Here is a 115,343-nt window from a genome sequence, read left to right as displayed (position 1 = left end):
TACATGAATCTGTTAAAAATGCGTTTCGAAAATAGCTTGTTCTACGAGCTCCCAACAGAAAACATAAATCCAGATGCCAAAGTAGTACCGCTTTCATTACAGCTTTTATTAGAAAATACGGTGAAACACAATGTGGTAAGTGAACAAAAACCACTGCATATTAGAATTTTTATTGACAAGGATTGTTTGGCCATTCAAAATGATCTTCAGAAAAAAGAAGTTTTGCAGGACAGACAAGGAGTTGGACTGCAAAATATTGTAAATCGTTATGGAATTATAACGGATAGAAAAGTGATGGTAGAGCAAGACGAGAAAAATTTCACTGTTAAAATTCCAATATTAACAAAACAAATTACTGTTATGGAAACAAGTGCAGATTATAATGACGAAGCAAAAGCCTATTATAGAGCCAAAAAAAGAGTAGAAGAATTGAAAGGATTTTATGCCAATATTATTTCCTATTGCTGTGTGATTCCGCTTTTAGTTTTTATTAATTTAAGATTTTCACCCGGATTTCAATGGTTTTGGTTTTCTGCTTTAGGCTGGGGATTTGGTATAACCATGCATGCTTTTAAAGTTTTTGGCTATAGTTCAGATTGGGAAGAAAGAAAAATTAGAGAAATTCTTGAAAAAGATAACAAACAAAAAAACTGGAAATAATCATGGAAAAAGATTTTACAGAAGCAGACCGTTATTATGATGCTCAAAAAAAAGTAAAAAAAATAAAAGAGTTTTACGAGCATTTGACAGTTTATTTACTGGTAAATCCAATTGTAATTGTGGTAAATGTTATGACTTCTCCAGGATATTTATGGTTTATATGGTGTTTGATGGGATGGGGAATGGCTGTCATTTTGCACGGATTGAAGGTTTTTAGTTTTCCGCCTTTCTTTAATAAAAAATGGGAAGAGAAAAAAATCAGAGAAATTCTTGAGAAAGAAAAAAATAAAAAAACTTGGGAGTAAATATGGAACCAAAATTTGATAATGATATGCAAGAATCGGAACTGCGACAAATGGCAAGTAGAAAAGTTGTAAAGCTAAAGTCTTTCTACAAGCAGTTGTTCTTTTACGCAGTCGGGTTAACTATTTTTCTTTTAAAAGAATATACAGAATTGCCTTTAAATGTATTTCCGATTAAACTTTTAAATAATATAGTAATGATTTTGTGGTCTGCAGTAGTGATTGGATCAGCGATCGATGTGTTTACCTCTTTCAAGATTTTTGATGATGAATGGGAAGCACGTAAAGTAAAAAGTATTTTAGATAAACGAAATAGAAAACAAAAATGGGAGTAATCATGGAAATGAATTTAAACGAAGAAGAAAGATATATTCAAGCTCGAAAAAAGGTTGAAAATATAAAAGGATTTTACGGAAATCTCCTCTCTTTCATATTAGTAAATGCGATTTTGATTTTTATAAATTTATATACATCTCCGCAATATTTATGGTTTTTCTGGCCATTATTGTGGTGGGGAGTAGGAGTAGTTTTTCATGGATTAAAGGTTTTTGAAATTTTCCCTGTGTTAGGAAAAAATTGGGAAGAAAGAAAAATCAAGGAATTTATGGAGAAGGAAAAACAGAATAAAAATAAGTGGAAATAAGTATCTAAAAAAATAAAAAACATGGGACGTTTTAGAAAAGAAATGTACGAAGCATATGCACAGCAAGCATTCTGGAGAATATAGTTCAGATGAAAGTTACAACGTCGCATACAAAAAAGTAAAAAAAATAAAAGGTTTTTACGGGCATTTAAGAGTATTTATCATTGTGAACATTATTATCATTTTGTCTAGTTTAACTAGAAATAATCTAACAGACGGAATCGATTTTAGCGGTTTATCAAAATGGAATACGTATTCAACTGCTTTCTTTTGGGGAATTGGTTTAGTCTGCCCATGCATTATCTGTTTTTGGTTCAGAATGGTTTTTTGGTTCAGACTGGGAGGAAAAGAAAATTCAAAAATTTATGGATAGAGATAATTCAAATAAAAATAAATGGGAGTAACTTTGAATTCATATTTTTTCAAATTTTTACAATATAGTAAATGATCACATTAATTATAGAAGACGAGAAACCAGTTGCAAGATTACTGCAAAGAAAACTTGAAAAGTTAGATGTAAAGGTAGAGACAATGCTTCACTCGGTTGAAGAATCTATCGAATGGTTTAAGAATAACCAGCATCCTGATTTGATATTTTTAGATATTCAATTATCAGATGGTTTGTCTTTTGAAATTTTTGAAAAAATAGATATTAAAAGCGCTATCATTTTTACAACTGCGTATGATGAATATGCTTTAAAAGCTTTTAAACTCAACAGTATCGATTATCTTTTAAAGCCAATTGATGAAGATGATTTGGAAACAGCAGTAACAAAATTCAAATCACGTCTTCCAAAAGCTGCAACCGGAAGTTCTAATTTGCGACTTGACTTTGAGCAGATTCGTCAAATGCTTTCAAATCCTTTTGAGAAGACATATAAAAAGAGATTTACAGTTAAAATTGGTCAGCATTTAAAAGTGATTACCACAGAAGAAATTGAATGTTTTTTTAGCGAAAATAAAGGAACTTACATTCATACGTGCGACAATCGCGATTACTTAATTGATTCTACTTTAGAAATTTTAGAACAAGAACTTGACAAAAAAGATTTCTTCCGCGTAAGCAGAAAATTTATTGTTCCGCTAAAAGCAATTAAAGAAATTCAGGTTTATACCAATTCTCGCTTGAAAGTAATTTTACCAACTTACAAAGATGATGAGGTAGTTGTAAGTCGTGAAAAAGTGCAGGATTTTAAAAGCTGGCTTGGATAAAAGTTTAGTATAACAGATTCAACAGATTTTAATTCATTTGAGTTAAAATCGATTCAATAAAAAAGGAGGCTTAAATTTTAAGCCTCCTTTAATTTTATACAAAAAGTTTTATTTACTCAATCGATGCAATGTAAAAGTCATGGCGCTCAAAAGGAAAAACGCCATAATTTGGTGAATTAATCCTAAAGCCAATGGAACACTATATAACAAAGTAAAAACTCCCAGAAGAAATTGTATGAAAACAAAAACAACCAAAGTTTTAATTCCGTTCGATTGTGTATTTGTCAACGAAATTTTGGTACTTCTGTAATATAAGAACAAAATAAAAGCTACAACAACATAAGCAAAAGTTCTGTGTACAAACTGAACGCCGCTTTTTCCTTCGATAAGATTTTTGATTAATGTTGGCTGTTCTATGTAAACAGAATCATGAATAAATTGTCCGTCGCTCATTAACGGCCAATGATTGTGAATTAATCCAGCATTTAATCCAGCAACAAATCCGCCGTAAATAATTTGAATTAGTAAAGTTGCTAAAGCAAATCGGCCAATGTTTCTTAGTCGAATATTAATTCGGGTGTTTTTTTCAGGGTAGATTAAATCCAGTGCCACCCAAAGTGTATAAGCAAAAGTAATAAAGGCAAAAGTTAAGTGCAATGAAAGTCTAAAATGACTCACATCTGGATTGTCAATTAACCCGCTTCTTACCATAAACCATCCTAAAAACCCTTGAAAACCTCCCATTGCTAAAAGGATAACACATTTTTTGATAGTTGAGCGATCCAGTTTTTTTCTGATTAAGAAATAAACAAAAGGAACAAAGAAAACCAAACCAATAATACGACCGATAAAACGGTGAAACCATTCCCAGAAATAAATGAATTTATAATCTGCTAATTGAAAATCGTTGTGAATATTGATTTTTTGGTACTCTGGAAACTTTTTATATTCATCAAATGCGGCCTGCCACTTGGCATCTGTTAAGGGTGGGAAAGTATCAGTTACCAAATGCCAGTCGGTCATAGATAAACCTGAATTAGTCAAACGGGTAATTCCGCCAACGACAACCATTAAAAACAATAAAACACAACCTGATAGTAACCAAATGATTACCGATTTATTCTCTTTTTTCATTCTTTTCCAATTAATTCTATTTCAGCTTTTTTAAGGGAAATTCTTTTCAAGTAGAATTTTCCAAAATATATATATATAAAAATCCCTGGAGGGAATATTGCACATCCAAAAATAATCCTGTAAATGTAATTATTCAATTTAGTACTCATATCAAACATTTCATCGAAAATTTGACTTGCAACTATCATAGCAACTGTAAAAACTACAGCACATGAAAAAATAAGCGTTATTACAAAATAAAGTAATTTATATTTTAAATGATTTTTTCCAATGTTCTTCAATCCTTTATAAAAAACAAAGTTTGGATAGATAATTATTATTAAAAATATGAATATAAAAATCCCACCTAAAAGATCCATTATTTCTTCAGCGTTAAATTTAACTTAGCGACTCTTTTAATCACAAAATCATAAGTCGCCTGATATTCATTTGGAATATCGCCTTCTAAAATAGCTTCTTTTACGGCTTCTTTTAAAACTCCAATTTCGCGTGAAGGTTTTAAGTCAAACATTTCCATAATTTCTTCACCTGAAATTGGCGGCTGAAAATTACGAACCTGATCGCGCTCTTCAACTTCAACAATTTTCTTGCGAACGAGTTCAAAGTTTTTATGGTATTTCTTGAACTTCGAAGGGTTTTTAGTTGTGATATCCGCTTCGCATAAAGTCATTAAATTCTCTACATCTTCACCAGCATCAAAAACCAAACGGCGAACCGCGCTGTCTGTCACAATATCCTGCGCCAAAACAATTGGACGAGAGCTCATAATTACCATTTTCTGCACAAATTTCATTTTGTGGTTCAATGGCATATGCAGGCGTTCAAAGATTTTTTTTGCCATTTTTCCGCCTAGAAATTCATGCCCGTGAAAAGTCCAGCCTTGTTTTTTACTGAAACGTTTTGTTGGCGCTTTTCCAATATCATGAAGTAAAGCCGACCAGCGTAACCAGACATCATCTGTATTGGGGCAAATATTATCAACCACTTCAAGCGTGTGATAAAAATTGTTTTTATGTGTATGACCTTCAATTTCTTCTACCTGATTCAAAGCAGTCAATTCAGGTAAAATAATATCTAAAAGGCCTGTTTTATATAAAAGTAAAAATCCGACAGAAGGTTTATCTGTAGAGAGAATTTTGTTTAATTCGTCTACAATTCTTTCGCCAGAAATAATATTGATTCGATCAGCATTTTTTGTAATAGCATTTAGCGAATTTTCTTCAATCTCAAAATTCAACTGCGTTGCAAAACGAATCGCACGTAACATACGCAAAGGATCATCAGAATACGTAATATCTGGATCCAAAGGTGTTTTTATTGTTTTGTTCTCTAAATCTGCTAAACCATCGAACGGATCTAAAAGATCGCCAAAGTTATTTTCGTTTAAAGATAATGCTAACGCATTTATTGTAAAATCACGACGGTTTTGATCGTCTTGCAAAGTTCCGTTTTCCACAATCGGATTTCGGCTGTCAAAATTATAAGATTCTTTTCGCGCGCCTACAAACTCAATATCGGTATCTTCAAAACGTAACATTGCTGTTCCGTAAGTTTTAAAAACTTGAACTTTTGGTTTTTTAGGAAGTAATTCAGATACTTTCAAAGCTAGTTCGATACCGCTTCCAACTGCAACAACATCAATATCTTTTTTGGAACCACGGTTTAGGAGTAAATCACGAACAAATCCGCCAATTACATAACTTTCAACGTTAAGTTCTTGAGATGCTTTCGAAATAACATCGAAAATTTTATTTTGTAGAGCAGTCTTATAATTTGTTTGTATAGCCACGAATTCAAGAATTTTAAAAAATTACATTTCTTTTTTGAAGAGAATGAAACGTCTGCAAATTTACAACATAGAAAATGCCTATTATAATGTAAAGGGCACTTTTTTATATAAATTCTCATTTTCTAATAGCAATTTTTAGTAAAATTATATTTCAATGAATGAATGCTTCGTAGGAGCAAAATATTTATAGAAAGTTTTTCAAAGTTTATTGAAAGCTCCAGCGGAGCGATATTCGTTTTTAGAGAAATAATTTCGCTCCGCTGGGGCTTTTGTTGAATATCTAAAATATTAGTTCTATAAATATGTTGTCCCGCTGGGACTTTTGATATAGACGGATTATATATTCATAAAACAAATCAATTGTAATAATATATTTTTAAATTTTCAATTTGTATTTTTGAATCATACAAAAACGTACACATGAAAATTGTTATATCTCCTGCAAAGTCATTAAATTTCGAAAAAGAATTACCAACATCTCAATATACAGAACCATCATTTCTAAAAGAAGCAAGAGAGGTTCATAAAGTTTTAAAACCTAAAAAACCTTCTGAATTATCAGAGCTAATGTCAATTTCAGATAAATTGGCCGATTTAAATTGGGAACGCAATCAAAAATGGAAAACTCCTTTTTCACCACAAAATGCCCGTCCGGCAGTTTATACTTTTGATGGTGATGTTTACACCGGTTTAGACGCTTATTCAATTCCATTAGATAAATTAGATGCACTTCAGGATAAACTTAGAATTTTGTCTGGTCTTTATGGTGTTTTAAAACCGCTTGATTTAATGCAGGCTTACCGTTTAGAAATGGGCACAAAATTACTTGTTGGAGAATATAAAAACCTGCACGAATTCTGGAAACCTGCCGTTACTAAAGCTTTAAACAAAGAATTGAAAAAAGACGAATTATTCGTGAATTTAGCGAGTAACGAATATTTTTCTGCAGTTGATGTAAAAGCTTTGAAAGTTCCTGTAATTACGCCAGATTTTAAAGATTACAAAGATGGAAAACTAAAAATGATCAGTTTCTTTGCCAAAAAGGCGAGAGGGATGATGGTGCGTTATATTATCGATACAAACGCTGAAACTATTGATGACTTAAAAGGTTTTGATTACGAAGGATATAAGTTTGATGCAAATCTGTCTAAAGGAAATCATTTGGTTTTTACGAGATAGGTTTTTTTGGAGGTTCTAAGGTTCTGAGGGGCAGAGGGACAAAGGTTTCTTTACTTTGAGATTATTTAAACACAAAGGCGCAAAGATTGCGCAAGGTTCACAAAGTTAACAAAACCTGAAACCTGAAACTTGAAACAAAAAAAACATAAAAACATAAAAACATAAAAAAGCCGAGTTACAGGAAATAAACTCGGCTTTTTTTGGGTATTATAAATAATTATTAAATATTAATGCATCGCATCTGCGGGATTAATTTTATTCTTTCCTTTTTTGATGAAAAGAATAATCGGAATACAGCATAAAAACATAATTCCTAAGTACATAAAGATATCCATATAGGCCATTACAGTACTTTGTTTCATTACTGACATTTCTATTGCCTGATAAGCTTTTTTCAAAGCAACATCTGCACTGTAGCCTTTCGCCATAAAGGCATGCTTGCATGCCAGTGACACGTCGCTGTACTTCGAATTTTGCAGGATCTAAATTATTAATCAAATCTACTCTGTGCGATTGGCTGAAACGTGTAATGAAAGTTGTAATAATGGCAATACCAAAAGATCCACCTAACTGACGCATCATTCCGGTAAAAGCGGCTCCTTCACCAATTTGTTTTCCTTTCAAAGTAGAAAGAGAAAGTGTGGTAATTGGAACGAAAAGTAATCCAAGACCAATTCCTCTTAAAATTAAAGGCCAGTACATATGTTCGACACCAGTATCAGGTGTCATACGGCTGTACATCATAAAGGTAAAGAAGAAGAAAACTAAAAATCCAACTCCAACCATATAACCTTGAGGAACACCTTTCTGAATCATATTTCCAACAAATGGCATCATAATCGCCGTTGTGATAGATCCTGGAATTAATAACAATCCGGCATCAGTTGCGGTCCATCCTAAAATGGACTGCGTGTAAATTGGGATAATTAACGTTGAACCATATAAACCGAAACCAAGAATGAAACACATAATTGTTCCAATTCGTAAATTTCCATCTTTTAAAACACTTAAGTTTACGATTGGATATTTATAAGTCAGCTCTCTCCAAATAAAAAGAACTAATCCTAAAACTGTCACCACACTTAGCGTTACAATAAGTGAATCGTTAAACCAATCGTCTTGCTGACCGTGTTCTAGTACGAATTGTAAAGAACCAATAAAGGCAGTAAGTAAAATAATTCCCCACCAGTCAACCTGATTTGCTTTTAATTTCTCTCCATATTTCGGACTTCTAACAAAAGTTATAGCCAAAATAGTTGCGATAATTCCTAATGGAATATTGATATAGAAAATATAAGGCCAAGAATAATTATCTACTAAATATCCTCCTAAAGGCGGACCTAAAGTTGGACCAACAATTACACCCATTCCGTAAATTGCCTGCGCCATTCCGCGTTTGGCAACCGGATAACTTTCTGTAATAATCGTTTGGGCTGTTACCAGAAGCGCTCCACCACCCATACCTTGTACGAATCGGAAGGCCACAAGTTCCCAAATATTACTGGCATTACCACACAAAAAAGAACAGACCGTAAATATTATGATAGAAGCCACAAAATAATTACGTCTTCCAAATTGCTGTGATAACCAGCTCGTCATCGGAATTACAATAACATTCGCAATTGCGTATGCTGTAATAACCCACGCCACATCTGTCAAGGTAGCACCAAGACTTCCGCGCATGTCTGTTAGAGCTACGTTTACGATCGTGGTATCAACAATTTCAAGCAATGCACAAAGTACAGCTGTAATTGTAATAATCACGCGTCGGTAACCGTATTCTACTAAATCGTCGTCTGCTTGTATTCTCGCTGCCATTTATTTATTTTAAATGTACGTCTACATCAACATTCATTCCCGGTCTTAAAAGTTTTACTTTCTCAGGATCGTTTGATTGGTCTAAACTAATTTTTACTGGTAATCTCTGAATTGTTTTTACGAAGTTTCCTGTAGCATTGTCAGGAGGTAATAATGAAAAACGTGATCCTGTTGCTGGAGAAAATGAAGTCAAAGTTCCTTTAAACTCATAGTTTGGATAAGCATCAACTTTCAAGCTTACTTTTTGTCCCACAACCATTTTGTTTAATTGTGTTTCTTTAAAGTTAGCCACAACCCAAGCTTCAGTATTATTAATAATGTAAAATAAAGATTGTCCTGGCTGAACTAATTGTCCTGGCTGAATATCAACTTTAGAAACCTGACCGTCAATAGTCGCAGTTACAACTGTATAAGAAAGATTTAAGTGCGCAACATCAAGCATCGTTTTTGCTTTTTTGATGTTTGTCTGCAGCAACTTCTGTTTGTTTGTCTGAAACTTTAGATTTTGATTGAATAACCGATTTTTGGTAAGAACTTGCTCTTTGTTGTTGTTCTAAAACACGTACTTGGTTTTCAGCCTCGTCTTTTGCGACCTGAGCTTGTTCAAATTGTTGTTTGGTAATCGTATGCGTTTTGTACAAGTTATTGTAACGATTAAAATCGTTTGTAAGCTGTCTCAATCTAATTTTAGCGCTTTCGATAGAACCGCCAGCAGATCTCATTTGCGCATCAGAAACTGAGATGCTTGCATATGCGCTTCCAATATCAGCTTTTGCGACTTCAAATTGACCTTCAGCACCTAATAAAGCAACATTTGCTTCATCAATTTTCAATTGATAATCTCTCTTATCGATAGTAAATAAAGTATCTCCCTTTTTTACATAATCATTATCTTTCACATATACTTTGCTGATATATCCTGAAACTCTCGGGATAATCGGGTTCATTTTTTTCTCAATTTGAGCATCATCTGTTTCTTCGTGAGCTAAAGAGTGCATGTATTTTGATATTCCGTAAGTTCCCCCCACTAAAACCAAAACGGCTAGTATGATGATGAATTTTTTATTTGTCTTTTTCTTTTCCATGAGAGATATCGATTATATTTTAGAAAGATTGAATGATTGTGATAATTGTCCTGATACTGAAAGTAATTCGTAATATTTTTGGATGATTGATGCTTTTGCAACAGCGGTATTAATTTTTGCGCTTAATTGCTCAACATCAGCTTCAACCAAGTCATTGGTATCTGCCAAACCATTATCGAATTTGTCTTTTACAAGTCTGTAATTTTCAGCGACCTGTTGAAGTGCTTCTTCATAAACTACACTTTGATTGATCGCTAAGTCATAATCTTCAAGAGATTTCTGAACTTCAACTTTAATACGATCCGTCATAATAGCTTCTGTGTTTTTTACTTCCAAAGCTCTGCTTTCTGCTTCTTTAACGTGTGCGCTGTTTTTTAGAATTCCAGATAAGTCATAAGACAAACCTAAACCAAAATTCATCGCATATTTTACAGTAATAATGTCTTTAAGATCTAATGCAGTATAACCTCCAAGTAAAGATAACGTAGGGTAGTAGCCCGATTTTGCGATCTTAACATTTGCTTCTGAAGCTTTTGATTGTAAACGAATAGCTTCTAAATCTTTTCTGCTTTCAAGTGCCAATGCATCAGTTGTAGGAGCATTGTTTGTTTTTAAATTAAAGAAATCATCCTCATTAACCTGCAATTTTGTTTCTGGAGCTAACTTTAATAAAGTGGTCAGATAGAAATTGATGTTGTTTAGATTATTATTCGCTTCATCAATAGATAATTGCGTTTTTGAAACCAATAACTGCGCTTTCAATAAATCATTTCTCGGAATAATTCCGTTTTTCTCTAATTCGACAAAGTCAGTTACACGTTGCTTAGCACTTTTTTGATTTTCGTTTAAGACATCTAAAGTTTTTTGTGCTTTGTATAATGCTGTATAGTAAGTTATTACTCTTAAAGCAACATCTTCTTTTGTTTTCGCGACATATGCAGTTTCAGCTTCATATAAGCTTTCGTACGAATCGATACTGCTTTGAATTTTAAATCCGGCAAAAATAGGTAAGCTCAAATTAGCCATTCCTAGCATTGCGCGGTCTGGAGAAGCCAGTGAAGTCGCACTTTCCCCTTCATTGTGCATATCAATCGACGCTTTTGTTAATCGCTGGTATTGTCCAGAAATTTTAAGATCAGGATACTGATTGTTTTTTACGGCTGTTAACTCGTGTTTTTTTGTGTTTACCTTAGTGTTGGCAAGCGTAACTTCGTTACTCTTCTCCCAAGCCATTTTTACGGCTTCATCTAAAGTTAAACTTGTTTTTTCTTGTGCTTCAATTGACGATATTCCGATAAAGAATATTCCAAAGAGCATTAATTGACTAATTTTCATAAACAAGTAGCGCTTTTATAGTTTGTTGAATGTGCTTTGTAAGATCGTTTTTAATGTAATTGTTAAACATTTCTTCTGTTTTTAAATCCAATAATTCTTCGAAGAAAGATCTATTCATGTGAAAGTGAAAAAAGGTTCCAATAATTGTGGGCGTAATCAGTTGGATATTAATATCTTTTCTAAAAACTCCCTGAGCCTGACCCTGCTTGATAATGCTTTCTACAGATTTTAAATTTCCTTTTTTAAGTTCTGTAAAGGCATTCAGGCTTTTTTCTCTTTTTTTATTGTTGAGTTCAAAATGTAAAACTCTGTAAATCCCTTTGTTAAGGCAGATTCTGGTGATGTAAATTTCGATTAATTTATTGACTTTTTCAAGGGGTTCAAGATTTTCGTGTAATAAATTTTCGAGTTGTAATTTTAAATCAACAGTTTTGTGAAAAATCAAAGCTTCTAGAAGTCTCTCTTTTGACCCAAAATAATACGAAACCATGGCAATATTAATTTTTGCCTCTTTTGAAATGTCCCGTATTGATGTCCCCTCAAATCCTTTTTCAGAAAATAGCTTCTCTGCAACATTAAGAATCTGAATTTTTTTCTCGTTTAATTCGATCTGTGACATGATATTGTTTCTAATCGGATGCAAAATTAAACACTTGTTTAATTTAAACGCTTGTTTAATTTTATTTTAACATAATATTAACATAAAACGGTGTAGTAGTTTTAGGCTCTTTATATTTGTGCTATTAAGTATTATTCTACCTTTTGGAGTGTGATATAGAAGTTAAGATCGATTTTTAAATCGGTTGTAGTTTCTTCATTTTCAACTTGTAAAGTCTGCCAGGAAGTAGTTGGATGTATCCAATTATCTTTAGAACAGTTGGTTTTTATTGGCATACTAAAATTTTGATTACAATTGGTATAGCGATAATTTAGTTCGCCGTTTTTGTATTTATATTCTAATACTGGAACCTTTGTAGTTCTTAAATATTGATCGAATAAATAGTCAAAAGTAATGCCCGATTTTGTGCTTATATAAGTTTCGATTTCATTTGTAGTAACGGTCTTATTATGAAAATCCTGGTTTAAGCCACGCAGTACTTTTCGAAACTTATCATCGTCATTAATGATAGTCCCTATCATATGCATAACTGCCCATCCTTTGACATAATTGTCGTTGCTCGCCATCTTCATTTATTCCGTATCGGGCTATCACAGGTTTGTCATTTTCTATAGTTCTGAATCTTCCTGCCATAAATTCATTACCCGCTTTTCGCCCGCATATATCTGCAATTACAAGTTCTTCGCCCAAACCGGCAAATCCTTCCTGAATCCATCGATCAGCGATATCTATTGCTGTAATATTATTGCCAAACCATTCGTGTGCTATTTCGTGAACGATAATTTTATCTGTTTTTTTGCCCCAGCCTGTATTAGAGATATCACCGCCTTTTTTATTCGTTCCATTTTTATAGGCCCCGCCGTAAGCAATTGCACTCTGATGTTCCATACCAATATAAGATGCATCAACAATCTTAAATCCATCTTCATAAAAAGGATAGGGGCCAAACCAATGTTCCAATGATTTAATTGCAGTAATAGAACCAGGAATTAAGTGCGATTCTGCCTTTGCTTTATTGTAATCAAGGATCCAGAAATCTAGATCGAGCTTACCATTTTTGCCATTAAATGGCTGTCTGATATTTATATAGTTTCCAATATAAAAAGTAATTCCGTAATGATTAATGGGGTTTTTTACTTCCCATTTATAAGTTGTGTTATGATCAGGATTTTTGATTTTCCTTTTTAAACGCCCATTTCCAATTGCAGTTAAAGAATCTGGAACAGAAATGCTGATACTCGCGCCCCTATCTGGTTCGTCATACATGGTGTTTTTGCAGGGATACCATAAACTCGCGCCTTTATATTGACAGGCAACAGAAATCCACGGACGGCCAAGCGAATCTTTTGCCCAAACCAAACCTCCGTCCCAAGGCGGCTTAATAGATTCTGTTGGTTTACCAGAATAGTAAATAAGAATTTTATTGTTTTTTGAAGCTTGTTTTTGAGGTAATTTTAAATACCAGATATTTTGATCCTGAGTATATTCAATCTTTTTTCGTTTTTGAAAAACACTATCAATTTTAAGCGGACTGACTAAATCGATCTGCATTAAATCTGAATGTTTTTTATGGATTACATTGTATTCAATTTCGTTTTTTCCAGAGATAGTTTTATTTAAATAATCTGGTTTTACGCTTAAATCATAGTGCTGAATATCCCACCAGATTCTTTCTGGAGTTATAGAGCCGTTTAAAGTGTCTTGTTTTGTTGGGATTTTTGCGACTATATTTTCCTGTGCCTGAAGTGAGCAAAAGAGCAAATTGAGTATAAAAAGAAAAAATATTTTTTTATTAATTATCAAAAATAGTCGCATACACGGATTTTTTAAGAATTATAAAATCCGTGTAAATTACATTTATTTATCGAATTTCTCCAACAAATTCCTCAATTTTTCCACTGCCGCTTTCGCTTAAATGTTTAATGAAAGCACTTCCAATAATAGCGCCTTTCGCATATTTAGTTGCTTGATTGAACGTTTCTTTATTTGAAATTCCGAAGCCGACAATCTGAGGGTTTTTCAAATTCATATTAGCAATTCTTTCGAAATAATCTTCCTGTACATTTCCAAAACCAGATTGAGATCCTGTAACGCTCGCAGAACTTACCATATATATAAAGCCGTTTGAAACGCTGTCGATAAAACGAATACGTTCGTCTGAAGTCTGCGGTGTAATTAAAAATACATTTAGCAAACCATATTTATCAAAAATCGCTTTGTATTCATCTGCGTACACATCAACTGGTAAATCTGGAATGATTAGACCATCGATACCAATTGCGGCCGCATTTTTCGCAAAAAGCTTCCACTCCGTATTGTAATATCGGATTAAAATACCCCATAATAATCAATGGAATTTTTACGCTTTCGCGGATATTCTTCAGTTGATCAAAAAGAATTTCAGAGGTCATTCCGTTATGAAGCGCCTGAGTAGAACTAGCTTGAATTGTTGGCCCATCTGCCAAAGGATCACTAAATGGAAGTCCGATTTCGATTAAGTCAACGCCGTTTTTTTCTAAATCCTGAATAATCTGCACCGTATCATTTAAACTTGGATATCCAGCAGAAAAATAGATCGAAAGTATCTTTTTGTCCTCTTGTAATTTTTGAGTTATTCTATTCATTTTATGTATGTTTTTCTCCTGCAAGGTTTTCAAAACCTTGTAGGTGTTTTGTGTTTATTTAATTTTACCTGTAAGGTTTTGAAAACCTTGCAGGAGTCAATGCTAGTAAATAATAACCCGACTAGTCCAATCGTCATTTTTATTTTCTACTAATAAAATCCCGGCATCAGAATCATTCATTTGTCCAATCAATTCTCCTTTATTGTTCCAAAAAGCACTTTGCCCAGCGACTTGAGATCCCCAAGAATCGCCGCAGAAATTCGACATTAAAACATTCATTTTATGTTTCTGTGCATAATCCTGCAAATTGCGATAAGCATTCGGAATTCCGTTTGGTGAAAAGAAAATACTGGCAATATAAATATCCGTTTCGTTCTTCTTCGCATTTTCTGGATGCGGCTGGATTATCAATATCGGCACAAATAGCGAATGCAATCTTTTGATTCTCAATAGTAACTATTGTATTGTTATCAAAAGAAGATTGAAAAAATTCATCTTCTCCTTCATGTAAAAACTGCTTCGTATAAATTGAAACTGAATTATCAGGAGAAATAACAAATTCGCCAATAAATAGCTGTGATTCGATCTGAATTGGAGCTCCGGCAACAATAATGATATTATTTTTTACAGCTAATGTTTTCAAATGATCCAGCCTCGAATCGTCTTTTGTAAAAGCCAGTTCCGCAAGATCAGATCTTTCATAACCAGTAATAGACATTTCGGGAAAAGCAATTAAATTGGCGCCGTTTTGTGCGACCAATTCTATAAGATGATAATGATCTAATAAATTTGCATTGATATCCGCTCGTTTTGGTTTTGTTTGGGCAGCAGACTAAAATCATTTTGAATTGTACAGTCTTTATATTTCTAACAGATTTAAAACCTGTCAGCTGTTTTTTAATATTATCAATTATTTATTTTCGGTATACACCCAAGCCACTCTTCCAGATTTTAGTGTGACTTGAACTCTTTTGTATGAATTGGATTCGAATTGATCTACTTTTAATAATTCTGAATTAGAAACCTCAAAAACAGCACCATGTATAATGTCTTCCAAGTTTTCGCTTGGGACTGCAACAACATAATCTGCCATTCCAAATTCTTCTTCAATCTGTAAACTTTTTAGTTTAAAACCTAATATCTGATCTTGGGTTCCGACTAAAACTTTATTAAAAATCTGCATTTGAACCTGTTTTGATCTTAATGTTCCGTATGAGAATAATAGTTCCATAATTATGATTTTTCTCTTTGTTTGTTTGCGTTAGGGATGGGAGCAGCATCCTTTTTTATGGCTTTTTCTGCCATAAAAAAGATATAGCGGACAGCCCGCCCGTAGGGAACGTCCAAATTACAAATTTTATTACAATTTAAAGTAATCAATATAATTATCTAAATCTTTATCCCCGCGACCAGAAAGACTGATTACGACAACATCTGTAGGTTTAAATTTCTTCTGATCTAAAACGGCAAATGCGTGCGCGCTTTCAATTGCTGGAATAATTCCTTCTAATTTTGTCAATTGAAGACCCGCATTCATAGCATCGTCATCGGTAACAGAGAAAAATTCGTCGCGACCAGTTTGTGCTAAATGTGCGTGCATAGGACCAACTCCAGGATAATCTAACCCTGCAGAAATCGAATACGGTTCTGTAATTTGCCCGTCTGGAGTCTGCATTAACAAAGTTTTACAGCCGTGAATAACACCAACTTTACCTAATTTACTTGTTGCCGCACTGTGACCGCTGTCAACGCCTTTTCCAGTCGCTTCTACGGCAATAATTCCCACTTCTGGTTCGTGCAAAAAGTGATAGTATGTTCCTGCGGCGTTACTGCCTCGCCAATGCAAGCAACCACATAATCAGGATTTTCACGGCCTTCTTTTTCTTTTAACTGCCATTTTATTTCTTCTGAAATGATGCTCTGGAAACGCGTCACCATGTCTGGATAAGGATGCGGTCCAATCGCCGAACCGATGATATAATGTGTATCAACAGGATTATTGATCCAGTCGCGAATTGCTTCATTTGTAGCGTCTTTTAGTGTTCTTGAACCCGAAAGTGCAGGACGGACTTCTGCACCTAACATTTTCATACGAGCGACGTTTGGCGCTTGGCGGGCAATGTCAATTTCGCCCATATAAACAATGCATTCAATTCCCATTAAGGCGCAGACAGTTGCTGTCGCTACACCGTGTTGTCCAGCTCCCGTTTCGGCAATAATTCTTTTTTTACCCAGACGTTTTGCTAATAAAATCTGTCCGATTGTATTGTTTACTTTGTGCGCGCCGGTATGGTTTAAGTCTTCTCTTTTTAGATAAACTTTTGTATTGTATTTTTCAGATAAACGCTTTGCAAAATACAGCGGACTAGGGCGCCCAACATAATCTTTAAGCAATTGGTCGAACTCCGCTTTAAAATCGGGTTCATCCATTATACTTAGGTATTTTTGACGTAATTCTTCTACGTTTGGATAGAGCATTTCTGGAATATAAGCTCCTCCAAATTCTCCGTAATATCCTTTTTCGTTGACGTTAAAACTCATTTTATTTAAAGTTTAAAAGTTGGCAACATCAAATTTTCGTTTGAAGTTGCTAAATAGATTTCTGTTTTTCAGCCCTGGTTCGATTTCAAATTTACTATTTACATCGACAGCATAAATAGGCAATTTGCTTTTTGAAATTTCTTCAATGGCTTTTAATTCGTTAATTCCGATACCGCCGCTCAAAAAGAAAGGTTTCTCTGAATTGTATTTTTTTAATATCGTCCATTCGAAAGTGGTTCCGTTACCGCCTGGTAATTTGCCTTTTGTGTCAAATAGAAAATAATCGCAGACACTTTCAAAAGGTTTTATAATTTCAAAATCAAAATTTTCATCGGCTGAAAATACTTTGATAATTTCGATTTTTTTGGGCAGTTGTTTTTTTAATTCTGATAAAAATTCAACAGATTCATTTCCGTGTAACTGAACGGCTTGTAAATTGTATTTTGTCACTTTTTCCAAAATTTCTTCCTGACTCTGATTGACAAAAACACCCACTTTTTTGATTGTTTTGATCAATTCAGGAATGGTTCCGTTAAAGTATCGCGCGGATTTTTCCCAGAAAATAAATCCCATATAATCGGGCAGGAGTGCGCCTACTTCGAGAATGTTTTCGGGATATTTCATGCCGCATATTTTGAGTTTCATTATTGTTGTGTGTTTTTTACCGCAAAGTGCGCTAAGTTTTTTTTATTTTGATTATGAATATACGATAAGTTCGCAAAGGCTTTGTGTTATATTTTGCCACGAATTACACCAATTTTCACAAATTCAATTCGTGCTAAGTTGTGAAATTCGTGGCAAATCTTTATATCTCTAATTGTTTGATAAATTCTTTGGCAGATTTACCGGCATTGTCAGTTTTCATGAAGTTTTCTCCAATTAAAAAGCCTTTGTAGCCGTAAGGTTTTAGTTCCTGAATGGCTTCGATTGACGAAATACCGCTTTCTGAAACTTTTACAAACTCATCTGGAATTTGAGAAGCTAATTCTTTGCTGAAATCTAAACTTACTTCGAATGTTTTTAGGTTTCTGTTGTTCACACCAATCATGTCTAGAGTCGGCATAATTGATTTTTCTAATTCTTCTTGATTGTGAACTTCGAGTAAAACTTCTAAACCTAACTTTTTAGCAAATTCAGACAATGATTTAATTTCTTCACGGGTTAAAACCGCCGCGATTAGCAAAATCAAATCGGCTCCATGTGCTTTGGCTTCTAAAATCTGATATTCGTCTACAATAAATTCTTTTCGCAAAAGTGGAATATTTACTGAAGCTCTTGCCAAAAGTAAATCGTCTAAAGATCCTCCAAAATATTTTCCGTCGGTTAAAACTGAAATGCCGCAAGCGCCAGCATTTTCGTAGCCTTTAACAACTTCTTCAACCGTAAAATTATTGTTTATGATTGATTTTGATGGAGAACGGCGTTTGTGTTCTGCGATAATTCCAGAATTGCTTTCTCTTAATTTCTGACTAAGTGAAATAGTTTGTTTTTCAAAAAATACCGAAGCTTCTAACTGCGAAACTGGAATAATGGATTTTTTAAGAACAACTTCGCGTTGTTTATCAAAGATTATTTTATCGAGTATATTCATTTTATTTTGTTTCAGGTTTCAGGTTTCAAGTTCCAGGTTACGTTTCAACAACTTGAAACCTGAAACAAAGAAAACTTGAAACTATTTTTTACCTGCTTAGTTCTTGTAACGTCTGTAATGCTTTTAATCCCTTTCCAGATAAAAGACTTTCTTTTGCCAATTCAAAACCTTCTAAAGGAGAGCATTTTGTAACCGTTGCAATTGCCATTGCAAGCATTGGCTAAAACTACATTGTTTTGTGCTTCATTTCCTTTTCCTGAAATGATATTGGTAAAAATTGCGACCGATTCTTCGATGGTTTTTCCGCCTTCAATTTCTGTTTGAGATAAAAGGTGAACACCAAAATCTTCTGGTTTTAACATTCCTTCCATATGATTTGAAATTGTCTTTGTTGGGCCGGTTAAGGAAATTTCGTCGTAACCGTCAAGCGAATGTAAGATCGTAAAATTCACGTCGGTATTTTGATATAAATAAGCATACATTCTCGCCAATTCTAAGTTGAAAACTCCAACTAATTGATTCTGCGGAAATGACGGATTTACCATTGGTCCCAACATATTAAAGAATGTTTTTACAGCCAATTCTTTTCTGATTGGTCCCACATTTTTCATTGCTGGGTGAAATAGGGGAGCGTGCAGAACACAGATTCCTGCTTGATCGATACATTTTTCTAAAAACGAAGAATCGTCGCTGAATTTAATTCCCATTTTTTCCATTACGTTGCTCGATCCTGAAATTGAAGAAACGCCGTAGTTTCCATGTTTCGCAACTTTTATTCCTGCGCCTGCGACTACAAAAGAAGCTAAAGTTGAAATATTGAAAGTATCTTTTCCGTCACCGCCTGTGCCGCATAAATCGATTGTATTGTAAGCTGATAAATCAACGCGAATACATAATTCTAATAAAGCTTCGCGAAAACCCGAAAGTTCGTCGATTGTAATACTGCGCATCATAAATACAGTCAAAAATGATGAAATCTGACTTGGATTGTACTGACCGCTTGAAATGTTAATCAAGACATTTTTTGCTTCTTCTTTAGAAAGCACTTCGTGATTGATTAATTTATTTAATATAGTTTTCATTTTTTTTAAAGTTGCTAAGGTTCTGAGATACTAAGGTTCTAAGTTTTTTGTTTCAAGTTTCAGGTTTCACGTTCCAACAAACTTGAAACTTGAAACCTGAAACCCAATAAATCTAACTCTTAATCCAATTCTCTAAAATCCTTTTTCCGTTTGGAGTTAAAACGCTTTCTGGGTGAAACTGAACGCCTCTTACATCGTAATTTTTGTGTCTAAGTGACATAATTTGTCCATTTTCGTCTATTGAAGTAGCTTCTAAAACGTCTGGCAGATTAGCATCAACAACCCAAGAGTGGTATCTTCCAACTTCGAATTCATTTCCTAAACCTTCAAATAAAATTTCGTCTGAAACCACTGTTTTTACGTTGGTTGCAACACCGTGATATACTTTGTCTAGATTTGAAAGAGTGCCTCCAAAAACTTCTCCAATTGCCTGTTGTCCTAAACAAACTCCCAAAATGCTTTTTGTCGGACTGTATTTCTCAATTACGGCTTTTAGTAAACCGGCTTCATCTGGAATTCCAGGTCCTGGAGAAAGTAATATTTTATCGAAAGAAGCAATGTCATCAATTTCGAATTCGTCGTTTCTGTAAACGGTAACTTCGCAGTTCAAATCTTCTAGATAGTGTACTAAATTGTAGGTGAAACTATCATAATTGTCTATAACTAATATTTTTTTCATGTCTTTTGTTTTGTTTCAGGTTTCAAGTTTCAGGTTCTGTGACTGAAAACTGATTATCTTTTCTATTTTTCTCGAACGTATTTTTCTGTAATAATTCGGTTGATTCCTAATTTTTCTACTTTTTCAATTCCTTTCTGAATTAAGGTATCGTTTTGAATTTTTACTACAAATTCAAATTTTCCATTTTCCCAATCGCGATTGTTAAAATATTCTAGGTTTTCGGTATAAATACTGTCTTTCAAAGTATATTTTCCGCCCCCCGCAAAATATAGCGCTGTTGTAGAGTCTTTTCCGTTTTTCAAATCATGATTTAAAAAAGCAAAATGAGAATCATTTATAATCTTAATCATTTTTGTGTTTTTGTTGAAAGTAGAAAAAGTTGAATCTTTCTCTGTCGTTTGTGCCGAAATAAGACGCCAGGTTCCTTCAATTGAATATTGCTTTTTTTCTGAATTACAAGCCGTCATAGTAATGATTAAAAATAAAATTGAAATTGCTTTTTTCATGATTTTTAGGGTTTGTTTTTTATTTGTTTCAAGTTTCAGGTTTCAGGTTTTTGCCAATCTATGTCTCCAACAGTTAAAAACCGTTGGCTATGTTTCTAATTTTCTGTGACTAAAAACTGTGACTAAAAACTGAGACTGAAAACTAAATCTTCTCTGCCATTTCCAGCGCTGTATTCAAAGCTCTTAATTTATTATAGACTTCCTGCATTTCGCTTTCTTCGTCTGAACTTGCTACGATTCCTGCTCCCGCCTGACAATGTAATTGATGGTTTTTTGAAAGGAAAGTTCGAATCATAATGGCATGGTTAAAATTTCCGTCAAAATCCATAACACCAATTGCGCCTCCGTAAAAATTACGATTGGTTTTTTCGAAATCTTCAATTAACTGCATGGCTCTGTGTTTTGGAGCGCCGGCTCAATGTTCCAGCTGGAAAAGTGTCGGCAACCACCTGCATTGTAGTAGCTTTTTCGTGTAAATGTCCAGTAACTTTTGAAACTAGGTGAATTACGTGCGAGAAGAATTGAACCTCTCTGTATTTTTCAACATTTACATCGTGACCATTTCGGCTTAAATCATTTCGAGCTAAGTCAACAAGCATTACGTGCTCGCTGTTTTCTTTTTTATCTTCAGAAAGTTCTTTTGCTAAAAGTGCATCACGTTCGTCATCTCCGGTTCTTTTAAAAGTTCCAGCGATTGGGTGAATTTCTGCTTTTCTATCTTTTACAATAATTTGTGCTTCTGGTGAAGAACCAAATATTTTGAAATCTCCGTAATCAAAAAAGAATAAATAAGGAGACGGGTTAATACTTCTTAAAGCTCTGTAAACATTGAATTCGTCACCTTTAAAACCTTGGGTAAATCGGCGAGATAACACCAATTGAAATACATCGTCGCGGTAACAGTGTTTTTTTGCAAGAGCAACATTTTGTTTAAATTCTTCGTCGGTTAAGTTAGAGAAACCTTCACCTTCTTTCGCAAATTTATACGAAGCAATATTTCTAGACTGCAATAATTGTTCAATTTCTGCAATGTTATTTTTTCCGTCTAAACTGTGGCAGAAAATATAAGCCTCATTTTTAAAATGGTTGATTGCAATAATATTTTGGTAAACAGCATAAAATACATCTGGAATTGCGGTTGCATTGTCTTTTTTGGCAATTGAAACTTTTTCGAAATAGCGAACAGCATCGTAAGAAATGTATCCAAATAAACCGTTATTGATAAATTTAAAATCATTTTTCTCTGATTTAAACTGACCTGAAAATTCCTGAATTACCTGCGGAATATTAGTCGAAGCATCAATAGTAATTTTCTCTGAAGTTCCGTCTGGGAAAGTTTTAGAAATAATCTCGTTTTCGATTTTTATAGTAGCGATCGGATTGCGAGCAGATATAAGAGAAACTATTGTCATTTCCATGATAATCACTACTTTCTAATAATAAACTGTTTGGGAATTTATCTCTTATTTTAAAATAAATGCTTACAGGCGTAACAGTGTCTGCCAGTATTTGTTTGTAATGTGTATTAAGTTTAAAAGGTTTCAATGTTTATAGTTTTTAATTCGTTAATGCTTTTTTAAAATTTTGACCAAAAAAAAAGGCTTGTCGTGATGACAAGCCTTTTATATTTATAGTTTTTACAATACCATAGGAAGCTTAGTTCACGACGTTTGACGTAAATTGTTCCACCACCAAGTATTGTTTAAAATTGTTCTCATTTCTGTTTTTGTTGTGACAAAGATATAAATGTAATTTGAATTGAAGTATATAAAAATCAAAAAAAAAACTTTTCGAAACTGTAAATTTTGTTAAATTTTGTTCAAATACACTGCGATAACTCTTTAATTTCCAATTGCAATAGTGTTGTTTACATTTAATCTAAAATCAGGATTTCCTTTGATATTAGGAAGTGTAAATAACTCGCTAAGCTTAATTTTAGTAAATTCTATTCCGTTTGCAGGATTGCCGTAATAGTTTTTTATTCCAGAAGTATTGCTTGCGACTTCGCTTTCAATTTCGCCGTTACAGTTATTGGCAATAACATTTTTTAAAGTGATTTTTGATAAGTTCGCTTCGCCATTTCCAATATTTCCTTCCAATAAAACGAAAGGAGCAAATCCAGAAACTACACTATTGGTTAGGTTAAAAAATGTATTTTCTTTTACATACACAGATTCTCTTACTAAACCTTGATTGTTCTCTTCTAAGTTAACCAATGTAATATTGCTTGCGTTAATTTTAGTCATTTTTTTAGTCATATCCGTATTCGCAACTTTCTCGTACGAATCTACCTCAAAACATCTTGAGCCTGAAATATCAGAAGAAAATGGATGACGAATTGCAATACTGTTACTAAGATTAATTTGAGCACCTTGCGTAAAATCAAAATCATCATCAGTAGTTCTAAATGAGATTAAGTTACTCATATTTAGATCACCTCCATAACATTCAAAAGAATCATCATTAGAAAAACTGATTTGGATATTACTGATAGTTGTTTTTCTTCCAACGCCGGCAAGAGAAAGCCCGTTTAGTTCTTTTGAAGCACTTAATTTTCTTCCAGCGTACTCAATTCTAACATATTTTAAAATTCCGGAGTTATCTTCAGCATCCTGACCACCATAATGATTTAAAGTAGGTTCTAGATCAAAAGGTAAAGTATGAACACCGCCTAAAGAATTTATCGGCGCTTTTCCTAAAACAATTATTCCGCCCCAGTCACCTGGTTTTCTATTGTTTATTTCATTTTCCGATGTAAAAATAATTGGGTCGGTTTCTAGACCTTCTGCCATAATTTTAGAACCGGCAGTAATAACAAGCGTACCGCAGGTTTTATCATCACCTCGAATTACAGTTCCTGGTTCGATAGTCAAAGTGGCATTATTGGTAACATACACAACACCAACCAAATGGTAAGTGTTACGTTTTAATAATTTAGTGTCTTTGTCAATTGTTCCGGCAATTATATTGGTTGCTTCGCTATAGTCATTAGCGGCTGGTTTAAAGTTTGTCCAATTGTTCATCCAGTTTGTATTTCCTGTAATTCCTTTTGGCTGTTGTTGGGCATGTACAAAAAAGCTGACAGTTAATAGGATAGAAGCAATACGTAATTTTGTTTTCATAACTATGATTTTAATTTCTAGTTGTTGATTTTTTTAATTTCCCCAAAATTAGAAGCCGTATGTTAATCAAAGCCCTGATGGTTATTACGAAAGCGTTACTATACTATTAAGAACGTTAAATTTTTGAAAAGTTTATATAAAAAAATAACCCCTGCAGTTTCTGTTGCAGGGGTTATTAATTCTTTTGAATTAGTAAGCCTAAAGAATATTAGAATTTTAAAGCTACAGCTAATTCGAACTCGTCATTGATAGTTTTGTCTCCTAAGTTTTCGAAGAAGTTACCAGAGTTGTATTTAATATCGTATTTAGTTCTGTCAACTTTGAAAGCAGTTGTAGCAGTGTTTCCAGCTACAGTGATGTCAAAAGTTACAGGTTTAGTAATTCCTTTGATAGTTAAATCAGCAGTTACAGTATAAACGTCAGCAGATTTAGAACCGATTTTTTTGAAAACTAATTTTGCAGTTGGGAATTTATCAGTTCCGAAGAAATCGTCAGCTTTTAAGTGCCCGTTTAATTTTCCTTGGTATTCTCCAGTTAAATCAGTTGCAGTTAAAGAAGTCATATCAACAGTGAAAGAACCACCAGTTAATTTTTTTCCTTTGAAAACTACAGCTCCGTCTTTAAAGTTTACAGTTCCAGAGTGCTCTCCAGTTACTTTTTTACCTACCCATTTGATAGTAGATGCTTTTACGTCGATTTTTTTAGTTTGAGCATTTACTGAAATACTAGTCGCTTGCTACGAATAATGCTATTGCAATTGTTTTTAAATTTTTCATGTTTGTTTAAATTGAATTTGGATTAATAATAATTATAGAGTGATAAATAATTCTTCGTGAGATTTTCTAACTTTTTTGTGATGCTGAGAATCGTCCTCATCATGTCTGTAACCTACAGTTGCGATAACAGAAGCGTTTAAACCTAATTTATCGAAACCTAAAATTTCGTTGAATGCAAGCAGGATTGAAACCTTCCATTGGAGTTGCATCGATTTTTAATTCAGCGAGACGAGAAAGTAAAGTTCCTAAAGCGATATAAGTTTGTTTTGCTGTCCAGATATTTTTAGCATCTTGTGATAAATTTGAGATCACGCCATTCATCATATCTGAGAATCCGCCTAAAGCTTCAGTAGGAACGCCTCTTGTTTCGCTGATGTTTTTAATGTAAGCGACCACAGATTCTGGTCCTGCATTTAAATCATTTGCAAAAACAAATAATTGAGAAGCATCTGTAATTTGAGTTTGTCCGTAAGCGTGACTTTTAACTGCTCTCTTAATTCAGGGTTTTCTACGATAACCACTTTATATGGCTGTAATCCGTATGAAGAAGCAGTTAATCTGACAGCTTCTTTTAAAGTATTTAAATCTGCCTCAGAGATTTTTTTTGTCGCATCAAACTTTTTTGTTGCATATCTCCAGTTTAGATTTTCTAAAAGTGTGCTCATAATATTAATTTTGTTGGGTTCGGTATTTTTCTAATAATGTATTTAATAATTCTAGCTCTTCAGAGCTTATATTTTCTGCAAATGCACGTTCGTGCGCATCTACTTTAGGATCTAATTCTTTTAAAACATCTAATCCTTTTTGAGTAATCAAGACTTCAATTTTTCTTCGATTATCTGGACAAACATTTCGAGTTACAAACTCCTTTAATAATAATTTGTCTACCAATCGTGTTGTATTGCTTGTTTTTGCAAGCATTCGTTCTTGTATGACGCACATATTAGCAGGCTGTCCTTTTTGTCCTCTTAATATACGTAACACATTATATTGTTCTCCAGACAGATCATACGGTTTAATTAACTCGTTGAAATGATCCTGAATCACATTCTGCGTGTACATGATATTTAGAATAACCTTTTTCTCATTATCCATCTTAACAGTACTCTTAATAACCTCTTCAATTGTCATAGTCGTAAGTGTATAATTTGTATATACAAATGTAGAAGTTTTAATAGTTGTATATACAAGTGTCATGTTAAATTTTTGTTAATTAAAAAAAACATGTAGGAATTGAAACCGATAAATGAATTCAAAACGACAATAAAAATAGATAATTATTTGGTTTAAAGTTTTGATTTGTTGATGTTTAACTAAAAGATGATCTTAAGAGAAAGATTTGTAAATGTATTTTTGAAATACCATAAAATGATGTTTCTTCAAAAATTTGAAAAGCGAACAATGACAAGATTTTGCCTTTTAAAATTATTTAATAGATTGAAATCGCTGAAAACTACTTGTTTCTAAACTCTGAAAGTAGAAAACCATTAGAAATCTCTTTGAAATTTGAAATTTCTTTAGAGATCCAATTTTCATCATGTCCGAGTTCTTTGGCTAATAATCGAGCAATTTTTTCGGCAGACTGAATAGCCGCTCTTGCATCTAAAAACAAAAGGCGAACACGTCTTGCCAAAATATCATCAATAGTTCTAGCCATTTCGTAGCGAATTGCCCAAACTACTTCTGCCATCGTAAATTCGTGATCAGGGTGTAGTTTTTCTTTTAATTCGGGCTGATCTTGTTGTAATTGCAGTATTTTTGGAATATCAGAACCATAAATGTACAAGTGATTTTTGCGGTCAGCATTATTCGTAGCTTTTTTTCCGTGAATAGCTAAATGTGTTGTGTCGCAAGGTTTGTGAGGAAGTTTTCCTTTAGTTATTGCTTTGTCTATTATATCTTCAGCTATTTTTCTATAAGTTGTCCATTTTCCTCCGGTAATGGTTATTAAGCCAGTTTCAGAAACGATGATTTTATGACTCCTGGAAACTTCCTTTGTGCTTTTTCCTTCTTCTTTTGGCGCGACTAGCGGACGTAAACCTGCAAAAACAGAAAGTACATCTGCCCTTGTTGGTTTTTTGGCTAAAAAGCGTTGTGCGGTTTCCAAAACAAATTCAATTTCACTTTCTAATGCAATTGGCTCTAAACTTTGTTTTTTTATTAAAGTATCAGTTGTTCCAACTACAACGCGATTGTGCCACGGAACAGCAAATAAAACTCTTCCGTCTTTTGTTTTCGGAATCATTAATGCTTCTTCGCCGGGCAGAAAAGATTTATCAAATACAAGGTGAATTCCCTGACTCGGAACAATATATTTCTTGTAAACGTTGTCGTTGAGTTTCATGATAGCATTGGTAAAAACGCCCGTAGCATTTATTATTGCGAGCACCTTTTATATCATATGCTTTTCCAGTTTCCTGATCGACTGCCTGAACACCAATTACTTGATTTTTATTGTCTTTTAATAAATTGACAACTTTTGTATAATTTAAAAGACAGGCTCCATTTTCTACAGCCGTCTGCGCAATATTGATTGCTAAGCGGGAATCGTCAAATTGTCCGTCGTGATAAATGACACCATTTACTAAGCCCTTTTCTTCTACGTTAGGAAGCATTTCAATAGTTTTTTTCTTTGAAATGTATTTAGAACTGCCTAAACTTAAAGAACCCGCCAATAGATCGTAAATTTTTAATCCGAAAGTGTAGAAGTAACCGCTCCACCAATTGTAGTTTGGAATTACAAATGTTTGGTTTTTGACCAAATGACTGGCATTTTGAGCCAGCAAACCTCTTTCTTTTAATGCCTCCCGAACAAGGTGAATATTTCCTTGTTCTAAATAACGAACACCGCCATGAATCAATTTTGTACTTCTGCTTGAAGTTCCTTTGGCAAAATCTACCGCTTCGAGTAAAAGTGTCGTATAACCTCGATTTGCGGCATCAAGAGCGGTTCCAAGACCGCTTGCACCTCCGCCTATGATTATTACGTCCCAATGTTCGGTATTTTGTAATTTGGATAACTGTTCAGAACGATTCATTTTTATGTTTGTTTTTGAGGGATGTAATTGTTAAAAGCAAACTTAACAAAACGAAATTAGATTAGTTGTGTTTTTGTTTCAAGTTTCAGGTTTCAAGTTTCAAGTTTCAGGTTTTCGTTAAGCAACTTGAAACTTGAAACAAAAATAGAAACCTGACAGGTTTTAAAAACCTGTCAGGTTTGATGTAGATTGTTTTTTTAGTGAAAAGACAATTTTTTAATATTCCGCTAGGAATATTTCGTCAGTAGAAAAAAAATGGATTATTTCGGATTGTGTCCTGTAGGGACACCTGTTTGAACATGAAACATGAAACATGAAACAAAAACCAAACCCGACAGATTTTAAAACCTGTCGGGTTTGGTAAAAAAAATATTTTTATAATCCCGTTTGTCCGCGTGAGGGATAGAAGCTGACTGCCGAAGCAGTGCGGATAGCCCGACAGCATCGCGGTAAAAGGGCGAATGAGCGTAAAGTGAATTGGCCCTTTTATCGCGATGGTGGCACGCCCTTATTATTTAAGGTTTCAAGTTTGAGGTTTCAAGTTCTCTTAGCAACGTGAAACATGAAACTTGAAACAAAAGAAACAATAAAATCAATGAGGTAATTTATCTTTAATTAATCCATAAAACCAAGTTCCTGCAATAGCACTTAATAATGTTACTACGATTACCGTTGCACCTGTTCCAATTTGCGCGAAAAGCGGACCTGGACAAGCGCCTGTAATTGCCCAGCCAAAACCAAACATAAGTCCGCCATAAATTTGTCCTTTGTTGAAGGTTTTAGGCTGAATTTCGATTTTTTCGCCTTGAAGTGTTTTAATATTGAATTTTTTGATGATAAAAACAGATATAACGCCAACAGCAACTGCGCTTCCAATTACGCCATACATAAAGAATGACTGTAGGTGAAACATTTCCTGAATGCGAAACCAGCTGATGATTTCTGCTTTTACGAATACAATTCCGAAAAGGATTCCAACGATTAGATATTTAAGGTTGGCAAATCCGGCTTCTTTTTTCAGACTTGCGTTGATTCCTTCTGTATCGGTATTTTTATTTTCTAAAGTACTCATTTTTGATATTTTAAAGTGAAAGAATATAAGGTAAAATCAAAAGTGACATAACGAAACCGCCAATCATAAAACAGATTGTAGCGACAACTGAAGGCCATTGTAAATTTGAAATTCCCATAATCGCATGTCCGCTGGTGCATCCGCCAGCGTAACGTGTTCCGAAGCCCACTAAAAAGCCTCCCACAACAATCATAATAAAGCCGCGAAGCGTTAACAGACTCTCCCAAGAGAAAAGCTGTGCGGGAACCAAACCAGTATGATCTGTAATTCCGTAACCAGCCAATTGTTCTGAAAGTTCAGGAGTAATCTGCACTGGATTTGGATTCGATAAAAAGTAAGCGACAATTACACCGCCCAAAAATATTCCGAAAACGAAAAATAAATTCCAGCTTTCTTTTTTCCAATCGTATTTAAAAAGGAAATATTTGCCGGAATACAAGCCGCACAAATATGACGAAGCGAAGAACTAATCCCGAAAGACTTGTTTCCAATAATTAATAAAATTGGAACAGTTAATCCAATCAACGGACCCGAAACGTACCAAGGCCAAGGTTCTTTTAAAATTTCTAGCATATTTTTAGGTTCAAAGGTTCAAAGGTACAGAGGTTCAAAGGAAAAAACTTTGCGACTTTGAACCTTTGCCTCTTTGTACCTTAAAATTATTTCAATACTTTACTTTGACAAATAAAATCTGATTTTGGAAGATTTGTTTTTGAAATTGCTCCAAAACCACCATCAACTTCAGAGAAATTTCTAAATCCGCGTGCCTGTAAAATAGAAGCGGCGATCATACTGCGGTAACCGCCGGCGCAATGCAGATAAAAATGCTCATTTGGATTAATGTCTTTTACCCAGTCATTAATATAAGCGAGAGGTTTGCTGTATGCATCTTCAATATGTTCTGCGGCGTATTCTGTTTCTTTGCGAATGTCGATAATTTTATCTGTCTCGATATTCACTTCGTTTGCAAACTGTTCGGCTGTAATTCTGTTTACGGTATCTGTTTCAAAACCTGCCTTTTGCCAAGATTCAAATCCGCCTTCTAAATGTCCGATAATAGTATCAAAACCTACACGGCTTAAACGTGTTACGGTTTCTTCTTCCATTCCGGCGACAGTAACCAATACAATTGGCTGTTTTACATTTGCAATTAAAGTTCCAACCCACGGTGCAAAATCACCATTGATTCCAATATTAATTGACTGCGGAATAAATCCTTTGCTAAAATCAGCAGCACTTCTCGTGTCTAAAATTAAAGCATCAGTTTCTTCTGCAATAGCTTCAAATTCATCAACTTTTATAGCTTTCATTCCGTTGTGTAAAACCGATTCAAAACTTTCATAACCTTGTTTATTCATTGCAACATTCATACTAAAGTAGGCTGGAGGAGGAAGTAAACCATCGGTTACTTCTTCAATAAATTCAGCTTCGGTCATAGTGGCGCGCAAAGCATAATTTGTCGCTTTCTGGTTTCCAATTGTCGAAACTGTTTCTTTACTCATGTTTTTGCCGCAGGCGCTTCCCGCACCGTGCGCAGGATAAACAATTACGTCATCGGCCAAAGTCATGATTTTATCTCTTAAAGAGTGAAATAAAATTCCCGCCAGTTCATCTTGTGTCATTCCCGCGACTTTTTGAGCTAAATCTGGACGGCCGACATCGCCGATAAATAAAGTATCGCCAGAGAAAATAGCGTGATCTTTTCCGTTTTCATCAACTAATAAAAAAGTAGTACTTTCCATAGTATGCCCAGGAGTGTGCAATGCTTTTATAGTAACTTTTCCGATTTTAAATTCTTGTCCGTCTTTTGCAGAAATGCAGTCAAATTCGCAGGCGGCTGTTTGGTCCATAAACAATTGGCGCGCCCGTTTCTTTGCTTAAATCGACGTGTCCAGAAACGAAATCGGCGTGGAAATGGGTTTCAAAAATGTATTTCAATTTCACTTCGTCACGTTCCAAACGATCTAAGTAAGGTTGTATTTCTCTTAGCGGATCTATAATGGTCGCTTCACCATCTGAGGTAATATAATAAGCACCTTGTGCGAGACATCCGGTGTAAATTTGTTCTATTTTCATGATATGAAATCTAAAATATGTGGGTTACAAATGTAAGGCTGTTTTCTGGGAAAATAGGTGACTAATGTTACAGAAATTTGATTTCTGTTAAAAAATAATATTGATGCTTGCCATAGGAGTTATATAAATTGATTTAAAGTTGAGCAATTAAGCTTTAAGCTTTAATTTTGCATATGACGAATGTCATTTTTAAGAAAAAAAATAATCAGTTATATGAACACAGACGATTTATTAAATCAAATTGCTTTTATAAAAGAGATTGATAAAGTAAAATACATTCAGCGAAAAACGAAATTATTTAACAGCGACCGTCGCGAAAATGATGCGGAACACAGCTGGCATTTAGCATTAATGGCAATTGTTTTGGCAGAACATTCAGATGAACCGATTGATGTTTTGAAAGTAGTGAAAATGGTTTTGATTCACGATATTGTTGAAATCGATTCTGGTGATGTTTTTATGTATGATACCTTAAAAAGTCATGATAATACTGATGAAGAAAGAGTAGTCGCAAATCGTATTTTTGGTTTACTTCCTAAAAAACAAGCAGAAGAATTTATTGCTATTTGGGAGGAATTCGAAATGGGAGAAACCTATGAAGCCCGATTTGCAAGATCTATGGACAGACTGGAGCCTTTATTGCAAAACACGTCTAACAATGGCGGAACCTGGAAAGAGTTTGATGTGAAATACGACAAGGTCTACGAAAAAAAGAGCGTGATTAAAAATGGTTCAAAATCTTTATGGAATTATGCTGAAGGTTTGATTAATGACAGCGTTGAAAAAGGGATTTTGAAGAAAGATTAAATATAGCCAGCGTAATCAAACATAGCCCACGGTTTCAACCGTGGGACACGTATTGGGATTATGCATTGTGGCTCTGGTTAAAACCGTGTGATTGTGAGATACGGATTTGATTCGTAGCGTTCCCGCGGTTTAAACCGCGGGTTGGGAAATACGGATTGATGCATTGCGTTCCCGCGGTTGAAACCGCGGGCTATGTTTTACATACGCACACATACAGCTATGTAGAAACGAGTTTCTTTTGTAATCTTTAAAATCTATGTATCTAGGTGTTTAAAAATTTAAGACGTAAACTTTGTCAAAGTTTCGAACTTTGACAAAGTTGCTGTAACGCATAAGTGTCATTTCTACCCTTCAAATTGTTGAAAAGTTTAACAAATATCAGGCGATAAACTTTTTTTAAAGGGGGCTAATTCGGGTTTTAATGGGTAAATTTGTAGAACTTCATAAACAAAATACCACTTATGGAAGAAATGCTCTTTTATGATCGAATGCAATTCGCATTCACCATTACTTTTCATTATCTTTTTCCACAGCTTACAATGGGTCTTTCGCTCATTATAGTTTACTTCAAATGGAAATACTTAAAAACTAAAGACGAACAATACAATCACGCCACCCATTTCTGGATGAAAATCTTCGCCCTCAATTTTGCAATGGGCGTTGTAACAGGAATTCCGATGGAATTTCAATTTGGAACCAACTGGGCAAAATTCTCCGAGTTAACTGGAGGAATTATTGGGCAGACACTCGCAATGGAAGGAATGTTTTCTTTCTTTCTTGAATCTTCCTTTCTGGGAATATTTTTATTTGGAGAAAAACTCCTCGGACATAAATGGCATTTTGTAACCGGAGTATTAATTATGATTGGTTCTTGGGCCAGCGGTTATTTAATTATTGCCACACATTCCTGGATGCAGAATCCTGTTGGATATGAAATTCTGGAAAACGGCAGATTTGTTTTAACGAATTTTAAAGCGCTATTTCTAAATCCGTGGTTGTGGCCTTCTTATTTGCATAATCAAGTCACTTCTTTAGTAACGAGTTCATTTGTTGTGGCTGGAATTGGAGCTTTCTATATTTTGAGTCAGAAGAATGTTTCTTTTGGGAAATTGTTCCTGAAAACAGGCGTAATCTTCGGATTGATTTCAAGTATTATTGTTGCGGTTCCAACGGGTGATTTACTAGCAAAAAATGTGGTAAAATACCAGCCTGTAACTTTTCGTCGCAATGGAGGGAATTTTCCATACCGAGAAAAAAGGGTCTGAAATTGTTTTAATTGGTCAGCCCGATGTAAAAGACAAAAAACTGGATAATAAAATTGCTGTTCCTAATATTTTGAGTTTTCTGACTTATGGAAACTGGGATCAGGAAATTAAAGGTTTAGACCAGTTTGAAGAAGATCTTCATCCAACAAATATCTCTGGATTGTATTATGCGTATCATATTATGGTTGGACTCGGAACGGTTTTTATTGGGTTGATGGTACTTTCTCTTTTTCAATTAATCAGAGGGAAATTATTCGAAACCAAATGGATTTTATGGTCTTTAATGTTTATGATGCCATTTCCATATATAGCAAATACAACAGGCTGGTATACGGCAGAGTTAGGAAGACAGCCTTGGCTGGTTTATAATTTACTGAGAACATCTGCAGGAGCTTCGCCAACCGTTTCTTCTGGAAATACATTGTTCACATTGCTTGGATTCATAGGATTATATCTTTTGCTCGGAATGTTGTTTTTACTTCTAATTGGAAAAATTATCAATAAAGGACCGCATCATGTGGAACTTTCAACAGAAAAAATATAGTTATGGAATTTTTTTGGTACGTAGTTTTAATGGGAATTTTGGCCGTTTATCTCGTTTTAGACGGTTATGATTTTGGTGCAGGAATTATTCATTTATTTTTTGCAGATACAGAAAGAGATAAAAAAGTAATAACAAATTCGATTGGGCCATTTTGGGATGCCAATGAAGTTTGGCTGATTGCAGCTGGAGGTGTTTTGTTTTTTGCTTTTCCAACGCTGTATGCATCCTCTTTCAGCGGTTTTTATCTGCCTTTGATTATGATTTTATGGCTGTTGATTTTTCGTGCAATTGGTTTAGAAATGCGCGGACAGGTGCATCATCCTATGTGGGAAAGTATTTGGGATAAAGCTTTCGGAATTGCAAGTCTGCTTTTAGCTTTGTTTTTCGGAATTGCTTTGGGAAATATCGTTCGCGGTGTCAATCTCGGAATGGTTCAAAATGGCATTTCTACTCAAGAAGCACATTATTTCTTTCTGCCTTTATGGAATCCAACATTTAGTCCGCAGGCAAATGAGTTAGGGATTATTGATTGGTTTACGCTTTTCTTGGGAATTGTGAGTGTTGTTGCTTTGACAATTCACGGTGCAAACTGGATTATTTATAAAACAAATTCTTCTCTGAATCCGAAACTTAAAAAAGTGGTTTTTGGATTGAATATCGTGCTGTTGGTTTTAGTTTGTATTTCACTTCAAATCTGGCATTTTATCGAACCAAAGCCATTTCATAATTTTGTCGAAAATCCTATTTTATGGTTTTTCCCGCTAATGACTTTTGCTGGGATTTTAGGATTGTTTAAAGTACGTTCGTTTCAAAAAGACGGTCACGGTTTTATATTTTCGACTTTATTTTTAGTCGGCGGATTTGCTTCTACAGCGGTTTCGATTTTTCCAAATGTGCTTCCTTCAACAAATAATGTAAATCCGTCCCTAACGATTTACAACACCGCAAAGACACGAATACGGATTAAACGCTGGCTTGAGCTGGTTTTTTATCGCTCTGTTTCTGGTGATTGTCTACTTTATTATTCAATATCGTGTATTCAGCGGGAAAATGGATGATATTGGATATGGGGAGCATTGAGTTTTTTGATTTTTTTTGCCACGAATTGCACAAATTTTCACGAATTGATTATATAAATTGCCTCCTGTTTTAACTGGAGGTTTTTTGTTTTAAGAAGGATAAATCTTACTTTTGTATTTTAAATTTAAGTAAAATGAATAGCTATTATAAATATTGTGATGAAGAATCAATAATCTGTTTTCTTGAATTGGACGAAGAACTTTATTGCTTAAGAGCTGTTTACGAAGTGGATGGTCAATATGTAAATACATTTTTAACCATAGACGATAGAAATTATTTTCTTCCTGAGGGAAGTTTTATTGATAGTTTAGATTTTATAACTGAAATTTTTGAAAATGAATTTTCTCAAATATGGACAAAATCTAAATTAACTCATTTAAAGTTTTGGGAAGAATTTAAATTAAACAAGAATTTAAATGATAGAGTTACTGGAGAAATTTTGTGTTTTTATCCTCAAGGAGTTATTGTAGATATTGGAGAAGTTTTTTATGGTATCGCAAATTATGAAGAATGTTTACAGATTTTAGGGCAAGATAAAATGTATCCAAAACAAAAGCTTGATTTGTCAATTGTTGAATTTGATTCTTTAAATATGTTAGTCAAATTAAAATAAATCCATTTGTACTATGGTAAAATCCATCTATAAAGAGAAAATGAAATTTTCACGAATTAATTATATAAATTGCCTCCAGTTTTAACTGGAGGTTTTTTGTTTAGATGGATCATAAGGCTTTAGCCAAAATAGTAAGTTTGGCTAAAGCCTTTTATTTGTATAAATTTGTTTATCTCCATCTAAAGCTGGAGGTAATTCATTGAAAATTTTAAACGAAAATCATCATTTAATCTTTGTGTGCGTTAGGGATAGAAGCGGTATCTTCAATAATCTGATTATATAAATTGCCTCCAGTTTTAACTGGAGGTTTTTGTTTAGATGGATCATAAGGCTTTAGCCAAAATAGTAAGTTTGGCTAAAGCCTTTTATTTGTATAAATTTGTTTATCTCCAGCTAAAGCTGGAGGCAATTCATTGAAAATTTTAAACGAAAAACGTCATTTTACCTGAGTGAGCGTTAGGGATAGAAGCGGTATCTTTAATAATTTGACTATATAAATTGCCTCCAGTTTTAACTGGAGTTTTTTTTAAGAGATGATCAGGCTTTAGCCAAATATAAAGTTTGGCTCAAGCTTATAATTATAAATTTTTTAATCTCCAGCTAATCTTGGGTAATTTGGTGTAGGCAAAATATCATGGAAAAAATCATAATAACCTTTCTTTTCTTATCTGTATGCATAAAAGCAGTTGCTTGCGATTGTTATACGCCAAAACCAATTTTAGAATTTTACTCTTCAAAGTATGTTTTTGAAGGACTAGTTACAAGTAAAAAAATTAGCAGTGATTCCACAGCTTACACTATCAAAGTTAAAGTACTTAAGAATTATAAGAAAGGAGATATTCCTAAAGAATTATCTTTTACATTTTATTATGAAAATAAAAAATATTTCCAAAATTCCTGTTACTCTGAAGTTTATAATGATCAGAAATTGCTTGTGTTTGCTTCTGAGTTTAACGGAAAATTGAATTTTGGTCTTAGGTGTTCAAATTCACAGGTTATAAGCAATAAGGGTGTAGATTCTTATTTACAAAAAGTGCTTGATAATGGGAATGATTTTAAATTAGATGACTATATATATGGCAATGAAAATGATGTTAGATATGAATTTAATTTTCCGAAACCCATAACGAATATTGACTCAATTTTTAAATATGAGAAAGCATGGAAAAGTGATGAACAATATGGACTTTTTACATTATTCATTAATAAAAAAGGAGAATTAGTTTCTGTTTTTAATTTTTTCGACTGGTATAAATCACATGAAGATTTTAAAGTTGATCCAGTTTTTGGATTGTTGAAAGAGTTTCACGTAAAAAGTAAAAGACCTTTAAATGAATTTGAAAAATATACGATAGAATTACTTAAAAAAGTGAAGGTTTGGGAAATGCGTAAAAGTAAAGAAACGAATATTGCAGTTGATTATGTAACTTATTTAGCTGTTGAATTTGATAAAAAAACAGTACAATGGACTTATGAGTTACGATGAATTTTGAAAATGAGAATGTGCATTTCACCCTAGTGTGCGTTAGGGATAGGAGCGGTATCCTTTTTCTTGTTCCTTTAACAAGGAAAAGATACAAGCGGATAGCCCGGCCTGAGGAAACGCCCAAAACAAAAACCTCCTGATTAAGGACATTTTATTACTAATAAATAAAATAAACTTTCATTAAAGATTTAATTACAACTAAAAGTTATATTCTATAATTTTAGTTGTAAGAAAAACAAGAAGTTAATGCTTAATATTGCGTAGCTAAGAATTTCCCCCCAATGATTCTTAAAAAATAATTTATACAAAAAACATTTAAATTTATTTTTTACCTACAATTTATTATGCCTTTAACAATTTTTCCCGACAAGATTAGATTTCACTACAAATCTGAAAGCTGGCAGTACAATTTTGATGAAATAAAAGAGATTGGACTGCTGAAAAAAAAGAAAAAATACTTTTTGGAAAACGGCGCTTTTATTGCCGTAACCGCGTGAGCTTACTACTGCATGATTTTCTTTGATCTAGAGAATCTTTATTATATTATTCCTGCAATTTTCTGCTACAGCCTTATAGTAGCGACAACATTTAATGATAAGGAAGAATCTATTTATTTTGTTTTTGTAAAAGATATTTATAAAAATAAAATAAGAACCAAAATAGAATCTAAAGACCGTACTTTGATTGGTAAACAGATAGATTACTACTTAGAACTTCAGTTTGAAAGAAGTATAAAAAGAACTGCTTAAATAAAAATAGAGAAATATTTATATGTAATGTTTCCCGTTATGATATAGTTTTCATAATGGCAGTTTTATGTATGTTTATTTCAATAGTAAAAGAAAAAATTAACGAACTGCTCGCTTTATAAATTCCCAATTATAGAGTCGCTTAATTTACCCAAAAATAAGTATAGGTATGCTGTTAAAGAGTTTAACAGCTGGCTGTTTTAACTATACATGACCTCCAAATCAGAAAAAATTATGGCCGCAACGATTAAAAACAAGATTAAAAATATTAGAGAGTTAAAAAATTATACTCAAGAATACATGGCAGAAAGATTAGGTGTAACGCAGGCGGGTTACAGTAAAATTGAAAAAGGAAAAACTTCTTTGAGTTACGAAAAATTGGTTGAAATAGGAAGGATTTTGGATGTTAGAGTGGAAGATATTATAAGCTTTGACTACGATAAGTATTTCAATAATTTTAATAAAATTACAGGAAACAATAACGGAAGTATTTTGATTAATACTGATAATACTGCTATTTTAAAAGAACTTTACGAAGACAAAATTCAGTCGCTGGAAAAACTTCTGAACCGAACCGAAAATGAGCTTGAACGTTATAAAGACAGGTTTGGAGAAATTTAAAACTTACTTTTTAGTTTCATCTTTGTCAAAGTGTAAAAACTTTGACAAAGATTACTCTACAAGTAAAACTAAATTCAAAATATTTAAATAAAAATCTAGACAGATTGGCGATCTGCTTCAAATTTTAAAAGTTAAAACAAAACTTCTTTTGTAATGATGTAAAAACCCATTACAAGCACAAACCATCCAAAAATTGGTTTTAGTTTTGAGCCATCGATTTTTTTAGAAAGTCGGCTTCCAATAATCATCCCGATTAAAGCCATTGCAGAAACACTTAGTAAAAATGTATAATCGAGTGGTGTTCCGATATATAAATCACCTGCAAAACCTATTGAAGAATTAATTGTTATAATTAATAATGAAGTTCCAACAGCTTGCTTCATAGGTAAATTGGCGAAAAAAAGAAGCGCAGGAATAATTAAAAAGCAGCCGCCCGCTCCTAGAAACCCAGTTACGATTCCGACTAAAAAGCCAATTAAACTTAGTCGCAGATAATTGGTTTCGGTTGTTTTTATTTCTGGCTGATTTTTTCTGATCATCGAAATTGTCGCCGTAATCATTAATACAGAAAAGATAATCATGATCAGAAAATCTTTTGAAACAGTATAAGACGCTACACAAAATAAGGTTGCAAGCAATTTGAGGAAATATGACTTCGCGAATAATTAAAATGGAAATAACCGACGGAACTGCAAAATACAAAGCCGATTTCAGTTTCAGATTTCCCATTTTATAATGGCTGTAACTTCCTGATAAAGCAGTTAATCCAACAATGAATAAAGAGTATGAAGTTGCCTGGTCTGGATTTACTTTAAATAAATAAACTAAAATAGGAATAGTCAGAATAGAACCGTCGCGCCAATTAAGCCAAGCGAAATTCCGATTATGATTGAAGCAAAAAATCCTAAATATTCCATTGCATTTATTTTGATGCAAAGTTGCTTCGGAAATTAGAATCCCACAGTAACATTTATCACAGAACGAGATTTTCTATTTTTTTGACACAAATTCATTAATTCGCATGACACATTGAGCAAAGTCGAAATGCTAGGCAGGTTCTCTCCCGAAGTCTCGGGACGCTCGAATTGACAATCGTTTTAAGAAATAAATTAGTGCAATCCGTGAAATTCGTGGCAAAAAACTATTTCAGTAACTCAATCTGGTTTCGATTGAGTTTGACCAAACCTCTCTGTTCCATTTTTTTGAGTAATCTGGAAACCACTTCTCGAGAAGTATTTAGTTCTGTAGCAATTTCTTGGTGCGATAAATTCACTTCAGAACAACCGCAGGCATCAGAATGTCTTTTTAAGTAAAATTCTAAACGTTCATCCATAGAACGGAAAGCAATATTATCAACAACTTCCAGTACTTCTTCAAAACGGCTTCGGTAAGTTTCGATAACAAATTCGTACCAGCTTCTGTGTTCCATCATCCATTTGTCCATTAATTGCGACGGAATCATCATTACAGAAACATTTTCTACAACTTTTGCCATAATCTGGCTTTTCTCACTTTTTGCAGTACAAATCATCGAGATAGCACAGGCTTGTCCGGGTTGTAAATAATACATTAAGAATTCGCCGCCATCTTCTCCTTCGCGGTAAATCTTGATTTTACCTTTGGTGATTAGAACGGTGTTTTTAATGTATTGTCCGGTACGCATTAAAATAGTGCCGGCTTCAAAATCCTGAAGACTTCCGTTTTCTTCAATAGTTGCGATAAGTTCACTGGAGAAATTAGGAAAGATATTTTGTAATGAATTTTGCATTGAATTAAATGATTTTATCACATCGAGCGACGTAAGATTGTAAACTTTGCTTGAACTGACAGATGTTTTTTAATATCTTTAGTTTTATCAAAAAGAGATTAAAATATATAATTTTTTACAAAGATAATAGATTGAAATGGTATTGATTGGCATAAAACTATATTTAAGATGTATTTTGTGTAAATGAAAAAATCCTATTTTCTATCGATTTTGTGGACTGAATTTTTAAAAATAGTAAGTAAATTTGTAAATCACTGATTATAATAGTTTCTCTAAAACGTTTTCTGAGAATAATAATCGAAATCGCATTTGGTACGTTTTTTATAGAAAGAAACGTCGTAATTTTACAAAAAGACATTTTATTATGAATTTATCACAAGAAGATTGGGTTGCACAGTTAGAGGCTGACGAAAATGCAGTTATACTTGACGTAAGAACTGAAGACGAATTTAATGACGGCTATATTGAAAATGCTTTAAACATTGATATCAATAAAGGGCAGGGGTTTATTTATGAAATCGAAGAATTAGACAAAAATAAAAATTACTATGTATACTGCCGTTCTGGTGCTAGAAGTGCAAAAGCATGTCAGGTAATGAACGAATTGGGTATACAAAATGCTTACAATCTGCTTGGCGGAATCTTGGATTGGGAAGGCGAAACAATACAACCATAAAAGAAGAAGAGGCATATTAAAGCCTCTTTTTTCTTTTGAAAATAGAATTACCAGACCATTAAACAACCAAATTATGAGTTTTATACCAGAAGAATATCAGATAAATACGCTGATAAATCAAGATACTTATCTTGTAAATGGAGAATTGAAACAATGGACAGGGCAAACCACACCTGTGTTTTCAACTATTTCTTCAACTGAAAAATATTCGCCGACTTTACTAGGATCTATTCCTTTTATGGGAGATAAAGAAGCGGCAGAAGTTGTCGAAGTCGCTACCAATGCATACGATATGGGCCAAGGCTTATGGCCGACTATGAAAGTAGCGGATCGTATAAAAAGCATGGAAAATTTTGTGAAACAGATGAAAGAAACCCGCGAAGAAGTGGTTAAACTTTTGATGTGGGAAATTGGAAAAAACCTTGGAGATTCACAAAAAGAATTCGACAGAACTGTAGAATATATTTACGATACTATTGACAGCTACAAGGAATTAAACGGACGCAGTTCGCATTTTGAAAAAGTACAAGGTGTAAACGCAATGATTCGTCGCGGACCTCTTGGAGTTGTATTGTGTCTTGGACCTTACAATTATCCTTTAAATGAAACTTTTTCATTGTTGATTCCTGCTTTAATTATGGGAAACACGGTGATTTTTAAACCGGCTAAACATGGTGTTTTATGTATTTCGCCATTATTAGAAGCTTTTAGAAGCAGTTTTCCAAAAGGCGTAATCAATATTGTTTACGGTAGAGGGCGTGAAGTGGCTTCTCCGATTATGAAATCTGGAAAAATTGATGTTTTGGCATTAATTGGAAACAGTAAATCGGCGATTGCTTTACAAGATCAGCATCCAAACAAAAACAGACTGCGTTTAATTTTAGGTCTAGAAGCCAAAAATCCAGCTATTATTTTACCAGATGCCGATTTAGATTTGGCTATCCAAGAATGTATTGCAGGAACTTTATCGTTTAACGGGCGCCGTTGTACGGCTTTAAAAGTGTTATATGTTCATGAATCTATTAGAGAAGAATTCAACAGACGTTTTGCTGAAAAGGTAGATGCATTGACTTTTGGAAATCCTTGGGAAAAAGGAGTTTCATTAACACCGCTTCCAGAAACAGATAAACCAAATTATATTCAAGGTTTAATTGATGATGCAACCGGAAAAGGCGCAAAAATTATTAATGAAAAAGGAGGAAAACATACTGATAATTATATTTTTCCAGCAGTTTTATATCCAGTAAATAAGGAAATGCGCGTTTATCATGAAGAACAATTTGGACCCGTAATTCCAGTACTTTCTTTTACAGATATTAAAGAACCTTTAGTTGATATGGCAGAATCCAATTATGGACAGCAAGTAAGTTTGTTTGGTAAAGACATCAAAACACTTGCACCGCTTATTGATGCCTTGGTAAATTTAGTTTGCAGAGTAAACCTTAACAGCTCATGCCAAAGAGGGCCGGATGCATTCCCTTTTACAGGCCGTAAAGATTCGGCCGTAGGAACTTTGAGTATTCCAGATGCTTTGCGTTCTTTCTCCATTCGTACGTTTGTAGCTTCAAAAGATATCGATTATAATAATGAGATTCTGCAGGAATTGCTTAACAGCAAAGAATCAAATTTTATTAATACCGACTATATTTTGTAGTAATCAAGGTTATATATTAATTGTAGATACCGTCTGTTTCTTTTGAAGCAGGCGGTTTTTTTTGAGGTGCTGAGAGGCTGAGGTGCTGAGGTGCTAAGTTTTTACCGTTATGAGTTATCCATTAACAATGGATTATAACCCACAAACCACAAACCACAAACCATTAACAATTAACCGCCAACCGCCAACCACAAACTATAAACTATAAACGACAAACCACCAACCATTAACAATTAACCACTAACAATTAACAATTAATAATTAAATTTGTAACATTAGCAGAAAAAAATACACTAACTGTTATCAAAAACTAAACTTTAATCGACCTAAGAATTACTTATGGAAAAGAAAATATTGCAATTTGCAGTAATAGCATTTGTCTTTTTTACCCAAAACAGCTTTGCGCAAGAACTTTACATGCCAAGAAATATTAAAAAAGCTTACGCAGAAGGAACCCGTTCTAAAGACGGAAAACCCGGAAAGAACTACTGGCAGAATCACGGAAAATACAATATGGAAATTTCTGTAGATCCGAAAACGAGACTTGTCAGCGGAACAGAAACCATTATTTACGAAAACAACAGTAAAGATACTTTAAGAAACATAGCCATTCGTTTTGTAAACAATCTTCATAAACCATCTGCTCCTCGCGACGGAAGTGTAAGCGATGATTTTTTAAGCGAAGGTTTAACTATTACGTCGTTAAAAATAGAAAATGAAGTGTATAAAGAAGACGCGAAAAACTGGGGAACAGTTGGAAATGTAAAATTGAAAAAAGTCATTTTACCGCACTCTAAAATTGTCTTAAACATTCAGTGGAATTATCCTTTGTCTAAAGAAAGCGGGAGAGAAGGACAAATAGACGAAACTACTTTTTTTGTAGCCTACAGCTATCCGCGTGTTTCGGTTTTTGATGATTACAACGGCTGGGACAGATTACCGCATACAGATCGCCAGGAGTTTTATAATGATTTTAATGATTATGTTTTCTCTGTTAAAGCACCTAAAAATTATGTGGTTTATGCGACAGGAGATTTATTAAATCCAGATGAGGTTTTACAGCCGGAATTTGCGGCACGTTTAAAAAAATCATATACAACAGATGAAATTCTGCATATTGCTAATGAGCAGGAAATGAAAAGCGGTATTGTAACCAAACAATACGATTGGAATGTTTGGAAGTTTGAAGCCAAAAATATTTCAGATGTAACTTTTGGTTTAAGCGATCATTATTTATGGGATGCCAGCAGTGTTGTTGTAGATAAGAAAACAAACCGTCGCGCGAGCGTTCAGGCGAAGCATATAATGTTACTGGAACAGACTTTGTAAATTCGGTAAAAAACAACCAATATGCATTAGATTGGTTTTCTAACAACTGGCCTGGCGTTCCGTATCCGTTTTCTAAAATGACAGCTTTCCAAGGTTTTGCAGATATGGAATACCCAATGATGTGTAACGATTCGCAAATGGGAGATCCAGTTTTTGCTCAATTGGTACAAGATCACGAAGTGGCACATACCTATTTCCCTTTTTATATGGGAATCAACGAAACGCGTTATGCTTTTATGGATGAAGGCTGGGCAACAACTTTTGAGTACTTAATTGGAATTGCAGAACATGGTAAAGAAGCCGCAGATAAATTTTATAAAAATTTTAGAGTAAAAGGATATATAAATGATCGTTCTGCTGAAGAAGATCAGCCGATAATCTCTATGTCGACACAAGTTTCTGGAGCGGGATATGGCAATAATTCATACGGAAAAGCTTCTCTTTCTTATTTGGCTTTAAAAGATATGCTTGGAGATGATTTGTTCAAAAAAGCACTTCACGAGTATATGGATACTTGGAATGGAAAACATCCAATTCCGTGGGATTATTTTAATTCATTTAATACCTCAACAGGAAAAAATCTAAACTGGTTTTTCAATAATTGGTTTTTCACGAACAATTATCTTGACATTGCAGTTAAAGGTGTTTCTGCTGATAAAAAAGTTATTACTGTAGAAAACATTGGAGGTTTTGCTATTCCATTTGATGTCATCATTACTTATGCTGATAAATCGAAAACAACAATACATCAAACTCCAGCGATTTGGGAAAAGAATCCAAAAACAGCTAAAATCAGTCTGAAAAGCACAAAAAAAATTGAACAGATAGAATTGGATGGAGGCATTTTTATGGATGCAACTCCAGAAAATAATATATTACATTTGAAATAGTTAGACTGCTTTTTTAGTATAGTAAAAACGTCTTTTTCCAATAGGAAAGAGACGTTTTTTTATTTTGATTCAGTAAAAATTAGAATAAAAATACGGAAAACCGTAAAAGAAATCGTTCAAAATTAAGTATGTTTGTCGCGTACCCCCAAAATACGATTTTAATGAAAAAAACATTTATTCTCATTGTTTTCTTGATGACTTCACAGTTTTATGGACAGAATGATCAAAAAACTGTATTTCAAAAAAACAAATATGAACTGGCTGTTTCCTACTACAACAAAGCTGAGTTCGTAAAAGCTATTGAATTATTTTCTTTAGTCGCTAAAATTAAACCTGAAAATCAAATAGCTCAGGAAGCAAATAAAAAAGTAGATACTTTACGAGAGGTTTTACGAAAAGAGATTCTCGACCAAGCCGTTGGAACCTGGAAAAAATCAGGAAGTCAGCCAGTCTGGTCAACAACTTCTACAGTTGCTGGCAATCAAACAACAGTTGACGAATTTATTGAAATTAAGGAAAATGAGATTTTGTTTTACGAAGTGGATCGAAAAACAAAACTAAAGAAGGTTCTAAAAACGGAGAACTTAGTATATAATGATAAAAAATGTGCAGTATCATTATTTTCAGAAATTATACTTTCAGACGGAACGATTTGGAACTGCAGTATAAACCAAAAATCAAATGTACTGCATGTAATTAATGTTGCCGTTCAAACAGAACAAGGTGTTGAAAAAATTGTTAGTGATAATTTAGAAAGTTACTACGTTAAGATATAACAGAAAGGGAATCAAATTGATTCCCTTTTTTTATGAATTTATATTTTTACAAGAATTTAAATCCGAGCGAAAAATTGGTTACGCCTGTTTTAATTTCGCCATTAGAGGAATCAATATCTGTTAATCCGGCTAGATATCTTAAGTCAAAAGTCAATTTCCAGATATCGACTCCAACACCTCCAAGAACGCTATGATTGTTCTTTTCTAATGCAATAGAATTAAGATTATTACTTGTACTAATGTCTGAATAATTTTTCCAGTTATAGCCCACAAACAATCTCACATTTCCAGCTTTTCCAAGTGGGATAAGTTTATATCCTGCAATTAAAGTTGCATCTGTTCCTCCCAATTTAAATTCCGTTTCTCCAATACCATCTTGATAGACGCTGAAATTAGATTTTGCATAACCAAATTCCCCTTGACCATAAAAAAGTAAAAGATTTACTCGGGCAAAAGCTGTAAAACCAATTCCAGTATTGGTGTGATCTGAGCTGAAATTTTTGGCATTTACAGAAGTAATATTGGTAGAAATCTGTGGTCCAATTTGTATTAGTCGCGCAAAACCATTTACACAAATACATAAAAATACTGCTAAAAAGAATTTTTTCATAACGGAATTTATTTGATTTTGGTCTTATAAAAATAATCATAAATCATTTAAATTGAATGATTTATCTGATTTATTTTCTTGTAAACTTTTAAACTTAAATTTTACGTTCCATCTTTAAGCTTTTCTGTTTCAGATAAAAATGCGTTACTTTTGATCAACTTCAATAAAATAAAAATGGAAATCAAAACAATTACTGCATCCGATACTTGGCAGATCAGACACGAAGTGATGTGGCCGGAACAGCCTTTTGAATTCGTACAGCTGGAAGAAGATAATTTCGGACTGCATTATGGCGTTTTTGAAGACGATAAATTAGTATCAATTGTTTCTTGTTTTATAAGTGGAGAGGAGATGCAGTTTAGAAAATTAGCTACTTTAAATAAATATCAAGGCAGAGGAATTGCATCAAAATTATTAAATCATATTTTAAACTCTGCAAAAGAAAAAAAAATGAAAAAAGTTTGGTGTAATGCCAGAGCAGAAAAAAAACAATTCTACGAAAAATTCGGCATGGAAGATACTGGAGAAGTTTTTACTAAAGCAGGACAGGAATACGTAATTATGCAGGTTGTGTTTTAAGTAATTGGTTTGTAGTGTTTTGTGTTTATTTGTAGTGCAAAACAATAACTTTTAAAAATATTTTAAAGGGAAAACGTTTTCGTTTGCGATTACATGTTAAGACTTTCTTATTTTATTTTTTTTATTCCAATCTTTTATTACTTTCGCACCCAAATGAGAAAGTTAATAGTATTTTTAGTATTCATGAATATGCTTCTGCTTGGCGGAGGTCAATATCTTAATGCAAATACTTTTGGACTACCTCAGCACCATAATCTTGAAAAGAAACATCGTGTTAAATTCACCAGTCAAGATCGTGGATCTTCAACTATAGAAGATGCCGCTGATATTGATATTGAGGAAGATCTTCTAGGAAATGATGATGTTGATGGACTTACGAATAAATTTTTTGCTGCGTCTTACAGCCTTGTAGACGACTTGTATCTGTCTTTATCAGATCAATCTCTTGCAAATGATTCCAATCGTTTTAAAATTTCTACGCCTGCATTAGGGCATTCAAATCCTTTATACATTACTCAAAGAGTATTAAGAATTTGATTTAAAAGTATACATTGGTTGCCTAAGTTGCGATCCTGCATATCTTGTTGCTGTATATTTTTTTCTACTTCCGCTTATATGACAATTAAGGTCAGACCAAGGCTTACTGATGTTTTAACCATCTTTAAGGAATCTCTGTATTCCAAGCATTCAATCGCTTAATTTCCATTTAAAAAATCATGAAAAGAATCATCTTGTTCGCAGGCTTTATGGCCTTGGTGTGCTTAACCAGTTGTACACAAAAAAAGAAGAAAAAGAAGAAGCGGAAAAGTTTACTGTAACAAATCCGGTAAGAATTGACACTTCGTTTACGAAGGAATACGTTTCGCAGATTAAATCTGTTCGAAACATCGAAATCCGCGCCCAGGAAAAAGGGTTTTTACAAAACATTTATGTTGACGAAGGACAGTTTGTGAAAAAAGGACAGCTGTTGTTTAGAATTATGCCAAACATGTATCAGGCTGAATTACTTAAAGCTCAGGCTGAACAAAAATCTGTAGAAATTGAATTGCAGAATTCTAAATTACTGGCAGATAAAAATATCGTTTCCAGAAACGAATTAACTGTTGCTCAGGCAAAATTACAATCGGCAAAAGCTGAAGTTGCTTTGGCAAAATTACACTTATCATTTACAGAAATCAGAGCGCCGTTTGACGGAACAATTGACAGAATTCCTTTAAAATTAGGAAGTTTGATTGATGAAGGCGAATTATTGACAAGCCTTTCAGACAACAGCCAGATGTTTGCTTATTTTAATGTTTCTGAACCAGAATATCTTCAATACGAAACAAACGTAAAAGATCGTGCAGATAACAAAGTAAATTTAGTTTTGGCTAACGGAGACACTTTTAAAGACAAAGGAAATGTTGAAGTTATAGAAAGTGAATTTAATAATGAAACTGGAAATATTGCTTTTAGAGCAAGATTCCCTAACTCAGGAAAATTACTTAGAAACGGTGAAACTGGCCAAGTGCAGATGAATGTTCCGTTGAAAAATGCTATTGTAATTCCGCAAAAAGCTACTTACGAAATTCAGGATAAAAAGTATGTTTTTGTTATAGATAAAAACGATAAAGTAAGCTCTAGAGAAATCACAATTACAGGTGAAATTCCTGATTTATATGTGATCAAAAGCGGTCTTAACGAAAGTGACAAAATCTTGCTTGAAGGCGTTCAGAAAGTAAAAGAAAATGACAAAATTAAATACGGATTTGAATCTCCTAAAAAGGTAATTAATAACCTGCGCTTAAAAGCAGAATAAATTAGTGTTCAGTCGCAGTTTTTAGTGTTCAGTTTTAAAAATGTGATGTTAATTTATTGATTTCCTTTTAGTTTTAATCATTAAAAAAATATAAAAATGTTTAATAAATTTATACAAAGACCAGTATTGTCGATAGTGATATCGCTGATAATTGTCTTTTTAGGGGTTTTGTCTGTATTGAATTTACCAATTACGCAATTCCCTACCATTTCACCTCCAATGGTGAATGTGACTGCCGATTATCCAGGATCTAATGGTGAATTGATGGTTAAAGCGGTAGTTATTCCTCTGGAAAGAGCCTTAAATGGAGTTCCAGGAATGAAATACATGGCTTCTGATGCTGGAAATGATGGTGAAGCTACGATAAAAGTGGTTTTCAACTTAGGAACAGATCCAAATCAGGCGACGATTAATGTTCAGAACCGTGTGGCTTCGGTTACCAACAAATTACCTCCATTGGTAATTAGAGAAGGAATCAAAATTACAAGAGAAGTACCGAGTATGTTGATGTACGTGAACCTTTACAGTACAGACAAAAATACCGACATGAAGTTCTTGTATAACTATGCCGATATCAATGTGCTTTCAGAATTGAAAAGGGTAAATGGTATTGGTTCTGGAGATATCTTAGGAACACGTGAATATGCCATGCGTATTTGGTTGAAACCAGATCGTATGCTGGCTTATAAAATTTCTGCTGATGAAATAATGGAAGCATTATCAAGTCAGAGTTTGGAAGCTTCTCCGGGAAAAACGGGGGAAAGTTCTGGTAAACGTTCTCAGGCATTTGAGTATGTTTTGAAATATTCAGGACGTTTTACAACAAAAGAACAATATGAGAATATTGTAGTAAAAGCAAATCCGAACGGAGAACTTTTGAGATTGAAAGATGTTGCTAAAGTGGAGTTTGGAAGTTCGATGTACGATATATATTCGAATTTGAACGGAAGACCATCTGCGACTATTGTATTAAAACAATCTTTTGGATCTAATGCCAATCAGGTTATTGAAGAAGTTAAGGCTAAACTGGAAAAAATCAAACAAAGATTTCCAAAAGGAATGGATTATGAAATTTCTTATGACGTTTCTAAATTCTTGGATGCTTCTATCGAAAAAGTAATTCATACTTTGGTTGAAGCATTTATTCTGGTTGGTTTAGTAGTTTTCCTTTTCTTAGGAGACTGGCGTTCTACGATTATTCCGGCAATTGCAGTACCAGTTTCGTTAATTGGAACCTTTGTATTCATGACGTTTTTTGATATTTCATTAAACTTGATTACGTTATTTGCTTTGGTTTTGGCAATTGGAGTCGTCGTCGATGATGCGATTGTAGTTATCGAAGCCGTTCACGCCAAGATGGAAGAAGAACATCTCTCGCCAATTAAAGCTACCAAAAAAGCGATGCATGAAATTGCTGGAGCTATTATAGCAATTACATTCTTAATGGCGGCGGTATTTATTCCAGTTGCTTTTATGTCAGGTCCAGTTGGAGTATTTTACAGACAGTTTTCGGTAACGATGGCAACTGCAATTATCCTTTCAGGTATTGTGGCTTTGACCTTGACACCAGCACTTTGTGCGATGATGTTAAAAAACAATCACGGTAAACCTAAAAAGAAAACACCAGCCAATAGATTTATTGATGCTTTCAACGAAAAGTTCAATTTAGCGCAAGGTAAATATCAAAATCTATTAGCTAAAATTGTTGACAGAAGAGTTGTGACCATTGTGGCACTTTTAGCTTTCTGTGCGGGAACATGGATAATAAGCGACAACGTTCCTTCTGGATTTATTCCGAATGAGGATCAGGGAATGTTTTATGCTGTAATTCAGACACCTCCAGGTTCGTCTTTAGAAAGAACAAATAATATTGCAGAGAAAGTTCAAAAAATTGCAGAAGATATTGACGGCGTAAAATCTGTTTCTTCGTTAGCCGGTTATGAAATCTTGTCTGAAGGTACAGGAGCAAACTCAGGAACTTGTTTGGTTAACCTGAAAGACTGGAGCGACAGAAAAGAATCTGTTGTGGAGATCATGCATGAAATGGAAGAAAAATGTAAAGATATTACGGGGGCTAATATCGAATTCTTCCAGTCGCCTGCTGTACCTGGATATGGAGTCGCGGGAGGATTTGAACTTCGTTTACTTGACAAAACCGGTTCTGTAGATTATAAGAAAATGGAACAGGTAAATAACGATTTTGTTGCTGAATTGAATAAACAGCCAGAATTATCAAACGTATTTAGTTTTTATAGTTCTAGTTTCCCTCAATACATGATGAAAGTCGACAATGATTTGGCGCAAAGCAAAAAGGGGTTTCTATCGAAAATGCCATGAATACGCTGTCAACTCTTGTGGGAAGTAACTACGAAATCAGTTTTATTAAATTCGGAATCAACTATAAAGTAATTGTCCAGGCTTCACCAGAATATCGTGCACAGCCAGATGATATCCTAAAATTGTATGTGAAAAACGATCGTGATGAAATGGTGCCTTTTTCTGCTTTTATGAAATTAGAAAAAGTATATGGACTTTCAGAAATTACACGTCACAATATGTATACCTCAACTCAGATCAGTGGTTCTCCAGCGACGGGTTATAGTTCTGGTACTGCAATTAAAGTAATTCAGAAAGTAGTCGCTGAAAAATTACCAAGAGGATATGACATTGACTGGGCAGGTATTTCTGCCGATGAGGTGGCACAGGGAAATCAGGCAATTTGGGTATTCTTAATCTGTTTAGGATTCGTTTATCTAGTTCTTGTACGCACAGTACGAAAGTTTTATTCTGCCATTATCAGTAATCCTTTCTTTACCAGCGGGTATTTTTGGAGCTTTCCTTTTATTGAAATTAACAGGATTAGAAAACAATATTTATGCGCAGGTTGCCATGGTAATGCTTATTGGGTTACTTGGTAAAAATGCCGTACTGATTGTAGAGTTTGCGATTCAGCGACACAGTCGCAGGTTTATCTGTTTTACAAGTCGCGATGGAAGGAGCAAAAGCAAGGTTCCGTCCAATCTTGATGACTTCGTTTGCTTTTATTGCAGGTTTATTACCGCTTGCTTTTGCTAGTGGTCCAGGTAAAATTGGTAACAGAACGATTGGTACCGCCATCGCGGGAGGTATGCTTATCGGAACTATTTGCGGTGTATTTGTGATTCCTGGATTGTATTTCATATTCGCCAAAATTGCAGAGAAACACAAACTGGTAAAACATGAAGAAGAGAATCCATTAACAGAAGAAATTGATAACAATCATGTATAAATTCAAAACCTATCAATATGGTATTGCGTTGGGGATTTGTCTTATGGTCGCAGGGTGCAAAACCCCTGCGCCTGAGGCGACAATAACTCCAAGCGCACCAGTTCCTGAATCATTTGGCATAACAGTTCAAAATCAGGACGCAAACAATAATACGGCGACTTTAAACTGGAAAGATTATTTTAAAGATCAGAATCTGGTAGATTTAATAGATGTTGCCATAAAAAACAATCAGGAGTTAAATATCACTTTACAGGAAATTGAAATCGCAAAGAATGATATTCGTGTAAAAAAAGGACTTTTATTGCCAACTGCAGGTCTTCGTGCTGGAGCTGGAGTAGAAAAAGTGGGTAGATATACAAGCCAAGGTGCTGGTGATGCCACAACAGAGATTAAACCAGGTATAGAAACCCCAGATCCGTTGGGAGATTTTACTATTTCGGCATACGCAAATTGGGAAGTAGACATCTGGAAAAAACTGCGCAATTCTAAAAAAGCGGCCGCTAAACAGATATTTAGCTTCTGTTGAAGGTAAAAACTTTGTTATTACAAACCTCATCGCTGAAGTGGCTGATTCTTATTATGAATTAATCGCTTTAGACAATCAGTTGGATATTGTAAAACAAACGATCAAATTGCAGACCAATGCCTTAGAAATTGTAAAAGTGCAAAAGCAGGTCGCAAGAGCAACAGAATTGGGAGTTAAGAAGTTTGAAGCAGAAGTTTTAACTTCACAAAGTATGGAGTTTGATATCTTACAGCAGATAAAAGAGACAGAAAACAAAATCAACTTTTTGTTAGGAAGATATCCTCAGGAAATTAAGAGAACCAATAACAATAATTTCTTAAGCTTGCTTCCAGCAGTTGTAAGTTCTGGAATTCCGTCTCAGTTGTTAGCAAATCGCCCAGATATTAAACAGGCAGAACTGGAATTAGTAGCGACAAAATTAGATGTAAAAGTAGCTCGTGCAGAGTTTTATCCATCTTTGGATATTTCGGCGACGATTGGTGTGCAGGCTTTTAAACCTTCTTATTTGTTTACAATGCCAGAATCTCTTTTATATTCATTAGCCGGAGATCTTGTCGCGCCATTAATTAACAGAAATGCAATTAAAGCTGAGTTTGCAAGCGCCAATTCGAGACAGCTTCAGGCTTTATACAATTACGATCGTACGGTTTTAAATGCGTATTTAGAAGTTTCAAATCAGTTGTCTAAGATCGAGAATCTTCAAAAAGGATATGATCTTAAAGCGAAACAAGTAGATGCTTTAAATACTTCTATTGATGTTTCAAACGATTTGTTTAAATCGGCTAGAGTAGATTATTTTGAAGTTTTAATGACACAGCGAGATGCATTAGAAGCAAAATTAGAATTGGTGGATACTAAAAAAGAACAATTAAATGCCGCAGTCCATGTTTACAGAGACTTAGGCAGCGGATGGAAATAAGATTGCCAGTTAATTTGTAGAAGGAAAGCCTTTTGAGAGTAACATCTTGAAAGGCTTTTTTTATTTAAAAAAACATTCCATACAAATGTCTCATCGGTAGAAAAAAATTGAATTAATATTAATACGTTGCGTAGGAACGTTTGATGAATGCGGAAGGAGATGTATTCCGTAAAAAGAAGTGTTTTTACAGGACACAATGAAAAACAAAACGTTTTTTTCTACCGATGAGATATTCCTGCGGAATATGAAATTTCCTGTTGTTTATTCGGGTATAACTATTTTTACTTTAAAGCCTTTATCAGGTTCTGTATCGATATCAATAGTTCCTTTAACGGCCTGAGCACGATTTACCATGTTCTGAAGACCATTTTTTGCAATAGTACTTTTTTCACAGCCTTTTCCGTTATCTGTATAGCTTATTAGAACTGATTTTTGGTCACTGTCAAATTTTATTACAACAAGGCTGGCTTGACTGTGTTTCTTCATATTGACCATTAATTCCTGTAAAATTCGGCTGATGGTAACTTTTTTTACTTCATCCATTACCTCCCAATTTACATTTTCGATATTAGTGGCCATAATATTTCTTTCGGCCGTATTATAAGCAGAAAGCATTTCTTTAATGCTTTTTGTGAAATTTGCCCCCGTATCAATGCTGTTGTTTTCTCTTGAAATCCCTCTCACGCGTCCGTAAATATCATCTAATTTTTGGAGCAGGTTCTCTTTCGTATTTTCTTTCGCTAATGGCTGAGATTCAGCAAAAGCTATTACTTGAAATACATCATTTGCAAGTTCATCATGAATTTTTTTAGCAATTCGAGTTTCAGTGTCATACGAACTTTTAAATTCTATTGCTTTGTTTTTATTTTTATAATAACGTATTAAAATCGCAATTAAAATCACTAAAAAGATAAATACAATCACAAATACAATTCGCATATATTTGGCTCTTTGAAGAGACAAGAGATTTTCTGCCTTTTCTAAACGAAGTTTTTCGTTTTCATCTTTTTCTTTTTTTGAATCGTATTTAATTTTAGCAAACTTGTTTTTAAAGTTGTTTCTAACTTTAATTATACTGTCGTTTAGTTTAAAATAACGCTGTATATAATTGTTAGTATTTGGTGTGTTATCGTTAGAGATTAAAATCTGGAGCGCTTCTAATCTTTCGTCTACACTGTTTAGTTTTGTAGCACATTTATAAGCTAGAAGAGCGTTTTTATCCGATTCTTTTAAGTCTTTTTTACAATAATAATCAGCAAGATGCAGATAACTTTCAATGCTTCCGTAAGTATCTTTAGTATCAAGTCTGATTTGGAGACCTTCATTCATTAAATGAAATCCTTTATCTTCCCATCCGTTCTTAAAATAAGCATAACCCAAATTATCTTGGAGAATAGATTTATCCTCAGGTTTAGCTTTTTCCTTTAATGTTTTACTTGAAAGAGATTGTAAAAGAGAATCTAAGATACGGATTGCATTATCATATTTTTTTTGATGAATATAAACAACTGCAATATTTTGTATAGGATTATGTCTTAAGAGAGGGTCTTTGTATTGCTTTGTCGCTTTTTTGTAATAAAAGATGGCGTCATCATAAAGAGCAAGTTCTTTATCAGCAATACCCAAGTAATTATTAGCGCCTGCAGAATAAACATCTTCTTTTGTGTATGGCAATGCTTCAGTCACGATCTCTTTACTCCCGTAATAATCGCCATTTCTCTGATGAATTTCTGCAATTTTTAGAAATATGTACGAGATATTCACACTGTCTTTTATGACCTCATAAAGTTCTTTTGCTTTGTTAAACTGGTAGTAAGAAGTGTTAAAGTCTTGTTTGTCAAAACTTTCAATGGCTTTGTTTCTTAAAGTGAGAGCTTCTTTTCGTATATTTTCTGTGTTTGGATTTATGGTCTTTTTTTCTTTGCAGGAAAAAAAGAAAAAGCAATATGATAAAATAAAAAAACGGGGATCGTAACATTTAAATTTACTTTCCCCGAAAATAGTAATTAATTAAATACTAAAAACATTTTTTTATTATGGAGCTGGTGGAGGATTATTTCCTTTGTCACCAGGACCATCAGGATCTGGTGTAGGTGTAGGAGGCTCCGGATCTGCTGGCGGTGAGAAGTTGATATTCTTCTTTGGCGGCGTTTCGTACTCGTCAGGAGTACAAGAAAATATAGAGAACAATGACGCAAAAGCGAACAATAGTATTAGTTTTTTCATTTTGATTTAATTTAGAAATTAGACATAGGTGTGGCTGTCTGGAATGATCCAGAGAATAGTAAGGCGACACCAAATTGATTTTGGGAAGTGTTGCGTGTAGAATCGTAAGACGTATTTTATACTTCCCGAATAAACTCGGTCTTACGTTTTTTCACACTGATAATTAGAACTAGTTTTTATTTTGTTTTAGTCTGCAGACAAAACTGGTACTAATTTCTTTGGCAAAGGAATGGCGTTTCAAGCTATTGTAGATAAGGAATTCCCAGAATTCCCGCGTTTCCTTAAGATTCCCGAGAATTCCCAATTACATAAACAAGAAAGCCTGCTTTGAGTTTTTAAATTATTATTTAGGTTTAGATAGTCTCTACTTTAATAGATGTAATAAGTCGAGAAAAAGTTGGTTTCGGACTTTAAATAATATACAAATAATATAGAATTGTTGAAAGAATTGAAAGTGCTGAAAAGAATTTGATTAGCGAAGGTGAAAATACTGGCATATAAAAGGGTTTTGGTGAATAATAAAAATGAAGAGGCGAAAGAAGTTTCCAGAAGAGGAAATCTTTTCTAAATTTTGCAGACCTATTTTCTAAAAATAGTAGAAGATAAATCCGAGAAAAATAATTAGTATTGAAATTGGAGCGGTACGCTCGAGTAATTTTTCTGTGTTGGTAATTTCTACAGAAAAGAAATTAGAAAGAATAATTTCTAAATGAAAGTGTGAAGCATTCTGAAAAATAAAATGCTTGAAGTGGTAAAAAGAATAATTTTTTAAGGCGTAATTTAGGCATTTAAATAGTTTGTTTTTTGGCATATATTATCTGTTATTTATACTATAAAGATAAGAAAAAAATCCCGATAAACCTAATGAATATCAATAAAATAACGATTTTTTTTGCTCAAAAAAGCATTTTTTTTGAAAGTTTTTTTACTGCTGATTGCTAGTTTTTCAGAGAAGCTAAACTTCCCTTTTAAGCGACAGATTTGTTATAAAATTATTTATATTTATAGATATTTTGATTCTAATATTATCCGTTTAAAAATACTTTTATGAAAAAGCTTCTTTTACTATTAATTGTTTTATGCACTTTTGGCTGTAAAAAATATGTAGTCTCGTTTGAACAGCCCACAAATATGAAACTCGATAACTTAAAACTAGAAGTACTTCTGGATAAAAAGAAAGTTAAGGAAATTAACTTAAAAGCAACAAATGCACTGCCTTCTTATGAAACAGTGGCACTATCGACATCTGATGATGGAAAACATCTGCTTCAGGTTAAGGTAAGAGATACAATTTTCAGTTATGATGTAAAATATCCCGAAGAAAAATATATTATCGTGACAGCGCATTTAAAACAAAACGGCAAGATCCATGTCGGCATTTTAAAACAGAATTATAAATTTAGATTTCTGTAATAGATAATCTGATTGCAAAAGCAAAAAGCCTTTCACGTGAAAGGCTTTTATATTTTTAAAGAATCTGTTTTAAGATAAAAAATCCTTAAACCATAATCCTGAGTTTTTAATGGTTCGTTTCTGGGTTTCAAAATCTACATGAATTAATCCGAAACGGGCGTTGTAACCCTCGGCCCATTCGAAGTTATCGGTTAAACTCCACACAAAATAACCTTCAACATTTAAACCTTCTTCTTTTGCCTTTAGGATCTGTTCTAAATGATCCTGAATGTAATGTGTTCGCTTGATGTCGAATACTTTTCCGTTGGTAACCGTATCGGGAAAAGCGGCGCCGTTTTCGGTAATAATAATTTTTCGGATTCCTTTGTATTCATTGAACTTTTTGAGAACATGATATAAAGCTGGCGGATAAACTTCCCAGCCCATTTCAGTAGAAATCACATTTCGTTTTTCGGCGCTTACTAATTCGGCGCCAATATACGGAATCAGCATGGCCGATTTAACGACTTCTCGGGTGTAACATTGCAGGCCTATAAAATCAAAATCGAAATCGAGATTATTTAAATCGTCTTCTAAAATATAATTGTTTAGTTTTTTAAGAACCGGAAGATCTTTCTGCGGATAGCCTAAACCTAAAATCGGTTCGATAAAAGTTCTGTTCAGTAAAGTATCAACACGTTTTGTCGCTTCAATATCTTTAGCACTTTGTGTCGCAGGTTCGATATGCGTGCACGAAAAGGTAGTTCCGATATTTGCATCGGGAATTCTGTTTCGTACAATCTTCGCGCCGGCGGCAGTTGCTAAAGTAACATGATGCATCGCTTTTAAGTAATTGGAAATTCCTTTTTTTCCTGGTGCATGAATGCCTAAAAAATATCCCGCGCCTGTAAAAACAGAAGGTTCATTAATTACCATCCAGTTTTTAACACGATCGCCAAAATACTGTGCACAAACCTCTACATATTCTGAAAACCAAGAAACCGATTCACGGTTGGTCCAGCCTCCTTTTACTTCGAGAGCGTGCGGTAAATCCCAATGGTAAAGTGTAATCCACGGTTCGATTCCAGATGCCAGTAACGAATCGATAATTTTATTGTAATAATCAATTCCGGCTTGATTTACAGGATTAATACCCGTTGGCATAATCCGTGGCCAGCTGATAGAAAACCTAAAATTCGGAATATTCAATTCCCGAATCAGATCAATATCATTTTGGTAAGAGTTATAGAAATCGCAAGCGGTGAGGGCATGATGGCCGTTTTTTATTTTTCCCTTTTGAGAGGTAAATACATCCCAAATAGAAGAACCTTTTCCGTCAGAATCATGTGCACCTTCAATTTGGAAAGCGGCGGTAGAAACACCCCACAAGAAATCTTCACCAAATTGGTTTTTGTTCAAAAATGAGTTTTCAATTTTATTCATTCAATAGTACTTTCCTTTATTTTTAAATAGTTTATTAATGAAGGAAAGAAGATTGCATAGCTCTTAAAAAAAGCCATTCTTTGAATGATACGAGGAATTTTAGGTTAAAGAATTTCATAACGATTAGTTTTATATCAAATTAATAAAACTAATGTGAATTTATTGTAAAGTGATTATTATCAAATGATTAAATAAGAAATGGGAAGCTGAATTAATCTTCCCATCCGCATAATGTCAGGCCGTAACCCTGCGCTTGTTTGAGAGATGTTTTGACCACTCCGTGACTGCAGGAAGATAATCCGCGACAGGTTTCTTTATAATGATATTTTTTTGCCCCAGTAGGACCACAAATAAATACACTAGTTTCTGGCGGATGAAATGAGGTAAAAAAAACAAAAAGTATAAGTAGAGTATATTTCATTAGAGCATTATTTTTTGACAATTAAACTGTATTCGTTTCCTTTTTTATCGAAGGCTTTTAATTTTCCGTGCGAAACCCATTCGGTGTTAATTTCAATTTCAGCTACGGAATCTTCTAATATACCAGCACCATATTTCCCCTGAACATTTACATTACCAAAAACCGAATCGCCGTTTGTATTTATTCCTTTTACATTATAATTGTATTCGTAATGTCCCGGATTTCCAGTTCTATATTTGTATTGATAAGTAGGGTTTACATGATACGTTTTGGCTTCTTCTGCCGTAATGGTCTTGCGGTCATCTGCCGTAACTACCGTTTTATAAAATGAATTTATTTGCGGTGGTGGCGGCGCCGAAGGTTTTTTGCAGGAGAAAAACGTAAATACTAAAAGTAAGATGAGGTAGTTTTTTTGCATGGGCTATTAGGGGTTGGTTAAGTTTGTTAGTTGGGATAAATCTAATTATAATTATGTTGTGTAAAATGCGTACTTACACTTGATTTTATTCCGTTTCGTAAAGTGCGACAGTTTCTAATAATTCTTTTTCAAATTGATAAATATCGTCTATTGATAAAATAGAGATTTTTGTTTCGGTTTTATTATCATTGAATAAACTAATGTATTTTTTACTTCCATTAAGATGAAGTCTGCACAAAGGTTTGCGATTATTGTCGTCAAGTAAAATTCCAAAATAAGATTGTGTGTCGCGATGTACGATTCGGCTTGTTGGCAGTTTTCTGCGTAAAATTGCAACTACTATACGATACGCTTCAAGTTCTTCTTCGGTGGTATTAATTTTATTATCATCTTCGACTATAGAAATTTCTTCGTCTTGCTGTTTAATGGTTTCTTTTGTTAAAGCTGCGTTTAGGCGATCGTTAATTTTATCATTGATATATTGACTCACAGATTTCTGAACTAGATCTTTAAATTCATCTACGACCTTTTCAGTAAGTCTTCCAGCGTAAACTTTATTTGCAAATAGTTTTGTGAAATCATTGGAAGGACTTTCTAATTCTGCATTGATTTGTTTTTTTATTTCTTTAATGTATTTTAAAGAACTGGCATTGCTTACAATATTATTTACATCGAAATTGGCTTTGTGGAATTTTGCGATTTCGTTTATTGTATTTTCTTTTAGATTACAGATATCAAATTCTAGAAATGGCTTTTCATCCATTTTATTTTGATCGTCTAAGTCAGTGAAAAATTGATAATTGATTCCGTTTGTTAAAAGAGCAAATCGGGTTTTTGTAACATGGAAATATCTAAATAACTGCGAATTATGAACAGTTAGTTTCTCCTTCCAGCTTTTGCATTCAACAATAATAATAGGTTCGCCGTTTTGGAATATAGCATAATCTACTTTTTCTCCTTTTTTCAGCCCAAGATCTGCCGTAAATTCTGGAACTACTTCTAGCGGATTAAAAGCGTCGTAACCCAAAATGTGTATAAAAGGCAGTACAAAAGCATGTTTGGTAGATTCTTCTGTTTCAATTTTACTTTTTAGCTGATTTATTTTATCTGCTAATGATTTTAGTTGAATATTTATTTCCATTGGTTTGTTGTTTAAATTAATTATTCAAATGTATAATCAATCAAAACCATCATATTACGGAAATCCATAATCCGTAAATTTTAAATTGCAGACAATAAAAAAAGCCCCCGAAGGAGCTTTGAAAAATTAGAAGAAAGGAATTAAATAATTCCCATATCTTTTGTAATTGAAACCAAATGAACAGTGTTGTTCGCTTTAAAAAAGTCTTTAAGTTTAGACAATCTTTTTTCTACGGCACTTTTGCTGTTGGGTTTAATATCGGAGTTTTTGAAAATTTCTATGATTTCATCCTGTGAAGTTCCAGAGGATAAATATTTTAGAATTTTAATATCGACATCATCAATTTCGAAATTGTTTTTTTCCTGCAAAGCAGAAGCCACTTCTGGCGAAATAAATTTTTGATCGGAACTTGAAATTATAGTGATCGCCTTTTTTTAATTCTTCGATACTATTTAAACCTTTGAGTACAAAAGCATCAATTTCGGCATTTTCAAAAAGAGATTTAATTCTAAAACTTTTATCTTCGACAGAATAAGCAATGATTTTAATATCTGGCTGGAGTTTACGAACTTTTTCAACCAGTTCGTCTCCGCTTGCAATATCTATTTTACGATGATCTGTTTTAAACGAAAGATCACTGATTAACAAATCATATGGTTCATTTTGATTAATAGCGGCGCGTATTTTTAGAAATGCATCATCACAAAATTTCGAATGTTGAAAATCGACAATATTTAACTCTTTTAAAACTTGTTGAATTCCTAAATTCATTGCATCAAGATCTTCAGCAATTATTACTTTTTTAAACATAGGCTTTTATTTAGGCATTATTATTTTTACTTTAAAACCTTTATCAGGTTCTGTGTCAAAAGTAATAGTTCCTTTTGTGGCCCAAATACGGTTTTCCATATTTTGTAAACCATTTTTTATAATTTTTGATTTTTCGGTACCTTTTCCGTTATCAGAATAATTTATTAATAATGTATTTTGAGTAATGTCGAACTTTAAAACTACTACCGGTGCTTGACTGTGCTTTTTCATATTGACCATCAATTCCTGAAGTACTCTATGGATGATCACTTTTTTCACTTTCAATATCATTCCATCCAACTTTTTCTATATTGGTAATAATCACATTGGTAGCATCAGTATTATAAGTAGAAAGCATTTCTTTCAAGTTGTCAGAATAATTAGGTCCCGTATCGACATTGCTGTTTTCTCTGGAAATTCCTCTCACGCGTGAATAAATGTGATTTAGTTTCTGCAATAAGGTTTCCTTAATATTTTCGGCTGTCAATGATTGCGTCTGTGCGAAGGTAATAGCATGAAAAACATCATTGGCCAGTTCATCATGTATATCTTTTGCGATTCGTGTTTCGGTGTTATATGCCGTGGTGATTTCTAAAAGACGTGTTTTATGTTTGTATCGTTTTCTTAAATAAAGACCTAAAAGTACAAGAACAATTATGGAGGCAATTATGGTAGAAAACAAAATTACTTTGTCCTTTTCGGCTTCTTTAAGCGCCACTAAATTTTCGGCTTTCTCTAATCGAAGTTTTTGGTTTTCGTCTTTTTCTTTTTTAGAATCGTATTTAATTTTGGCAAATTTATTTTTGAAGTTGTTTCGAACGCTGTTTATACTATCATTAATAGAAATATATTTTGTTCCATATTTTGTTCCCGATCCGTTAGCAATTAAAAACGATAAGGCCTTCAAACGTTCATCAACACTATTAAATTGAGTTGCGGTTTCATACGCTTTTTTCGCATATTCATTTGATTTCGAAATAGCAGTTGGAGCGTAAAATGTCTGCTAAATGAAGATAACTGCCAATAGAACCGTAATCGTCATCAATTTGGATTCTCAATTGTAAACCTTCATTTAAAAACTGCAGGCCTTTTTCTTTCGATCCTTTTTTAAAATAAGCAAAACCCAGATTGTCAATTACGCGTGATTTGCTTTTTAAAGAAACATTCTCATTTAGATTTTTTTTATTTAAGATAGCTTCTAAAATAGTAATGGCGTTATCATATTTTTTTTGTTTAATATAAACTACCGCGATATTATTTAAAGGAGACTGCATTGAAATAGAATCCTTTGATGCTTTAATGGCTTGATTGTAATAATAAACGGCATCATTATAAAGAGAAAGTTCTTTATAGGCAATTCCGAAGAAATTATTTATTGCTACAGCATAATTCTTGTCATTCCTGCTATAAGGCAGTGCTTCAGTTAAGGTTTCTTTACTTCCGTAATAATCGCCATTTATTTGCTGAATGTTAGCCATTTGAATGCAATTGAAAACAATATTAATACTGTCTTTAATTGTTTCAAAAAGTATTTTGGATTTGTTAAATTGATAGAAAGCCGTGTTATAATTGTTTTTTTGAAAGTGATCTACAGCATTTTGCTGTAAAAGCCTTGCTTTTTTATACACGGAATCATTCTTAGGCAATAAAGGTTTTTTCTCTTGACAAGAGAAAAAAAGAAGAAAAACAAATGCACAAAAAAACGGGGATCGTAACATGAATAGTACTTTCCCCGAAATTAGTAATAAAATGATTATTACAGATTTTAATTGTTATTTTTTTGGCGGTGGAGGTGTAACAGGTACAGGATCATCGTCTGGACCAGGACTTGCCATAGCATTATTTAATTTTAGCTCCGTTTTTTTTGCCTCAGTTTCGAATTCGTCCGCAGTGCAAGAAAATAATGTAGTTGACAATAGGACACACGTTCCCAAAAGATATAATGTTTTCATTTTTTTAAAATTTAAAAGTTGGACATTGGCACGGCCGTTCAGAACTATTCTGAATCTTTGAAGCGAGATGCCATTTTGCTTGGGAAGTGAAGTGCGTAGAACTATAAAACTTTATTTATACTTCCCGGATAAACTCCGTTTTACGGTTTTCCGCACTTAGTGATTAAACTAGTTTTGTACATTTGTTTTTGACCTGCAGATCAAAACGTTAACTAATTTTGTTGAGGCAAAGTAACGGCGGTTTTGAGCCTGTATTGATACGGAATTCCGGGAATTCCGATAATGTTTAACCTTTACTAAGAATTCTTAAGAATTCCTAAAAAATTCAACAAGCTTATGCACAACTATACTATTGAAGATTATAAAAAAGCTATTAAAGAAAAATATGAAAGAGAGGTTGAGTCGGAAAATTTTCCAAATCCATCACAGGCAAACCTTAGAAATTTATGCTGGGAGATATTTGAAAAAAATGAAAGTTCTGATGATTTAGTAATCTTTGAAAGTTTTTTTGGATTTCCATTTGATCGCACTAAAAGAAATAATTTTAAAGATTGTACGGATAGATTTAGACCTATAGGAACATTTTATAAAGGCAAAACGGATTTAAGCGATAGAGCAGGAGTTAATCTTGCGGCGGTTTTGGTCAATTTTCATCCTAGACCTTTTAAAAAATTTAAGGAGAAAGGTGTAATTGGATACGAAACTAGTCCTGGTAACACCAGATTTCCAGAACCTTTTGCAGTAATAGATGAAAATGTATCAAGTAATGATACAAAAAAGAGTGAAAATTCAATTTGTCAAGAGTTAGGATTTTTATCTCCTCAGATCAATGACAAACAAATAAACCTTTTTGTAAATATTAAAGAAAGAGTCTTCAATAACTTTAAACAACGATTAAAAACTACTATTATAATTACTGCTATTTTTTTTTCCCTTACAATAGGGATAATTTATTTTGCTTTTCCAGAGAAAGAATGCATGACCTGGGTTAGCGATCATTATGAGGAAACTAAAAAAACAGATGTAGGTTATTGTGATACATTTTTTGACGCAAGATATTTTGAGCTAAAGAAGATAGAAATCTGCGACACCACAACTTTTTTTAAAAATGAAAGACCTGTAGTATGGTATATAAGGGTAGGAGATTCAATAGAATGTTTCGACAGATTTGCACCTTATCCATTGAATACTAGTAAATTTTTAAAACCTATCACTCCTTATATGATTAGAACTTATCTGAATAATAGACCAACTTGTAAATAAATAAATTTCAGTTAAAATGCGATTTATGTAAAATAATCTCAAAATCATGGAACTTTTTGTAAGTATATCGATCTAATTTAGCATTATTAAATTAATTCAACAAAAAAACAAATCGACATGAAAAGTAGAAAAATATTATTCGCATTAGCTTTAGGCTTAGGTATGTTTGCAACGTCTTGCGAGCAGTGATGATAACGAAGGAGAAACAATTGTTCCAATTCAAGGAAAATATAACCTTAGACAAACGGGAACAATTATTGGTGGACAAGAAGTATTAGTTGATGCTATAGCAAATCAAGCTGGTCGCCCTGGAGACTATTTAGATCTAAGATTAAGTAATGCAGCAGTTTATGGGGATTATGATGGTTCTGAATGTGCACTAACTGAAACAACAGGAACTTATGTAAGATCTCATAATGATTTAACGCTTACTATTGGTGGTGTTACTTCAACTAGTGACATTATGAACCTTACAAACAAAGAACTTAAAATAAAAGACAAAACAACTGGAATTATTACTGTTTACAGTAGATAATCGGTTTTCTTTTAAACTGAAAAACGGAAATAGCTTTAAAGTTATTTCCGTTTTTTTTATGAATTATATTTGAAATTTTAACTGACTGGAATATAAATATCAAAAGAAGCACCACCATTTAGGATACCCGAAGCAGTGATGATTCCGTTATGGTTTTCTACAATTTTTTTCACAATTGCAAGTCCTATTCCGGTTCCATTATAACGATCGCGGCCATGTAAGCGCTGGAAAACTTCAAATATTTTCTTGTTGTATTGAGGGTCAAAACCGATTCCGTTATCCGAAACTTTGATATGACAGTATTTTTTAGTTGGAATCAGTTTCTCATTATCTAAGTTTTTACCAGTCGAAATTTCGCTTTTTATTGTAATCACGGTTGGAGTTTCGGGATTTGAAAACTTCAATGAATTACTAATCAAATTGTATAATAATTGTTTGAATTGAAACGGAATAATATCAACTTCCGATGTCTGTCGCATTTCAATAACAGCACTTTTTTGTTCCAATTCTTCTTTAAGATCTTCTTTTAATTCTTCAATTATTTTAGAAAAATCTGTTTTCTCGAAAACACGTTCCTGCACATTCGTTCGTGAATAAGCAAGTAAATCGTTTATCAAAGTCTGCATACGCTGTGCAGCATTTTGCATTCTTTTAAATTTATCTTTACCGCCTTCCGATAAATTCTCCGATTCTTTCTCCATAATCTGAGAAGCAAAAGTCTGAATTTTTCGAAGAGGTTCCTGTAAATCATGACTGGAAATATAAGCAAAGGACTGAAGTTCTTTGTTCATTTCTTCCAGTTCATTATTTTTCTGCTCCAATTCTAAGGCATTCATTTTTAAGGTATCATCGGCTCTTTTTTTCTCTGTTAGATCGTGCGTTACCTTAGAAAAACCAATAATATCACCTTGTTTATTATGAACAGCTGTAATAACGACACTGGCCCAAAATAAATTTCCGTTTTTTCTGGCACGCCATCCTTCATGAATCGCCTTTCCTTTTTCTCGGGCAATTTCCAATAGCTTTTGTGGCAGATCATTTTTCTGATCTTCCTGAGTATAAAAAACAGCAAAATATTTTCCAACAATTTCATCTGCTTTGTAACCTTTTATCTTTTCGGCTCCAACGTTCCAGTTTTCAACAATTCCCTCTGGATTTAAATATAAAATGGAATATTCTTGAACTTCTTCTACCATTAAATGATAACGTTCTTCACTTTTTTGGAGTGATTCATTCATCTGGATTAGTTCTTTTGTTCGGGCTGTAACCTGTTGTTCGAGCTCGTGCGTAAATGCTTTTTCGGTATGAATATCTGTAAAAGCGCCCACCCATTTTATAATTTCATTATCCAAATTATATATCGGTTCGCCAATAGCAGTATGCCATCTGTAGGATCCGTCTTTTCTTCGCATTCGCACATCAGAGCGGTAAAGTTCACCAGTTGAAAGAGCATGTTTCCATATTTTCATATTTTCATCAAAATCATCTGGATGAATCATCTCTTGCCAGGATTTCTCGTCTTGCGGTTCAAATCCAGTGTATTCCAGCCATTTTGCAGATGTAAAAAGCGGATTTCCTTCAGCATCTGTTTCCCAGATTAACTGCGGAATACTTTCTGTTAATGAACGGAATCTTTTCTCGCTTTCTTCAATTTTTTTCTGGCTTCTACTTTTTCTGTAACGTCGATAAGGGTCAATCTAATTCCAGAAATGGCATTATCGCTTTCGCGGAGCGGTGCAAATTCAAAATCAACATAAAATTCATTGACAGTATCTCTGTCGCTGATAAATAAAAGCGATTCAGATTCAGAATAAGTTGTTCCAGACTCATACACTTCTTTTAATAATGCTCGCATATTTCTGTTGCTTAAGTTCTGGAAATAATTCTAAAATATTTTCTCCATGAACAGCCTTTTCGTTTTTCTTCCAAATATTATTAAGAAGAGCCAGATTGGCCATTTCGATTACAAAATCGTCTCCTCGCAAAATCGCTTTCGGAACAGGCGACTGCATGATCAGATTGCGTAATTTTTTTTCGCTTTCTTCAATTTGTCGCTTGTAATTTTTTTCTTCTGTAATATCTCTTACGGTTCCAATGAGTTTTTCGGCTTCATGATTTTCATCATAAAAAACCTTACCTTTTCCTTCAACCCAGTGTACCGATTGGTCTTTCCAAATTACTCTCGCTTCATAATGGAGCAGGCCAGAAGTTAAGGCATCTTTAAATGCTTTATTCCGAATATGCATATCATCGGGATGAAGATGGGCAAGTAATTCTTCATGAGAAAGCGTAACATCTTCTGTATAACCGCCAATAACTTCGAGATATCTTTTAGAATAAATGGGGAATCTGGTTTTAACATTCAATTCCCAAGTACCCAATTCACTAGCTTCAACTACAATTTTAAGACGGTCTTCGCTTAGTTCTATCTGCTTACGGCTTTCAACCTGTTCGGTGACTTCTGTTACAGTTACAATAATACCCGTGATCTCGCCATTTTCTTCTTTTAGCGGATGATAAAGGAAATCAAAATAGAAAATTCCTTGTTCTCCATACCTGTTTAAAGGAATAGGCATTTCGTTTCCGTGATAGGGAATACCTGTATTGAGAACATTATCTAAAAGATCACTGACTGTATCTTTTACTTCTGGGAGCGAGTCAAACAGCGGTCTGCCCACAAAAGTATTTTCTTCGCGGGCGACTAGTTTTAAGTAAGCTTCGTTGGCCATTTCTACCACATGGTTGCGTACTGCGTAAAATTGTAATTCCAACAGGAGCTTGTTTAACTGTATTTCTAAAACGTTTATCCGCTTCTTCAATTTCTTGTCGGATAATGACTTGTGGTGTATTGTCGACTACCCAAATGGCTATTTTGGTGACTTTACCATCTATATTCTTTAATGGTGAATAGACAAAAGTGACGTATATTTTTTCTTTTTTTCCATGCCTGATAAGTTCCATTTCTACTTCATTGGCATAAAACGGAACACCTTCATCAATTACTTTTTGAAGTTCTTTTTCATAAAAAGATTTTACCTCGGCAAAACTTTCCCAATAGTGCTTTCCAGCAATGTCGCCATAAGGTTTTCCTGCAACTTCAACAAAACTATCGTTTACGATTTCGCATATCAAAGTATCGGCATCAATTAAACAAATTCCAATTGGCGCCTGCGAGACTCATACTGCTTAGATTTTGTTCGTTTTCTTCTATTTTTTGTGTGGCCGAATATAAATCTGTTAAATCTGCGACGGTATTCATTACGCCGTAGATTTTTCCATTTACATCATACAAAGGCGTAAAACTGTAATTGAAATAGAAAGGCTGTAACAAATTATCGACTACAATATCAACTCGGCTGTTTCTGGAATGAAAAGATTCTCCAGTTTCAAAAACGGTAGCAACTTGTTCAAAAATAGACTGATTGTGTAATTCTGGAAGAATTTCTTTATATGTTTTTCCGATTACATCTGGACCTTTTCCCCATATTTTTATAATCGATTCGTTGGCAAGTTCAATACGCATTTCTTTTCCTGCATAAACGGCGATTGGAAAAGGCGCATTTTCGACCAATTGACGAATTTTTTGTTCGCTTTCTTCTACTTTCGAGCGGGCTAAAACCTGTGCGGTTACTTCAGTTGCAATCGCGACAACACCAGAAATGGTTCCATCAGCTTCTCTTAAAGGTTCGTAAACAAAATTGATATAGGTGTTTTCTGTTTGTCCATTTCGATTTAGTTGAACAAAGAGTTCGTCGGTTGTAATTTTTTTTCCATTGCTGAAAACACTGCGGAGAATTTCGTCAAGACCTTGCTTTTTTAACTCAGGCAGTTCTTCAAAAATAGGTTTGTTGATTATTTTTTCTGCTTTAGTGCTCCAAAGTTCTAGCATTTGCTGGTTCGCAATTTCAACGATATAATTTTCTCCTCTAAAAATGCACATCGCAACAGGAGCCTGCATAATATTTTTGATAAACCGCGCATTACTTTCCTGCAAAGCATCGGCAACAATCTTTTTTTCTGTAGTTTCGATAACGGTAACGAGAATGCCGCCAATTGATCCGTCTTCTATTCTTATTGGACTGTACGAAAAATCAAAAAAACAATCTTCTTCATATCCATTTCGATAAAGAGGTACTTTGAAGTCAGGAAAACTAACCGCTTTTCCTTTCATTACATCTGCGAACATAGGACCAATGGTGTCCCAAATCTCTGCAAATGTCTCCTGCGAACTTCTTCCTAATGCATCAGGATGTTTGGAAGCACCAAGAATTGGACGAAACGCATCATTATACAATTGGATATGATCTTTCCCCCATGCAATATACATTCCAAACGGATTGCTGAGCATCATGGCGGTCATCGTTTTTAAACTCTGAGGCCATTTTTCTGGATCTCCCAAAGACGTTTTGCTCCAAGTCGCATCGCGAATTAAATCGCCCATTTCTCCTCCTTGGGACAGAAAATAATGTTCCTTTTTTTTGCGGTTCATTCCAAAGAAGATTTTAGGGTTGCAGTATAAAATGAGCTCTTTCGGGCTGTTTGAAATTATTTTCGGATGCGCTTCTTAGTGCGTTTTCGATAACTCTTTTTAGTTTAGAAAAATCACCAGGTTTTCGAATATAAAATGAAGCGCCTTTTTTATATAAGTTATTTACAATTTCACTGTCTAGAGAAGTGGAGAAAATTATAATAGGAAGTTCTTTTAGTTTTTCATCATTTTTAATTTCTGCCAGACATTCTAGACCATTTTTTCTAGGCATATTTAAATCAAGAAAAAGAACATCAGGAAGTTTAAATTTAATCTTTTTTAAATAATCCATTAGCTGAACCCCGTCGTGTACCATTGCAAGGTCGGTCTCAATGGGAATTTCATCGAGGGCTTCTTTAAAAAAATCGCAGTCATCTTCATCATCATCAGCTAACAAAAGATTGTAATGCTTTGTATTCATTGTTTTACTCTCCTAAAATTTAGGTTATTATATTGGATAAATTTAACATTTTTAAGTAAGAATTCCTGTTTTTTTAGCAAGAATGTTTTTTTTAAGAAGTAAAAAAATAAATAGTTGCAATTTTTTTCAAAATTCTGCGTTATTATTAGTGTGAATTGTTTGACTGAAAACAATTTTTTAAACCAATTTCTTTTTCTGTTCTAAAAAAAAGAAATTTTAAAGATAAGGGAATATTATACTCTTCTTCCCTTTTAAAATCAAGCACTGTAAACACAATTTTTACATTTTTACTGTATACTATATGCACAAAGTGTAAAATAATTACACACTATTTTTTGGCCTGTTTTTGCTAAATGCCTCTACACCAGTTTTAAACTGTATTGGCACGGCGCTTGCAAATTGTGTTTATGTCAAAATCTTTGATGCGTTTGTTTTAATTGTTTCTCACCCATACGAGTTTCAAATAAATTAAGAAGAAAAGATTTTGCTAAAAGCCATATTAAAGAAATCAAACAGGTATAAGCATGGAAAGCGAAACAATTATCTCAGAACAATTTTACTCGAACAGAAGTTCGGCTATCAGCGAAAAAAGCATTAAACAGTTCTTTTTTTGGAACTAAAGAAAAATCACAAAAAGTACATGTAGAAAGACCAACAAGTCCATTTGGACTGGCAGTTCTTATTGGAGCATTTTTATTAATGATTGCAGGAGGATATTTAGTATATCTATTACAAGAAGATTTTGAGCAATTTCATTTTGAAAGAATTGCTTCAACATGGGGATTCCCATTTTTAATTGTAACTACAATTTTATTTCTGTATCAATCTGGAGTGTTCTTGTATAGTTCTTTCATGTATTTAAAATACAAGCCAATTCCATCTGTTTCAGACGATTTACTGCCAACTTGTACAATCATCGTTCCGGCTTATAATGAAGGAAAATTAGTTTGGGATACTTTATTAAGTCTTGCAGACAGTGATTATCCAGCAGAAAAATTACAGCTTTTGGCTATTGATGATGGAAGTAAAGATGATACTTGGTATTGGATGCAAGAAGCAAAAGCAAAATTGGGAGATCGTGTAACTATCTTTCAACAGCCTAAAAACCAAGGAAAACGTCACGCACTATACAGAGGATTTAAATTAGGTACAGGTGAAATTTTTGTAACTGTAGATAGTGATTCTATTGTTAAAAAAGATACACTTAGAAACTTAGTGAGCCCATTTGTGGTAAACAAAAAATGTGGTGCCGTTGCAGGAAACGTTCAGGTTTTAAATAACAAAAAAGCGATTTTACCAAAAATGCTGAATGTAAGTTTTGTAATGAGTTTTGAATTCCAGCGTTCTGCAGAAAGTCAGGCAGGTTCTGTATTGTGTACTCCAGGAGCTTTAGCGACTTACAGAAGAGATGCAGTATTTAATTGTCTTCCAGAATGGATCAATCAAACTTTTATGGGACAGCCTTCAGATATTGGAGAAGATAGAGCAATGACTAATATGATCTTGAAACAAGGTTTCCATGTATTGTTTCAAAGAAATGCAGTAGTATTGACAAACGTTCCAGAAGATTACAAAGGTTTATACAAAATGTTTATCAGATGGAGCAGAAGTAATGTTCGTGAAAATCTGATGATGGCTAAATATGCATTTAAAGATTTCAGAAAAGAATCAAAATTTGGAGCAAGACTTTTCTTTTTAAATCAGTCTTTTAAAATTTTAATGACGTATCCGTTCTTATTATTTATGTTGTTCTTTATTGCAGTTCACCCAGTATTATTTTTAAGTTCAACATTATTGGCAATCTTGCTTTTCTCAAGTTTCTCAATGTTGTTTTATGCTAAAAGATATACGTTGGCAGAATCTTTCTGGGCATATTCATACAGTCTTTTCTACACTTTCAGTTTATTCTGGATTGCGCCTTATGCGATAGCAACAGCGAGCAAAAGAGGATGGCTGACAAGAGGTTTATAAATTTCGTACACTATTTTATTTCACTATAAAAACTCCACCCAAGTGAACAAACCCGTTGTAATTTTTACAACGGGTTTTTTATTTTGATTCTAAAGCAGCAATAATCTGCTTTTTCATTGTGGTATGAATATAGTCTAAAGCCTCGGCATACGAAATAGAATAACGTCGCTCTATATTTTGATACTGAACAGGAAACTGACTTACAATTTTATCGTAATAAATATCCAGCTGGTTTTCTGCCGGCATTTCATATTTTAAACGAAGCTGAAATCTTCTAAGTAAAGCGCTGTCGATAATTTCGTAATGATTGGTAGCACAAATTACTAAACTATCAGAAGGGAAATAATCAAAAAGCTGAATGATCGTATTGACCAAACGTCTCATTTCGCCAACGTCTTTATCGTCGCTGTCACGGCTTTTACCAATCTGGTCAAACTCATCCAGAAACAAAACCGCTCTTTCGCGAATTGCTTTGTCAAAAATTGCTTTTAAATTTTTAGAAGTTTCCCCAATTCTCGCATCGATTACCGTGCTGAGGTTTACAATTATAATCTTTTTATTTAAAGTATTGGCAATCGCTTTTGCAGTAGTAGTTTTACCACAGCCAGAACTTCCGTGCAGTAAAATTTTATTATCAACTTTAAGATTGTATTTCTTTAATTCCTCAATATATTGATGCTCTTTTATAATCTGAAGAAGCGCCGATTTATTTTCAGTGCTAAAAAATAAATCATCTAAAGCAATTTTTTCGGTATCAATTACCGTAAGATCATTCAGGTTCATTCTATCTAACTCTTTTTTAGTTTCTTTTTTAATCTTTAAATTTAAGTGCAAAATTTTAGCGTATCTGCGCCTTTGCGTGCAAATCTCTTGTTGCTGAAACAAACGCTTTATGTCAAAGCCACAAACGCACTTTCTTTAAAATTTGATGCAAAATTAAGTTTTATTCTGAAATGTTTTCATTCCAGATTTCTTTTCCTAAAAAGCGGTTTCCGAATATAGAAGTTCCAACTCTAACCATGTTTGAGCCTTCTGCAATGGCAAGTTCTAAATCCTGAGACATTCCTATTGAAAGTTTTAAATTCGATAAACCATCAATTCCTTCTTTATAAATTTCGTCTCGAATTGTTTTTAAAAGTCTTAAAGACGGAATCATTTTTTCTTTTTCAACATCGAGTAATCCAATTGTCATTAAACCTTTGATATTTAAGGTTTCGTAGGTTTTTATTTTTTTGATGAAAGACAAAACATCTTCCGGCGGTAAGCCAAATTTACTTTCTTCGTAAGAAGTATTTACCTGTACAAAAACGTCTAGTTTTCTATCCTGATTTTGGAGTTGTTTGTGTAATTCATCAGCCAGATTTAAACGGTCAAGAGATTGAATACAGCTTACATATTTTAAAACATCTTTTACTTTATTGGTTTGAAGATGTCCAATAAAATGGCGTTCAACTGGAAGATTTTTCAATTCAAAATCTTTTTCCCGCAATTCTTGCATTTTATTTTCGCCCATTAAAGTTTCACCAGCTTCTATCGCAATTTTAATTTTTTCTGCCGAAACTGTTTTTGTTGCCAGTAAAAGCTGTACCTCTTCAGGATTTCTTCCCGAAATTCTGCACGCATTTTCAATACGCTGATGCACATTTAGTAAATTAAAAATAATATCGTTTTTCATATTACAAAATTAAACGAAATCTGGAATGCGTTTTTAATCCAGTTTATATTATTCAAACTAGTCCAGATGTTATCTTAAATGTAGTATTTGTACACTTTTTTACTGGACCAGTATATTCTTAAAAATGAAAAAACTGGATGATTTAGTTCTTTATAATCCAATGTAAATTTGTACCATAAAACAATAAAACTTTGTCCTTGTGGACTTAGTAACTTAGAACTAAAGAAAATGAAAATAGCAGTTTGGGATACTTATGTAACCCGCAAAGACGGAAAAATTATGCATTTTGATATTTTGGTTGATGAAAATAGTAATGATGCAGAACAAGTGTATGAATACGGAAAAAATTACCTGAAAAGTGTAGCGCAGGAAGGACAGACATTGTCTTCTAAAGAATGCCGTTTCTGCCACATTGATAAAGCTCCAATTGAAGTTGAAAATCAAATTCGGGAAAATGGTTTTTCTATTATTGAAATGGAAAACTGTAATTAAATTAATTGAACACAGATAAAACGGATTCGCTATCTCGAAGACGCAGATTTAAACAGATTTTAAAATCCGTAATTTTCCGTGTCTTTGCGATAGTAAATCTGTGAAATCCGTGTCTACATATAGGTTGTGTGTAAATAGGTATTTTACAAAAGATTAGCCAGCGCTTTTATACCTTCCTCAATTTGTTTTTCTGAAAGAGAAGCGTAACCGAGACGAAATCCGTTAACGGTTTTATTAAAACTAAATTTTTCTGGATTCATGATTTGGATTCCCTGCGATTTTAGTTTTTCAAAAATCTCCAAAACATTTATACCTGCTTTGGGAACAATCCAAAATGCCAAACCGCCTTCTGGTTTTATAAAAGTTACTTTATTCTGAAGATATTGATTTAAAGTGATTTCAAAATAATCTCTTTTATTTTTATAAATAAGATTAGCTTTTTTAAGATGGCGTTTTATTTTACCTTCATTGATGAGGTTCAGGATTGCTTCTTCCATAATATTATCACCTTGAACATCAATGATTTTTCTATGACCTGCAATTTTTTGAATATTTTCCAGAGAACTCACCAAATAACCAATGCGCAATGCAGGCGCTACAATTTTACTAAAAGTGCCGATATAAATATAGTTTTGTAATCCTGCATAACTCGAAACAGGAAGTATAGGACGCTGTCCAAAATGAAACTCATTATCGTAATCATCTTCTATAATAGTAAAATTATACTGATTTGATAATTCAATCAATTTTAATCTCTTTTTTAAAGATAAAGTTACAGTCGTTGGAAACTGATGATGCGGCGTAACATAAATCGCTTTTATATTTTGATATTTCTGAAGATATTTTTCGACTTGATCGATATCTAAACCGTCAGTATCAACAGCAACAGGGAGTAATTTTGCGCCTGCATTTTCAAATGCATCCCAAGCGGGTTTGTATCCAGGATTTTCAATTAAGATATAATCTCCCGATTTCAGAATGCAGTGCGAAGCCAAATACATCGCCATTTGACTGCCCCGCGTAATGCAGATTTGATCTTGCGAAATACTCATACCGCGTTTAAAATTCAGCATTTGAGCAATCGATTTTCTAAACTCCACATTTCCCAATTCACTGCTGTAACCCATAATCTGCCAGCGCGATTTTCGGCTGAACAATTCTCGATATGCCCTTGCCAGATCATTCATTGGCGCAAGTCGGCTGTCTGGAAGTCCGTCATCAAAAACTAAATAACTTTTGGGTTCTTCAATCGTAATTTTTGAATCTTTTTTATTTTCTGTGGGATGCATTAATTTTGGAAGAGAATGCGTTACAAAAGTTCCTTTTCTGTCAATTGTTACAAGCCAGCCTTCCGCAGTCAAAACATCCAAAGCTTCTACAACAGTATTTCGGTTGACTTTTAAAAGTGCGACGAGTTGTCTGCTTCCTGGAAGCGCATTGCCGCCAACTAACTTTCCTTTTTTTACAGCATCAATAACAGCATCGGCGATTTGAAGATAAATCGCTTTATCTGATTTTTTGTCAAGCTGAATTTCTAATGGCCACGGACGAAGCATCTGGACTGTTTGTTATTTGGTTAATAGTATTTTGCAGTAGTCCAAATTTACAATATTTATAAAAGGAAACGATTTTTAAAATAGTTATTGCCTTAACTTTTTTGTGTCAATATTTTTGAGGTATTTTCTATTTTATATATTTATACCTGAATATTTTAAACAAAAACAAACTAACCTAATGAAACAAAAATTAACCATTTTGCTTTTTATTATTTCCACGGCAGGATTTGCCCAGCACTTTACGTACGGAACAGGAGGAGCTGTTTATAATTCTGAAGGCAAAAAAGTAATTCCAACAGATGTTCGAACATTTATGCGCGACAATCCAGAAGCTCTGAAATTGTACAACGCGGGACGAAGCAAGAAAACCTTCGGAAATGTTTTCTTTTATGGAGGATTGGCAATGATAGGGGCAAATGTGATTACAGCAATGAACACCGATAATATTACCTCGACTGGATCTTCGCAATATCCGCAGGTTTCTTCAGATCGTTCTAATATGACTTTTGCTGTTATTGGAGGTATTTTGCTCGTTGCTTCGATTCCGATAAAAATTGGATATCCAAGAAGAATTAGAGAAGCGATTAGAAAATATAATAGTAAACTGCCCGCTAACGAATTAGCAGATAATGATATTAAAACAGCAATAGTTGCCTCTAATAATCAATTGGGACTTCGTATTACGTTTTAAAGTTTATCAAATTATACTAATAAAAAATCTGCCGCAGAATAATCTACAGCAGATTTTTTTATTTCTAAAATTGTATTTCCGAAATTTAAATTTAATTGGCAAAGAAGATTAAAATTTCGGTTTTAAACAGATTAGGAAAGTACAGGTTCTGGTCGCTTAACAGCTTTTTTGGTAAAGTTTAAAGTCATTTGATCTAAATGTCCGTAGAAAAAAGTATCCAAAACTTCTTGAAAAACAGGATCGGCATTTTCTACCTGAACAAATAAACTCATTGACGATTGTAGTTTTTTGGCGCCAAGTTCTCCCAAAATACCTTCGGCAGACTTTTTCTTTAAAGTCAGAAGCAATTTTGAAATTTCAATTAAATGTTTGGCTAAAATCGGATGATTTAAAAACTCAGTCGCTTCTCTAAGATCTGCAACAGCATAATAATCAGAGAGCGTGCTTTTTCCTAATCCTTTTATCTGCGGAAAAATAAACCACATCCAGTGTGTTTCTTTTTTACCTTTTTTAATCTCAGAAAGAGCAGTCAGATAAAGTTTATTTTGTGCATCTAAAAATCGGGTCAAATCATTTTTCGCGTAGATCATCTCTTCATTATGAATTAAATGGTTTATAAATCGGGTTTCTTTAATGGGTAACACTTGTATATTCTTTATTATATTTTATCAAATTTTCGATTATCAAAAGTAGATTTCCTATGTGTTTGTGAGTTATAGAATTACAGCCCACCGTTATATAATTTCGATAATAGGCAAAGTGTAAGAATGTCCTGTTAATTTCTTTTTAAAGTTTTAAAAAAGACCCAAATTCTAATGTTATTTTAATGTTCTGAAAAAAAATTGGCTCTAAATTGCGCGCTCATAAAAATTAGACGAATAGCTTTAAATCATTGAGATTTTTAATAAAATTGAATGTGATTTTTAGACTAAAAAATAAATTTAGCGGTAAAATAGAAGACAGAAATTAAAAAATGATTTGTCGACGTCTTTTAATTGTGATTTATAGGTGGTGTAACTTTTGTTTTTTAGAAAATGTTGAAAAAAATTAAAAATAGCTTTTTTTCGAAATGCCTTCAGGTGTTACTAGTCGGCTATTTTTTAATCAGCAGACCTAAACATCTCAAACAGCTTCGGCCGAATTATAAATGATAATGCTGAAACGTATACTGTAAAAGGTATAGCGTGTAATTTTTTAAAGAAAGTCTTTAAGTGTGACGGAATTCCGGAAGAACTGGATGATTACGAAGCAAAAGATACTAAAACTGCTAAATTAGCAAAAGGCACTCCTGCAATGGAATATTTGATTTCGATAGAATCAATGATGCCTTACTTTTATTTTCAAATCGAAACCAAAGGAAAAAACTACATTAATAATCCAATCTTTTCGCTTGGTTTTCATGGTAAAATACATTTACCGCCTCCTCGAATAAATTCGTAAATACTTGTTTTTTTTAGGGATTAAGATAAAAATCTTAATCTCGAATGCGGTTTTTGCCGTATATTTATTCTATGTAATAATCCAGTATTTATACTTACATTCATGACACCATTAAAACGTTTTTATAACTTATTGCGACTCGATAAGCGCGATGTATATCAAATTATCTTCTATGCTTGCTTTTGGAGGGTTAGTAAACCTTTCACTGCCTTTAGGAATTCAGGCTATTATTAATTTTATTCAAAGCGGACAGCTCAGTGTTTCTTGGATTGTTCTCGTGGTTTTAGTTACAATTGGAGTTGGTTTTGGCGGCGTTTTAACTATTTTGCAATTGCGTATAGTCGAAAATCTGCGGCAGCGTATTTTTGTACGTTCTTCTTTTGAATTTGCATACAGAATGCCTCTCATTAAATTTAAAGAAATGTACTCTGAATATGCACCCGAAAAAGCCAATCGTTTTTTCGATACTTTAATGGTGCAGAAAGGAACAGCAAAATTACTGCTTGATTTCTGTACAGCATTTCTACAAGTTGGTCTGGGTATTATCTTATTAGTATTGTACCATTCTTTCTTTATGGTTATCGGACTACTTTTCATTGTTATTCTATACATTATTTTTAAATTTTCGTACAGAGATGGTTTAGAAACCAGTTTGAACGAATCGAAGTTTAAATATAAAGTGGCGGCATGGCTTCAGGAAATTGCCCGCAACAGAGAAAGTTTCCGCAGAAAAGGCGCTTTTGAATATGCTTTGGACAGAAATGACGGTTATGTAAGCCAATATGTAAATTACCGCGAAAAGCACTTTCAGGTAATGAAAAAACAATATATACAGCTGACTATTTTTAAAGTAATTGTTACCGTCGCCTTATTGTCGATCGGTGGTTTTCTGGTAATTCACCACCAAATGAACATAGGGCAGTTCGTAGCGACTGAGATTGTAATTGTATTATTGATTAACTCTGTGGAGAAAATCATTTTCGGATTGGAATCTTTCTACGACGTATTGACTTCTGTTGAAAAAATTGGACAGGTTACGGACATGGAAATTGCATGTATTCCGCAGACTTCTGATAAAACAGAAAAAGGAATCAATATTGAGACGGAAAGTATCAGTTACAATTATCCAGATCACAACAAAAAATCGCTTAAGAATGTGAATTTGAAAATTTCTCAAGGAGAAAAAATCATACTTACAGGAACAAACGGAGCTGGAAAAAGTACTCTACTACGACTTCTTTCCGGGCTTATCGAGCCAGAAACCGGTGCCATGTATGTTACGGATAATTATATGAACCGTCTTAGCGAAGATACGTATAGAGCGCAGGCAGGAACGTATTTACAAGGCGATACTCTTTTTGCAGGAACCATTCGCGAAAATATCGTGTTTGGAAACGAGACATTAAACAGCGAGGATTTAAAATGGGCTTTGGACAATGTTGGCCTTACACCGTATATTAAAACTTTTGAAAACGGACTGGATAATCAGATTCATCCGGGCGGACGCGAACTTTCTGCTTCTGATGTGCAGAAGATTCTTTTGGCTAGAAGTATTGTAGGGAAACCGAATATCTTATTCTTAGAAGATCCGGTTGATAAAATGGACGATATAACTTCGAACAAAATTGTTGATTTTTTACTTTCTGAAGAAAACGACTGGACTGTAATTGTAACTTCTAAAAATGATATTTGGAAGAACAAATGCAGTCGTATGATCACGATTGACGATGGAAAAATTATTAACGACATAAATCTTTAATCATGCTCAATATATCTAAAGATAATAACGTACTTATAACTCCGGGCACCTACAAGTCTATTACAAGTGTTGCTCGAAGACCACATTACAGAATTTTAAACAAAGTAATAATCGGATTTTTGATTTTTCTTGTTGGCTGTCTTTTTCTGCCTTGGACGCAGAATATTTCAGGAAGCGGTTCTGTTACGACTTTAAAACCAGACCAAAGACCGCAGACAGTGCATAATGCTATCGCGGGTCGAATTGAAAAATGGTTTGTAAAAGAAGGCGATTATGTAAAAAAAGGAGATACAATTCTTTTTATTTCTGAGATCAAAGAAGATTACCTCGATCCAAATTTAGTTGGAAATACCAAAGAACAAGTTGATGCCAAAAGAATGGCAAGCAGAATCGTACGGTGATAAGGTGGGTTCTCTTGATGTTCAGGCGCAGTCGCTTACAACAGAAAGACAATTGAAGTTAGAGCAGGCTCGAAATAAAATAAAACAAGCACAGCTGAAAATAAAAAGTGATAGTATGGATCTTGTTGCTGTTCGAACACAATTGCGAATTGCTACTACACAATTTGATCGTTCTACGGCATTAAACAAAGAAGGCTTAAAGCCAATGACAGATGTCGAGCAGAAAAGATTGAAACTGCAGGAATCTGAAGCTTATATTATTACGCAGGAAAATAAACTGTTGAGCGACCGAAACGAATTAATAAATGCTAGAGTTGAAATTAATAGAATTACTGCCGAATACGCTGAAAAAATATCAAAATCAAGAAGTGATAAATTTACAGCATTAAGTACCCAATATGATACAGAAGCGCAGGTAAATAAATTGGAAAATCAATATACGAATTATAGATTAAGAAACGGTTTGTATTACATTACAGCGCCTCAGAGCGGTTATGTTAACCGTGCTTTATTGGCGGGTCTTGGAGAAACTATTAAAGAAGGAACTCCAGTAGTAAGCATTATGCCATCGAGTTATGATATTGCAGTAGAAACTTATGTAGATCCTATCGATTTACCGTTGGTACACCGTGGAGCAAAAGTTCGTGTCTGGTTTGACGGATGGCCTCGAATTGTATTTTCTGGATGGCCGGGATTATCCTACGGAACGTACGGCGGAAGAGTGGTAGCGATCGAAAACTTTATTAGTGCAAACGGAAAATACAGAGTCTTGATTTCTCCAGACGGAAAAGACCGTCATTGGCCGAAAGAATTAAGTATTGGTGCTGGTGCGCAAAGTATTGCATTGCTGGAAACCGTTTCTGTATGGTATGAAGTTTGGCGAAACCTAAATGGTTTTCCTCCAAATTATTATAATTCAGGTGAAAAAGAAGCAAAAGGAAAGGAGAAAAAATAAAATGAGAAATCTTGTAAAATTGCTTTCTTTCTTATTTCTGCTGAGTTTTTCTTCGCTTCAAAGTCAGAACTTTAATGAAGAAGAATTGAGTTTCAGCGAGTTTTTGGGATATGTAAAAAAATACCATCCGCTCGTAAAACAAGCTAATCTGGAAGTAACAAATGCACAGGCCCAATTAATGGCGCTGCGCGGTGGCTTTGATCCAAAAATTGAAGTAGATTACAGTAAGAAAGAATTTAAAGGAACAGAATATTATTCATTATTAAACAGCAGTTTTAAAATTCCGACTTGGTATGGAATTGAGATCAAAGCTGGTTTTGATGATACGGACGGAGAATATTACAATCCGCAGAATCGTACGCCCGAAGCGGGATTAACTTCGCTTGGAATCAGCGTGGCTTTAGGTCAGGGAATGTTTATTAATCAGAGAATGGCCGATGTTCGAGAAGGAAAACTTCAAGTAAAATTAAGTGACGCCGAACGAAAATTAAAAGCAATTGCCGTTTTGTACAAAGCAAGTGAAGCTTATTTCGAATGGAGAAAAAGCTACAACGAAGCTGAACTGTATAAGAATTATTTAGGCTTTGCAAGTACTCGTTTTTCTGGAGTTAAGAAATTAATTGAGTCTGGAGATTCTCCTGCAATTGACAGCGTAGAAGCCAGAATTACCGTAAGAAACAGAGAACTGAATTTTGAAAATGGAAAATTAAAACTAGCAAAGGCAAAACTAAATTTGGCTAATTATTTATGGATTGAAAATGTTCCTGTTGAATTGGGCGAAATGGTAAAACCAGAGCAGAATTTAGGTCAGACCATAGAAGAAACCTTAAGAACAGATGCCATGATGGTTGATGTTGAATCGCTGGACTCACATCCGAAAATTCAATCTTTAGAAACTAAAATGTCGATTCTGGAAGTAAACCGACAGTTGAAAGCCAATTCATTACTGCCAAAGGTAAATGTTGGGTACAACTACATATCAGAACCTCAATATTGGAACACTTTTAATGCAGATGATTATAAGTTTAATGTTGATTTTAGTTTCCCTATTTTCTTGAGAAAAGAGCGTGGAAATTTAAAAATGGCTAAAATTAAAATTCAAGATCTGCAATTTGACATCGGACAGCGACGACTCGAACTTAAAAATAAAATAAAGGCGCAACAAACCGAAATTGCCTCTTTGAGAAAACAGAAAAACGTAATCGATAATCTGGTTAACGATTATATGACCATGTTAAGCTCAGAAGAAAAACTGTTTTCTTTTGGAGAAAGTTCGATTTTCTTAATCAATTCAAGAGAAAATAATCTGGTAAGTGCGAAGCTTTCGCAGATTACTTTAGAGAACCAGTTTTATATTTCGAATGCCGAATTGTACAAAATACTTGCCAATCCAGATTAACACATAAAATATACAGTTGGCGATGACTGTACTATATTAATTTTCAGAATTTAATTAAAAAAAGCTTCAGATATTTTTCTGAAGCTTTTTTTTTAGTTGTAAAAATTGTTCCATATTATAATATGCAACAGCTTTTTTAAATTGTGTTTAGGTTGTTTCTTTAAATTTGATCCGGGCTTTTTATTTCTGTTTTTAATTGAAAATTAAAACTTTACGTGCTATGGATTTATTAAAGAGAAGTTTGGTTTTGTTATGCTGTACAATCTTTGCACAGATTTTAAAAGCACAAGATGCGCCTTATTCAATTGGTTTTATTCCTGCCTCTATAGAAGAGGTTGATGTTGCTTTTCCGTTAATTGAAAAATGGCATCTCAGCGGTCAGGCAGATGTACAGCTGGTTACGCAAGGAACTTACACTAATGATAATCCTTTTGAATACACACAGCGAAAAGTAATAAGACCGTGGCTTATTTATTCAGGGTTTAAAAATCTTAAATTGTGGCTGGGCTATGCGCACAACCAAAAATATGCAGTTGAAGAAGCAGGTAACTATAAAACTCTCGAAAACAGACTTATAGTTATGGGGACATTTACGCAGAATATGCCCAGAGGATCAATATTTGAACAAGTGCGTTTTGAAACTAAATTTTTCGATGACAGAAATGGAAATCATCAAACTATTCCTAGATTAAGAGCGCGGTTTGGTGTTAATCATTTTTTAAGTCAAAGCAGTGCAAAACCTATTTTTTTAGCGCCAAATATAGGCTACTACACAGAACTTATGCTCAAATTTGCTTCCAAAGATTACGCAGACGAACATTTTGATATTTTTAGGCTTTCAGTTTATTATAGCGCTGGAATTACTCCAAACCTTCATTTTTTAGCAGGTGTGATAGGACAAATGCAAATGCGTACCAACGGAACTCAATTTGATATTTATTACGGACCAATGTTTTCGTTAAAATACAGCGTTAAACCTAAAGAACGTGAAACATTTGACAGCGTCGACGGAGGCGCAGATTAAAGTGTTTTTTTTATTTATATTCTTTATTTTTATTTGCCTTTCAAAAGATTAATTGGATCTTACTCATTAAATTTGAAAGAAGAAAATAAAAGAAATAAATAAACATGAAACAAGCAATCGTAAATGCTGTCCTGCATACTGGTGACGAAATAATCGAAAATGGAGTTGTTATTGTTGAAAACGGAAAAATTATTTCGGTACAAAAACAGATTCCAACTGGTATGGAGCAAATTGATCTTGGAGGAAATCATATTGCGGCAGGATTTATAGATATTCAGATTAATGGAGGCGAAAAGTATTATTTTAGTCAGACTCCAAACGAAGAAACAATTCAGGATATTTACGATTCCAGTTTAAAATATGGCACAACACATGTTTTACCTTGTTTAATTTCTTCTTCAAACGAAACCATTTTAAAAGGAATTGAAGCGGTTCGTCATTATAGACAAAAGCATAATAACGGTGTTATTGGAATGCATTTAGAAGGACCATTTTTAAATCCGTTAAGACGCGGCGCGCACAGTATTGATCAAGTTCGAAAACCAACCAATGCAGAACTCGAAGAAATTATCAAGCACGGAAAAGACGTAATAAAACTGATTACAATTGCCCCAGAATGTTTTACCGATGAACAGCTCAATATGCTGATCGAAAGCGGTATTACCATTTCAATAGGACATTCTACAATTACCCACAAAGAAGCACAGCAGTATTTTGCCAAAGGCATAAAACTCGTAACCCATTTGTTTAATGCCATGACGCAGTTTGGACATCGTGAACCAGGTTTGGTTGGCGCTGTTTTTGAAAATGACGAAGTCTATGCTCCCGTAATTCTAGACGGCGTACATTGCGATTATGCTCAGCGCAAAAGTGGCCTATCAATTAAAAAAAGATAAATTCTTTCTCATCAGCGATGCTACATTTTTAGGGCGAAAAGTTTCCAATTTTAAATGGGATAATTTTGATGCTCATTTAGAAAATGGTTTTTATAGAAATGAAGACGGCAATTTGGCTGGCGCCGCAATATCAATGGCAGAAGCAGTGCAAAATGCTTATAACCATCTCCATGTTGCTGTAGATGAAGCTGTAAAAATGGCTACAACAAGAGTTGCTTCATGCAATTGGAATGCAAGATAAATTCGGAAAAATAAAAGTGGGTTTTCCTGCAAGCATTTGTAAAATTTAATGCTGATTTATCCAAAATCGAAACTTTAGATTTAACCCAAAATAAATTAGATATAAGCTTTTAAGTCTGACTTATAAGTATTGTTGTGTTTGGTAAAACTTACTTTTAGTATATTTTAAATTCATACTTTTCTTTCAATATACTTGTTTTTAAAAAGCATATTGATAGTTTTGTATAAATTATTTAACCCCAAACCTACTTACTTAAATGAGAAAACCCCACTACTATTTACTTGTAATTTTTGCAAGTATACTTTTTGGTCAGCAGACGACGACGCAGATTCGTACCAGCCAAATTACCTGTCGAGTATTGATGCCACAGCTTTGCCCGCAGAAAACCACCCAATGACAATGTTTGCAGATGATGAAGATCCTGCCAGAATGTACGACAAAACAGATCGTTGGTTTAGAGTAAACGAACCGCTTCAGGTTATTCAAAAAGGAAAAGATTCTGTACAAGTTTCGCTGTATTCACCAGTCGGACTTTCAGATGTCAAGATTTATGCGAAACTGCCTAATTACGACAAACGTTTCTTGATTTACAGTTTTTCAAAAATACCAGCTTTTCATCGTTCCTTTCATAAAATTCCTTTGACAGATCAGAAAAACGACTATTTGTTAGAAACAGGAAATACAGTAACCATTGATAAAATTGAAGGATTTTCTTCTGGAGCAATTGAATTTTCGGTAGAATCAGAAGATCCATTATTTCAAAAATTCAAAAAAATAAAATCCAATCATTTAGTTCAGTTTCACGATGGGTATCATATTAATGAATTAGGAAAATTTCTTCCCATGAATCCAGTTTTGGCCAAAGAAGCGATTACCATGATTATTAATTATTCGTATGCCTTAAGTCATCCGTTGTATTACAGCACTTTTACCAATTTTGACAAATACAAAGAAGAGCAGGCTGTGCTGGCTGGAACGGCAATAAACGGCGCTTTGAACTGGCACGGAAATGCCGATGACGTTGACGGCGTTTACGATTATCTTCCAAAAGAAGAAATTGAAAAAATATACTGGAATTACCTTGACAAAAGAACCGTTTATATGGCAATGGTTGGCGGCGATTCTGCTTGGGGCGGAGGCGCTCTGGCTTCGCAATGGGAATCTGGATATGTAACTGGACATTGGGTAGGAGAGATGTCAGTTTGGTCACACGAGTATTCGCATCATATTGGTTTTAACCACAGCAGTAATTTAGCAAACAGCGGTGAAGGCGGAGGCCAGCAGGAAATGCTGACTCATTTTTATAAGTATTTGATTCATATCAATGATCTTCCTTTTACAGATCCGGAAGTTTTAAAAACCTACAGTAAAACAACTTACGTAAAAGGAACGTATAAAAAACCAGTATTTACCGTTAATCCAAAAAATCCATTTTTGCTGAAATATAAAGGAGAAGGAAAATGGAATTAAAATATAAAAGAGACATGAAACATATTTTGCCCCTAATTCTTGTGCTTTGCTTTTTTACCAATTGCAGTAAAGACGAGCTCGAATCTAAAAATTATGAGTACTATTATCCAACCGATGAAGCGACATTAACAGCACAAAATATTCCTGAAAGCACTGAAGCATTTGATCCTAAAGGAATAGCCGTTTCTAATGAAAAATTATATGTTGTTAATGGCAATGTTTTAGAAATTTTTAATGCAGTTACATTCGCGCATATCAAGACCATTAAAGAATACACAAAAGGAACAACAATAATTCCGTTAACGAGTCTGACTTCGGTTGCGGTTGACAACGGACGTATTTATTTGGGAAGCACCGAATCAAGGTTGTTTGTATTTGATGAAGTGACCAATGCAGGAATAAGCACTGTGGGAAACGGCCAATGGTGGCAGACTTTTGTACACGTTTTTGGTGTAGTGGTTAAAGACGGATTGGTATTTGTAAAAGAAAAAGAAAAGTCCATAAAAGTTTTCGAAACGACGCAGATTACCGAGACAAGCAACTGGAATTTAGAACCAATTGCTAAATTAAATACATTAAATGGTTACACAGAAGTATATTCAATGGATGTTTATGACGGCAATCTTGTGGTAGCCGGAAGAGATGCAAAAAGTTATTTGTATTATAATATTGCCAATATTAAAGCAAATGCGGCAAAGTCGCTTACCATACCAATCGAGCCAGAAAAAATGCAGTTTTTAGATGTAAAACCAATTTCGGTTAGTTTTAGTTCTGACTGGGCAGTTACATCAGAAAATGTTGGAAACGTTTCTTATTTAAGATTATATCCAAAAGAAGATTTCATGAAAAAAAATACTAAAGCCGTGGTTAACGCATCAGATATTTTAGGTCAGAATGCCTTCGGAACTATTGTGGGAACTGCGCGACTGAATGATCTCATTTTTCTATCGGACAATACCAATAAAAAAATCAGAATTATAAAACTGAATAAAGCTTCAATTGCAGAGCAGAATAATTAGGGGTTAAAACCCAAAAAAAAAAAAACAAATTTCAAATTCCAAATTCCAAAATCAATTGGAATTTGGAATTTTTTATTTAGAATTTGGATTTTGGATTTTGGAATTTGGAGTTTAGAATTTGGAGTTTGGAATTTAGAATTTGGAGTTTGGAATTTGGAGTTTGGAATTTGGAGTTTGGAATTTGGAATTTGGAATTTGGAGTTTGGATTTTGGATTTTGGAATTTGGAGTTTGGAATTTGGAATTTGGAGTTTGGAATTTGGAGTTTGGAATTTGGAATTTGGAATTTGAAACACCTAAAAAACCTACTACATTGATAGGCTAATAAAAGTTTTGATAGTTTTTACAGAAAAATTAAAAATAACTACTTAAATTTGCGACGACAATGAAAAATAGTAACCAGAATATGAAGAATTATTATAGCCGCAGTATGATGTGCTGTGACGCTGTTATGAGACTTATTGATCTGGCTTATATATAAATGATATTTATTTCGAAAAAAGCCTTTCATAACTTTGAAAGGCTTTTTTGATTTTAAAACTTAGTTAAATAATGATTGAATTAAAAAATGTTACCAAAACGTTTCATCAGAAAGACAGGATTGTTGTCGCTTTGTCTGATGTCTCGCTTAGGGTTCCGCCGGGGAAAATTTTTGGTGTAATTGGAACTTCGGGAGCTGGAAAAAGTACTTTGATTCGCTGTGTGAATTTATTGGAAAGACCAACTTCAGGAGAAATTATTGTAGACGGTAAAGCTTTAATGCAATTATCAAATTCAGAATTAGCGATCGAAAGAAGACAAATCGGAATGATTTTTCAGCATTTTAATCTTCTTTCTTCACGAACTGTTTTCGAAAATGTTGCTTTTCCATTGGAACTTGCAGGAACTTCAAAAACAGAAATTAAAAACAGAGTTTTAGAATTACTGCAATTAGTTGGTTTAGCCGAAAAAGCAAACGATTATCCTGCAAGTCTTTCTGGAGGTCAGAAACAGCGTGTTGCAATTGCAAGAACTTTGGCAAACAATCCGAAAGTACTTTTATGTGATGAAGCAACAAGCGCTTTAGATCCTGCAACTACAAGGTCTATTTTGAATTTGCTGAAAGATATTAATAAACGTTTAAATATTACAGTTTTACTGATTACGCACCAAATGGAAGTTGTAAAATCTATTTGTGATGAAGTGGCTGTAATTAGTCACGGAAAACTAATAGAGCAGGGAAGTGTGGGCGAGATTTTTGCAGATCCGAAACATGAATTAACCAGAGAATTTATTTCTTCTTCCTTGCATATTGATATCCCAGCGGTTTATCAGGAAAAATTAAAACAAGAAGACGACGGAACTTTGAATCCGTTATTGAAATTGGAAATGACGGGAAAGTCGGTAAACGAACCTGTGATCTCAGAAGTTTCCAGACTTTTTGATACTGATTTTAAAATTGTAAGCGCTCAAATGGATCAGGCTGGTGAAGTTAATTTTGGTGTAATGCTGATCGAGTTATCCGGAAAACGAGAAAATTACAATCGTCGCAATTCAATATTTTAATTCGAAACATATTAAAACAGAAATTATAGGTTATGTCTGATTCCATTATAGAATTATTGTTAAAAGGAACATGGGAAACCATTGTTATGACTTTTGTATCGGGATTTTTTGGATTTTTATTGGGACTTCCAACAGGAATTTTGTTGTTCCTTACACGTAAAAACCAAATTTTAGAACAACCGGTTTTAAATAGAACTTTATCGGTTTTGGTAAACGTTTTTCGTTCCATTCCCTTCATTATTTTAATTGTTTGGATGATTCCGTTTACACGAGCCATTGTAGGTACGTCAATTGGTGTGAGTGCGGCTTTAGTTCCGTTAAGCATTGGTGCGGCGCCATTTATTGCCCGTTTGGTCGAAAATAGTTTACTAAGTCTTCCTTCAGGATTAATTGAAGCCGCGAGAGCGTTAGGTGCAACACCGCTTCAAATTGTATACAAAGTATTATTGCCAGAAGCACTGCCTTCTTTAATCAACGCAAGCATCGATTACCTTAATTACACTTGTAGGTTATTCTGCAATGGGCGGCGCTGTTGGTGCCGGCGGATTAGGGCAGGTTGGGTATCAATATGGCTACATTGGTTATGATGCCGTAACGATGAACTCGGTATTAGCATTATTGGTTATTCTGGTATTCGTGATTCAGTTCGTGGGAGACAGATTATCAAAACGATTTGATCATAGATAGTTTTTAGTCTAAAGTTTAAAGTCTAAAGTTTAAAGTCTAAAGTCGAAAGTGAAAAGTGGAAAGTGGAAAGTGGAAAGTGAAAAAAAAATAATAAAATAGAAATGAAAAATAAATTAAATATTTTTAAAACAGCTGGAGTTTTGGCTTTGGCACTTGTTTTATCTAATTGCGGAAAAAGTAAAAATAATGATCCGCATTTTATAAAAGTGGGAGTGGCTTCTGGACCAGAATTAAAAGTGGCTCAAGCCGCTAAAAAAGTAGCAAAAGAAAAATACGGATTAGAAGTTGAATTGGTTTCTTTCAACGATTATGTTATTCCAAATGAAGCTTTAAGTCAGGGAGATATTGATGCAAATGCTTTTCAGCATAAACCCTATTTAGATGAGCAGTCTAAACAACGCGGTTATAAATTGGCTATCATCGGAAAAACATTTGTTTACCCGATTGCTGGTTATTCTAAAAAAATAAAAAGCCTTGCTGAATTGAAAAACGAAAGCACGATTATTATTCCAAATGATCCAACAAACGGAGGACGCTCTTTATTGCTTTTGCAAAAAAATGGTTTATTAAAATTGAAAGATAATGTGGGTCTGCTTCCTAAAGTTACAGACATTGTAAGTAATCCTAAAAACTTGAAAATTTTAGAATTAGAAGCGCCTCAACTGCCTCGTGCTCTAGACGACGAAAATGTTTCAATTGCAATTATCAATAATACGTTTGCTTCTCCCGCAGGATTGGTTCCTTCGCGTGATGCTTTATTTGTTGAAGATAAGGATTCGCCTTATGTGAACTTGGTGGTAAGCCGTGAAGACAATAAAAACGAAGAAAAAGTAAAACAGTTTTTGCAAGCTTTTCAATCTGCTGAAGTTGAAAAAGCGACAGAGCAGGAATTTAAAGGCGGAGCGGTTAGAGGATGGTAATTTAGTCCTTTTAGTTCTTAGTGATTAGTGATTAGTCCTTAGTGATTAGTGATTAGTACTTAGTGATTAGTTGTTAGTTCTTAGTGATTAGTTCTTAGTGATTAGTTGTTAGTGGTTAGTTCTTAGTCCTTAGTGATTAGTTGTTAGTTCTTAGTAATTAGTCTTTAGTCTTAGTTCTTAGTTCAAGTGATTAGTCTTAGTCCTTTGTTCTTAGTTTTTAGTCTTAGTAAAATAGGAGTTATGAGTTAGAGTGTCTGACTTATAACTCCTAATTTTTTATACTATAATGCCTAGATTGAACCCCATAACTTTATAAAAATAACAAGTTGATTTTGTAACATTTGAAGCTGGTTTCTACTTTAATTTAGGAGATATTTCTAAAACAAAAATCATGAGATCGATTTGGACAGGTTCAGTAAGTTTTGGTTTAATTAATATTCCGATAAAAATCTTTTCTGCAGTAGAGGAAAGCAGTCTTGATATGGATATGCTCGATAAAAAAGATCATGCTCATATCAAGTTTAAACGTGTTAATGAAGATACGGGTAAAGAAGTTGATTTTGCCAATATTGTAAAGGGCTATAAATTGGATGATAAATATGTCATTCTAGACGATTCTGATTTTGAGGTCGCAGATGCCATCAAAACCAAAACTATTGATATTGAAAGTTTTGTTTTAGAAAAAGAAATTCAGAGTATTTACTATGAACAACCATATTATCTCGAGCCAGATAAAGGTGCGATGAATGCCTACGGTTTACTTCGTGATGCGGCCGCAGGCATCTGGAAAAGTGGGCGTAACGCGCTTTGTTTTACGAAATAAAGAAAGTCTTGCGATTTTAAAACCATATAAAGATGTAATTGTTTTAAACCGAATTCGCTTTGAACAGGAAATAAGAAGCACGAGCGAATTAAAACTGCCTCCAATGTCCAAAAAATCTACGAAAGAAATGGACATGGCCGAAAAACTAATCGATCAGCTTACGGAGAAATTTGATATTGCCGGGTTTAAAGACGAATATACCGCCAAACTTTTGGATATTATTAAAAAGAAAGCCAAAGGAAAACCACAAAAAGCATCTCCAAAACTAAAAGTAGTACACAAACAAAGCGACGATTTAATGTCAATGCTGAAAGCAAGTTTGGAAACGAAAAAGAAAAAATCTTCTTAATCGGTTTTGTTTTCTTCCAGTTTGTGAATAATCTTTTTAATGTTGGCGCCTTTTGATAAAACAGGTTTCCATAAATCGCCTTTTTTCTCAAAACGAGACAGCACATTTTTAATGGTAAATTGCGACGGATGTAATTTTTCTGTTACTTCACTCCATTCCAAAGGCGTTGAAACCGTAGCGCCAGGTTTTGGTCGAACGGAATAAGGTGCGACCAAAGTTTGTCCTCTTCGGTTTTGCAGAAAATCGATATACAATTTGTTTTTTCTCTTCTTGATGCCGCGTTCAATCGAAGTAATTTTGGGAAGTCTGGCGTGCACTTCTTTAGCAATTAATTCTGCTAAAATCTTGATTGAATCATAATCGTACTGCGCTCCAAGCGGAATGTATATGTGCAGTCCAGTGGCGCCAGAAGTTTTGCACAGACATTCTGTATCCAATTCATCCATGACTTCTTTGACTACTAAAGCGGTTTGTACAACAATTGGAAAATCATTTTCTGTCGCAGGGTCCAAATCGATAACAAGCCAGTCTGGATTTTGAATCTGCTTGATAGTCGAATTCCACGGGTTCATTTCAATACACCCTAAATTTGCCATATAAAGCGGCGTTTCCTTATCATTACAAATCAAATAATTAACATCGTCATCATTTGATTCAGAGAATATTTTTTTGGTTTTAAGCCATTTCGGCGTTTTATCCACATCGACATCTTTTTGATAAAAACTAGGCGAATCAATGCCATTAGGAAAACGGTTCATAGATTCTGGACGATCTTTTAGGTACGGAAGCATAAGCTGCGCCACTTCATTATAATATTGGATAATGTCGCCTTTTGTAATTCCGTCTTTAGGAAAATAGATTTTATTTTGATTTGTTAAATGCAAAGTCGTTTTTCCAATTTTCAAATCGTAATCATTTTCGGTTTTCTGTTCTTTTAAATTTTCCATCGCTGGTATGGTATCATTGGTTTCTTTAGTACTGCTTTTTTTAATATTGCCATTGAAAGTAACTTCGCTGGCTTTTTTGTCTACTCTTAATCCTAAATAAACGGGATGTCTTAAATTGTTATCCTGCGTCCATTCCGAATATTTCACCTGACAAACTATCTTGGGTTTCACCCACTGAATTTTATCCCGCAAAGGAACTTTTTCTTTAAGCGGTGATTTCTCAATAAACAAAGGCTTCAATTTGGTATAAAGTTCTTTTAAAACCGATTCTGTAAAGCCAGTACCGCATTTGCCAATGTATTGCAATTCTTTACCGTTATATTGTCCAAGCAGAATTGCGCCGAAATACTTTCTCGAATTTTTAGGTTCTGTAATTCCAATAATAATCGCTTCTTCTTCGTTAGAAATTTTAATTTTCAGCCAACTATTACTTCTTGCGGCTACAGTATAGGAACTATCTGCTTTTTTGGCTATAATTCCTTCGCTGTTACTTTTTTTGGCTTTTTCAAATTGCTTGATACCATCGCCAACGGTATGTTCAGAATAGAAAATATTGGAAAAAGAATATTTATTAAATAAAATTCTAAGCAGTTCTTTTCGGTCCAGAAGCGATAATTCTGTTATTGGATTTCCGTCGAGATTCAACAAATCAAAAACATAATATTTTAAGTTTCCAATTCCCGTTTTAAGATAATTTTGCGAAGCATCTGGAAATCGGCACGCCCGGCTTCATTTTCAACCACAACTTCGCCATCCAGAATTACAGTATGATCTATTTGTGCCAATTCATCTGCAATGGGTTTAAAATTAGCATCAAACGAAATTTTATTGCGGCTGAATAAATCAACTTTCGGCGGATTAATTACGGCAATAGTTCTGTAACCGTCGTATTTGTTTTCAAAAATCCATTCTTCATCATCAAAAGGTTTTTCGGTAGTGTTGGCAAGCATTGGTTTAACAAAGGAGGCTTCTAATACTTCTGAAACTTTTACTTCAGGTTTTTTTTTGGCCGCTTTTACAGCTGTCTTTTTTGCTTCGGTTTTTGGAGTCAATTTTGCGGCTTTCTTTTCCAATTCTTCCAAAGTTCTTTTAGAAATAACCGATTTATTATTTTCTAAAATATCAGTATCTGTCGCGTATTTGTCTTGTTTTTTAATTAAAAGCCAAGCATTTTCTTGTTTTCCATGAAGTTTGACCAACGAAAATTCACCTTTAAGTTTTTTTCCTTTTAAGATAAAACTCAAACGTCCTTTTTTAAGATCGGCTAATAATTGTTTTTCGTCAGAGGTAGTTTTTTCGTCAGAAGTATACGTTCCATTATCCCAAACGATCACATTTCCAGCGCCATAATTTCCTTCTGGAATTGTGCCTTCAAAATCTTTGTAGCTGTACGGATGATCTTCAACCATCATGGCAAGACGTTTTACTTCAGGATCCATTGACGGACCTTTTGGTACCGCCCAGCTTTTGAGCACGCCATTCATTTCTAATCTAAAATCATAATGCAAATGAGAGGCAGCATGTTTCTGAACCACAAAAATCAACTCATCTGCCGATTTTTCAATTTTTCCTTTCGGCTCACGCGTTTGTTTAAAATCTCTTTTTTGGTTGTATTTAGAAAGTGACATAAGCTTGAGTTAATAATTTTGCAGTGTTAATGAAATAGAGTACAGTGCATACGCAACAATTGCAAATATTACATGGGCAAAGAACAGCTGAATATAATAACCCTTAAAATCAATTGGGGGTTGATGATGGGTCATACTGAAAATAATTATCCAGCTGATTATGCCAATTACACCGCTGATAGCCCCTAGTAGCAGAGCGCTGAGTGGTGAAATTGGAGCAATATTCTTTACCCAAACAATATGATATCCAACGACAAACAAAAAACCAATTACATAATGTAACAGCCATCCCCAAGTTATTTTTGATTGGGTCGAAAGATCAATTTTCATTTTGTCAATGGCGTAACCTAAAAGCACCGGCTCTTTATATAATTCTCTAAAACTTTTAGACATTGCATAACTAAACCACGTCATGGCTGATGTTGCCGCAATAGAAACTAAGACTAATTGAAGAGTTGTATAAATCATAATTAGGTGTCTTTTGGAAAATAACGTGCATCAAAGTTACTTTCCAAATGCCTATTCAGATTATAGTATTAAATTTACAAATTACATAATTGACAGTATATGAGATACTTTGTCTTAGTGAGGATTCTTGAATTGTAAATTTTATTCGTTTAAAGAGATAACAGTTTCGAGACTTTCGCTTAAAATAGTTACGGCTTTTTCCATTTCTTCTTTTTCCAAATGACCAAATCCTAAGCGTGTTGCGGTAAGGTTTTTGGTTTGGTATAAAATAGTTTTCGGCAGGAATAATCCGTTATTATGACATTCTTTCTGCAATTTTATAAGGTTGAAATAATCCTGCCATTCTACCCAGACAGCTAAACCTCGTGGCGGGATTTTAAATTGAATTTTGTCTTTTAGTTTTTCATTGAGCGACGAAACAAAATAATCTCGGCGTTCTCTGTAGATTTTTTTATTTTTTTTCGAAAGACGATGCACTTCACCTTCCGTAATCCATTCTGTTAAAACCTGTTCTTTAATCACATCAATTCCGGGTTCGAGTATGTTTTGATGTTTTTCCAGTTCTTTAATAAATTCAGCTGGACCAGCAACAAATCCGTAACTGAATCCCGAAGGAAGCGATTTTCCAAAGGATCCTATATAAACTACGCGCTGGTTCGAGTCGAATGCGGCTAAAGGCGACACTGGATTATTATCATAATGAAAATCAAAGTCATAATCATCTTCCAAAATAACAAAACCGTATTGATTGGCTAATTCCAAAACTTCAATTCTTTTTTTAGCGCTAAGCAGAATCGTAGTTGGATAATGATAATTGGAAGTAAGATACAAAACTCTGATGGTAGAAGTTTCGCAGATTTCTTTCAAGCGTTTGGTATCAATTCCATCTTCATTCACAGGTATCGAAATAATCTGCGCTCCCGTATTGGTCAATGTCATATTGGACATATAATATCCGGGAGAAGCCACCACAACTTTATCGCCAGAACCAATAAGGACTTTTGTTACGAGGTACAAACCAATTTCGTGACTGCTTGTAGTAAGAAGATTAGAAGTCGAAATTCGAATTCCTCTCGTAAGGTTTAAGTAATTGGAGAAATGAGTTTTAAAATTAGAATGCGAACGCAACTGAATTTCTTCGTAGGTTTTGGAGGTTTTTCTCCTTTTTAATTTAGAAACATAAAGTCTCGCCAAAACATCTGTTTGTACCAATCGCAAATCTGGCATTCCGTCATTAAATTGAAAAGGCAGATTGCTGATTTCTGTTGGATTTTCGAGAATAGTAGAACGCTGAAAAGTAAAACCAGCAGGTATTTCAGATTGATTTTGTTCTTTTAAAATTGGAAATTCGGCCTTATTTTTTTTCTGTCGCGATAAAATAAAAGTTCCTTTATTAGGAAGCGTTTCAATCCAGCCCTGCGATTCTAGATCCTGAAAAGCTTTAATCAAAGTGTTTCGGTTTACCGCCAATACTTTACAGAGAATTCGCGTGCCCGGAAGTTTTGTTCCCTCTGGAAGGAAACCCGTTTGTATGGCTTTAATAAATTCAAAAACAAGTCGCAGGTAAATTGCTGTGCTTTCTTCTGGCTTAAGCTGAATAAAGCTTCTAAAAGGAATTTGAACCGGACTATCCATAATTATAAAACTGGTATACTTTATTGGTACGGCAAGGTACTACTTTTGCCAAAAAAATAATAACCAAATGAAAAAAATCTATATTGCTGTCTTTTCAGTAATTTGTACCAGTTTTTACGCGCAGACACAGGATTCCATTACTAATATGGAGGAAGTAATAATTAATGAAAACCGTTTTAGTACGCCAATTTCGAAGCAAAATAGAAATGTGTACATCATTTCAAGTGAAACCATTAAAAAGCTTCCAGGAAGAACGCTTCAAGAAGTATTGCAATATGCAAATGGAGTAGATATTAGACAAAGAGGACCGTTTGGAACGCAGGCCGATATTAGTGTTGACGGCGGTAGTTTTGAGCAGACAGTTGTTTTGTTAAACGGTGCTAAAGTAATCGATTCGCAAACGGCTCATAATATGCTTAATTTGCCTCTTCCGGTTGAAGCAATTGAAAGAATTGAAGTAGTTCGCGGACCAGTCGCAAGAACTTTTGGAATCAACAGTTTGACGGGTGCGATTAATATTGTGACCAAAAAACCAACAGATTCTGGATTTTTAGTAAGTACATACGCCGGATCTAATTTTGAAAAAGATACTAGAGATACAGGAGATACTTTTTATGGCGCCGGAGTTCAGGCGGGAGCTGTTTTGGGAAAAGAAAAACAACAGCATTTAATTTTTGCTTCTCATGACAAAAGCAATGGTTACCGTTATAATACTGCATTCGAAAACAATAAAATTTTCTATCAGGGAAATGTACAGATTAATGATTCTAATGAAATTTTAGGTTCGGCAGGGTATATTAACAACGGATTTGGAGCCAACGGATTTTATGCGGCGCCGGGCGATATTAATTCTACCGAAATTGTACAAACTACATTTGCCAACATTCAGTCGAAGCATGCTATTACAGAAAACTGGAAAATTATGCCGAGAATAACCTATAGATACAATTATGATGATTATCGTTATTTAGGAAATGCTAATTTAAATGTTGGAAGAAGTCAGCATTATACCAATTCTATTGCGGGAGAGTTGAACTCTACCGTTAAATTATCTAAAGGTGAAATTGGTTTTGGAGCAGAATTTAGAAATGAAAATATTCATTCGTCTAATATTGGCGATCACGATCGTGAAAATGTTGGACTTTATGCGGAATACAGAACAAGTTTTACAGAAAAATTAGACGTAAATGTTGGTACTTATCTAAATTACAATTCCGATTATAAATGGCAGATTTATCCAGGTATTGATGCAAGTTATGCCATTACAGATACGTTTAAAATTATTGGAAACGTGGGAACAAGCCAAAGAATTCCATCATTTACAGATTTGTATTTGCAAGCAAACAGGAAATATTGGTAATGCCGATTTAGATTCTGAAAATGCTTTTCAAAGTGAAATTGGTTTTAAATACATCAAGAAAGCTTTAAGTTTTAATGCAAATTATTTCTACAGAAAAATAGACAATTATATCGACTGGATGCGTAATGCGACAACGGTGCCTTGGCAGAGTCAAAACACAGGCGATTTAAAAACAAACGGAATCAACTTGCGCGGTAATTATAGATTTGATTTTTCTAAAGATTCGAGATTGAATATTCTTTTGGCTTATACGTACTTAGATTCTCAATTTGAAAGTTCACGTACCGAAATATATTCTAAGTATCTTATTTCTTCGTTAAAACATCAAATTACGAACACAATTGATTATCAGTATAGAGATTTCTCTGTATTATTTGCAACTCGTTTTAACGAAAGAATCACAGGCCCTTCCTATTGGGTAAATGATTTTAGAGTAAGTCAATCTATAAAGAAATTTACAATCTTTTTGGATGCTCAGAATATTTTTAATGCGACTTATTATGAAGTAGGAGCAGTGCCGTTACCTTCAAGATGGTTTACTCTTGGAGTGAAAGTGGTGACTTTCTAAGAATAAATATTTTACTTTAGTTAGATAAAAAGCTTGTAAATGTAACGTTTACAGGCTTTTTGTTTTTTTAGAACAATATTCAATCAATTTCAATTATGAATGTTAATATAAAAATTTATAGAAATACTGTAAGATTAACCGTTTTATTAATAGTTACTTAGCTTTTATAAATATTTAAAACATTTGTTATGAAAGCTTTATTGAAATTGAATATCCTGTTTCTTGTTGTTTTGGTCGGATTATTATCTTCTTGTAAAAAGAATGATGGTTACAGCGATAAAATAGAAACGAATATAGTTCCCGTTGATAGTACAGAAACACCAAAAGATACTACAGCAAATGCGCCGAGCGATCAAACTAATATTGAAACAACTCAAAGTGCAGAAGCTGGAACAACTGCTCGCGACGAATCTAAAAGTACTGAAGGAACAGGAAGCGGACCAGGAGAAAGTGTACAAGACGGTTCTACCTATACGCCTGCAAAAGGAGTACAGAAAGACAGTGTTAAACTACAGACCGAAAGTGCTAAAAAGAGAAAGAATAAATAAGCAAGTCTGGTTTAAGAGGCAGTTACAAAACTCATTTCAAAAGCGAAGTGAGTTTTTTTATGCGGTTAAAAATGCTTTTGAAGTTCATTTATTCAATAAAGAGTATGAATCTAAAATTTAAACAAACATTTTTAGCTTTTAAATTGATGTAATTCAGTGTTTTAAAGTGCTTTAAGTTAATCTGTTTAAATAATTATCAAAAAAATATTCCTTAATACTACTAATTTGATAGAATTAATATATATATTTGTACCACAGAAAACTTCTGTGTGATACTTATCCAGAAAGACTGAGGGAATAGGCCCATTGACGTCTTAGCAACCTGTTGCCAAATAAGGTGCTAAATCCTTCCACTACGGTGGATAGATAAGAAGATTTCCTCAAATCTGAATAAGTTCATTAGTACTAAAATGATTTATTTTAAAATGAAAAACGAATCAATCTTATATACGAGTTATGAACTTTTGAATTTAATTTTCGAAGAAAATAGTCTTGCTTTTTTTCGAATGTGAAGACTTAAAATTCTCCCTTAATTTTTTTATTAAACTATATTTTCTAGAAGCCTTTTGACTTTGGCCTGGGAATTCTTTTGTCTCAACTTAAACTAAAAATCAAAATAAAATGAAAAAAATACTATTAGGTTTTGCCCTATTTTTTGGAGTTATCCAAACTCAGGCACAGGAAAACAATTTACAATTAAAAGGTACTGTTGTAGATACCGTGGTTCCATATGTTTACTTGCAAAAGTTTCATAATAAAATGTTTACTACGATTGATTCGGCAAAAGTTAAAGATGGAAATTTTAGCTTTACAACCAAAGTTAAAACTCCAGAATTATACGGATTAAGCGTAAACACAGAAAATAGTCCGTTCTATATTTTCCTTGAAAAAGAACCAATTACCGTTAAACTTAGTCCGCTTAAATATTACAGTACATCTGTAGTTGAAGGTTCAGCTTCTCAGACTTTGTTTGATACGTACAGAAAAACGAAAGATCTAGAAATTAGTAAATTCATTACAGAGCATCCAAAATCCATTGTTTCTGCTTACGTATTATACAGAAATTGGTCTTATCGATTAACTCCAGAGCAAATTACTCAAAATATTGCCCTGCTTGATAAAAGTCAGCAAAATAACACTTACGTGAAAGAATTAAAAGAACTGGTTACTGTTTTAAACGGATTATCGGTTGGAAAAAAAGCCCCTGATTTTACAGCAAATGATCCAGAAGGTAAACCAGTTCATTTTTCTGAAAATCTGAAAGGATATACTTTAGTAGATTTCTGGGCTTCGTGGTGCGGACCGTGCCGAAAAGAGAATCCAAATATTGTAGCGACTTACAAAGAATTTCACGATAAAGGATTCAATATTGTGGCAATTTCTTTGGATAAAAAGAAAGAAAACTGGGTTAAAGGAATTCAGGACGATAATTTAAACTGGACTCAAGTATCAGATTTGGCTTTTTGGAACAGTGCAGTCGCTAAATTATATGGCGTAAGAGCAATTCCAGCAAATTATTTAGTGGATTCAAAAGGCATTATCGTGGCAAAAAATCTGCACGGAGAAGAATTGCAGGCTACGCTTAAATCGCTTTTAGAAAAGTAACTTTTTTGTAATTCTTGAGGAACGAAGAATCACACGCGGAATTTGCCAAATAATGTTGAGATTCTAGTGCGATTCTTCGTTCAGAATGACAAACAAACTTCAATTACTTTGAAGTTTTTGAATTCTTCAAAGAAGATTCAATCAATAATAAATTTAGTTAATATAAAATGATAAGGAAATGAATGCTATTGAGACACAAACGAAACCAATTGAATTAGAAAGCTATTTTTCTAAGTTTAGAGAAAATACAGTAGGTGTAGATCATACTTTTAGATCGGTTTATGGAAAACAAAATCTGTTATATGCAGATTGGGTTGCCAGCGGCAGATTGTATGCTCCGATCGAAGATATTATGCTCAATAAAATGGGACCGATGATTGCCAATACGCATTCACTTTCTAGCCAGACAGGAAAGACTTCAACTTATGCCTATCAATATGCGAGAGATATCATTAAAAAATCGGTGAATGCAAATGAATCTGATGTTTTGATTACAACTGGAACTGGAATGACGGCCGCTTTGTCGAAACTGCAAAGGATAATGGGACTGAGAGCGATTGATGAAGATGATAAACCAGTGGTTTTTATTACGCACATGGAACATCATTCGAATCAAGTTTCCTGGTACGAAACCAATGCCGAAGTTGTGATTCTGCCTGCTGATGAAAATAATCTGGTTGATCCGAATATTCTTTCTGAAGAAATAAAAAAATATGCAGACAGAAGTTTGAAAATTGGTTCGTTTACCGCTTGTTCGAATGTTACGGGAATTATTACGCCGTATCATGAACTGGCTAAAATCATGCATCAAAACGGCGGACTGTGTTTTGTTGATTTTGTCGCTTCGGCGCCTTATGTCAAAATCGATATGCATCCAAAAGATCCGGAACAGCAGTTAGATGCAATTTTCTTTTCGCCTCATAAATTTTTAGGCGGACCAGGAACTTGCGGCGTTTTGGTTTTTAATGAGGAATTATATAAATCCAATTTTCCGGATAATCCGGGCGGAGGAAATGTAAAATGGACGAATCCGCTGGGCAAATATTGTTATAGCGAGGTCATAGAAGTTAGAGAAGATGGCGGGACGCCAGGCTTTCTACAAGTAATAAGAACTGCCTTAGCTTTGGAATTAAAAGATAAAATGGGCATTTTAAATATTAAAAACAGAGAAAAAGAACTGCTTGATCTTTGTTTTTCTAGACTTCAAAAAATAAAAGGTTTGTCCATTTTAGGAGATCTTCAAACAGACCGAATTGGATGTGTTTCTTTTGTTATCGAAGATATTCACTACAACTTAATCGTTCGGCTTTTAAATGACCGTTTCGGAATTCAGGTTCGCGATGACTGGTCTTGCGCAAGTACTTATGCGCATTATCTTTTCAATATAAACGAAAAAAAATCGGAACTCATTACAAACGAACTTTTAGAAAGAAACCAAACCAATAAACCGGGTTGGGTGCGTTTATCACTGCATCCGATTATGACAAATGATGAAGTTACGTTTATCTGCGATGCAATTGAACAAATCTCCCTGCATTATAAAAAATGGAAGAACGATTATGTGTATAATGTCGCGTCTAATGAATTTGAAAATCCTGAAATAAAAGAAACAATTTCGCAGGAAGTAAATGAATGGTTTAGGCTGGATTAAGGGGATACAAATATTTATAATACTAATAAACCTGACAGGTTTTTAAAACCTGTCAGGTTTGCTTTGAGATTTATTTAGGATGCAGATCATATCATAAGAAACCTAACAGGTTTTAAAAACCTGTCAGGTTTGTCTTTAGATTAAGATAAAACTTGTTTCAAAAAACGATCATTAGATTGAATATTGTTGCAAATTATAATTTGCAACCTCTTTCTCAATAAAACAGTGTTTTTAATTTATAATTTCGGTGTGAAATGATTTACTAGATTATTCCTGAGATACCTTATGATTAATTTAAATCTTAAACTCCAAATTATGTCTGTGCCTGAAGAATTATATAATATCAGATTTGCGGAACACTTTGAATCTATCAAATTTCTTTACTTAAACAATGAAAAGTTTAGAACAATTTGTGACGATTATTGTAATAATGTTGTTGATGCTCAAGTTTATCAGAAGAAATTTGAAAAAAATTTCCGCCGTAAATTGGAATGTGAAAACTTATCTAAAGAATTAGAAGAAGAAATATTGTTTTTTGTGGTAAGAAGCAGTTAAAACTTGTTAAAAATAAGAGGCTTACGTAAACTCAATATAAATATTACAGATAATGCCACCCTTTTCTTTATGTTTTAGTATTTAACATAAAAAATGTTTAATATTGCGTTTTTTGATCTTCAATCCTTTTTATTAATGCCTCTTTATAGCGAATATGCTGATGATATTTTATTAGATCTTCTTAAGGAAGACGATCAATCAGCCTATACCGAAATTTTTAAAAGGTATTCTAAAATCCTAATTAACCACGCCTATAAAATTCTTGAAAATCAGGATGAGGCCAATGATGTTGTTCAAGAGGTCTTTCTTTCGATCTGGAACAAACGTAACGAACTATCCATTACTGGATCTCTTTCTTCCTACTTATACAAAGCGGTAAAAAATCGAGTACTTAATTATATCGCGCACGAAAAAGTGGTTTCGCGCTACGCTGATTCTATTTCGCACTTTGTTGAAAACGACTATGTTTTTGCAGATTCTAATCTTAGAGAAGAAGAATTAGAATCGATTATAGCAAAAGAAATTGCTTTACTTCCAGAAAAAATGCGGGAAGTTTTTCTCTTGAGAAAAGTAGAAGAACTATCGTATGAAGAAATTGCCCTTCAATTAAATATTACAGACAAAACAGCCAAACAGCAAGTATATAATTCGCTCAAAATTCTGCGTGAAAAACTCAAGTCTTTAATGGGAGTTTTCATTTGGTAAAGTATTATGTTGTTTTTGTTAATTTCTATAGCAGAATCTTACTTATAACAGGCTGATTGGTAAACAAAAAATAACGTATTTCAAGATTTGTTAATGATCTAATAATATTTTTTTAATTTTTTTCGTCATTATCTATGACAAAAGTAATTTCTAACTGTCTTATATAAAACAGGACAAAAATTTCGTGTTGTAATTATGAATAAAACTGAAATCTTAACATTGCTGAAAAAGCATCAAGAAGGTACTTTATCTATGGAAGAAAGCGATAAGCTGGACGCTTGGTATTTACATAAAGCTTCTAACAGCAATTTACAGCTCAGCGAATATGAACTGGAAGACAGTTATAATTATTTAAAATCGAATCTGCCATTACAGCAGGATAGAAAAGTAATTTCTCTTTGGTCAGCGCATTGCTGTTGCGAGCATCAATAGCAGTATTTTTAGGTTCTGGAATATTTTACTTTACAAAACCAAAAGAACAAATTACTACGGTTGCAACAAATCCACAGGAAATTGCTCCAGGAGGAACAAGAGGAATTTTGACACTTTCTAACGGAAAACAAATTGTTTTGTCTGCTATTTCTGGAAAAGATACTATTGCAAAAGAAGGAGATGAAGAAGAAGTAACCATTAAGATGGGCGCAAATGGCGTTATTACCTATGTGATAAACCCAAATGCAGCTGGTTCAAAAGATGATGGTGATTCCTTCAATACACTTTCAACACCAACAGGCGGGCAGTATAATATTATTTTGGCAGACGGTACCAAAGTGTATCTTAACACAGTTTCGTCTATTAAATATCCAACACAGTTTAATGGCGATCAAAGAGTTGTGGAGTTAGAAGGAGAAGCCTATTTTGAAGTAGCCAAAAATAAAAACAAACCCTTTATCGTAAAATCAGGCGATCAATCTATTGAAGTCCTTGGAACGCATTTTAACGTACATGCCTATAACAATGAATCGGTTTTAAAAACTACTTTATTAGAAGGAAGTGTTGCGGTTTCGTATAAAAATCAAAAATCAATTTTAAAACCAGGACAACAGTCTAGTGTTTCTGACAATTTTAGTAAAATTAAAATTAAAGAAGTCGATACCGAAGTCGCAGTTGCATGGAAGAACGGCCGATTTAAATTTGATAATGCCGACTTAAAATCAGTTATGAAACAATTAGAACGCTGGTACGGAATTAAAGTAGAATACCGTGACGATGTTTCGGATGTGAGATTTAATGGAGGTACGTTTATGAATAAAAATTTGTCTGAGGTATTAAAAGTACTTGAGCTTAGTAATATAAAATTTAAGGTTGAAGGAAAAACAATTATTGTATATCCCTGATTTTAAATTTACCCGATTATATTGAGACTATAAACTAAAAAACCAGAAGCAGTTGCGATGCTTCTGGTTGTTATAAAAGTTTATAGCCAGTATAAGTTTGTCCACCTATTGTTTAACTATAACCAAATGTAAATGTATGAAATTTAATTTACAACCAAAAAAACCTTACAAAAAAATCAAAAAAAGGATTCCCAGATCTAATTTTTCTACTTGTTTATGGGGCTTCAGTATGTTATTTATGCTTGCTTTGCAGTTTTACAGGAAAAGCACAGAACATCACCATTAAATTTAAAGATGCACCACTTGAAACTGTGCTGAAAGAAGTGGCAAAACAGGCTAATTACGAAGTTTTTTATACGCAGAAACTGCTGAAAGATTCGAAACCTGTAACTATTAATGTTAAGAATGCTTGCATTAAAGGAAACGCTGAATCAGATTTTTAATTCCCAAAATTTAAAGTACACGCTTACCAACCAAACAATTGTGGTAACCGATGGAAAAGAAAAAGCGGAAAGCTTGGGAAACGGATTAATCGATATCCGAGGAAAGGTCGTAAATAATAAAAATGAACCATTTCCAGGCGTATCGATTACTCTTGCAGGTACTAATAGAGTTAGTGTAACAGATTTTGACGGAAGTTTTACTTTTGATAAAGTACCATCAAATGCCATACTGGAATTAACGGGATTAACGATAGAGAAAAAATCTATCGCTGTAGACGGACGTGCAGAATTGACTGTTGTGGTAGAAGACAAGGTTGTCGCAATGAAAGAAGTGGTGGTGACGGGTTTTCAAACTATAGCAAGAAGTAATTTTACAGGTGCAATTGCTAAAGTTGACGAAAAAACATTAAACGAAAATATCAATGCAGATTTATCAAGCGCGCTTGAAGGTCGTGTGGCAGGTTTGATGTTTCAGAAAAATCCAAGTGGAGCGACGAAGCAGATAAACCAATTCTAAGAGGTATTGGTACTTTTTCTTCTGACCAAGTAGGGTATAGTCCGCTTTTAGTAATCGATGGTTTACCGACAGAATTGACTTTAAACGATATTAATCCTTATGATATAGAAAGCGTAGACGTTCTTAAAGATGCCGCGCAGCCTTCTATTTATGGTTCAAGAGCGACAAACGGTATTATTGTTTTAACGACCAAAAAAGGAAATGGTAAATTAAAAGTGACTATAAATTCAGATTTCTTTATTGCTAAAAAGCCTAATTTAAGAGATATGAATTACGCCTCTACGAGCGATATAATCGATCTTGAACAGGCAGTTTATGATAGAGAGCGTGCAAGATTTGCCAATACAGCTACGATGTTCAGCAATTATGGAGATATCGGAAACAGCAGTATGAAATACTACAGTCCGCTTTACCAGCTTAACAGAAATTTGGAAGAAGGAAAAATCAGTACTGCTGATTATGACGGCACCATTGCACAATGGAGAAAAAACGACTATATAAAAGATTATCATGATAATGTATGGCAGAATGAATTCAGACAGCGTTATAATATTGCATTTTCTGGAAGTACAAGTAAGCAGAATACGTACGTGTCGTTAAACTATGACGAGTCAAAAAACCGTGTAAAATTCAACCAAAGCAGAGCATTTAATCTGTATGCAAAAAGCAGTTTTCAAATTAACAACTGGTTGAATGCAACATTTGGAGTAAATGGAACCTATAGCAATGACGACGTAACCGATGGCGATTACAATGATTACCTTACTATTCAAAAAAGATACGAACGCATTACCGATGATAACGGAGATCTTGTAATAGCTCCATTTGTTGGAATTAGAGATGGTTTTACTTCAAGCGGTGTTATTAATCCGGCTGTAGCCGAAAAGTTAGTCTGCTTTAAGCGGTTTTAAACCAATGACCTTTAATGTTTTAAATTCACTTCAGGAAGGGATTGAAAAACAAAATTCATTAAGCTTAAGAGCATTTGCTAATATAAAAGCAAAAATTTGGAGAGGTTTAAGTTATAATACGCAGTTTCAATATGAGGTAAGAAGAAACGATAATGAGCAGTATTACGACATCAACTCTTATAAAATGCGTTATGCTATTAATGCCTTAACAGGATATAATGCGACTACAAATGTATACACGCCAGTTGAAGGTTTTTCTACAGGAGGACGTTACGAGCAGTCAAGCAGTCAGGCCAGCAATTATTCTTTTAGAAATCAATTGGATTATGCGGAAGAATTTGGAGAAGGTAAACATTCGATTAATGCTTTAGCTGGTTTTGAAATGCGCGAAACATTTCTTCCAAGAACAATTGAACAATTGCGTTATGGTTATGATCCTGTAACTCTTAGCTCTGCTGTATTAAATAATTTAGCATTAAGCCAAACGGGAGTTTCAAGTTATATATTCGGAAATAATAGAACGCTTGGAGCTTTAGCAAGAACTCAAAAAGAAATATTACACCGCTATCTTTCCTTTTTTAGTACTGCGAGCTATACCTATTTATCAAAATATAACGTAACAGGAAGTTACCGTGTAGATAGAGCCGATTTATTTGGAGTAGATCCTAAATATAAAAACCGTCCGTTATGGTCTGCAGGTTTAGGATGGAATGTAAGTAACGAAGAATTCATGAAACCTGTAAAATGGGTGAGCATGCTGAAATTGAGAACTACTTATGGTATTAATGGAAATATAGACCAAAGTACAACTCCATACATTACTGCTACAAGAAGAAACGATAATTTATATCAGTCTTTACAATATACCAATATTACAGCACAGCCAAACCCAATGTTAAGATGGGAGAAAACGCAAAGCACGAACGTTGGGGTAGATTACAGTTTGTTTAGAGCGAAGTTAAACGGTAGTATTGATTTGTATCGCAAATACAGCGACGACTTATTGGCTACGACAGATTTAGATCCTACAGTTGGTGCATTGACAAGAAGAATTAATGCTGGAGCTTTACTAAACAAAGGAATTGAATTTAGTATTGGATCTGAATGGTTTAATAATGGTAATTTCCGTGTAGCTTCTAATGTAGTATTTGCTCATAACAAAACAACAGTAAGAAAAGTGACAAGAGCACAGTCATCTGCCTCTGTCTATATATCTTCACCTGTAGATTTTTTCCAAGAAAATGAATTATACAATAGTTTGTATGCTTACCAATATGGAGGAACAACTAACGGATACCCTTATGTTTTAGATGAAAACGGCAATCCATCAATTACTTTTGATGCTAATGGAAATCCAATTTCTACAAGTATAAAAACAGTTACTAATCCAGATGCATTAGTAAATATGGGAACTTTGATACCAACTTATACAGGTTCATTATCACAGCGTTTTTCATATAAACAATTCGATTTGAATTTCTTATTTGTTTTCTCTGGTGGAAATGTAATGCGTAAAGAAGTTTTAGCGATGGATTCTGATATCGTAAATATGTCGGGTATTGCAGATCGTTATACAGATACAAATCAAAATGGTAATACACGTTTGTATGTAGACTTAGACGAAAGTGTTAGAAATTACGCAAGTACAATCAGCAGTCAGTGGAAAAATTCAAGTGCCAATGTTGTAGATGGAGATTATATTAAACTTAGAAATATTTCTCTTGGTTATAATCTGCCAAAAACCTTTGCAACTAGAATGAATATTGCATCGGCTAAATTTACTTTCCAAATGAATAACATTTGGTATTGGAGTGCAACTGGAAATCGTATTGATCCAGAAGTTTACAGTGCAAACGCGCCGACACGTAATTTGCCATCGCCAAAAACGTATTTACTTGGCTTTAACCTTACTCTTTAAAAAAATGAAACAGATATATATAACACTGCTGTCGTTGATGATGTTAACAGTAACATCATGCGAAGATTATACCGAAATTACACCAAAAGGAGCTTTAGTTATTGAGACACCAGAACAATTTCTTGAACTGGTATCGCTTCCAAATAGAGGTTATCCAATCAACAACTTTCAATATTTATCAGACGATCAATGGATGAGAGAAGCAAACGTGATTGGAAGAACTCCAAACATTGATATTATCAATTTTACTTTTGACGAAAGTGTCGATAGAGTTTCCTTACTTGGAAGTTCCAGCTTTTACAATCAGGCTTACACTTACATTAACAGATGGAATACGATTATTTCATTAGTAGATGAAAGTAAAGGCGATGAAAACACTAAACGTTTAGCAAAAGCAGAAGCTAAAATCTATAGAGCTTACGATCACTTTTTATTGATAAACACTTATGCTAAAGGATATGATCCGCAGACGGCGTACCACAGATGGCGGAATTTGCATTATGGATAAATTTGATTTAGAAGCACAGCCTTCAAAATCAACTGTAGCACAGGTTTACGATTTTATTCAGAAAGATATAGAAGATGCATTACCTTATCTTCAGGAAAAACCAATTGACGTTTACCATCCGTCATTAGCATTTGCGTATGCATTTAAAGCTAAAGTTCATTTGTTTAAACGTGAAATTGCCAACGCTCAAGCAATACAGAAAAATCACTAAGTTATAACAATCAAATATTTGATATGGTTGCCTACAACACTCAAGGCGGACCAACGGCACTTGCCGTTCCAGCAAGCAAATAATGTTGAGGTTTTGAGTTATATGTACATGACTGGTTACAACGAGATGAACTTTGCACAAAGTTATATCATCAGTCCAGAGTCGCGAACTTTATTTGGTACTAATGATGCACGTTTTAATTTGTTTTTCAATTCAACAAGCGCAACCAATCTAGATCAAGGTTCAAATACAGCTTATTGGGCAACACAGTACACCAGATTCTTTTATCCTACAGTTGGGATGAAAACTACCGAAGTATATTTAATGCTGGCAGAATGTTATGCAAGAGATAATAAATTTAATGAAGCAGTTACGGTTTTAAATACATTGAGAGCAAAACGCATTTTATCTGGTACAGTAAATTTAGCTGTCCCAGCAACAAGAAAGGAAACAATGGAACTTGTTGTGAACGAACGCAGAAAAGAATTGCTTTTAGGTTTCAACCGTTTTTTCGATTTGAAAAGATTAAATACCGAAACAGAATATGCAAAAACGGTTACGAGAGTATTTCCAATTGTAAACAAGACTGTTCCTCAAAAAACGTACACGTTACAGCCTAACTCTCGATTATACATTGTACCATTTCCTTTATCTGTACTGCAAAAGAATCCTAAACTTACCTTGAATACTGACGAAAAGGTTCCATTTTAATTATAATGAAGAAATTATTTATTTTATTAATCATGCTGGTGGCTGTTCACCAGCATGGTTTTGCTCAGACTCCAGAAAAAAAAGCAGATAGTACCAGTACGCGACCCAAAGGAATGCAGGCTTATAATAAAGTAATTACCGATAAAGCTAAAAGTAAATCGGGATTGTTTGTTGTAAGTCAGGTGGATACTAAATATTACTTTCAAATTCCAGACAGCTTATTTAACAGATATATGCTGGTAGTAACCAGATATCTTTCTACTCCTGAAGGTTTTGGACGTTTTGGTGGAGAAAAAGCAAACGAACAGACTATTTATTTTGAAAAAGGGGCTAATAATACAGTCTATTTAAGATCTCTGCAATACAAACAAGATGTTCGCAATGCCGATTCGATGCTGGCAAAAGCATTGGCAGGAAGTAATGAAAATCCAATTGCATACTGCTTTTCCAATAAAAACAACCAATCCTGATAATGGCAATGTTGTTATTGATGTAACCGATATTTTCAAGAAAGATAATCCTATGTTTTCTATAGAAAGTAAAGAGAAAACAGAGAAAAAAATAACCTCACTTGCCGATGATAAATCTTTCGTAGAAACTGTAGATACTTATCCGATTAATATCGAAGTAAAAACTACAAAAACGTATACTAATGCGACATCAAGCAGTGGAAGTGTAACATTACGATTGAATACCTCAATTGTACTGCTTCCTAAAACGCCAATGCGCAAACGTTTTGCAGATGAAAGAGTGGGCTTTTTCGCTAATAAATATGTTTTGTTTGATGATGATGAACAACGTGCTCAAACAAAATATATCATTCAGCGTTATCGTCTGGAACCAAAGGACAAGGATATTAAGAAATATCTAAACGGAGAATTGGTTGAACCAAAAAAACAAATCGTTTATTACATCGATCCAGCAACGCCAAAAAAATGGAGACCTTACCTAATTGCCGGAATCAACGACTGGCAAAAAGCATTTGAAGCCGCTGGTTTTAAAAATGCAATTGTAGGTAAAGAATGGCCGGAAGATGATCCATCAATGAGTTTAGAAGATGCCAGATATTCTGTAGTGAGATATTATGCATCTGAAACACCAAATGCGTACGGGCCGAGAGTAAGCGACCCAAGAAGTGACGAAATCATCGAAAGTCATGTAGGATGGTATCATAATGTGATGAAATTGGTGCAGAGATGGTACATGATTCAAGCTGGACCTTTAGATCCAAGAGCTAGAAAAATGCATTTAGACGATGAATTAATGGGACAGCTAATTCGTTTTGTCTCTTCTCACGAAATCGGACATACAATTGGATTGCGTCATAATATGGGAGCCAGCGACGCTACTCCGGTAGAAAAATTAAGAGATAAGAAATGGGTTGAAGCAAATGGCCATACCGTTTCTATTATGGATTATGCCCGATTTAATTATGTGGCACAGCCAGAAGATAATATTAGCCCAAAAGGAATTTACCCGCGTATTGGAGCTTACGACAAATGGGCTATAAAATGGGGATATACTTATTTTTCAAAAGCGAAAGATGAGTTTGAAGAAGAAACTGCACTTGCCAAATTAACGACTGATAGTTTAACTGCTAATCCTAAATTATGGTTTGGAGGCGAAGGAAAAGACGAAGATCCACGCGACCAGACAGAAGATCTTAGTGATGATTCTGTAGTCGCAAGTGATTACGGAATCAAGAATTTGAAACGCGTTGTTCCTAATTTGATTCAATGGACGTATCAGCCTAACGATGCTTATGATAATTTATCAGATATGCACAAAGCAGTCGTAAAACAATATGGATTGTACTTGTATCATGTACTAAAAAATATTGGAAATAATTACGTAACCAAAAGAACTGTTGAGGAAAAAGGTGTAGTATATAAGCCAGTTCCTAAAGCCAAAGTGAAAGCGGCTGTAGATTATGTTGGAAGACAATTGTTTGTTGCGCCGCTTTGGATGTATCCACAGGAAATCGATCAATATATTGCTTTAAAAACGGAAGATCAAATTGCAGACCAGCAGAATCAGGTTTTAAATATGTTATTGAGTTCTGGTATGCTGTATAACATCAGTTTAAAATCAATGCAGTCTGAAGGAGCTTACACCGTTCCAGAGTTTTTGAACGATTTACAGCAAACAGTTTGGGTAAAATTTAGTGGAAACGAGAAATTAGATTTTTACAGACGCAGTTTGCGACAGCGACTATATTGATAAGTTATACCTCTTGTTATTGCCAAAAGAAGCAGAAGGTACTAGAGCTTTAAACACAGCACAGCGCAGTGATGTAAGATTGTATGCCAAGCAAGCATCTTTTAAAATTAAGAGATGACGTAACTAACTTAATGACTGGAGCGGCAGATTTGAACAAAGAACATTACGAAAGTATTTTGATAGAAATAGATAAAATCATCAATAAACTCAATAAAACCACGATATGAAAAATGTATTAGTCATAGCCTTAATTTTCTTAAGCAGTCTGGCACAAGCACAGTTAACATCAAAAGAAGAAGTCGCTCCTGAATTAGCGACAAAACGTGAAGCCCAAAAAAAGGAAATCACGAACAATTATTTAGCTTTAAAAAATAATCTTTTAGTTTCAGATAGTCTGGCAGTGGTTAAAAATGCGACGCATTACAAAAATCATTACAAAACTTTAAGTTTAAAAAACTGACTCTTGAAAAAATGAACGAAGCAACTACAGCAAGAAAAGAAATTATACAACTTGTCGCTGAAGTTAGCGCTACTAAAAATATCAACAAACAGCGTAAAATTTTTCAATCACTTTCTGTAAAGTTTTGGGATCTCGCACCAAAATTCAAGGCAGAAGATACTGCATTATTTCTGCAAGTCTGCCCAATGACCAGCGCAGAGTGGGTAAGTGACAGCAAAGAAATTAAAAATCCTTACTACCCAAAAAATATGCTGACCTGCGACGAAGTAAAAGCAAGTTTATAATTTAGTTTTGAATTAGTTTGATGAGTGCGGTTTCCTGTATAGGAGCCGTATTTGTTTTTTAGGATTGTTCCGAAAGAAATAGCGACTTCATCTTAAGAATAATTAAGATTTCTTTTTTTCTTTAGTGCAATAGTATTTATTTCTACTTGGGATAAAAAAAGTAATGATCTCAGCTTTTTGAAATAAATTTGATTTAATTCAAATTCCTATATTCATTAGGAGTGCTTGCCAACATGCTGTTTAAAAAAACGTGTAAAGTGCTGTGGATATTTAAATCCGAGTTCATATGCAACTTCATTAATAGTTTTTTCGGAATCGAATATTTTGTTTTTGGCTGTATCAATAATTTTATTCTGAATGTACTCCTGTGCAGATTTTCCAGTTTCTTTTTTAATCAGATCTCCAAAATAATTAGGAGAGAGATTAAGTTCACCTGCATAATAAGCAACAGAAGGAAGCATACAACTCTGTTTTACGCCAACGATATTGCTAGTGAATCTCATCGACCGTCCAATGAAAAAGAGGTTGTAAAAGCGAGAGTTTTTTCCACGGAAGTGATTTAGAATATATAATAATCCCTAAATCTTGAGATTCAAGTTCTAATATTTTTGATGCATTTGAATATTTGTATTGTAATTTTATTTTTTCGTGATCATAGCTGGTTAGTAGAAATTGATTTTTAGAAGAATTAATTTCTAAATAAAAATCCTCCATTGTATCGTCTGTATACTGAAAAATTAAATAATTTTTTCGGTGAATAAAGATTCGCTTTATTTTTAAGTTTCGTCGCATTTTTGTGTTGCTCATCTTTTTTTATTTCTAAGACTTCGTATGCCCCATGAAGCGGATTACGTAGTGTATTATCATCATTAAATTCGTTGTTTTGAATATAAGGATAAAGTGATTCAAAAAAGATAAAAAGTATCAAAGAGGCCTTTAAGACAAGTCTTATTATTTGTGAAGAAAGTAAATCGCTTCCCGAAAGACTTGTCAAAGTCACAGCTTTATTTAAAAGAAAAAAATTGCCAGATTCTTTTTAGAGAAGGAATAAGCAATAAGAAACAAATTAGTAATAAGAAGGATGAATATAATTTTACAGAAATGTCAAAGCCAAAATTGATAAAAACAACGTTAGTTAAAACTCCCAAAAGAATAAAAAGGCCAAGAATTCTTGTTTTTTTAAACAGCAGCATCAAAGCTGGAATGACTTCCATTAGTCCCATAAAAAGATTATACGTATAAGAAGTTCCCATAGTGCTCCAAAACAAAATGTCTCTGTCAAGCATTCCTAAAGGCGTATACAAAGTATTTGGTTCAGGAAGGTAGAATTGAGCTTTAAAGACTTTATCAAATCCATATTTAAGCATAATACAGGAAAGATAAAAGGTCAAAATCATTTGAATTGTCCTGACAATTAAATTTTGATGAATCTTCCAGAAATTTAAAAATGAAAATAGAGTTTTAAAAATTATTGCTAGAATTAACAAAATGAAAAACAATAAATAAAATGTTGTTGAATCTGAAGTGATTTCACTATTTGAAATATAAATTCTGTCAAAATTTGAGGCAATAATTTGAATTAAATTTTCAAAAAAGAATCTTGTTACTTTATATTGAAAGTTAAGATATCGAAAAGAAAATGGCACAAATAATATTCCTAAAAACGCGAATATTAAAAATAACTGATAAGCAAAAACTCCTAATTTTTTCATTTTATGCCAATAAAAACTATTTTATTAATAGGAGTTTGCATGAGTATTGTTTTAGAAGATTTCCTAAGTTTTAATAAGTTTTTCTTATTTAATACAGGATCATTGACAAGCTTGTCTGTGATACGAATAAAATCAGAATCCTTTAGATTATTATATTCTGACCCAAACATATAATTCTTTTTAGATTGCCTGTATTTTATTATAGTGACAGATTTGCTCAAAACAATAACGGTATCAAGTAGAATAATGCTCCTCTCTGGAGGAGTTCCAAAGTTAGAACCATTAATGTCAAATAAATTGTTTTGATAAGCTTTAAAAAAAGAACCCTTAGAACCACTGTGGCTTTTATGAGCAATTACCTTTGTTTGTGCTTGAGATATTGCAGAAATAAATAAGAAAATGAATAATATTTTTGCTTTCATGATTATAATTTGATTGAAGTGTTAGTTATAAAATTTATGATGTGATCAACTATTTTTTTCTTTGATTATGTAAATATAAACTTTCTTTTTTTTTGTCGCTTCTCTTATTTCTAGCTAGTTGATCAAATTTATGATTTGCAAATTTAGTATTTAAAATGGCTGGAATTGGGCCAATAAATTATATTACTATCAAAATAAGACAATCAGTCAATCAGTCAATATCTCTATTGTAAAAGATATGTTCTTTAATAATTGAGATAGTTAAGTTTTTCATTTTATCAAATAGATTTAATCTTGTTACATCTTATTTTATAGAGTGTCCTTTTATTAAAAAGGTTGGGAATGAATACAAAAATATTGTCCTCAACAATATATTGCAGGACAGTTTATAAAATGCAAATTGAAAGAGGATTTTGTGATTGGTAGAAAACTTGTTGAATGTTTTTAAAACAAAAAGCCTGTAAACAAAGAGTTTACAGGCTTTTTTGTGGACTTGACGGGATTACAATCGAACACCTAATTCCTATATTAATGTTTATAGATAAGCTGGGAAAAAAAGCTTTGAATCCCTTTATATATGGTTTTGTCTCATTTAATATTTTTTAAAATTCACAATTGTTTTTTTCTTTTTGTGTATTTTTTCTAATAATGGTTACTTTGTTTTATTTATTAACTAAAGGTGTTCGATAGTTGAACACTTTTTCATATATTTCATTTCGTAATGAATGACAAATAAAGAATTAGGAACAACTGCAATAGAATTTATATCTGATAGTATAGATTTCTTAAGCTAATGCAATTTAGGAAAACGAGCTGATCAATTGAATAAACACTCTTTAACTCAGATATATCTAAGTGTAGCTGAAGATTATGAGCGTTATAAAATGCAATATCAGTCTATATTTCCGAAAATACTTTGAAAAAGTTTACCGCTGAATTGAGGAAGAATTAGAAGATGAGTATATGACAGATTACAGGTATAATGATTTATATGACACTTTTTTTAATCAGGAATTAGAAAAGGTAACGCATGATTTTAAAAATTTCACAAAATAATAAGTGAGTAATTAATTAGATATAATTTTATTGAATATTGCATTATGAATAATAGTTTGCCAGAATTATTTAGTAAATACGACGATATTTTAGACTCTCCCATTAAAATGGAAAGTACTAATCAAGCAATTAGAGTGTATGAAGGAGAATTTAGTTTAAAGGATGAAAGTGATGAAATTAAACTTATAGGAAAGATTGAATATAGATGGCTTCCTCATAAAGGTGTTGTTTTTTATGGGAAACCAACAGAAAAATCTGAA

At 33.7% G+C, this 115,343-nt stretch carries 98 protein-coding genes, 27 pseudogenes and 1 riboswitch (2 of these 126 only partly in view); of the genes and pseudogenes, 65 read left to right on the top strand and 60 right to left on the bottom strand.

The genetic code is table 11. From position 1 onward, the window contains the following. From ACZZ95_RS27245 to ACZZ95_RS27215, 7 genes and pseudogenes are all read left to right on the top strand, one after another. Positions 1-660, top strand: the 3' portion of a protein-coding gene (locus tag ACZZ95_RS27245; RefSeq protein ID WP_463471476.1) for a histidine kinase. 699 nt of this gene lie to the left of the window's left edge; 660 of the gene's 1,359 nt are visible here — the last part of the coding sequence; its start codon lies beyond the left edge, outside the window; it ends in the stop codon at positions 658-660. Between the two features lie 2 nt (positions 661-662). Continuing rightward, positions 663-965 carry a 2TM domain-containing protein gene (locus ACZZ95_RS27240; protein ID WP_095951904.1) on the top strand — a complete coding sequence of 101 codons (303 nt, stop codon included), beginning with the start codon at positions 663-665 and terminating at the stop codon, positions 963-965. 2 nt (positions 966-967) lie between these two features. Continuing rightward, complete coding sequence (locus ACZZ95_RS27235; protein ID WP_463471475.1) at positions 968-1,297, top strand: 2TM domain-containing protein; 330 nt, start codon at positions 968-970, stop codon at positions 1,295-1,297. A gap of 2 nt (positions 1,298-1,299) precedes the next feature. Beyond that, the gene (locus ACZZ95_RS27230; protein ID WP_463471474.1) at positions 1,300-1,605 is read left to right on the top strand and encodes a 2TM domain-containing protein; all 306 of its coding nucleotides are present in this window, start codon (positions 1,300-1,302) and stop codon (positions 1,603-1,605) included. Between the two features lie 55 nt (positions 1,606-1,660). Further along, a pseudogene (locus ACZZ95_RS27225) lies at positions 1,661-1,861 on the top strand (2TM domain-containing protein); the annotation flags it as partial. Positions 1,862-1,946: 85 nt separating this feature from the next. Continuing rightward, positions 1,947-2,009 (top strand): annotated as a pseudogene (locus ACZZ95_RS27220) (2TM domain-containing protein); the annotation flags it as partial. 40 nt (positions 2,010-2,049) lie between these two features. After that, complete coding sequence (locus ACZZ95_RS27215) at positions 2,050-2,817, top strand: LytR/AlgR family response regulator transcription factor (RefSeq protein ID WP_463471473.1); 768 nt, start codon at positions 2,050-2,052, stop codon at positions 2,815-2,817. 108 nt (positions 2,818-2,925) lie between these two features. On the opposite strand, the gene ACZZ95_RS27210 is transcribed toward ACZZ95_RS27215, so the two are convergent. The 3 genes from ACZZ95_RS27210 to ACZZ95_RS27200 are packed head-to-tail and all read right to left on the bottom strand — an operon-like array spanning position 2,926 to position 5,740. Beyond that, entirely contained in the window at positions 2,926-3,951 is a 1,026-nt protein-coding gene (locus tag ACZZ95_RS27210; protein WP_463471472.1) for a COX15/CtaA family protein, read from the bottom strand. After that, positions 3,948-4,310: a hypothetical protein gene (locus tag ACZZ95_RS27205; RefSeq protein ID WP_463471471.1), complete on the bottom strand. Its 363-nt coding sequence runs from the start codon at positions 4,308-4,310 to the stop codon at positions 3,948-3,950. The genes ACZZ95_RS27210 and ACZZ95_RS27205 overlap by 4 nt, the downstream gene beginning before the upstream one ends. After that, positions 4,310-5,740 (bottom strand): CCA tRNA nucleotidyltransferase, encoded by a 1,431-nt coding sequence (locus tag ACZZ95_RS27200; protein WP_463471470.1) that lies wholly within the window; start codon positions 5,738-5,740, stop codon positions 4,310-4,312. The genes ACZZ95_RS27205 and ACZZ95_RS27200 overlap by 1 nt, the downstream gene beginning before the upstream one ends. A gap of 420 nt (positions 5,741-6,160) precedes the next feature. On the opposite strand from ACZZ95_RS27200, the gene yaaA reads away from it, so the two are divergent. Then, positions 6,161-6,919, top strand: coding sequence for a peroxide stress protein YaaA (gene yaaA, locus ACZZ95_RS27195; RefSeq protein ID WP_463471469.1), 759 nt, complete (start codon positions 6,161-6,163; stop codon positions 6,917-6,919). A 227-nt stretch (positions 6,920-7,146) separates the two neighbouring features. On the opposite strand, the pseudogene ACZZ95_RS27190 reads toward yaaA, so the two are convergent. From ACZZ95_RS27190 to ACZZ95_RS27070, 25 genes and pseudogenes are all read right to left on the bottom strand, one after another. Then, positions 7,147-8,737 (bottom strand): annotated as a pseudogene (locus tag ACZZ95_RS27190) (MDR family MFS transporter). Between the two features lie 4 nt (positions 8,738-8,741). Then, positions 8,742-9,822 (bottom strand): annotated as a pseudogene (locus ACZZ95_RS27185) (HlyD family secretion protein). Positions 9,823-9,834: 12 nt separating this feature from the next. Beyond that, positions 9,835-11,139, bottom strand: a complete 1,305-nt coding sequence (locus tag ACZZ95_RS27180; RefSeq protein WP_463471468.1) for a TolC family protein — start codon at positions 11,137-11,139, stop codon at positions 9,835-9,837. Positions 11,140-11,146: 7 nt separating this feature from the next. Next, positions 11,147-11,776, bottom strand: a complete 630-nt coding sequence (locus ACZZ95_RS27175; RefSeq protein WP_095951892.1) for a TetR/AcrR family transcriptional regulator — start codon at positions 11,774-11,776, stop codon at positions 11,147-11,149. Between the two features lie 131 nt (positions 11,777-11,907). Continuing rightward, on the bottom strand, positions 11,908-12,303 hold the full coding sequence (locus tag ACZZ95_RS27170; protein ID WP_463471467.1) for a hypothetical protein: 396 nt from the start codon (positions 12,301-12,303) through the stop codon (positions 11,908-11,910). Beyond that, positions 12,278-13,537 (bottom strand): M1 family aminopeptidase, encoded by a 1,260-nt coding sequence (locus ACZZ95_RS27165; protein ID WP_463471466.1) that lies wholly within the window; start codon positions 13,535-13,537, stop codon positions 12,278-12,280. The genes ACZZ95_RS27170 and ACZZ95_RS27165 overlap by 26 nt, the downstream gene beginning before the upstream one ends. Before the next feature lie 100 nt (positions 13,538-13,637). Beyond that, positions 13,638-14,400: pseudogene (gene trpA, locus ACZZ95_RS27160) on the bottom strand (tryptophan synthase subunit alpha). A 102-nt stretch (positions 14,401-14,502) separates the two neighbouring features. Then, a complete protein-coding gene (locus tag ACZZ95_RS27155; protein ID WP_463471465.1) occupies positions 14,503-14,667 on the bottom strand; it encodes a hypothetical protein in 165 nt (54 codons plus the stop codon). 13 nt (positions 14,668-14,680) lie between these two features. Beyond that, positions 14,681-15,199 (bottom strand): carbon-nitrogen hydrolase family protein, encoded by a 519-nt coding sequence (locus tag ACZZ95_RS27150; protein ID WP_463471789.1) that lies wholly within the window; start codon positions 15,197-15,199, stop codon positions 14,681-14,683. A gap of 111 nt (positions 15,200-15,310) precedes the next feature. After that, on the bottom strand, positions 15,311-15,631 hold the full coding sequence (locus ACZZ95_RS27145) for a gamma-glutamylcyclotransferase family protein (RefSeq protein ID WP_463471464.1): 321 nt from the start codon (positions 15,629-15,631) through the stop codon (positions 15,311-15,313). A 129-nt stretch (positions 15,632-15,760) separates the two neighbouring features. Continuing rightward, positions 15,761-16,941: pseudogene (trpB, locus tag ACZZ95_RS27140) on the bottom strand (tryptophan synthase subunit beta). Between the two features lie 12 nt (positions 16,942-16,953). Further along, positions 16,954-17,586 carry a phosphoribosylanthranilate isomerase gene (locus ACZZ95_RS27135; protein WP_463471463.1) on the bottom strand — a complete coding sequence of 211 codons (633 nt, stop codon included), beginning with the start codon at positions 17,584-17,586 and terminating at the stop codon, positions 16,954-16,956. A gap of 160 nt (positions 17,587-17,746) precedes the next feature. Then, positions 17,747-18,532 carry an indole-3-glycerol phosphate synthase TrpC gene (gene trpC / locus ACZZ95_RS27130; RefSeq protein WP_463471462.1) on the bottom strand — a complete coding sequence of 262 codons (786 nt, stop codon included), beginning with the start codon at positions 18,530-18,532 and terminating at the stop codon, positions 17,747-17,749. Positions 18,533-18,620: 88 nt separating this feature from the next. Continuing rightward, positions 18,621-19,614 (bottom strand): annotated as a pseudogene (gene trpD, locus ACZZ95_RS27125) (anthranilate phosphoribosyltransferase). 112 nt (positions 19,615-19,726) lie between these two features. Next, entirely contained in the window at positions 19,727-20,293 is a 567-nt protein-coding gene (locus ACZZ95_RS27120; protein ID WP_095951883.1) for an anthranilate synthase component II, read from the bottom strand. A 62-nt stretch (positions 20,294-20,355) separates the two neighbouring features. After that, positions 20,356-20,799: a hypothetical protein gene (locus ACZZ95_RS27115; protein ID WP_463471461.1), complete on the bottom strand. Its 444-nt coding sequence runs from the start codon at positions 20,797-20,799 to the stop codon at positions 20,356-20,358. A 142-nt stretch (positions 20,800-20,941) separates the two neighbouring features. After that, positions 20,942-22,344 (bottom strand): annotated as a pseudogene (locus ACZZ95_RS27110) (anthranilate synthase component I family protein). 296 nt (positions 22,345-22,640) lie between these two features. Then, entirely contained in the window at positions 22,641-23,921 is a 1,281-nt protein-coding gene (locus ACZZ95_RS27105; protein ID WP_463471460.1) for a hypothetical protein, read from the bottom strand. Between the two features lie 208 nt (positions 23,922-24,129). Further along, positions 24,130-24,697 (bottom strand): annotated as a pseudogene (locus ACZZ95_RS27100) (YceI family protein). Positions 24,698-24,729: 32 nt separating this feature from the next. Then, positions 24,730-25,362, bottom strand: a pseudogene (locus tag ACZZ95_RS27095) (NAD(P)H-dependent oxidoreductase). 4 nt (positions 25,363-25,366) lie between these two features. After that, positions 25,367-25,828 (bottom strand): MarR family winged helix-turn-helix transcriptional regulator, encoded by a 462-nt coding sequence (locus ACZZ95_RS27090; RefSeq protein ID WP_095952067.1) that lies wholly within the window; start codon positions 25,826-25,828, stop codon positions 25,367-25,369. 322 nt (positions 25,829-26,150) lie between these two features. Next, positions 26,151-27,735, bottom strand: a pseudogene (locus ACZZ95_RS27085) (glycerol-3-phosphate dehydrogenase/oxidase). Positions 27,736-28,327: 592 nt separating this feature from the next. Next, positions 28,328-28,807: a DUF6691 family protein gene (locus ACZZ95_RS27080; protein WP_095951876.1), complete on the bottom strand. Its 480-nt coding sequence runs from the start codon at positions 28,805-28,807 to the stop codon at positions 28,328-28,330. Positions 28,808-28,817: 10 nt separating this feature from the next. Next, a pseudogene (locus tag ACZZ95_RS27075) lies at positions 28,818-29,380 on the bottom strand (YeeE/YedE family protein). Between the two features lie 86 nt (positions 29,381-29,466). Then, positions 29,467-30,883 (bottom strand): annotated as a pseudogene (locus ACZZ95_RS27070) (MBL fold metallo-hydrolase). Between the two features lie 213 nt (positions 30,884-31,096). On the opposite strand from ACZZ95_RS27070, the gene ACZZ95_RS27065 reads away from it, so the two are divergent. From ACZZ95_RS27065 to ACZZ95_RS27030, 8 genes and pseudogenes are all read left to right on the top strand, one after another. Then, positions 31,097-31,690 (top strand): HD domain-containing protein, encoded by a 594-nt coding sequence (locus ACZZ95_RS27065; protein WP_463471459.1) that lies wholly within the window; start codon positions 31,097-31,099, stop codon positions 31,688-31,690. Between the two features lie 461 nt (positions 31,691-32,151). Next, positions 32,152-33,499, top strand: a pseudogene (locus tag ACZZ95_RS27060) (cytochrome ubiquinol oxidase subunit I). 2 nt (positions 33,500-33,501) lie between these two features. Further along, positions 33,502-34,579: pseudogene (cydB, locus tag ACZZ95_RS27055) on the top strand (cytochrome d ubiquinol oxidase subunit II). 133 nt (positions 34,580-34,712) lie between these two features. Next, a complete protein-coding gene (locus ACZZ95_RS27050) occupies positions 34,713-35,192 on the top strand; it encodes a hypothetical protein (RefSeq protein WP_463471458.1) in 480 nt (159 codons plus the stop codon). Positions 35,193-35,826: 634 nt separating this feature from the next. Next, complete coding sequence (locus ACZZ95_RS27045) at positions 35,827-36,678, top strand: hypothetical protein (protein WP_463471457.1); 852 nt, start codon at positions 35,827-35,829, stop codon at positions 36,676-36,678. Between the two features lie 344 nt (positions 36,679-37,022). Beyond that, complete coding sequence (locus ACZZ95_RS27040; RefSeq protein ID WP_463471456.1) at positions 37,023-37,175, top strand: hypothetical protein; 153 nt, start codon at positions 37,023-37,025, stop codon at positions 37,173-37,175. Between the two features lie 12 nt (positions 37,176-37,187). Further along, complete coding sequence (locus tag ACZZ95_RS27035; protein ID WP_463471455.1) at positions 37,188-37,427, top strand: hypothetical protein; 240 nt, start codon at positions 37,188-37,190, stop codon at positions 37,425-37,427. Between the two features lie 234 nt (positions 37,428-37,661). Beyond that, a complete protein-coding gene (locus ACZZ95_RS27030) occupies positions 37,662-38,048 on the top strand; it encodes a helix-turn-helix transcriptional regulator (RefSeq protein WP_463471454.1) in 387 nt (128 codons plus the stop codon). A 131-nt stretch (positions 38,049-38,179) separates the two neighbouring features. On the opposite strand, the pseudogene ACZZ95_RS27025 reads toward ACZZ95_RS27030, so the two are convergent. Both ACZZ95_RS27025 and ACZZ95_RS27020 read right to left on the bottom strand, forming a co-directional pair. Further along, a pseudogene (locus ACZZ95_RS27025) lies at positions 38,180-38,965 on the bottom strand (sulfite exporter TauE/SafE family protein). Positions 38,966-39,189: 224 nt separating this feature from the next. After that, on the bottom strand, positions 39,190-39,816 hold the full coding sequence (locus tag ACZZ95_RS27020; RefSeq protein WP_463471453.1) for a Crp/Fnr family transcriptional regulator: 627 nt from the start codon (positions 39,814-39,816) through the stop codon (positions 39,190-39,192). Positions 39,817-40,180: 364 nt separating this feature from the next. Between ACZZ95_RS27020 and ACZZ95_RS27015 the strand changes: the two genes are divergently transcribed. The 4 genes and pseudogenes from ACZZ95_RS27015 (at position 40,181) to ACZZ95_RS27000 (ending at position 45,141) form a co-directional block, all read left to right on the top strand. Next, the gene (locus ACZZ95_RS27015; RefSeq protein WP_463471452.1) at positions 40,181-40,492 is read left to right on the top strand and encodes a rhodanese-like domain-containing protein; all 312 of its coding nucleotides are present in this window, start codon (positions 40,181-40,183) and stop codon (positions 40,490-40,492) included. Positions 40,493-40,565: 73 nt separating this feature from the next. Continuing rightward, on the top strand, positions 40,566-42,146 hold the full coding sequence (locus ACZZ95_RS27010; protein WP_463471451.1) for an NADP-dependent glyceraldehyde-3-phosphate dehydrogenase: 1,581 nt from the start codon (positions 40,566-40,568) through the stop codon (positions 42,144-42,146). 339 nt (positions 42,147-42,485) lie between these two features. Then, positions 42,486-44,365: pseudogene (locus tag ACZZ95_RS27005) on the top strand (M1 family metallopeptidase). Positions 44,366-44,526: 161 nt separating this feature from the next. Further along, complete coding sequence (locus ACZZ95_RS27000; protein ID WP_463471450.1) at positions 44,527-45,141, top strand: tetratricopeptide repeat protein; 615 nt, start codon at positions 44,527-44,529, stop codon at positions 45,139-45,141. 46 nt (positions 45,142-45,187) lie between these two features. Here the strand turns inward: ACZZ95_RS27000 and ACZZ95_RS26995 are convergent, their stop codons facing one another. Beyond that, on the bottom strand, positions 45,188-45,751 hold the full coding sequence (locus ACZZ95_RS26995; RefSeq protein WP_463471449.1) for an outer membrane beta-barrel protein: 564 nt from the start codon (positions 45,749-45,751) through the stop codon (positions 45,188-45,190). A 174-nt stretch (positions 45,752-45,925) separates the two neighbouring features. On the opposite strand from ACZZ95_RS26995, the gene ACZZ95_RS26990 reads away from it, so the two are divergent. The 5 genes and pseudogenes from ACZZ95_RS26990 to ACZZ95_RS26970 all read left to right on the top strand — a co-directional run bounded on the left by ACZZ95_RS26990 (position 45,926) and on the right by ACZZ95_RS26970 (position 52,841). After that, positions 45,926-46,330 (top strand): GNAT family N-acetyltransferase, encoded by a 405-nt coding sequence (locus ACZZ95_RS26990; protein ID WP_463471448.1) that lies wholly within the window; start codon positions 45,926-45,928, stop codon positions 46,328-46,330. A gap of 153 nt (positions 46,331-46,483) precedes the next feature. After that, entirely contained in the window at positions 46,484-46,867 is a 384-nt protein-coding gene (locus ACZZ95_RS26985; RefSeq protein WP_463471447.1) for a hypothetical protein, read from the top strand. A 179-nt stretch (positions 46,868-47,046) separates the two neighbouring features. Then, positions 47,047-48,128, top strand: a pseudogene (locus tag ACZZ95_RS26980) (efflux RND transporter periplasmic adaptor subunit). 96 nt (positions 48,129-48,224) lie between these two features. After that, positions 48,225-51,396, top strand: a pseudogene (locus ACZZ95_RS26975) (efflux RND transporter permease subunit). Next, a pseudogene (locus tag ACZZ95_RS26970) lies at positions 51,389-52,841 on the top strand (TolC family protein). Before ACZZ95_RS26975 ends, ACZZ95_RS26970 begins: the two co-directional pseudogenes overlap by 8 nt. A 261-nt stretch (positions 52,842-53,102) precedes the next feature. On the opposite strand, the gene ACZZ95_RS26965 reads toward ACZZ95_RS26970, so the two are convergent. After that, positions 53,103-54,605 (bottom strand): tetratricopeptide repeat-containing sensor histidine kinase, encoded by a 1,503-nt coding sequence (locus tag ACZZ95_RS26965; RefSeq protein WP_463471446.1) that lies wholly within the window; start codon positions 54,603-54,605, stop codon positions 53,103-53,105. Between the two features lie 270 nt (positions 54,606-54,875). After that, on the bottom strand, positions 54,876-55,049 hold the full coding sequence (locus ACZZ95_RS26960) for a hypothetical protein (RefSeq protein WP_463471445.1): 174 nt from the start codon (positions 55,047-55,049) through the stop codon (positions 54,876-54,878). Between the two features lie 1,065 nt (positions 55,050-56,114). On the opposite strand from ACZZ95_RS26960, the gene ACZZ95_RS26955 reads away from it, so the two are divergent. Then, positions 56,115-56,480, top strand: coding sequence for a hypothetical protein (locus ACZZ95_RS26955; protein ID WP_463471444.1), 366 nt, complete (start codon positions 56,115-56,117; stop codon positions 56,478-56,480). 69 nt (positions 56,481-56,549) lie between these two features. Here the strand turns inward: ACZZ95_RS26955 and ACZZ95_RS26950 are convergent, their stop codons facing one another. From ACZZ95_RS26950 to ACZZ95_RS26910, 9 genes and pseudogenes are all read right to left on the bottom strand, one after another. Then, positions 56,550-57,902 (bottom strand): GH1 family beta-glucosidase, encoded by a 1,353-nt coding sequence (locus ACZZ95_RS26950; protein WP_463471443.1) that lies wholly within the window; start codon positions 57,900-57,902, stop codon positions 56,550-56,552. A gap of 211 nt (positions 57,903-58,113) precedes the next feature. After that, complete coding sequence (locus tag ACZZ95_RS26945; protein ID WP_463471442.1) at positions 58,114-58,323, bottom strand: hypothetical protein; 210 nt, start codon at positions 58,321-58,323, stop codon at positions 58,114-58,116. 7 nt (positions 58,324-58,330) lie between these two features. Beyond that, positions 58,331-58,741: a hypothetical protein gene (locus tag ACZZ95_RS26940; RefSeq protein WP_463471441.1), complete on the bottom strand. Its 411-nt coding sequence runs from the start codon at positions 58,739-58,741 to the stop codon at positions 58,331-58,333. A gap of 85 nt (positions 58,742-58,826) precedes the next feature. Beyond that, positions 58,827-59,882 carry a type I restriction endonuclease gene (locus ACZZ95_RS26935; RefSeq protein ID WP_463471440.1) on the bottom strand — a complete coding sequence of 352 codons (1,056 nt, stop codon included), beginning with the start codon at positions 59,880-59,882 and terminating at the stop codon, positions 58,827-58,829. 140 nt (positions 59,883-60,022) lie between these two features. Beyond that, positions 60,023-60,692 (bottom strand): annotated as a pseudogene (locus ACZZ95_RS26930) (response regulator). A gap of 6 nt (positions 60,693-60,698) precedes the next feature. After that, the gene (locus tag ACZZ95_RS26925) at positions 60,699-60,971 is read right to left on the bottom strand and encodes a sensor histidine kinase (RefSeq protein ID WP_463471439.1); all 273 of its coding nucleotides are present in this window, start codon (positions 60,969-60,971) and stop codon (positions 60,699-60,701) included. Continuing rightward, positions 60,949-61,599 carry a sensor histidine kinase gene (locus tag ACZZ95_RS26920; RefSeq protein ID WP_463471438.1) on the bottom strand — a complete coding sequence of 217 codons (651 nt, stop codon included), beginning with the start codon at positions 61,597-61,599 and terminating at the stop codon, positions 60,949-60,951. The genes ACZZ95_RS26925 and ACZZ95_RS26920 overlap by 23 nt, the downstream gene beginning before the upstream one ends. 55 nt (positions 61,600-61,654) lie before the next feature. Further along, the gene (locus ACZZ95_RS26915; RefSeq protein ID WP_463471437.1) at positions 61,655-62,338 is read right to left on the bottom strand and encodes a tetratricopeptide repeat protein; all 684 of its coding nucleotides are present in this window, start codon (positions 62,336-62,338) and stop codon (positions 61,655-61,657) included. Positions 62,339-62,464: 126 nt separating this feature from the next. After that, complete coding sequence (locus ACZZ95_RS26910; RefSeq protein ID WP_095951848.1) at positions 62,465-62,644, bottom strand: hypothetical protein; 180 nt, start codon at positions 62,642-62,644, stop codon at positions 62,465-62,467. Positions 62,645-62,980: 336 nt separating this feature from the next. On the opposite strand from ACZZ95_RS26910, the gene ACZZ95_RS26905 reads away from it, so the two are divergent. Both ACZZ95_RS26905 and ACZZ95_RS26900 read left to right on the top strand, forming a co-directional pair. Next, entirely contained in the window at positions 62,981-63,907 is a 927-nt protein-coding gene (locus tag ACZZ95_RS26905; protein WP_463471436.1) for a hypothetical protein, read from the top strand. Positions 63,908-64,073: 166 nt separating this feature from the next. After that, positions 64,074-64,442 (top strand): lipocalin-like domain-containing protein, encoded by a 369-nt coding sequence (locus ACZZ95_RS26900; protein ID WP_463471435.1) that lies wholly within the window; start codon positions 64,074-64,076, stop codon positions 64,440-64,442. Positions 64,443-64,519: 77 nt separating this feature from the next. On the opposite strand, the gene ACZZ95_RS26895 is transcribed toward ACZZ95_RS26900, so the two are convergent. From ACZZ95_RS26895 to ACZZ95_RS26870, 6 genes are read right to left on the bottom strand one after another with little or no spacing between them, the layout of a single operon-like run. Continuing rightward, positions 64,520-66,040, bottom strand: a complete 1,521-nt coding sequence (locus ACZZ95_RS26895; RefSeq protein ID WP_463471788.1) for a PAS domain-containing sensor histidine kinase — start codon at positions 66,038-66,040, stop codon at positions 64,520-64,522. Positions 66,041-66,060: 20 nt separating this feature from the next. Continuing rightward, positions 66,061-66,297, bottom strand: coding sequence for a hypothetical protein (locus ACZZ95_RS26890; RefSeq protein WP_463471434.1), 237 nt, complete (start codon positions 66,295-66,297; stop codon positions 66,061-66,063). Next, positions 66,269-67,171, bottom strand: coding sequence for a PAS domain-containing protein (locus tag ACZZ95_RS26885; RefSeq protein WP_463471433.1), 903 nt, complete (start codon positions 67,169-67,171; stop codon positions 66,269-66,271). Before ACZZ95_RS26885 ends, ACZZ95_RS26890 begins: the two co-directional genes overlap by 29 nt. Further along, entirely contained in the window at positions 67,101-67,574 is a 474-nt protein-coding gene (locus ACZZ95_RS26880; protein ID WP_463471432.1) for a PAS domain-containing protein, read from the bottom strand. The genes ACZZ95_RS26885 and ACZZ95_RS26880 overlap by 71 nt, the downstream gene beginning before the upstream one ends. Before the next feature lie 10 nt (positions 67,575-67,584). Then, positions 67,585-68,931 carry a PAS domain-containing protein gene (locus tag ACZZ95_RS26875; RefSeq protein ID WP_463471431.1) on the bottom strand — a complete coding sequence of 449 codons (1,347 nt, stop codon included), beginning with the start codon at positions 68,929-68,931 and terminating at the stop codon, positions 67,585-67,587. 13 nt (positions 68,932-68,944) lie between these two features. Beyond that, positions 68,945-69,391, bottom strand: a complete 447-nt coding sequence (locus ACZZ95_RS26870) for a response regulator (RefSeq protein ID WP_095951845.1) — start codon at positions 69,389-69,391, stop codon at positions 68,945-68,947. 524 nt (positions 69,392-69,915) lie between these two features. Between ACZZ95_RS26870 and ACZZ95_RS26865 the strand changes: the two are divergent. Further along, positions 69,916-71,362 (top strand): annotated as a pseudogene (locus ACZZ95_RS26865) (glycosyltransferase family 2 protein). Between the two features lie 78 nt (positions 71,363-71,440). On the opposite strand, the gene ACZZ95_RS26860 reads toward ACZZ95_RS26865, so the two are convergent. Further along, positions 71,441-72,145, bottom strand: coding sequence for an AAA family ATPase (locus ACZZ95_RS26860; protein WP_463471787.1), 705 nt, complete (start codon positions 72,143-72,145; stop codon positions 71,441-71,443). Between the two features lie 160 nt (positions 72,146-72,305). Next, complete coding sequence (locus ACZZ95_RS26855) at positions 72,306-73,037, bottom strand: YggS family pyridoxal phosphate-dependent enzyme (RefSeq protein ID WP_463471430.1); 732 nt, start codon at positions 73,035-73,037, stop codon at positions 72,306-72,308. Positions 73,038-73,265: 228 nt separating this feature from the next. Here ACZZ95_RS26855 and ACZZ95_RS26850 point away from each other — a divergent pair, with 228 nt between their 5' ends. Further along, positions 73,266-73,529, top strand: coding sequence for a DUF2024 family protein (locus tag ACZZ95_RS26850; protein WP_463471429.1), 264 nt, complete (start codon positions 73,266-73,268; stop codon positions 73,527-73,529). A 143-nt stretch (positions 73,530-73,672) separates the two neighbouring features. On the opposite strand, the gene pdxR is transcribed toward ACZZ95_RS26850, so the two are convergent. Next, complete coding sequence (pdxR, locus tag ACZZ95_RS26845; protein WP_463471428.1) at positions 73,673-75,085, bottom strand: MocR-like pyridoxine biosynthesis transcription factor PdxR; 1,413 nt, start codon at positions 75,083-75,085, stop codon at positions 73,673-73,675. 178 nt (positions 75,086-75,263) lie between these two features. Here pdxR and ACZZ95_RS26840 point away from each other — a divergent pair, with 178 nt between their 5' ends. After that, positions 75,264-75,776 carry a hypothetical protein gene (locus tag ACZZ95_RS26840; protein ID WP_463471427.1) on the top strand — a complete coding sequence of 171 codons (513 nt, stop codon included), beginning with the start codon at positions 75,264-75,266 and terminating at the stop codon, positions 75,774-75,776. A 131-nt stretch (positions 75,777-75,907) separates the two neighbouring features. On the opposite strand, the gene ACZZ95_RS26835 is transcribed toward ACZZ95_RS26840, so the two are convergent. Then, positions 75,908-76,366: a DUF1810 domain-containing protein gene (locus ACZZ95_RS26835; RefSeq protein ID WP_463471786.1), complete on the bottom strand. Its 459-nt coding sequence runs from the start codon at positions 76,364-76,366 to the stop codon at positions 75,908-75,910. A 952-nt stretch (positions 76,367-77,318) separates the two neighbouring features. Here ACZZ95_RS26835 and ACZZ95_RS26830 point away from each other — a divergent pair. The 14 genes and pseudogenes from ACZZ95_RS26830 (at position 77,319) to ACZZ95_RS26765 (ending at position 90,703) form a co-directional block, all read left to right on the top strand. Then, positions 77,319-78,975: pseudogene (locus ACZZ95_RS26830) on the top strand (peptidase domain-containing ABC transporter). Positions 78,976-78,977: 2 nt separating this feature from the next. Continuing rightward, positions 78,978-80,331: pseudogene (locus ACZZ95_RS26825) on the top strand (HlyD family secretion protein). A 1-nt stretch (position 80,332) separates the two neighbouring features. Continuing rightward, the gene (locus ACZZ95_RS26820) at positions 80,333-81,730 is read left to right on the top strand and encodes a TolC family protein (RefSeq protein WP_463471426.1); all 1,398 of its coding nucleotides are present in this window, start codon (positions 80,333-80,335) and stop codon (positions 81,728-81,730) included. A 220-nt stretch (positions 81,731-81,950) separates the two neighbouring features. Continuing rightward, on the top strand, positions 81,951-82,754 hold the full coding sequence (locus ACZZ95_RS26815) for a DUF2490 domain-containing protein (protein WP_463471425.1): 804 nt from the start codon (positions 81,951-81,953) through the stop codon (positions 82,752-82,754). A gap of 104 nt (positions 82,755-82,858) precedes the next feature. After that, on the top strand, positions 82,859-83,650 hold the full coding sequence (gene nagA, locus ACZZ95_RS26810; RefSeq protein WP_463471424.1) for an N-acetylglucosamine-6-phosphate deacetylase: 792 nt from the start codon (positions 82,859-82,861) through the stop codon (positions 83,648-83,650). Beyond that, positions 83,625-83,891, top strand: a complete 267-nt coding sequence (locus ACZZ95_RS26805; RefSeq protein WP_463471423.1) for a hypothetical protein — start codon at positions 83,625-83,627, stop codon at positions 83,889-83,891. Before nagA ends, ACZZ95_RS26805 begins: the two co-directional genes overlap by 26 nt. Before the next feature lie 219 nt (positions 83,892-84,110). Continuing rightward, a complete protein-coding gene (locus ACZZ95_RS26800) occupies positions 84,111-85,361 on the top strand; it encodes a hypothetical protein (RefSeq protein WP_463471422.1) in 1,251 nt (416 codons plus the stop codon). After that, entirely contained in the window at positions 85,352-86,380 is a 1,029-nt protein-coding gene (locus ACZZ95_RS26795) for an NHL repeat-containing protein (RefSeq protein WP_463471421.1), read from the top strand. The genes ACZZ95_RS26800 and ACZZ95_RS26795 overlap by 10 nt, the downstream gene beginning before the upstream one ends. A 90-nt stretch (positions 86,381-86,470) precedes the next feature. After that, positions 86,471-86,704, top strand: a complete 234-nt coding sequence (locus ACZZ95_RS26790) for a hypothetical protein (RefSeq protein WP_463471420.1) — start codon at positions 86,471-86,473, stop codon at positions 86,702-86,704. 227 nt (positions 86,705-86,931) lie between these two features. Then, positions 86,932-87,924, top strand: coding sequence for a methionine ABC transporter ATP-binding protein MetN (gene metN, locus ACZZ95_RS26785; protein WP_463471419.1), 993 nt, complete (start codon positions 86,932-86,934; stop codon positions 87,922-87,924). Between the two features lie 32 nt (positions 87,925-87,956). Continuing rightward, a pseudogene (locus ACZZ95_RS26780) lies at positions 87,957-88,611 on the top strand (methionine ABC transporter permease MetI). 101 nt (positions 88,612-88,712) lie between these two features. Continuing rightward, positions 88,713-89,531: a methionine ABC transporter substrate-binding lipoprotein MetQ gene (gene metQ, locus ACZZ95_RS26775; protein ID WP_463471418.1), complete on the top strand. Its 819-nt coding sequence runs from the start codon at positions 88,713-88,715 to the stop codon at positions 89,529-89,531. Between the two features lie 391 nt (positions 89,532-89,922). Next, on the top strand, positions 89,923-90,354 hold the full coding sequence (gene ku, locus ACZZ95_RS26770; RefSeq protein WP_463471417.1) for a non-homologous end joining protein Ku: 432 nt from the start codon (positions 89,923-89,925) through the stop codon (positions 90,352-90,354). Next, positions 90,323-90,703, top strand: coding sequence for a Ku protein (locus tag ACZZ95_RS26765; protein WP_463471416.1), 381 nt, complete (start codon positions 90,323-90,325; stop codon positions 90,701-90,703). The genes ku and ACZZ95_RS26765 overlap by 32 nt, the downstream gene beginning before the upstream one ends. Here ACZZ95_RS26765 and ligD read toward each other — a convergent pair. The 4 genes from ligD to ACZZ95_RS26745 all read right to left on the bottom strand — a co-directional run bounded on the left by ligD (position 90,700) and on the right by ACZZ95_RS26745 (position 95,381). Further along, complete coding sequence (ligD, locus tag ACZZ95_RS26760) at positions 90,700-92,298, bottom strand: DNA ligase D (RefSeq protein ID WP_463471415.1); 1,599 nt, start codon at positions 92,296-92,298, stop codon at positions 90,700-90,702. The genes ACZZ95_RS26765 and ligD overlap by 4 nt on opposite strands. 17 nt (positions 92,299-92,315) lie before the next feature. After that, a complete protein-coding gene (locus ACZZ95_RS26755; protein ID WP_463471414.1) occupies positions 92,316-93,278 on the bottom strand; it encodes a DNA polymerase ligase N-terminal domain-containing protein in 963 nt (320 codons plus the stop codon). Between the two features lie 9 nt (positions 93,279-93,287). Further along, positions 93,288-93,746: a hypothetical protein gene (locus tag ACZZ95_RS26750; RefSeq protein ID WP_463471413.1), complete on the bottom strand. Its 459-nt coding sequence runs from the start codon at positions 93,744-93,746 to the stop codon at positions 93,288-93,290. Positions 93,747-93,887: 141 nt separating this feature from the next. Beyond that, positions 93,888-95,381, bottom strand: a complete 1,494-nt coding sequence (locus ACZZ95_RS26745) for an aminotransferase-like domain-containing protein (RefSeq protein WP_463471412.1) — start codon at positions 95,379-95,381, stop codon at positions 93,888-93,890. A gap of 67 nt (positions 95,382-95,448) precedes the next feature. Between ACZZ95_RS26745 and ACZZ95_RS26740 the strand changes: the two genes are divergently transcribed. The 19 genes and pseudogenes from ACZZ95_RS26740 to ACZZ95_RS26650 all read left to right on the top strand — a co-directional run bounded on the left by ACZZ95_RS26740 (position 95,449) and on the right by ACZZ95_RS26650 (position 111,893). After that, entirely contained in the window at positions 95,449-96,741 is a 1,293-nt protein-coding gene (locus ACZZ95_RS26740) for a TonB-dependent receptor plug domain-containing protein (RefSeq protein ID WP_463471411.1), read from the top strand. Further along, on the top strand, positions 96,665-97,309 hold the full coding sequence (locus ACZZ95_RS26735) for a TonB-dependent receptor domain-containing protein (protein ID WP_463471410.1): 645 nt from the start codon (positions 96,665-96,667) through the stop codon (positions 97,307-97,309). The genes ACZZ95_RS26740 and ACZZ95_RS26735 overlap by 77 nt, the downstream gene beginning before the upstream one ends. Positions 97,310-97,497: 188 nt before the next feature. After that, the gene (locus ACZZ95_RS26730) at positions 97,498-97,857 is read left to right on the top strand and encodes a hypothetical protein (RefSeq protein ID WP_095951823.1); all 360 of its coding nucleotides are present in this window, start codon (positions 97,498-97,500) and stop codon (positions 97,855-97,857) included. A gap of 273 nt (positions 97,858-98,130) precedes the next feature. Continuing rightward, positions 98,131-98,230, top strand: a riboswitch (SAM riboswitch). A gap of 248 nt (positions 98,231-98,478) precedes the next feature. Further along, positions 98,479-99,462: a redoxin domain-containing protein gene (locus tag ACZZ95_RS26725; protein WP_463471409.1), complete on the top strand. Its 984-nt coding sequence runs from the start codon at positions 98,479-98,481 to the stop codon at positions 99,460-99,462. Between the two features lie 178 nt (positions 99,463-99,640). Further along, positions 99,641-101,113 (top strand): aminotransferase class V-fold PLP-dependent enzyme, encoded by a 1,473-nt coding sequence (locus tag ACZZ95_RS26720; RefSeq protein ID WP_463471408.1) that lies wholly within the window; start codon positions 99,641-99,643, stop codon positions 101,111-101,113. 315 nt (positions 101,114-101,428) lie between these two features. Further along, on the top strand, positions 101,429-101,668 hold the full coding sequence (locus ACZZ95_RS26715) for a hypothetical protein (RefSeq protein ID WP_253250973.1): 240 nt from the start codon (positions 101,429-101,431) through the stop codon (positions 101,666-101,668). A 93-nt stretch (positions 101,669-101,761) separates the two neighbouring features. After that, positions 101,762-102,373, top strand: coding sequence for an RNA polymerase sigma factor (locus tag ACZZ95_RS26710; protein WP_253250972.1), 612 nt, complete (start codon positions 101,762-101,764; stop codon positions 102,371-102,373). A gap of 195 nt (positions 102,374-102,568) precedes the next feature. After that, positions 102,569-102,805 (top strand): hypothetical protein, encoded by a 237-nt coding sequence (locus ACZZ95_RS26705; protein ID WP_463471407.1) that lies wholly within the window; start codon positions 102,569-102,571, stop codon positions 102,803-102,805. After that, positions 102,790-103,710 (top strand): FecR family protein, encoded by a 921-nt coding sequence (locus ACZZ95_RS26700; RefSeq protein WP_463471406.1) that lies wholly within the window; start codon positions 102,790-102,792, stop codon positions 103,708-103,710. Before ACZZ95_RS26705 ends, ACZZ95_RS26700 begins: the two co-directional genes overlap by 16 nt. A 242-nt stretch (positions 103,711-103,952) precedes the next feature. After that, positions 103,953-104,153, top strand: coding sequence for a hypothetical protein (locus ACZZ95_RS26695; protein ID WP_463471405.1), 201 nt, complete (start codon positions 103,953-103,955; stop codon positions 104,151-104,153). Continuing rightward, on the top strand, positions 104,116-104,670 hold the full coding sequence (locus ACZZ95_RS26690) for a carboxypeptidase-like regulatory domain-containing protein (RefSeq protein ID WP_463471404.1): 555 nt from the start codon (positions 104,116-104,118) through the stop codon (positions 104,668-104,670). Before ACZZ95_RS26695 ends, ACZZ95_RS26690 begins: the two co-directional genes overlap by 38 nt. Further along, positions 104,664-105,581: a TonB-dependent receptor plug domain-containing protein gene (locus ACZZ95_RS26685; protein WP_463471785.1), complete on the top strand. Its 918-nt coding sequence runs from the start codon at positions 104,664-104,666 to the stop codon at positions 105,579-105,581. Before ACZZ95_RS26690 ends, ACZZ95_RS26685 begins: the two co-directional genes overlap by 7 nt. Positions 105,582-105,585: 4 nt before the next feature. After that, positions 105,586-107,499 carry a TonB-dependent receptor domain-containing protein gene (locus tag ACZZ95_RS26680; protein WP_463471403.1) on the top strand — a complete coding sequence of 638 codons (1,914 nt, stop codon included), beginning with the start codon at positions 105,586-105,588 and terminating at the stop codon, positions 107,497-107,499. A gap of 4 nt (positions 107,500-107,503) precedes the next feature. Then, on the top strand, positions 107,504-108,007 hold the full coding sequence (locus tag ACZZ95_RS26675; protein ID WP_463471402.1) for a RagB/SusD family nutrient uptake outer membrane protein: 504 nt from the start codon (positions 107,504-107,506) through the stop codon (positions 108,005-108,007). Then, positions 108,000-108,218: a RagB/SusD family nutrient uptake outer membrane protein gene (locus tag ACZZ95_RS26670; RefSeq protein ID WP_463471401.1), complete on the top strand. Its 219-nt coding sequence runs from the start codon at positions 108,000-108,002 to the stop codon at positions 108,216-108,218. The genes ACZZ95_RS26675 and ACZZ95_RS26670 overlap by 8 nt, the downstream gene beginning before the upstream one ends. A 60-nt stretch (positions 108,219-108,278) precedes the next feature. Next, entirely contained in the window at positions 108,279-108,929 is a 651-nt protein-coding gene (locus ACZZ95_RS26665) for a RagB/SusD family nutrient uptake outer membrane protein (protein WP_463471400.1), read from the top strand. A 5-nt stretch (positions 108,930-108,934) separates the two neighbouring features. Further along, positions 108,935-111,376 (top strand): annotated as a pseudogene (locus ACZZ95_RS26660) (zinc-dependent metalloprotease). Beyond that, entirely contained in the window at positions 111,373-111,609 is a 237-nt protein-coding gene (locus ACZZ95_RS26655) for a hypothetical protein (RefSeq protein WP_463471399.1), read from the top strand. Before ACZZ95_RS26660 ends, ACZZ95_RS26655 begins: the two are co-directional and overlap by 4 nt. Before the next feature lie 11 nt (positions 111,610-111,620). Next, positions 111,621-111,893 carry a hypothetical protein gene (locus ACZZ95_RS26650; RefSeq protein ID WP_463471398.1) on the top strand — a complete coding sequence of 91 codons (273 nt, stop codon included), beginning with the start codon at positions 111,621-111,623 and terminating at the stop codon, positions 111,891-111,893. Between the two features lie 193 nt (positions 111,894-112,086). Here the strand turns inward: ACZZ95_RS26650 and ACZZ95_RS26645 are convergent. The 4 genes and pseudogenes from ACZZ95_RS26645 to ACZZ95_RS26630 all read right to left on the bottom strand — a co-directional run. Continuing rightward, positions 112,087-112,351: pseudogene (locus tag ACZZ95_RS26645) on the bottom strand (helix-turn-helix domain-containing protein); the annotation flags it as partial. A gap of 31 nt (positions 112,352-112,382) precedes the next feature. After that, complete coding sequence (locus ACZZ95_RS26640; RefSeq protein WP_463471397.1) at positions 112,383-112,700, bottom strand: hypothetical protein; 318 nt, start codon at positions 112,698-112,700, stop codon at positions 112,383-112,385. Positions 112,701-112,897: 197 nt separating this feature from the next. Beyond that, positions 112,898-113,290, bottom strand: coding sequence for a hypothetical protein (locus ACZZ95_RS26635; RefSeq protein WP_463471396.1), 393 nt, complete (start codon positions 113,288-113,290; stop codon positions 112,898-112,900). Between the two features lie 311 nt (positions 113,291-113,601). Continuing rightward, positions 113,602-114,027 carry a hypothetical protein gene (locus tag ACZZ95_RS26630; protein WP_463471395.1) on the bottom strand — a complete coding sequence of 142 codons (426 nt, stop codon included), beginning with the start codon at positions 114,025-114,027 and terminating at the stop codon, positions 113,602-113,604. Between the two features lie 1,100 nt (positions 114,028-115,127). Between ACZZ95_RS26630 and ACZZ95_RS26625 the strand changes: the two genes are divergently transcribed. Then, positions 115,128-115,343: the 5' portion of a hypothetical protein gene (locus ACZZ95_RS26625; RefSeq protein ID WP_463471394.1), read on the top strand. It continues 1,158 nt past the right edge of the window; only the first 216 of its 1,374 coding nucleotides appear in the window; it begins with the start codon at positions 115,128-115,130; the stop codon falls past the right edge of the window.

It is taken from the genome of Flavobacterium sp. AC267, assembly GCF_979258715.1.
The sequence above is the reverse complement of the archived record's forward strand: the minus strand, read 5'-3'. Positions and strand labels throughout refer to the sequence as shown.

Bases quoted from the DNA above. Each gene is read 5' to 3' on its own strand.
- ACZZ95_RS26995 (WP_463471449.1), bottom strand. From the start codon at position 45,751: ATGAAAAAATTCTTTTTAGCAGTATTTTTATGTATTTGTGTAAATGGT.
- ACZZ95_RS26855 (WP_463471430.1), bottom strand. From the start codon at position 73,037: ATGAAAAACGATATTATTTTTAATTTACTAAATGTGCATCAGCGTATT.
- ACZZ95_RS26750 (WP_463471413.1), bottom strand. From the start codon at position 93,746: ATGATTTATACAACTCTTCAATTAGTCTTAGTTTCTATTGCGGCAACA.
- ACZZ95_RS26675 (WP_463471402.1), top strand. From the start codon at position 107,504: ATGAAACAGATATATATAACACTGCTGTCGTTGATGATGTTAACAGTA.
- ACZZ95_RS26680 (WP_463471403.1), top strand. From the start codon at position 105,586: ATGACCTTTAATGTTTTAAATTCACTTCAGGAAGGGATTGAAAAACAA.
- ACZZ95_RS27235 (WP_463471475.1), top strand. From the start codon at position 968: ATGGAACCAAAATTTGATAATGATATGCAAGAATCGGAACTGCGACAA.
- ACZZ95_RS26690 (WP_463471404.1), top strand. From the start codon at position 104,116: ATGCTTGCATTAAAGGAAACGCTGAATCAGATTTTTAATTCCCAAAAT.
- ACZZ95_RS27080 (WP_095951876.1), bottom strand. From the start codon at position 28,807: ATGAGTACTTTAGAAAATAAAAATACCGATACAGAAGGAATCAACGCA.
- ACZZ95_RS27035 (WP_463471455.1), top strand. From the start codon at position 37,188: ATGATTTTCTTTGATCTAGAGAATCTTTATTATATTATTCCTGCAATT.
- ACZZ95_RS27215 (WP_463471473.1), top strand. From the start codon at position 2,050: ATGATCACATTAATTATAGAAGACGAGAAACCAGTTGCAAGATTACTG.
- ACZZ95_RS26835 (WP_463471786.1), bottom strand. From the start codon at position 76,366: ATGATCTACGCGAAAAATGATTTGACCCGATTTTTAGATGCACAAAAT.
- ACZZ95_RS26795 (WP_463471421.1), top strand. From the start codon at position 85,352: ATGGAATTAAAATATAAAAGAGACATGAAACATATTTTGCCCCTAATT.
- ACZZ95_RS26850 (WP_463471429.1), top strand. From the start codon at position 73,266: ATGAAAATAGCAGTTTGGGATACTTATGTAACCCGCAAAGACGGAAAA.
- ACZZ95_RS27015 (WP_463471452.1), top strand. From the start codon at position 40,181: ATGAATTTATCACAAGAAGATTGGGTTGCACAGTTAGAGGCTGACGAA.
- metN (WP_463471419.1), top strand. From the start codon at position 86,932: ATGATTGAATTAAAAAATGTTACCAAAACGTTTCATCAGAAAGACAGG.
- ACZZ95_RS26730 (WP_095951823.1), top strand. From the start codon at position 97,498: ATGAAAGCTTTATTGAAATTGAATATCCTGTTTCTTGTTGTTTTGGTC.
- ACZZ95_RS26725 (WP_463471409.1), top strand. From the start codon at position 98,479: ATGAAAAAAATACTATTAGGTTTTGCCCTATTTTTTGGAGTTATCCAA.
- yaaA (WP_463471469.1), top strand. From the start codon at position 6,161: ATGAAAATTGTTATATCTCCTGCAAAGTCATTAAATTTCGAAAAAGAA.
- ACZZ95_RS26950 (WP_463471443.1), bottom strand. From the start codon at position 57,902: ATGAATAAAATTGAAAACTCATTTTTGAACAAAAACCAATTTGGTGAA.
- ACZZ95_RS26720 (WP_463471408.1), top strand. From the start codon at position 99,641: ATGAATGCTATTGAGACACAAACGAAACCAATTGAATTAGAAAGCTAT.
- ACZZ95_RS26870 (WP_095951845.1), bottom strand. From the start codon at position 69,391: ATGAATACAAAGCATTACAATCTTTTGTTAGCTGATGATGATGAAGAT.
- ACZZ95_RS27065 (WP_463471459.1), top strand. From the start codon at position 31,097: ATGAACACAGACGATTTATTAAATCAAATTGCTTTTATAAAAGAGATT.
- ACZZ95_RS27030 (WP_463471454.1), top strand. From the start codon at position 37,662: ATGGCCGCAACGATTAAAAACAAGATTAAAAATATTAGAGAGTTAAAA.
- ACZZ95_RS26640 (WP_463471397.1), bottom strand. From the start codon at position 112,700: ATGAGCAACACAAAAATGCGACGAAACTTAAAAATAAAGCGAATCTTT.
- ACZZ95_RS27155 (WP_463471465.1), bottom strand. From the start codon at position 14,667: ATGTCGAATTTCTGCGGCGATTCTTGGGGATCTCAAGTCGCTGGGCAA.
- ACZZ95_RS26940 (WP_463471441.1), bottom strand. From the start codon at position 58,741: ATGCAAAAAAACTACCTCATCTTACTTTTAGTATTTACGTTTTTCTCC.
- ACZZ95_RS27180 (WP_463471468.1), bottom strand. From the start codon at position 11,139: ATGCTCTTTGGAATATTCTTTATCGGAATATCGTCAATTGAAGCACAA.
- ACZZ95_RS26670 (WP_463471401.1), top strand. From the start codon at position 108,000: ATGGATAAATTTGATTTAGAAGCACAGCCTTCAAAATCAACTGTAGCA.
- ACZZ95_RS26840 (WP_463471427.1), top strand. From the start codon at position 75,264: ATGAAACAAAAATTAACCATTTTGCTTTTTATTATTTCCACGGCAGGA.
- pdxR (WP_463471428.1), bottom strand. From the start codon at position 75,085: ATGCTTCGTCCGTGGCCATTAGAAATTCAGCTTGACAAAAAATCAGAT.
- ACZZ95_RS26715 (WP_253250973.1), top strand. From the start codon at position 101,429: ATGTCTGTGCCTGAAGAATTATATAATATCAGATTTGCGGAACACTTT.
- ACZZ95_RS26740 (WP_463471411.1), top strand. From the start codon at position 95,449: ATGAAAAAAATCTATATTGCTGTCTTTTCAGTAATTTGTACCAGTTTT.
- nagA (WP_463471424.1), top strand. From the start codon at position 82,859: ATGAAACAAGCAATCGTAAATGCTGTCCTGCATACTGGTGACGAAATA.
- ACZZ95_RS26755 (WP_463471414.1), bottom strand. From the start codon at position 93,278: ATGTCACTTTCTAAATACAACCAAAAAAGAGATTTTAAACAAACGCGT.
- ACZZ95_RS27050 (WP_463471458.1), top strand. From the start codon at position 34,713: ATGAATAGCTATTATAAATATTGTGATGAAGAATCAATAATCTGTTTT.
- ACZZ95_RS27135 (WP_463471463.1), bottom strand. From the start codon at position 17,586: ATGAAACTCAAAATATGCGGCATGAAATATCCCGAAAACATTCTCGAA.
- ACZZ95_RS26905 (WP_463471436.1), top strand. From the start codon at position 62,981: ATGCACAACTATACTATTGAAGATTATAAAAAAGCTATTAAAGAAAAA.
- ACZZ95_RS26985 (WP_463471447.1), top strand. From the start codon at position 46,484: ATGAGAAAGTTAATAGTATTTTTAGTATTCATGAATATGCTTCTGCTT.
- ACZZ95_RS26945 (WP_463471442.1), bottom strand. From the start codon at position 58,323: ATGAAATATACTCTACTTATACTTTTTGTTTTTTTTACCTCATTTCAT.
- ACZZ95_RS26815 (WP_463471425.1), top strand. From the start codon at position 81,951: ATGGATTTATTAAAGAGAAGTTTGGTTTTGTTATGCTGTACAATCTTT.
- ACZZ95_RS26955 (WP_463471444.1), top strand. From the start codon at position 56,115: ATGAAAAAGCTTCTTTTACTATTAATTGTTTTATGCACTTTTGGCTGT.
- ACZZ95_RS27020 (WP_463471453.1), bottom strand. From the start codon at position 39,816: ATGCAAAATTCATTACAAAATATCTTTCCTAATTTCTCCAGTGAACTT.
- ACZZ95_RS26990 (WP_463471448.1), top strand. From the start codon at position 45,926: ATGGAAATCAAAACAATTACTGCATCCGATACTTGGCAGATCAGACAC.
- ACZZ95_RS26710 (WP_253250972.1), top strand. From the start codon at position 101,762: ATGTTTAATATTGCGTTTTTTGATCTTCAATCCTTTTTATTAATGCCT.
- ACZZ95_RS26875 (WP_463471431.1), bottom strand. From the start codon at position 68,931: ATGAACCGCAAAAAAAAGGAACATTATTTTCTGTCCCAAGGAGGAGAA.
- ACZZ95_RS26890 (WP_463471434.1), bottom strand. From the start codon at position 66,297: ATGCGAGCATTATTAAAAGAAGTGTATGAGTCTGGAACAACTTATTCT.
- ACZZ95_RS26935 (WP_463471440.1), bottom strand. From the start codon at position 59,882: ATGGAAATAAATATTCAACTAAAATCATTAGCAGATAAAATAAATCAG.
- ACZZ95_RS27010 (WP_463471451.1), top strand. From the start codon at position 40,566: ATGAGTTTTATACCAGAAGAATATCAGATAAATACGCTGATAAATCAA.
- ACZZ95_RS27210 (WP_463471472.1), bottom strand. From the start codon at position 3,951: ATGAAAAAAGAGAATAAATCGGTAATCATTTGGTTACTATCAGGTTGT.
- ACZZ95_RS26650 (WP_463471398.1), top strand. From the start codon at position 111,621: ATGAACGAAGCAACTACAGCAAGAAAAGAAATTATACAACTTGTCGCT.
- ACZZ95_RS26745 (WP_463471412.1), bottom strand. From the start codon at position 95,381: ATGGATAGTCCGGTTCAAATTCCTTTTAGAAGCTTTATTCAGCTTAAG.
- ACZZ95_RS26820 (WP_463471426.1), top strand. From the start codon at position 80,333: ATGAGAAATCTTGTAAAATTGCTTTCTTTCTTATTTCTGCTGAGTTTT.
- ACZZ95_RS26910 (WP_095951848.1), bottom strand. From the start codon at position 62,644: ATGAAAACATTATATCTTTTGGGAACGTGTGTCCTATTGTCAACTACA.
- ACZZ95_RS27040 (WP_463471456.1), top strand. From the start codon at position 37,023: ATGCCTTTAACAATTTTTCCCGACAAGATTAGATTTCACTACAAATCT.
- ACZZ95_RS27230 (WP_463471474.1), top strand. From the start codon at position 1,300: ATGGAAATGAATTTAAACGAAGAAGAAAGATATATTCAAGCTCGAAAA.
- metQ (WP_463471418.1), top strand. From the start codon at position 88,713: ATGAAAAATAAATTAAATATTTTTAAAACAGCTGGAGTTTTGGCTTTG.
- ACZZ95_RS26885 (WP_463471433.1), bottom strand. From the start codon at position 67,171: ATGGCCAACGAAGCTTACTTAAAACTAGTCGCCCGCGAAGAAAATACT.
- ACZZ95_RS26860 (WP_463471787.1), bottom strand. From the start codon at position 72,145: ATGAACCTGAATGATCTTACGGTAATTGATACCGAAAAAATTGCTTTA.
- ACZZ95_RS27240 (WP_095951904.1), top strand. From the start codon at position 663: ATGGAAAAAGATTTTACAGAAGCAGACCGTTATTATGATGCTCAAAAA.
- ACZZ95_RS27105 (WP_463471460.1), bottom strand. From the start codon at position 23,921: ATGAAAACAAAATTACGTATTGCTTCTATCCTATTAACTGTCAGCTTT.
- ACZZ95_RS27090 (WP_095952067.1), bottom strand. From the start codon at position 25,828: ATGACAATTGAAGAGGTTATTAAGAGTACTGTTAAGATGGATAATGAG.
- ACZZ95_RS27115 (WP_463471461.1), bottom strand. From the start codon at position 20,799: ATGAAAAAAGCAATTTCAATTTTATTTTTAATCATTACTATGACGGCT.
- ku (WP_463471417.1), top strand. From the start codon at position 89,923: ATGAGATCGATTTGGACAGGTTCAGTAAGTTTTGGTTTAATTAATATT.
- ACZZ95_RS27205 (WP_463471471.1), bottom strand. From the start codon at position 4,310: ATGGATCTTTTAGGTGGGATTTTTATATTCATATTTTTAATAATAATT.
- ACZZ95_RS27045 (WP_463471457.1), top strand. From the start codon at position 35,827: ATGGAAAAAATCATAATAACCTTTCTTTTCTTATCTGTATGCATAAAA.
- ACZZ95_RS27120 (WP_095951883.1), bottom strand. From the start codon at position 20,293: ATGAAAAAAATATTAGTTATAGACAATTATGATAGTTTCACCTACAAT.
- ACZZ95_RS26630 (WP_463471395.1), bottom strand. From the start codon at position 114,027: ATGAAAGCAAAAATATTATTCATTTTCTTATTTATTTCTGCAATATCT.
- ACZZ95_RS26705 (WP_463471407.1), top strand. From the start codon at position 102,569: ATGAATAAAACTGAAATCTTAACATTGCTGAAAAAGCATCAAGAAGGT.
- ACZZ95_RS27000 (WP_463471450.1), top strand. From the start codon at position 44,527: ATGAAAAAAACATTTATTCTCATTGTTTTCTTGATGACTTCACAGTTT.
- ACZZ95_RS27175 (WP_095951892.1), bottom strand. From the start codon at position 11,776: ATGTCACAGATCGAATTAAACGAGAAAAAAATTCAGATTCTTAATGTT.
- ACZZ95_RS26655 (WP_463471399.1), top strand. From the start codon at position 111,373: ATGAAAAATGTATTAGTCATAGCCTTAATTTTCTTAAGCAGTCTGGCA.
- ACZZ95_RS26635 (WP_463471396.1), bottom strand. From the start codon at position 113,290: ATGATTTTGACCTTTTATCTTTCCTGTATTATGCTTAAATATGGATTT.
- trpC (WP_463471462.1), bottom strand. From the start codon at position 18,532: ATGAATATACTCGATAAAATAATCTTTGATAAACAACGCGAAGTTGTT.
- ACZZ95_RS27170 (WP_463471467.1), bottom strand. From the start codon at position 12,303: ATGCATATGATAGGGACTATCATTAATGACGATGATAAGTTTCGAAAA.
- ACZZ95_RS27145 (WP_463471464.1), bottom strand. From the start codon at position 15,631: ATGGAACTATTATTCTCATACGGAACATTAAGATCAAAACAGGTTCAA.